The sequence below is a fragment of the Klebsiella sp. LY genome (assembly GCF_004010915.1).
GTDB lineage: Bacteria > Pseudomonadota > Gammaproteobacteria > Enterobacterales > Enterobacteriaceae > Klebsiella > Klebsiella quasipneumoniae.
In genome coordinates this window covers 4,670,561-4,782,385 of sequence record NZ_CP022444.1, presented here as the reverse complement: position 1 = coordinate 4,782,385, position 111,825 = coordinate 4,670,561, and the positions used below count along the sequence as shown (strand labels likewise).

Here is a 111,825-nt window from a genome sequence, read left to right as displayed (position 1 = left end):
GCTACCATCGAATCAAAAGCCAAGCTGGCCTATGACGATGTCTCTGACTGGCTGGAAGGCCGCGGCAGCTGGCAGCCGGGCAGCGAGGCGATCGCGCAGCAAATTACGCTGCTGAAGGACGTGTGTCAGCGCCGCAGCGAATGGCGTCAGACCCACGCGCTGGTGTTTAAAGACCGCCCGGATTACCGTTTCGTCCTCGGCGAAAAAGGCGAAGTGCTGGACATCGTCGCGGAGCCGCGTCGTATTGCCAACCGTATTGTCGAAGAGTCGATGATCGCCGCCAACATCTGTGCCGCCCGCGTGCTGCGCGACAAGCTTGGCTTCGGCGTTTATAACGTCCACACCGGCTTCGACCCGGCGAATACCGAACAGCTGGCGGCCCTGCTGAAGACCCACGACGTACACGTTGATCCGACGGAAGTGCTCACCCTGGAAGGTTTCTGCAAGCTGCGCCGCGAACTGGACGCTCAGCCGACCGGTTTCCTCGACAGCCGCATACGTCGTTTCCAGTCGTTTGCTGAAATCAGCACCGAGCCGGGCCCCCACTTTGGTCTTGGTCTTGAGGCCTACGCCACCTGGACCTCGCCGATCCGTAAGTATGGCGACATGATCAACCACCGTCTGCTGAAGGCCATCATCAAAGGCGAAACCATTGCGCGCCCACAGGATGAAGCCACCGTGCAGATGGCGGAGCGCCGTCGTCTCAACCGCATGGCCGAACGCGATGTCGCCGACTGGCTGTATGCCCGTTTCCTCAACGATAAAGCCGGTACCGACACCCGCTTTGCGGCGGAGATCATCGACATCAGCCGCGGTGGAATGCGCGTACGTCTGGTGGACAATGGCGCGGTCGCCTTTATTCCGGCCCCGTTCCTCCACGCCGTGCGCGACGAACTGGTCTGCAGCCAGGAAAACGGCACCGTGCAGATCAAGGGAGAAGTGGTCTACAAAGTGACCGATGTTATCGATGTCACTATCGCTGAAGTCCGCATGGAAACGCGTAGCATCATTGCTCGTCCGGCAGCCTGACGTCTCTTCACAGCGGTTCCTTCGGGAACCGCTCCTTCTTTCCTCCCTGTCCCGTCATTTCCGTCGCAACGATTAAGGTTGTGCGTTTTTTTCGCTTCTCTTTTTCACCCATTTTTAGCATCATTGATTTCATTCGTTTTTGTTACCAGGATAATGCCATGTCAGATGTGAATGCCCACCTGCTCGCCCAACGTATCGATACCGTGCTGGATATTCTGGTTGCCGGTGATTACCACTCTGCGATCCATAATCTGGAAATCCTCAAAGCGGAACTGCTGGCGCTGGCGGCAGACGACGCCGAGCAAAACAAACCACCCAAAGCGCCCTGGGAAATCTGATTATCGCCCACATGCCGCAACCGGCGATGCTGACCGGTTGCTCGCCGTATAGCCCCCTAACAGTGATGTTGCTATGAACGCCCGACAACAAAGTATTTTGCAAGTGGTCATCGATAAAGGCCGCATGAGCGTCGCCGATCTGGCGAAGATGACCGGTGTCTCAGAGGTCACCATCCGTCAGGATCTAAACCTGCTGGAGAAGCAGAGCTATCTGCGCCGCACCCATGGCTACGCCGTCCCATTGGACAGTGAAGATGTCGAAACCCGCATGATGACCCATTTCGCCATTAAGCGTGAACTGGCCAGCCGCGCCGCGGCGCTGGTGAATGCCGGCGAAACGGTATTTATCGAAAACGGCAGCAGCAACGCCCTGCTGGCGCGCACCCTGGCTGAACGCGGCGATATCACCATCATCACCGTCAGCAGCTATATCGCCCATCTGCTGAAAGAGACGCCGGGAGAGGTGATCCTGCTGGGCGGGATTTACCAGAAACGCAGTGAAAGTATGGTTGGCCCACTGACCCGCCAGTTCATTCAACAGGTGCATTTCAGTAAGGCCTTCATCGGGATCGATGGCTGGCAGGCGGAAACCGGCTTTACCGGCCGCGATATGATGCGTGCGGACGTGGTTAACGCCGTTCTGGAGAAGCACTGCGAAGCGATTATCCTCAGCGACAGCTCAAAATTCAGCGCGGTGCACCCCTATCCGCTTGGCCCAGCCGGCCGCTTTAATCGCGTTATCACCGACGATCGTCTGCCGAACGACTGCCGTGAGCAGTTGTTGCGCAGCGGCCTGACCGTCGATATTGTGCCGTACATCTGATATTCCACCCGCCCCGTGCCCTGCCACCGCGCCGAACGGGGCGAAATTACGCTCTGAGAGTATTCCGAGCCGGTAATTAAGATTTTTTACCTGACGATAAATTTAAAAAAAAGTAGAATTATTATTAGCGATATAACAGGAAGTGACTATCACCTGCGTGATTTTCGTGATACCTGCGCACCCTAACTTCATGGAATTGCCCTAAAGCTGCTTTATCAGGCTATGCTTAAAGGAGCGCCGTAATCCATGAATAGATTATTCAGGAGAAAAAAATGATGACTTCAACGAGCAAAAAAATGGCTGCTGTTGTTCTGGCTGTCACTGTAGCAATGTCTCTGAGCGCTTGCTCTAACATGTCTAAACGCGATCGTAACACTGCAATCGGTGCAGGCGCCGGCGCCATCGGCGGTGCGGTGTTAACTGACGGTAGCGCACTCGGTACCCTGGGTGGCGCAGCAGTCGGTGGTATTATTGGTCACCAGGTCGGCAAATAATATAATTACCTGACGAAATAAAAGAATAATTCATACGAATTGACTTACGCACGTTAAATCATTCAAGGCCGCGGCATTCACCGCGGCCTTGTTATTTCACCTGGCCATTAATTAGGGTTGAAAAAACGATTAGCCGCCGGCTAACTTCACTTTCATCCCTTTCGCCTCTAGCAGCGCCTTAAGTAAATCCCGTTTGTCGCCCTGGATCTCAATCACACCCTCTTTCACCGCGCCGCCGCAGCCGCATTTCTTCTTCAGCTCTGCCGCCAGGGCAGTGAGTGCCGCATCGTCGGCATCAATCCCGCTAATCAGACAGACGCCCTTGCCCTTGCGGCCGCTGGTCTGGCGCTGGATCCGCACTATGCCGTCGCCTTTCGGGCGCACCGGCGCCGGTTTCGCCTCGTCGATACGCCCGGTTTCGGTGGAGTAGACCAGGCGGCTGTTGGAATCGCTCATTATGCCCCCTTGCGCAGAGAATCGTTGATCGCCCGCAGCGTCGCGGCAGGATCGGTCGACTGGGTAACCGGGCGGCCAATGACCATATAGTCCACCCCTGCCGCCTGAGCCTGCTCAGGCGTCATAATCCGCCGCTGATCGCCAGCGTCGCTGCCCTGCGGACGGATACCCGGGGTGACCAGCTTAAACGCCTGTCCCAGCTCATGCTTAAAGCGTACCGCCTCCTGAGCTGAACACACCACCCCGTCGAGGCCGCAGCGTTGGGTCAGCGCCGCCAGCTTCGCCGCGTAATCAGCCGGAGATAAGGTAATGCCCAGATCCTGCAGATCGCTGGACTCCATGCTGGTAAGGACGGTGACGGCGATGAGCAGCGGCGCGTCTTGACCAAAAGGCAGCAGCGCTTCGCGTGCCGCGGTCATCATCCGCGCACCGCCGGAGGCATGGACATTCACCATCCATACGCCAAGCTCGGCCGCCGCCGCCACCGCGCGGGCGGTGGTGTTGGGAATATCGTGAAACTTAAGGTCCAGGAACACCTCAAACCCACGCTGATGCAGATCGCTGACAAACTGCGGTCCCAGCAGAGTGAACATCTCTTTGCCCACCTTCAGGCGGCAGTCGCGCGGGTCGATGCGGTCGACAAATGCCAGCGCTTTATCGCGATTATCATAGTCAAGTGCAACCACAACGGGAGAGGAAGTGACAGCGCGGGAAGATGGGATAGCTGTTGACGTCATGACCAGACCTTAGTGTTGATGGGCGCCAGAGGGCGCAAAAAAGGTAAACGGGCAGCATTCTACCTGTGAAGCTAACAAAATAACAGGCTGCTGTTTTGCCCTGCGCGGACGACGGTGATGCCGGGGCTGCAGACGGCGACGGGAAAGAAATGATAAGTATGTTGTAACTAAAGCGTCGGTTTTTTTTGACCTTACTGGCCGTCGAGGCCGCGAATAGGTTTGATGGTCGCCCAGGAGCGGCAGGACGGACAATGCCAGTAGAGAGTATGAGCGGTAAAGCCGCATTTCTGGCAACGGTAGCGCGGTTTGCTGCGCACCTGCTCACCAACCATGTTTCGCAGCACCCCAAGGCTTTCTTTCGCCCGCCCTTCTTCCGCTTCGTTGAGATGGTAGTCCATCAGCTTATGGAAGACGCGCATGGTCGGGTGGCGTTCCAGCTGCCGGGTGACGTAGTTTTGCGCCGCTTCGACGCCTTCCCGCTGCTCAAGGATCTGCGCCAGCATCAGTTCGGCGGTCGCTCCGGCGTTCTCCTCCACGCAGCGGCGCAGGAAAACTTCCCATTCATCGGCTTTGCCGAGCTGCTGATAGCAGGTCTGCAGCATCTCCAGCGTCTCACCCACCAGCTCTTTATCCTGATCGATAACCCGCTCGAGGCTTTCCACCGCTTTGGCGTAGTCGCCCTTCTCCATCCACACCCGACCCATCATGATCGACACCCGGGCGCTGTTGCGGTCCGCGGCGGCGCCTTTCTTCAACAGCGCCATCGCCTTATCCAGATCGTTGGCCGCCATCTGCTGCAGGGCCAGTTCGCACCAGAAGTTGGCGATTTCGCCACGATGCTTCTCTTTGCCCAGCTTCACCAGCCGCTCAGCCACCTCGATAGCCGACTGCCAGTCGCTGGTCGCCTGGTAGATCTGCAGCAGTTGCTGCAGCGCGCCGAGGCGAAAATCAGTCTCATCCACCAGCTGTTTGAACATGTCTTCCGCACGGTCATACAGCCCGGCGGCCATATAGTCGCGCCCCAGCTGCTGGACGGCCAACAGGCGCTGATCGTAGGTTAACGATGCGCTTTCCATCAGACTCTGGTGGATACGGATCGCGCGGTCGACCTCACCGCGCGAGCGGAACAGGTTGCCGAGCGTCAGGTGGGCCTCAACGGTACCGGTATCCTCTTTCAGCATATCAAGGAACAGATCGACGGCTTTATCCTGCTGGTTGCTAAGCAGGAAGTTCACCCCCGCCACGTAATCCCGTGACAGGCGGCTCGCGTCGTCCTGTTTGGACTGTTGTGCACTTCTGCGCCCCATGTACCAGCCGTAGGCGGCGGCAACAGGTAAAAGCAGAAACAACAACTCCAGCATAAGAGGTTATTCCTTCACCGCAGGCACGCCTGCGTCGACAGCCGCCGGGCTGACAGGGGCAATCTGGTGCTCAAGGCGCTTAATTTTCCGCTCCGCGCGCGCCAGCGAGACGCGCACCCGCAGCCAGAACAGGCCGCAGATCAGCCAGCCGATGGCAAAGCCTGCGGCAAACAGCACCGCCAGTAGCGTCGAAATGCGGAATTCACCCTGAGCGAGCAAATAGTTGAAAGTGACCTGTTGGTCATTCTGCGCCCCCAGCGTCACTGAAATGACGAAGATTGCTAACACCAGTAAGAAAATGAGTAAATATTTCACATGACTTCCCGTTCTGTGGGTTGCGCGAAAAAAGCCCGCTTTCAGCCCTATAAAGTATCATTTTCGCCGCAGCGGTGGAATGAAAAAGCACGGCAACTCTACAGGATATGCGGTCGGATGCCGCTAAAATCAACATTATTCCGCTTCAGGCATCCGTTTTTTAATATCCTGCGCCTCTTCCCCCGGCGGCGAGAGCGGCCCGCAAAGACGCTGCGTCAGCCAGCAGGCCACCGTGACCAGCACCCAGGAAATCAGCGTGGCGACAATAAGATCCAGCGGCCAGTGCATGCCGAGCGCCAGGCGACTGCCCATCACTGCCGTCGCCCACGCCAGCAGCACCGCGATCGTGCCCCAGCGCCGACGCGGCCACAACAGCCCGGCAGCGAGCAGCGCCCAGCTGGCGGCGAACATCGTATGGCCTGACGGGAATGCAAACCCGGTCTCTTTCTGCCAGTGTTTGCGTAAAAACGGCGGGATGTCCTGCGCCTGCGCCAGCTGCTCATGCACCAGTTTAGCGCGTTCTTTGCGCTTTAACGTGTAGAATTGCGTCACCGGCACCTGCCTTGTGTTTTCCAGCCAGATGACAAACGGTCTCGGCTCCTGGACCCGCGCCTTGACCCAGGATTTGGCCCCCTGTCCCACCAGGATGGCGGCGGCAAGAATGAGGAACAGGATCAGCGCCGCGCGCAGGCGAAAGCGTAGGCACCAGAGAAACCAGGCGCACAGCACAACATGGGTGATGATTCCCCACGGCTGGGTCACCGTTTCCGTCACCCACCAGAGGCTTTTCAGCCATGCCACCGGTAGTCCTGGCTGCCACAGCCAACCAGACAGCCAGACCGTGAGGGGCATGACCAGCAGCAGCGCCGCCGCAAGAGCGGTTCGTCGGGCAATCAACAGCATTTTCTCTCCTTCTCCTTGTAGATGAACATCATAGCGGAAAGTAGATCGTTTGTGCGCTTTCCGCGCGGCTAACCGTTCGCGATTAGGAGAACGTCCCGGCGTTGTGGCAAAATAGCGGTAAACAGAAAGCACATTCAGGTGCTGACAGAATCTGGAGAATCACATGCAGCTTAAACGTGTGGCAGAAGCCAAACTGCCAACCCCCTGGGGCGATTTCCTGATGGTGGGTTTTGAAGAACTGGCAACCGGACAGGATCATGTCGCGCTGGTGTACGGCGATATCTCAGGGCAGGCGCCGGTGCTCGCCCGCGTTCATTCAGAGTGTCTGACGGGCGATGCCCTGTTTAGCCTGCGCTGTGATTGCGGCTTTCAGCTGGAGGCGGCCCTGTCGCATATCGCCGAAGAAGGCCGGGGGATCCTGCTCTATCATCGTCAGGAAGGTCGCAACATTGGTTTATTGAATAAGATCCGCGCCTACGCGCTGCAGGATCAGGGGTATGACACTGTCGAAGCGAACCATCAGCTTGGCTTCGCCGCCGATGAACGCGACTTCACCCTGTGCGCCGATATGTTCAAACTGCTCAACGTAGAGCAGGTGCGACTGTTAACCAATAACCCGAAAAAAGTGGAAATCCTCAGCGAAGCCGGGATTAACATTGTGGAGCGCGTGCCGCTGATCGTCGGACGCAACCCGAAAAACGCCCATTATCTCGACACTAAAGCCGCCAAGATGGGCCACCTGCTCAACAGCAAGCCGGCGGAATAATACCGGCGACAGAGTAAAGAGAGGGCCAGCGATGCTGGCCCTTCGTTTTACAGCATATTGCGGATGACGTAGTGCAAGATGCCGTCGTTGCGGTAGTAGGTGAGCTCGGTCGCCGTGTCGATACGGCACCGGCAGGCGATCACCTCCTGCGAGCCGTCAGCGCGGGTGAGGGTCACCGGCACCGTGGCGCCAGGCTGTAGCGACTGCAGATTACTGACATCAATCCGCTCTTCACCGGTCAACTGTAGCGTTTTACGGGTGACGCCCTGCGGGAACTCCAGCGGCAGAATACCCATCCCGATCAGGTTGGAGCGGTGAATACGTTCGAAGGACTCGGCGATCACTACCCGGATCCCCAGCAGGCGCGGCCCCTTCGCCGCCCAGTCGCGGCTGGAACCCGAGCCATACTCCTTACCGGCAATCACCGCCAGCGGTATCCCCTCGGCTTTATATAGCATCGCCGCATCGTATATCGCCACCGGTTCGCGGTCCGGCAGATGGCGGGTCATCCCCCCTTCCACCCCCGGCACCATTTCGTTGCGGATGCGGATATTGGCGAAGGTGCCGCGCATCATCACCTCATGGTTACCGCGACGGGAGCCGTAGGAGTTAAAGTCGCGCCGGGCAACCCCATGCTCCTGCAGATAGCGGCCTGCCGGACTATCGGCTTTGATGCTTCCTGCCGGCGAAATGTGGTCAGTGGTCACTGAATCGCCCAGCATGGCGAGGATCCGCGCGCCGTGAATATCCTCCACCGGCAGCGGCTCGACGCCCATCTCGTCAAAGAACGGCGACAGGCGAATGTAGGTCGAATCTTCCTGCCAGTCGTAGGTATCTGACGCCTCCACCTTGATCGCCTTCCACTCCTCAGTGCCGGAAAACACTTCCGCGTACTCTTTGCGGAACATCTCCGTGGAGACCTGTTCCACCGCCCGGGCAATCTCCTCCCCGCTCGGCCAGATATCTTTCAGATAGACCGGCTCACCGTCGCTGCCCTGCCCCAGCGGCTCGCGGGTGAGATCGATGTTCATGTTCCCCGCCAGCGCGTAAGCGACCACCAGCGGCGGCGAGGCCAGCCAGTTGGTTTTCACCAGCGGGTGGATACGCCCTTCGAAGTTACGGTTGCCGGAGAGCACCGCCCCGACGGTGAGGTCGCCTTTTTTGATTGCTTCTTCAATCGGTTCCGGCAGCGGACCGGAGTTACCGATACAGGTGGTACAACCATACCCCACCAGATTGAAGCCGAGCTGGTCGAGGTAAGGCGTCAGGCCAGCATGGGCCAGATAATCTGACACCACTTTCGAGCCAGGGGCCAGGGAAGCTTTCACCCACGGCTGCGGCTGCAGGCCGCGTTCGACGGCTTTTTTCGCCAGCAGGCCGGCGGCCATCAGTACGCTGGGGTTGGAGGTATTGGTACAGGAAGTGATCGCCGCAATGGCCACCGCGCCATCCGGCAGCGAATAGTGATGCCCGTTCAGCGTATACGCCACCGGCTTGCGCTGACGCTGAAGGTGGTTAACCTCCAGTTCGCCGCTGGCGGCAAAGGCTTTCGGCACATCGCCGAGCGCCACGCGATCCTGCGGCCGCTTCGGCCCGGCGAGGCTCGCTTCAACGCTGCCCATATCCAGCGCCAGGGTACTGGTAAAGACCGGCTCATCGCCCGGCTGGCGCCACATGCCCTGCGCTTTGGCATAGGCTTCCACCAGCGCTACCTGTTCTTCGCTACGTCCGCTGAGACGCATATAGCTGAGCGTCACGTCATCGATCGGGAAGAAACCGCAGGTGGCGCCATACTCTGGCGCCATATTGGCGATGGTGGCGCGATCGGCCAGGGGCAAAGTATCCAGACCGTCACCGTAGAACTCGACAAATTTTCCGACCACGCCGTGCTGGCGCAGCATCTGGGTGACCGTCAGCACCAGGTCAGTAGCGGTAATACCTTCGCGCAATTTGCCGCTGAGCTTAAAGCCGACCACGTCCGGGATCAGCATCGACACCGGCTGGCCGAGCATGGCGGCTTCCGCTTCAATCCCGCCCACGCCCCAGCCCAGCACGCCGAGCCCGTTAATCATGGTGGTATGGGAGTCGGTGCCCACCAGGGTATCCGGCCACGCCATCCACTTTCCGTTCACCTCTTCGCTCCACACCGCCCGTCCGAGATATTCCAGGTTGACCTGGTGGCAAATCCCGGTGCCCGGCGGCACCACGCTGAATCGGCTGAAGGCCTGCTGCCCCCAACGCAAAAATGCGTAGCGTTCGTGGTTCCGCTCCATTTCCAGGCGGACGTTATCTTCGAAGGCCTCGTCGTCGCCGAAGCGGTCGACGGTCACCGAGTGGTCGATCACCAGGTCGACCGGCGAAAGCGGGTTCACCTTCGCGGTATCGCCGCCCAGGCGTTTCACCGCCTCGCGCATGGCGGCCAGATCCACTACCGCCGGCACGCCGGTAAAGTCCTGCATCAGGACGCGAGCCGGACGGTAGGCGATCTCCCGGTCGGCATGGGCCTTTTTCAGCCAACCGGCAAGGGCACGAATATCTTCTTCAGTTACCGAGTCACCGTCCTGCCAGCGCAACAGGTTCTCCATCAGCACCTTCAGCGACTTGGGCAGTCGACTGATATCGCCCAGCTGCTTCTCCGCCAGCGGCAGACTGTAGTAATGCCAGGTTTTCTCATTGACCTGCAGCGTGTCCTTACTGGCTTCTCGTAGGGTTGACGACATAGCTCCTCCTTTATCTCAGGGATGGCATACCCCGATTCTCCTCAGGGTCTCCATTAAAGATAACACATGCTGGGCATAACACTTTGATAACAACCCAAATTGCTAAATGCGATAGGACGGAGAGGGATAAAAAGGCAATTATCAGAGCGCAGAGGAAATAGCACCAAAATAGTGCAGAGGAGTCGTTTAAGCGATATTGTATTAGTACACGAGGACAAAAAAAGAGCTAATCATTGCCTGTTGGCTGATTAGCTCTTGTGATTGATTTCAGGTTGGATGAATCCCACGGCAAAATATATTCTCCCTGTATTGCCGGTCACTGATTTTATATTACAGTTTCCTTTCACTGTCATAAAAATGACATGTATCTACAACGATGACCTACAGCTTTAGCTGACAATCCAGATGTTGCAGATGGTGAGCGCGATGATACTCCAGAACATCGCCAGCCCTACCAACACTACGCCCCATACGCGACTACGCAGAACGGGATCGATTTCGGTTTTGTCATTTTCGTATGACATCGCCAGTTTCATGTAATCGAGATTACTTATCATATTGTCACCACCAATTGCTCAAATCATCAGGTACAGATAAATCTTAATTATGGATAAAAGATTAATCCAGCTAAATTAGGTCTGATGGAATATATTTAACCGGTTATTTGATCGCGGTGGGCATAATGACAAACGTGTTGCGAGAAATTATTAATTTTGTGATTGGTTCGAGGTTTAAGTTGTTAAATAAAGACCATGCTAGTTAATGGCACTCCCCACAGGGAATGCCATTATTTTTTACAGGGTTATTTTTCCGGTAGTTTTATATCTTTGAACATCGCTTCAATATCTTCATTCGACCGCAAGGCCACCGCGGTATCCACCACATCCCGGGTCAAATGGGGTGCAAAACGTTGAATAAAATCATACATGTAGCTTCGTAAGAAAGTGCTACGGCGGAAGCCTATTTTAGTGGTGCTGTGGCTGAAGATACCGTTCGCATCCAGCTTCACCAGGTCCGGATCGGAGACCGGATCCACCGCCATACTGGCAATCACCCCTACCCCGAGTCCCAGGCGAACATAGGTTTTGATGACATCGGCATCGGTGGCGGTAAAGACAATGCGCGGCGTCAGGCCCGCACGGTTAAACGCGGTATCCAGTTCCGAACGGCCGGTGAAGCCAAAGGTATAGGTTACCAGCGGATACTGCGCCAGCTCTTCTATTGACACCGAGCCCCTGGAGGCCAGAGGATGCTCCGGCGTCACCACGATCGACCGGTTCCAGTGATAGCATGGCAGCATCACCAAATCGTCATACAGATGCAGCGCTTCAGTAGCAATAGCGAAGTCGGCGTTGCCTTTCGACACGGCTTCAGCGATCTGGGTTGGCGAACCCTGATGCATATGCAGCGACACCCGCGGATAGCGTTCAATAAAGCCCTTGATCACCCCCGGCAAGGCATAGCGCGCCTGGGTATGGGTGGTCGCCACATACAGCGACCCCTTGTCCGGCCAGGTATGCTCCCCGGCGACAGATTTGATGGCATCGACTTTTGACAACACCTCGCGGGCAATACGGATGATCTCCTGCCCGGCAGGGGTCACCTGAGTCAAATGCTTGCCGCTGCGGGCAAAGATCTGGATGCCGAGCTCATCTTCCAGCATACGCACCTGCTTACTGATGCCTGGCTGGGAGGTATAAAGCCCTTCGGCGGTGGATGAAACATTCAGGTTATGGTTAACCACCTCAACGATGTAGCGAAGCTGTTGTAGTTTCATGCTGATATCCGTTTGCGCGTAAAATGAAGCCGCTTAATACACTTTACGTTCAGGCAACTTGTCGCCTGTGAAGGCCAGGCCTCCCGGCAGTTGGCCATAGTGGCGCCGCAACGCATCCTGAAAGCGATGATGTATAAGACGTTTTAATAATAAAAAAGGCATTAACTATAACCACTATATCATTTATACCAACAGTGTATAGCCGGTAACGAAAAATAATATAGGTGGTTATAAGGGGGCGGAAAGCGCGGAGAGAAAGGAAAACGACACGGCAGAGGCATCCATGGCCCCTGCCGGCCGCCAGAGCAGGAAAAGCGCCCTTTTCCTGCCTGATAATGGTCAGTTACTTTTTAGCTTCCGTCCATTTGCCGTCGATAAAGAAGGCTGACCAGCCGGTCGCTTTGCCCTCTTTTTCGGACGCCACATACTGCTGCTTCGTTTTACGGCTAAAGCGCACCAGCGTTTTATTGCCTTCCGGATCCTGCTGCGGCGCATCGGCGAGATAACGCAGTTTTTCCGGCAGACGGTCGCGGAAGCGGTACAGCTCTTCCACCAGCGGCGCACGCGTTTCCCGTGATTTCGGGAAGGTGTTTGCCGCCAGGAAGACGCCCGCGGCCCCGTCACGCAGCACGAAATAGGCGTCAGACTTCTCGCACGGCAGCTCCGGGAGCGGCACCGGATCTTCCTTCGGCGGCGCCACTTCGCCATTGCGCAGGATCTTACGCGTATTCTTACACTCGTCGTTGGTACAAGCCATGTACTTCCCAAAACGCCCCATCTTCAGGTGCATCTCGGAGCCGCACTTCTCGCACTCCACTACCGGACCGTCATAGCCCTTGATGCGGAACTCGCCCTCTTCAATCTCATAGCCATCGCAGGTCGGGTTGTTACCGCAGACGTGCAGTTTACGCTTGGGATCGATAAGGTAGCTGTCCATCGCCGTACCGCACTTCTGGCAGCGGCGTTTGGCGCGCAGCGCGTTAGTTTCGGCGTCATCGCCTTCCAGCACGTTGAGGACTTCGTTTTCCGGCACCAGGTTAATGGTGGTTTTGCAGCGCTCTTTCGGCGACAGGGCATAGCCCGAACAGCCGAGGAACACGCCGGTGCTGGCGGTACGGATGCCCATTTTACGGCCACAGGTCGGACAGTCGATACTGGTGAGCACCATCGGGTTCGGCTGCATGCCGCCCTCTTCCGGATCTTTCTCCGCCGTCTCCAGCTGGGCGGTAAAATCGCCAAAGAAGTGGTTCAGCACCTCTTTCCACTCGGCCTGGTGGTTAGCCACCTGATCGAGACGATCTTCCATCTGCGCGGTGAAGTCGTAGTTCATTAAATCGCGGAAGTTCTCTTCCAGTCGGTCGGTGACGATCTCGCCCATTTTCTCCGCGTAGAAACGACGGTTTTCCACTCGCACGTAACCACGATCCTGAATGGTGGAGATAATCGAGGCATAGGTGGACGGACGACCGATACCGCGTTTTTCCAGCTCTTTAACCAGCGAGGCTTCGCTGAAGCGAGCCGGCGGTTTGGTAAAGTGCTGGGCAGGCGTCAGCTCGACCAGGCTCAGCTGGTCGCCCTGTTTGACCAGCGGCAGAGTCCGGTCCTCATCGCCCTTGCGCAGGGCCGGCATCACTTTGGTCCAGCCGTCAAAGCGTAAGGTACGACCGCGCGCTTTCAGTTTGAAATCGCCCGCCGCCACGGTCAGCGTCGTGGAGTCGTACTGCGCCGGCGTCATCTGACAGGCGACAAACTGGCGCCAGATCAGCTGATACAGCTTCTGCGCATCCGCTTCCATATCTTTCAGCGTTTCCGCCAGCACGTTCACATCAGACGGACGAATCGCTTCGTGTGCTTCTTGTGAGTTTTCTTTGCTGGCGTACTGATTCGCGCTTTCCGGCAGATATTTTTTACCAAACTTGTCGCTGATGTAGCCGCGAACCATGTTCAGCGCATCCTGACTCAGATTGGTGGAGTCGGTACGCATATAGGTGATGTGCCCCGCCTCATAGAGGCGCTGAGCCATCATCATGGTCTTTTTCACGCCGAAGCCGAGACGGGTGCTGGCCGCCTGCTGCAGGGTGGAGGTGATGAACGGCGCGCCCGGCTTGCTGCTGGTCGGCTTGTCTTCCCGCTCCAGTACGCTGTAGCTGGCTTTTTCCAGTAGCGATACCGCCGCCATGGTCTCATCGCGGCTGACCGGACGGAACGGCTTATCGTCCTTATGGGTCACCTGCAGCGGCAGCGCGTCGCCGCCCGGCGTGGTGGTGCTGGCATCAACTTCCCAGTACTCTTCCGGGACGAATGCTTTGATTTCACGCTCACGCTCCACCACCAGGCGGACCGCGACGGACTGTACGCGCCCGGCAGAAAGACCACGGGCGATTTTTTTCCACAGCAGCGGCGAAACCATATAACCCACCACGCGGTCCATAAAGCGACGCGCCTGCTGGGCGTTAACCCGATCGATATTCAGTTCGCCCGGCTTTTCGAAAGCCTGACGAATGGCGTTTTTGGTGATCTCATTGAACACCACGCGGCTGTAACGCTGTTCATCGCCGCCGATAACTTCCCGCAGGTGCCAGGCAATGGCTTCCCCTTCGCGGTCAAGGTCGGTTGCGAGATAGATGTGGTCAGCTTTTTCCGCCAACTGTTTGAGTTCTGAAACTACCTTTTCTTTACCCGGAAGTACTTCATAGTGCGCATTCCAGTCATGCCATGGGTCCACGCCCATGCGGTTAACCAGAGCACCACGTTCGTCCTTTTTAGGCTTTTTAGCCCCTTTGGTGGCGGTAGAGTCGGTGCTCTTTTTGGAAGCTGATCCACTGGTCGGCAAATCGCGGATATGACCGACGCTGGATTTCACCACGTAGTCATTACCCAGATACTTATTGATCGTTTTGGCTTTTGCCGGGGACTCAACGATAACGAGAGCTTTACCCATATTCACCTTTACCTAATTTGATTCATCCAGGAATACATCGCACATTCATACACCCTCCACTGGCGACTGCCTCATATGTTGCGGCACCGTCGGTGAATATCAACCCAGAACACCTGTTTCATCTCCGTAAAACCAGGCGCTTGAGTTTACTGACCTTTTTTCGTCAGGTGACATAGCACGAAGAATTTTTGGCCGAATGTCAAGCAAATCTGTTGCCAGATCGCCGAAAGCGTCACACTGTACCTGATAAAATCCGTTACGCAACTTTATTAGCATGCAAAAGCGAATCACGCCAGTAAACGGCTGTTTCTCCACTGGTTACGATTACCCCTGTTTTGTCCATGGAAAATTTGCCCCGCGCCGCCGCGCGGCGTAAACTACGCGTGGAGAAAAAGAGGAGTCCGTTATGCAAGGTACAACCCAACCAATCGATCGCCAGACGCTGCTCGAAAAAGCCAACAAACTTATTCGCGAACATGAGGATACGTTAGCCGGTATCGAAGCTACCGACGTCGTTCAGCGCAACAATGTCCTGGTGTTTAGCGGTGAGTTTTATCTTGATGAGCAGGGTCTGCCGACGCCGAAGAGTACAGCGGTATTTAATATGTTTAAGTACCTCGCCCATGAGCTGTCGGACAAATATCACCTGGTCGATTAAGACCGGCGGAGATTAAGACCGCCCTAAATGAGAACGCGAGGCAGAGCCTCGCGTTTTATCATCTATATCAGCGGCTTCTGTCCGCGCTGCCACCAGCGCAGCAGCAGTCGATCGGCGCTCTCCGCCGCGCTACCGGTGAAGCGGTCGAGCATTTTCTTACGCTGTTGATAACGCACTCCGATCACCTCGTGGCTCTCCATGAGTCCCAGCAGCAGCTCATCACTGGTTTCAACCGCATCCACCAGCCCTTTTTCCAGCGCCTGTACCCCGTACCAGTGCTCGCCAGTGGCCACCTGCTCAATATCAAGGCCCGGGCGCATCCGCTGGACGAAATCCTTGAACAAATGGTGCGTCTCATTAAGGTCTTCGCGAAACTTGCGCCGTCCTTCTTCAGTGTTTTCACCCAGCATCGTGAGCGTTCGTTTGTACTGTCCGGCGGTATGCAGTTCGATATCAATATCTTTGTTCTTCAGGAAACGGTGCAGGTTTGGGATCTGCGCCACCACGCCAATAGAGCCGAGGATCGCAAACGGCGCCGAGACAATTTTGTTCGCCACGCAGGCCATCATATAGCCGCCGCTGGCCGCCACTTTGTCGACCGCCACCGTCAGCGGGATCTGTTTGTCGCGCAAGCGCTGTAGCTGCGAGGCTGCAAGCCCGTAGCCGTGCACCACCCCGCCGGGGCTTTCCAGACGAATCACCACCTGATCGCGCGCTTTCGCCGCCGCCAGCACCGCGGTGATCTCTTCCCGCAGGCTGGTGACTTCATGAGCATCCATACTGCCTTTGAAATCCAGCACCCAGGCGCGCGGCTTGCCTTCCGGCTCGGTATTACCCAGCTTCGCCCGCGCTTTCGCCGCCTTCGCCTCTTGTTTTTGCTTTTTCTTCTGCGACTTATGCCACTGCTTCTGCTGCGGGCCATCCAGCAGGGCCACCGCCAGCGATTCCTTCATCTCTTTATAATGCTCGCTAAGATTCGTTACCCGCAGCTCGCCGCGCTGTTTCTTGCGCTGGGCCAGGTTGACGATAATAGCGGCAGTCACCGCGATAGCGACGACAACGGTCGCGATCTTGGCTAAAAATAAGCCATATTGAGCAAGTAATTCCACGTTTTCACCTTGTGTAAAGCACTGACGTTGCTTCACAGTTTACATCAGCCCCTGGCGAGAAGTCTTTGTGCTTTGTGTCCTCTGCGCAGCGGATTCCGTTTTTTTAGGCGAGGCTGAAATCGTTGCAAGATATTAATTTTGTGAATACTTTCCGCTTCGCCGATTGCAATGGCGGGCGCTTTCAGGCATAACAGCGCAAAAGTGAGATACCAAAGATGAAGCGCGATCGAGAGCCGATCGCCAAAGGAGTCGCCGTGCATTATCAACCGCAACGCCACTTGCTGAAAGATCGCATCATTCTGGTCACCGGGGCCAGCGATGGAATTGGTCGTGAAGCGGCCCTGACCTACGCCCGCTACAGCGCCAGCGTTATCCTGCTGGGTCGCAACGACGACAAACTGCGCGCCGTCGCCGAGGAGATTGAGCGTGAGGGCGGTATTCCTCCCCGCTGGTTTACTCTCGACCTGCTCACCTGCACGCCGCAGGCTTGCCAGCAGCTGGCGCAGCAGATCAGCATCCACTATCCCCGCCTTGACGGCGTGCTGCACAATGCTGGCTTGCTCGGCGACATCTGCCCGATGGATGAACAGAAACCGGAGGTCTGGCAGCAGGTGATGCAGGTAAACGTCAATGGCACCTTTATGCTGACCCAGGCGCTTCTTCCTTTATTACTCCGTTCCGAATCTGGTTCGCTGGTCTTTACCTCATCCAGCGTCGGTCGTCAGGGTCGCGCCAACTGGGGCGCCTATGCCGTCTCCAAATTCGCCACCGAAGGGATGATGCAGGTGCTGGCCGACGAGTACCAAAGCCGCCACCTGCGGGTGAACTGTATCAATCCCGGCGGCACCCGCACCGGCATGCGCGCCAGCGCGTTCCCGACGGAAGATCCGCTGAAACTGAAAACCCCCGCTGACATTATGCCCGTCTATCTGTGGCTGATGGGCGACGACAGTCGTCGCAAGACGGGAATGACCTTCGACGCCCAACCGGGGCGTAAACCAGGAATTGCCCAATGAGTGATGAACGCTACCGCGAACGCCAGCAGCGGCTGAAAGATAAAGTGGATGCCCGGGTGGCGGCGGCCCAGGACGAGCGCGGCATTGTGATGGTCTTTACCGGCAACGGCAAAGGAAAAACTACCGCCGCCTTTGGCACCGCGACCCGCGCCGTCGGCCACGGCAAAAAAGTCGGCGTGATCCAGTTTATCAAGGGGACCTGGCCTAACGGCGAGCGTAATCTACTGGAGCCCCACGGCGTCGAATTTCAGGTGATGGCGACAGGCTTTACCTGGAACACTCAGGACCGCGACAGCGACACCGCCGCCTGTCTGGCGGTTTGGGAACATGCCCGCCGTATGCTTGCCGACGACCAGCTCGATCTGGTGCTGCTGGACGAGCTGACCTATATGGTGGCCTACGATTACCTGCCGCTGGAGGCGGTGCTGAGCGCTCTGCGTGAGCGTCCTGCCCACCAGTCGGTGATCATCACCGGCCGCGGCTGTCATCGCGATATTATTGAAATGGCGGATACCGTCAGCGAGCTGCGCCCGGTGAAACATGCCTTTGATGCCGGCATTAAAGCGCAGATGGGGATTGACTACTGAGGACCGGATACGGCAAAAGGAAGTCCGCGTTCCGGCGCAAAACCACCGGAACGCGCAACATTAACCGTTGGTCTTATTGCGGGTACTGGAACGGCGGTTGCTGTTATTACCCTGGCGCGGGTTAGCGCTGGTCTGGCTGTGACGTTTCACCGCTCGGCGGATCTGGTTGGCTTTCAACCGGCGACGATCTTTTTCAACGGCGACCTTAGAGCTGGTTTCCGGAGTGAGCTCCACCAGTTCGCGCAGGTAGTTGGTCTGCGCCAGGTCCAGCTCGGTATAGCCGCCGCGCGGCAGGCCTTTCGGCAGCAAGATATCGCCGTAGCGCACGCGGATCAGGCGGCTGACCTGCACGCCGACCGCTTCCCACAGACGACGCACTTCGCGGTTACGCCCTTCGGTCAGGGTGACGTTGTACCACTGGTTAATCCCTTCACCGCCGGTGAATTTAATGGTTTTAAACGCCGCCGGACCATCTTCTAACTGCACGCCGCGAGACAGCTGACGCAGCTTATCTTCATCTACCTGGCCGAAAACGCGAACGGCGTACTCACGCTCGACTTCACGGCTCGGGTGCATCAGGCGGTTTGCCAGTTCACCGTCGGTGGTGAACAGCAACAGGCCACAGGTGTTGACGTCCAGACGACCAACGGCAATCCAGCGCGCGCCGCGCAGTTTAGGCAGACGATCGAACACCGTCGGGCGTCCTTCCGGATCGTTACGGGTGCACAGTTCGCCTTCCGGCTTGTAGTACGCCAGCACGCGGCAGATCTGCTCGGCGGACTCTTTCACCGAGATCAGATGGCCATCGATACGAATTTTTAAACCGGGGACGATTTCCACACGGTCGCCGAGGGTGGCGATTTTGCCGTCGACGCTGACGCGGCCAGCTTCGATTTTCGCTTCAATTTCACGGCGGGAGCCGTGGCCGGCGCGGGCCAGCACTTTTTGCAGTTTCTCGCTCATTGAGCTTCCTTAAGGTGTCGCCTTCCCAGGCGTCTGGTATGCTTTATGAAACAATGAGGCCTGTATCAGCAACTCATTGTTACGTATATACTTTTTACGTAAAGTCTCGCCGGCATGCGCAAAACATTCGCCGCGAGCCCGTATTCGTGGCCGAACATACTACACTAACTTCGCCGGGAAAGCTTCTGTTCGCCACACCGCGCCTTTAGTATGGAACAGATTTTCCTTATTCTCCTGTCTACCCTCACCTGTGTTGGTCTTAGTCGGACAGAGAGCGCCTCCCTGCGCTACGCCTGCTCTTGCGCGACGGCAGAGCGCTGGGCGAGCAGCCAGTCACGAAAACAGCGGTTGGCAGGGGCCAGCAGCGCGGTCTCGTGGTAAACCAGATGATAGGCCAGCGGACAGGCGATGGGCTGCGCCAGAGGATTCACCAGCCGCCCCTGCGTCAGCGCAGGGGCTATGAATGAACGTCGCAGTAAAGCCATCCCCATACCGGCTAATGCCGCCTCCGTTACGCCGTTGCAATCAGTGAACACCGGGCCACGGCGCGCGCGGTGCGCTTCCAGCCCCACGGCCTCGCACCACAGCGCCCAGTCCTCACGATGTTCATCGTGCAGCAGCGGATACTCTAGCAGATCGCTGGCATCGGCGAGGGTCCGGTGCGGAGTAATCAGCTGCGGACTACAGACCGGCATCAGATCGTCATCCAGCAGACGATAAGCCTGCAGTTCCGGCCAGCCCCCGACGCCATGCCGCACGGCAAAATCGATCTCTTCGCTCAGCAAATCCACTCGCCGGTTGGTGGTGCCGATCAGGATCTCTATCTGTGGATAGCGCCGTTCAAAATCAGCCAGCCGCGGCAGCAGCCATTGAATAGCAAAGCCGCTGGTACAACTGACAGTCACTTTTTCCGGCCCCGGGGGCACCTGCAGACGCCGGGTGGCGGCAGCTATCTGATGAAACGCGGGCTGCACGGCCCGGAGGTAGATCTCCCCCACCTCCGTTAACTGTAACCGTCGGGGGTTACGGATAAATAGCGGGACATTCAGCGTCTCCTCCAGGCGGGCAATCTGCTGGCTGACAGCGCTGGGTGTGACGCAAAGTTCACTGGCGGCCAGCTTCAGGCTGAGCAGCCGCGCCGCCGCCTCAAAACAGCGCAACGCATTCAGCGGCGGGAGTTTCATGGCTATGGAACCTCAGTTAAGAAAAACTTAATCATGTAAGCATAACGCGTTTGTCGGCCATTGCACGAGAGCTCTACAGTTAGCTTCCTTACCGTTCACAAGGAGTCAATCATGCGTGTTATCGACTGTGGTCGCCTGCTGCTGCTTGCCGCCCTCTGGGGTGCCAGCTTTCTGTTTATGCGCATCACCACCCCGGCTTTCGGCGCGGTAAACAGCGCCTTTCTGCGCGTGCTGTTCGCCGCCGTCGCTTTAGGGTTGCTGGCCGGCGCGCGCGGAAAATGGGGCGGGTATGAGGGTAAATTCATCGCCACTCTGAAGCTGGGGGTCATCAATTCCGGCCTCCCTTTTCTGATGTACTGCCTTGCCGCGCAATGGCTACCGGCAGGGTACTCCGCCACGCTCAACGCCACGGCGCCGATGATGGGGGTGCTGATTGGCGCACTCTGCTTTGCGGAACCGCTGACCCTGCGCAAAGGCGCTGGCGCGGCGCTGGGCGCTATTGGCGTGGCGGTGATCGCGCGCCCGACTACCGGCCTCGGCGCCGCCCAGCTGCTGCCGGGCGTCGGCGCCTGTCTGACCGCCACCGCCTGCTATGGCCTGGCCGGCTTTCTGACCCGCCGCTGGATCCAACAGCGCGGCGGCCTCGAAGCGGAGCGCGTCGCGTTGGGCAGCCAAATCGGCGCCACGCTGTTTTTATGCCCCTTCTTTCTCTGGTCCTGCGGGCATGGGCTGGCTGTGGACTGGGGTCAGGGCCTGCCGTGGATGGCAATGCTTATGCTGGGTGTCGTCTGCACGGCGGCAGGGTATATCCTCTATTTCCGCCTGATCGCTGATATTGGACCGCTGCGTTCACTGTCCGTGACCTTTTTGATCCCGCCTTTTGCGGTGCTGTGGGGCTATCTTTTTCTTGGAGAGATTGTGGAGAGTGGGTTAATTCTCGGCGCGCTGCTGGTCTGCGTGGCGCTGTGGATGATGGTCGTGCCGTCGGGGAGAAAAGAGAGGGTACCAGGCGGCGCATGAGGCACCGCCCGGCAGGTAGTGTCAGAGAAACGGCCTCACGTCGCCCACGCCTTCGCGCAGCACCACCGGGGTATCTTCCGTCAGGTCGATAACCGTGGTCGGCTGCTGCCCCAGGAAACCGCCGTGGATAATGAGGTCCACGACTTTCTCCAGACGATCTTTGATCTCTTCCGGGTCGGATTCGGTAAAGTCGCTGCCGGGCAGCATCAGCGAGGTAGAGAGCATCGGTTCGCCTAAGGTCTCAAGCAACGCCTGAGCGATGGGGTTGGACGGGACGCGCATACCAATGGTTTTACGCTTCTCCTGCAGCAGCCGGCGCGGTACCTCTTTCGTTCCTTTGAGGATAAAGGTGTAGTTGCCCGGCGTATTGTTTTTCATCAGGCGAAACGCCACGTTGTCCACAAAGGCGTAGGTTGACAGTTCGGACAGGTCGCGGCACATCAGGGTGAAGTTGTGGCCGTCCGGCAGCTGACGGATGCGGCAGATCCGCTCCATCGCGCCCTTGTCTTCAATTTTGCAGCCCAGCGCGTAGCCGGAGTCGGTAGGATATACGATCACCCCGCCCTTACGCACAATCTCCACCGCCTGGTTAATCAACCGCGCCTGCGGGTTATCCGGATGGATATAAAAAAACTGGCTCATACTTCCCTCTCAATTTTTATTCGGTGGCCGCTTCCCAGCTGTGCCAGACGCCTTCCACGCCGGCAGGGAGCCAGAGCTTACGGCCAAGTTCGATCCACGCGCAGGGCTGATGGAAATCGGAACCCTGCGACGCCAGAAGACCAAACTGCACGGCCAGGGCGGCCAGCTGGGCGCGTTCATGGGGCGCCTGCTGGCACTGGGCCACTTCCATGGCATCACCGCCCTGCTCGCTGAAGTGGGCCAACAGCCGCTTAAGCCACTTGGCGGAAAGATCGTAACGCCCGGGATGGGCTATCACCGCCTTACCGCCAGAATGATGAATGACATCAATTGCTTGTTTTATTGTACACCACTGCGGCGGCACGTAACCGGTTTTCCCGCGGGCAAGGTATTTTTTGAAGACCTCCGCCATGTTCTTCGCGTGGCCGGCCTCCACCAGAAAACGGGCAAAATGGCCGCGGGTGACGGCGCCACCGTCCGCCAGCCGCAGCGCCCCTTCCCAGGCGCCGGGGATGCGCGCCTTCTCCAGACGCTCGGCAATCATCTGGCCGCGCTGCTGGCGCCGCGCTTTCTGCTCCTCCAGCAGGGCGGTCATCGCAGGGTGCGCAATATCAATATTGAGACCCACAATATGAATCTCGTGATTCTCCCAGAGGGTGGAAATCTCGACGCCGTTCACCAGGGTCAAGGGTAATCCGGCGCGGGCGATCTCCTCCCGGGCCGCGGGGATCGCCGCCACGCTGTCATGGTCGGTGATCGCCAGCGTGCCTACGCGCATTTCATGGGCGCGATGGACCAGTTCCTGCGGAGTCAGCCGCCCGTCAGAGGCGGTGGTATGGCTGTGCAGATCGTAAATCACTGCGTATTGGCTGTCGCTCAAAAGGACTCCTGCTGGACATCAACGTAAATAAGCGCATTATCATACCGACAGGCAGAGAAAATCTGCAAACAAGGGTTGACTTTATTCCATTGAACTAGTTAACTAGTACGCAAGTTCACATGAAGGGGTATCACGATGAAAATGCACTTTATCACTCTGCACAGCTGGTGGCGCACCTCCTGATAACGGGCGGCGTGATCGCGTTTTGCATTCAGCATACAGATACCCGGCCCGCCAATGAGCGGGCTTTTTATTGGACAAAAATAATACGAACAGGCGAGAACAATAATGCAAACATCCAAACCGGCACTCGAGCTTCTCACCAGCGACGCCATCTACCGGGAGAACCCGACGGCGTTATTCCACCAACTGTGCGGCGCCCGTCCGGCCACGCTGCTGCTGGAATCGGCTGACATCGACAGCAAAGATGACTTAAAAAGCCTGCTGCTGGTGGACAGCGCGCTGCGCATCACCGCTCTTGGTGACACTGTCACCATTCAGGCCCTCTCCGCCAACGGCGCCGCGCTGCTGGAGCTGCTGGACGGCGCGCTGCCCTCCGGGATCGCCAATCAGCGCCAGCCCAACGGCCGGATCCTGACCTTCCCGGCAGTCAGTTCCCTGCTCGATGAAGACGCCCGCCTCTGCTCGCTGTCAGTGTTTGACGCCTTCCGTCTCCTGCAGGAGCTGGTGACCGTCCCTGCCAACGAGCGTGAAGCGATGTTCTTCGGCGGCCTGTTCGCCTATGACCTGGTGGCCGGCTTTGAAGATCTGCCGCCCCTGCAGAGCGACACCGCCTGCCCGGACTACTGCTTCTATCTGGCGGAGACCCTGCTGGTCATCGACCATCAGACCAAGCATACCCGCATCCAGGCGAGCCTGTTCACGCCGCTGGAGAGTGAAAAACAGCGCCTGGAGCAGCGCCTGAGCCAGCTGCGCCAGCAGCTGAACGAGCCACCGCTGCCGCTGCCGGTCACTACCGTGGCCGAAATGCGCTGCGACGTTGACCAGAGCGATGAAGAGTACGGCGCGGTGGTGCGCAAAATGCAGCGCGCGATCCGCGCTGGGGAAATCTTCCAGGTGGTCCCTTCCCGCCGCTTCTCGCTGCCCTGCCCGTCGCCGCTGGCCGCGTATGATGTGCTGAAGAAGAGCAACCCCAGCCCGTATATGTTCTTTATGCAGGACAACGATTTCACCCTGTTCGGCGCCTCGCCGGAAAGCTCGCTGAAGTACGATGCCGTCAGCCGTCAGATTGAGATCTACCCCATCGCCGGCACCCGGCCGCGCGGCCGCCGCGCCGACGGCTCGCTGGATCGCGATCTCGACAGCCGTATCGAACTGGAAATGCGTACCGATCACAAAGAGCTTTCCGAGCACCTGATGCTGGTGGACCTGGCGCGCAACGATCTGGCCCGCATCTGTTCCCCGGGCAGCCGCTATGTCGCCGATTTAACCAAGGTTGACCGTTACTCCTTCGTGATGCATCTGGTCTCCCGGGTGGTGGGTGAACTGCGTCAGGATCTCGATGTGCTGCACGCTTACCGCGCCTGCATGAACATGGGCACTCTCAGCGGCGCGCCGAAGGTTCGCGCCATGCAGCTGATTGCCGCCGCCGAAGGTAAACGACGCGGCAGCTACGGCGGCGCGGTGGGCTATTTCACTGCCCACGGCGACCTCGACACCTGCATCGTCATCCGTTCCGCCTACGTGCAGGAGGGTATCGCTACCGTCCAGGCCGGAGCCGGCATTGTGCTCGACTCGGTTCCCCAGTCGGAAGCGGATGAGACCCGAAATAAAGCCCGCGCGGTGCTGCGCGCCATTGCCCAGGCCCATCACGCGAAGGAGATTTTCTGATGGCTGACATTCTGCTGCTCGATAATATCGATTCTTTCACCTATAACCTGGCAGACCAGCTGCGCGCCAACGGCCATAACGTGGTGATTTACCGTAACTCCGTTCCGGCGCAGGCGCTGATTGAGCGTCTGGGCACCATGGACAATCCGGTGCTGATGCTCTCCCCTGGCCCGGGTACGCCAAGCGAAGCCGGCTGCATGCCGGAATTGCTGACCCGCATGCGGGGCAAGCTGCCGATCATCGGCATCTGCCTCGGCCACCAGGCCATTGTCGAAGCCTACGGCGGCTATGTCGGCCAGGCGGGCGAGATCCTTCACGGCAAAGCCTCCAGCATTGAGCACGACGGCCAGGCGATGTTTGCCGGTCTGGCTAACCCGCTGCCGGTGGCGCGCTACCACTCGCTGGTCGGCAGCAATATTCCCGCCGGGCTGACGATTAACGCCAATTTCAATGGCATGGTGATGGCGGTGCGTCACGATGCGGATCGGGTGTGCGGCTTCCAGTTCCACCCGGAATCGATCCTCACCACCCAGGGCGCGCGACTGCTGGAGCAGACCCTGGCCTGGGCGCTGCAGAAGCTGGAGCATACCAACACCCTCCAGCCGATCCTTGAGAAGCTGTACCAGGCGGAAACCCTGAGCCAGCAGGAGAGCCACCAGCTGTTCTCCGCCGTCGTGCGCGGCGAAGTGAAGCCTGAACAGCTGGCCGCCGCGCTGGTCAGTATGAAAGTGCGCGGCGAGCAGCCGCAGGAAATTGCCGGCGCCGCCACCGCGCTGCTGGAAAACGCCGCGCCGTTCCCGCGCCCGGACTACCTGTTTGCCGACATCGTCGGCACCGGTGGCGACGGCAGCAACAGCATTAATATCTCCACCGCCAGCGCGTTTGTCGCCGCTGCCTGTGGATTGAAAGTGGCGAAGCACGGCAACCGCAGCGTTTCCAGTAAATCAGGCTCTTCTGACCTGCTGGCGGCCTTCGGCATTAATCTCGATATGAACGCCGATAAATCCCGCGCGGCGCTCGATGAGCTGGGCGTCTGCTTCCTGTTCGCGCCGAAGTACCACACCGGTTTCCGCCACGCGATGCCGGTCCGTCAGCAGCTGAAGACCCGTACTCTGTTTAACGTGCTGGGCCCGCTGATCAACCCGGCGCATCCGCCGCTGGCGCTGATTGGCGTCTACAGCCCGGAACTGGTGTTGCCGATTGCGGAAACCTTGCGCGTACTCGGTTATCAGCGCGCTGCCGTGGTGCACAGCGGCGGGATGGATGAAGTCTCGCTGCATGCGCCCACGGTGGTCGCCGAGCTGCATAACGGGGAAATTAAAAGCTATCAGCTGACCGCCGACGATTTCGGCCTGACGCCTTACCATCAGGCGCAGCTGGCGGGCGGCACGCCGGAAGAAAACCGTGACATTCTGACGCGCTTGCTACAAGGTAAAGGTGAAGCCGCTCACGAAGCCGCCGTCGCCGCCAACGTCGCCATGTTGATGCGTTTACACGGGCATGAAGATCTGAAAGCTAACGCTCAGCAGGTACTGGATGTGCTGCACAGCGGCGCGGCCTATGACAGAGTGACCGCCTTAGCGGCAAGAGGGTAAAGAATGCAGACCGTTTTAGCAAAAATCGTTGCCGACAAAGCGATTTGGGTGGAAGCCCGCAAACAACAACAACCGTTAGCCAGTTTTCAGAATGAGGTCGTCCCGACGCAGCGCAATTTCTATGACGCGCTGGCCGGCACCCGCACCGCGTTTATTCTCGAGTGCAAAAAGGCTTCGCCGTCGAAGGGGTTGATTCGCGAAGATTTCGATCCGGCGGCGATCGCCAGCATCTACAAACACTACGCCTCGGCGATCTCGGTGCTGTGTGATGAGAAATATTTCCAGGGCAGCTTCGATTTTCTGCCGATCGTCAGCAAGGTCGCGCCGCAGCCGATCCTGTGTAAGGACTTCACCATCGACCCTTACCAGATCTACCTGGCGCGCTACTATCAGGCCGACGCCTGCCTGCTGATGCTGTCGGTGCTCGACGATGAACAGTATCGTCAGCTCTCGGCGGTGGCTCACAGCCTGAATATGGGCGTGCTCACCGAAGTCAGCAATGATGAGGAGCTGGAGCGCGCCATCGCCCTGAAGGCGAAGGTGGTGGGCATCAACAACCGCGACCTGCGCGATATGTCGATTGACCTCAACCGCACCCGTCAGCTGGCGGCGCGTCTCGGCCCGGATGTCACGGTGATCAGCGAATCCGGCATCCATACCTATGCCGAAGTGCGTGAGCTGAGCCACTTCGCCAACGGCTTCCTGATCGGCTCCGCCCTGATGGAGCAGGCGGATCTGGAAGCGGCGGTCAAGCGCGTGCTGCTCGGCGAGAACAAAGTGTGCGGCCTGACGCGCCCGCAGGATGCGCAGGTGGCCTGGGAGTCTGGCGCCATCTACGGTGGGCTGATCTTCGTCCCGACCTCGCCGCGGGCGGTAAATGACGCCCAGGCCAAAGCGGTGATCGCCGCCGCGCCGCTGCAGTACGTCGGCGTCTTCCGCAATGCGCCGCTGGATGAGGTGGTCGCCCGCGCCCAGGCCCTGGAGCTGGCCGCCGTACAGCTGCACGGTGATGAAGACCAGGCCTATATCGACGCGCTGCGCGACGCCCTCGCGGATAGCGTCCGCATCTGGAAAGCGCTGAGCGTTGGCGAAACCTTGCCGTCCCGTACACTCCGCCATGTCGATAAGTATCTGCTCGACAACGGCCAGGGCGGCAGCGGCCAGCGTTTTGACTGGAGCCTGCTGCAGGGCCAGGACCTGCGCAACGTCATGCTGGCTGGCGGCCTCGGCGCCGATAACTGTGTGGAAGCGGCCAAAAGCGGCTGTGCCGGACTCGATTTCAATTCAGGCGTAGAGTCGCAACCCGGGATTAAAGACGCCAGCAAGCTGGCCTCCGTATTCCAGACGCTGCGCGCATATTAAGGAGCAATAATGAGCACTTTACTGAACCCCTACTTCGGCGAATTCGGCGGCATGTATGTGCCGCAGATCCTGATGCCCGCCCTGCGCCAGCTGGAAGAGGCCTTTGTCAGCGCGCAGAAGGACCCGGCCTTTCAGGCGGAATTCACCGACCTGCTGAAAAACTACGCCGGTCGTCCGACGGCGCTGACCAAATGCCGGAACCTGACCGAAGGGACCCGCACTACCCTGTACCTGAAACGCGAAGATCTGCTGCACGGCGGCGCGCACAAAACCAACCAGGTGCTGGGCCAGGCTCTGCTGGCCAAACGGATGGGCAAAACCGAAATTATCGCCGAGACCGGCGCCGGTCAGCACGGCGTCGCCTCAGCGCTGGCCAGCGCCCTGCTCGGTCTGAAATGCCGTATCTACATGGGCGCCAAGGACGTCGAGCGCCAGTCGCCGAACGTCTTCCGTATGCGCCTGATGGGCGCCGAGGTGATCCCGGTGCACAGCGGCTCCGCCACGCTTAAAGATGCCTGTAACGAGGCGCTGCGCGACTGGTCCGGTAGCTACGAGAAGGCGCACTATATGCTGGGCACCGCCGCCGGTCCGCACCCGTTCCCGACCATCGTGCGTGAATTCCAGCGCATGATCGGCGAAGAGACCAAAGCGCAGATCCTCGAAAAAGAGGGCCGTCTGCCGGACGCGGTGATCGCCTGCGTCGGCGGCGGGTCAAACGCCATCGGCATGTTCGCTGATTTTATCGAGGAAACCCGCGTCGGCCTGATCGGCGTGGAGCCTGCCGGGCACGGTATCGAAAGCGGAGAGCACGGCGCGCCGCTGAAGCATGGTCGTGTGGGGATCTACTTCGGGATGAAGTCGCCGATGATGCAAACCGCCGACGGCCAGATCGAGGAATCTTACTCCATTTCCGCCGGGCTGGACTTCCCGTCCGTTGGGCCGCAGCACGCGTTTCTGAACAGCACCGGGCGCGCCGACTATGTGTCGATCACCGATGACGAAGCGCTGGAGGCGTTTAAAGCGCTCTCCCGCCACGAAGGGATCATCCCGGCGCTGGAGTCCTCTCACGCTCTGGCCCATGCGCTGAAAATGATGCGCGAGAACCCGGAAAAAGAGCAGCTGCTGGTGGTTAACCTCTCCGGCCGCGGCGATAAAGACATTTTCACCGTACACGACATCCTGAAAGCGCGAGGGGAAATCTGATGGAACGCTATGAGACGCTGTTTGCCCAACTGAAAAACCGCCAGGAAGGCGCTTTCGTCCCCTTTGTCACCCTTGGCGATCCGGGACCGGAGCAGTCGCTGAAAATTATCGATGCGCTGATCGAAGGCGGCGCCGATGCCCTTGAGCTGGGGATCCCCTTCTCCGACCCGCTGGCGGACGGCCCGACCATCCAGGGCGCGGCCCTGCGCGCCTTCGCCGCGGGGGTAACCCCGGCGCAGTGCTTTGAGATGCTGGCGGCGATCCGCCAGAAGCATCCAACGATCCCAATCGGCCTGCTGATGTACGCGAACCTCGTCTTCAGCCCGGGTATCGATGAGTTCTATGCCCAGTGCGCCCGCGTCGGCGTCGACTCGGTGCTGGTAGCCGACGTGCCGGTGGAAGAGTCCGCCCCGTTCCGCCAGGCGGCGATGCGCCATAACATCGCGCCAATTTTCATTTGCCCGCCCAATGCGGATGACGATTTACTGCGCCAGATTGCCTCTTATGGTCGCGGCTACACCTATCTGCTGTCGCGCGCCGGGGTGACGGGTGCGGAAAATCGCGCTGCGCTGCCGCTGCACCATCTGGTGGAGAAGCTGGCGGAATATCACGCTGCGCCGCCGCTGCAGGGCTTTGGCATCTCCGCGCCGGAGCAGGTGAGCGCCGCCATTGACGCCGGGGCCGCCGGGGCGATCTCCGGTTCCGCCATCGTCAAAATCATCGAACGTCATCTTGATGAGCCGCAAACCATGCTCGACGAGCTGAAAGCCTTCGTCCAGAGCCTGAAGGCGGCGACCAAAACCGCCTGACCGTCAGCCGCCTGGCATCGCGCCAGGCGGCGATGATTTCTGCAAACTGTCGGCGTATTTGCGCGTTAAGCGAAACAGCGCCTGCACTTCATCTTCCGGCCACTGCGCCAGCACCTGATTCATTAACCGCCGCCGCGCGACGGCGATCCTGTCGATCATCTGTTGTCCCCTGGCGCTAAGCGTCACTTCGCTGATCCGTCGGTCATGACGGTTCGGTTGCTTACCGGCAAGCCCCTGGGCTTCCAGTTTCTTCACCTGACGACTGACGGTGGTGTAATCGCGCCCTAAATGATCCGCCAGCTCAACCACCCCCACCGGGCCATAGCGCCCTACCGCCACCAGCAGCGGAAACAGCATCTGTTCCAGCTTGACGCCAGCTGCCTGGAGGATCTGCTCGTCGCGCACCGGCTGGTTCATCACGCTGATGATATCCAGCAGCGCGCCGTGAAAGTCGGTAATGTCGTAGCCATTATGTGCATCTTGCATGTATTAATTTTCCGCGTATAGTGCTGCAAAACAATATGTGTATTTTACACATAATTCCCGACAGGAGATAATTTATGAAAGCAGGCGTGGTTTTTGATCTCGCAGAAGGCCCGGTTTGGGCCGATTTCATCGAGCCGCAGCCCGCGCCCGGCCAGACGCTTATTGACGTCCGCGCCGCCGCGATGAGCCATGTGGTCAAGGCCCGGGCATCAGGACGCCATTACAGCTTCGACGGCAATCTGCCTTTTGTACCCGGTATCGATGGTGTCGGCACTACATCCCAGGGCCAGCGCGTCTACTTCGCCTTCCCCACTGCCCCCTTCGGCAGTATGGCGCAGCGGGCGCCGGTCGCCCTGCAGAATTGCCTGCCGCTGCCGGATGAGCTCGATGATATCCCGGCGGCGGCGATGGCCAACCCCGGCATGTCCGCGTGGGCGTCTCTGGTGACTCGCGCCCAGCTTCAGGCCGGCGAAACGGTGCTGATTAACGGCGCCACCGGCAGCGCCGGTCGGCTGGCGGTGCAGATTGCCCGCTACCTGGGCGCAAAAAAAATCATTGCGACCGGACGCAATGCGCAGTCGCTGGCGGCGATCGGCGCCGATGAATGTATTCAGTTAACTGCGGATGATAAGACGTTAACTGCACAGTTTTCAGCGGTCAGCGCCGCGCAGATCGATGTGGTCATCGATTATCTGTGGGGACACAGCGCGGAATTATTATTGCCGGCCCTGGCCAAATATACCCCGGCCGGCAGGCCGGTGCGCTATGTGCAAGTGGGGTCCCTGGCTGGGGCCGATATCGCGTTAAATGGCGCGGTTCTGCGTTCCGCCCCGCTCCTGCTGATGGGCAGCGGGATCGGTAGCCTGACGATGCCGCAGCTGCTGGCGGCGACCGGCGAAATGCTGCAGGCGGCGGTGCCGGGGAAATTGACCATCGCCACCACCCCGCGGCCACTGCAGGAGATCGCGGCGGCCTGGCCGCAGGACGACAGCCAGAAGCGTACGGTTTTCACCCTCGGATAAAAAATCGCTTCCGCACAAAAGATGGGGTTGATATCTTAAATGAGAAATATTATCTTTCTCATCACTGAATAGTTGAGTAAATAACTCAGGTATTCAGTACGACATTGCTCACATTGCTTCCAGTATTTTTGCCCGCACTTGTGCGGGCTTTTTTTTACTCGCGACACACCTCTCGCACCCGCTGCCGCAGCCAGCGGTGGCCGGGGCCTGCTCCTGGCGCGGACGCCACACCTGCGACACCGTAATCACCCCGGTGCTGACCGGCAGCGGAAAACTTACTATCCCCTGCGGCGAAGGATGACGCACGCAGGAGGCCGGCACCAGCCCCAGCGCGGCGCTGAAGCCCGGCACGACGGCGGCGATGCGCCGGTACAGCCCCCGCCCCGCTCTGCCAGCTGATCATCCACCAGCCCATATACGATCCCATGCCGGGAAACGATAACATGTCCCCAGGCGACATAGCGCTCTGCATCTATCGCCGCCGCGGCGGTAAACGGGATTGAGCACCGCGCGCATATCGCTCAGCACACTGTGCGTTTTGCTGCGGATCCGCTGCGCATGCGGGGTGAACACCATTTTGCGTCCGGCCCGCACCAGCAGGGGATCGCCGGTCACGTGCCGCAAGCGAGTTAACGTTCGGATCATCGCCGAAGTGCTAAGGCCGAAACGGCGGGCGGCGCCCGGGACTGGAGTATCTGGATGGCCACGGCCGCACGGTGCCCTGGTAAGCCCGCCGGGACGCCAGCCTCAGGGCGCCCTTCGGCGCCCGCCCGGCGTCTGTTATCCAAGGTCACCGCGCTATATTCCGCGTTGCCCTGCCGCCTTTACCGAGGTCACCCGCCTTTTTTGTTCAAAATTTATGAAATTTGTAAACGGTGGTGAAGAAATCAGTTTAAACGTCAACTTTTCTGTGTAAATATTAAGGCGAATGATAACTATTCTTTTTATCATTTATAGAATCACGCCGGGTCAGCGCAAGCCAGACGACGAATAACGTCGCTTTTGCGCGGCGTGATATGTGCTAATAACAAAAAATAAGCCTGCATTTATCATGGAAAAAAACGCTTCTCTGCCGTTTGGCAGTTTCAACTCATTGGCATTGTTTACGGGTCTGTGTCTGGGGGCCGCGCCGGCAACCGGCATGGCAGCCGAAAAATCAGTCAAAAATAATGAAGAGACGCTGGTGGTGGAAGCCGCCCCGCCTTCGCTTTATTCTCCCGGTGCCTCCGCCGATCCCAAGTTCAATAAACCACTGGTGGATACCACTCGCACCATCACCGTGATCCCCGAACAGGTCATTAAAGATCAGGGCGTCACCAACCTGACTGACGCCCTCAAAAACGTCCCCGGCGTCGGGGCGTTTTACGCCGGGGAGAATGGCAGCTCAACCACCGGGGACGCCATCTTTATGCGCGGCGTGGACACCTCCAACAGTATTTATGTCGACGGCATTCGCGATATCGGCAGCGTGACGCGGGATACCTTCAATACCCAGCAGGTGGAAGTCATCAAGGGGCCCGCCGGCACGGACTATGGCCGCAGCGCCCCTTCCGGCTCGATCAATATGATCAGCAAGCAGCCGCGCCTTGACTCCGGGATCGACGGATCCGCCAGCATCGGCAGCGCCTGGTCGCGTCGGGGTACCCTTGACCTTAACCAGGCCTTCGGCGACAACGCCGCGTTTCGCCTCAACCTGATGGGCGAAAAAACCCACGACGCCGGCCGGGATAAGATTGAGAACGAGCGCTACGGCATTGCCCCGTCCCTGGCCTTCGGCCTCGATACGCCCACCCGTCTGTATCTGAACTATCTCCACGTCCGGCAGAATAACACCCCGGATGGCGGGATCCCCACCGTCGGCCTGCCGGGCTATTCGGCGCCTTCGCCGAAGTATGCCGCCCTCAATTCCGCCGGTAAGGTCGATACCAGCAATTTCTATGGCACCGACTCCGATTACGATAAATCCACCACCGACAGCGGCACCCTGCGCTTTGAACACGATCTGACGGACAATACCACCGTGCGCAATACCACCCGCTGGTCGCGTGTGAAGCAGGAGTATCTCCTGACCGCGGTGATGGGCGGCGCGAGCAATATCACCGCCCCCGACATCAATGACGTCAATACCTGGAGCTGGTCACGTCTGGTTAATACCAAAGATGTCAGCAACCGCATTCTGACCAACCAGACCAATATCACTTCGACCTTCAATACCGGTTCGATAGGCCATGACGTCAGCGCCGGCGTGGAGTTTACCCGGGAAAACCAGACTAACTATGGCGTCAACGCCCTGACCGCTCCGGCGGTGAATCTCTATCATCCGGTGAGCAGCCTGTCGATTGGCGGGCTGGACAGAAACGGGGCGAACGCCAACGGCCAGACCGATACCTTCGGTATCTATGCCTTTGATACGCTGGCGCTGACCGATCGGGTTGAGGTCAACGGTGGGCTGCGTCTCGACAGTTACCATACCAAATATGACAGCGCCACCGCCTGCGGCGGCAGCGGACGCGGGGCTGTCGCCTGCCCGCCAGGACAGTCGACCGGCAGCCCGGTCACCACTGTCGATACCGCTAAATCCGGTAACCTGGTTAACTGGAAGGCCGGGGCGCTGTATCGCTTAACCGAGCAGGGCAATATCTACGTCAACTATGCCATCTCGCAGCAACCGCCGGGGGGCAGCAGCTTCGCGCTGGCTGCCAGCGGTAGCGGCAACAGCGCCAACCGGACCGACTTTAAACCGCAGAAAGCGAAATCCAGCGAACTGGGCACCAAGTGGCAGATCCTCGACAAGCGCCTGCTGCTCAGCGCGGCGTTATTCCGCACCGATATTGAAAACGAAGTGGCCGCCAACGATGACGGAACCTGGTCGCAGTACGGCAAAAAGCGCGTGGAAGGCTATGAGCTCTCCGCAACCGGGAACCTGACCCCGGACTGGACAATCATCGCCGGCTACACCCAGCAGCATGCCACGGTGACAGAGGGTCAGAATGTGGCGCAGGATGGCTCTTCCGCGCTGGCCTACACCCCGAAACATGCCTTTACGCTGTGGACGCAGTATCAGGCCACCAGCGATCTGTCCGTCGGCGGCGGCGTGCGCTATGTAGGAAGCCTGCGCCGGGGCAGCGATGGCGCGGTGGGTACCCCGGATCACACCGAGGGCTATTGGGTCGCCGACGCCAAACTGGGCTATCGGGTCAACAGCAATCTCGATCTGCAACTCAATATGTACAACCTGTTTGATACCGATTATGTGGCTTCCATCAACAAGAGCGGCTATCGCTATCATCCGGGCGAACCCCGTACCTTTATGTTGACGGCGAACGTCCATTTCTGAGTCTGTACGTGGGGCCATCGCGCCCCACCTTTTTGAGAGAACACCGCAATGATGTATCACATTCCTGACGTGCTGACGGCGGACCAGGTGGCTGAATATGGCCGCCTGCTGGCGCAGGCCGAATGGGTTGACGGGCGGGTTACCGTCGGCAGCCAGGGGGCGACCGTCAAACAAAACCAGCAGATCGATACCCGCACGCCGCTGTATGCCCGTCTGCAGGCCGCCGTACTCGACGCGCTGCGCGGCCATCCGCAGTTTTTTTCCGCCGCGCTGCCGCGGACGATTTCCGCGCCGTTGTTTAATCGCTACGGGCCGGGGGAGACCTACGGTTTTCATGTCGATGGCGCGGTGCGCCAGAACGGGGATGCGGGCTGGATGCGGACCGACCTCTCGGCGACGCTGTTCCTCTGCGAGCCGGAAAGCTATGAAGGGGGCGAACTGGTGATTGAAGATACCTATGGCCAGCACCGGGTGAAGCTCCCGGCCGGACATCTGGTGCTCTATCCCGCCAGTAGCCTGCACTGCGTCACCCCGGTCACCGGCGGGGTTCGCCAGGCCTCTTTCCTGTGGATCCAGTCGATGGTCCGCGACGATAAGCAGCGCGCGATGCTCTACGACCTGGACCGCACGATCCAGTCTCTCAAAACCCGCTTAGGCGACGGGGAAGAGGTCCTCTCCCTGCTCAATATGTATCACAACCTGCTGCGCCAGTGGACTGAAGTGTGATCCGCAGGCGAAGGTTTATCGCAGGGAGGGGTGAGGAGGCAACAGACTGGCCGTCCGCTGGCCAGTTTGCAGCAGGCGTTAGAACCGATAGCCTGCGGAGAACATAAACACCCACGGATCCAGGCGGGTGCTGACTTTCTGGTCCACACCGCCGGCTTTGAATTTCACATCGGTGTCGATATCCATGTACCACACCGACATATTCAGCAGCCAGTCACGGTTAATCAGGTAATCGAGGCCGACCTGTCCTGCCGCGCCCCAGGAGTCCTTCAGGCTCAGATCGGAAAGCCCGGCCGCCTTGCCGGTATCGTTAAAGTCTTCATTAAAGAAGGTGGTGTAGTTAATCCCCGCCCCCACGTACGGACGCACCTTGCTTTGCGCATCGCCAAAGTACCACTGCGCCATCAGGGTGGGTGGCAACTGATGGACGGTAGCGATGGTGCCGGTTGGCCCGGTACCAACCTTATGGCGGAACGGCGTAGCCGCCAGCAGTTCCACACCGATGTTATCGGTCGCCATATAGGTAAAGGTTAAACCCAGCTGAGTATTGTTACTGACGTTGAAACTGCCCAGACTGCCCAGCACATTGTCAGAGCCTTCCGTCGGTCGGACGGTGGCGGTCCCGGCACGAATGAAAAATTCACCCGCTTCATGCGCCCAGACGCTGCCGGTAGTAAGAGTGCTTAGAATCAATGCCGCCGCTGCTAACTTCTTCATATCCACTTCCTCATTATGGTTTTTCAGCGCGGCCAAATATACCTATAACGAGTTACGTTTGATCTGTTTTAGATCACACTAAAACCTTAGATTTAACATTTATTGATCCAGATTAATTTTTGATACCGATCGCAATACGCTAAATCCTTCGCACATCAATTTTCACTTTTCGCAAAAAAAATTATTTCTGCTCCTCTTGCCGCCGCTGAGGCGGCTGGATAAGTTAACTGCCGACAATCTGTGTTGATGCGTTTTTTTCAGGTGTAATTATGAGTGAAATCAACCCGTGCATGACGTGCGGTGCCTGTTGTGCGTATTTTCGAGTCTCTTTCTACTGGGCGGAAGCCGACGACGCGGGCGGCCTGGTGCCCGCCGCGCTGACCGAGCCGCTGACCCCCTTCCTGCGCTGTATGAGCGGCACTAATCAACGTCAGAGCCGCTGTGCGGCGCTATCGGGCGAGATCGGCGACGCCGTCCACTGCACTATCTATGAAAACCGTCCTTCGCCATGTCGCGAATTCGCCATGTCCGGGGAAAACGGCGAGGAAAACGACGCCTGCAACCGGGCGCGAGCGCGCTATGGGCTGCCGCCATTGCGGCCTCTTTACAAAGATATACCTGCCCTGACCGGCGCAGAGAGTGCTACGACGGAAGGATTTGCGGTACAATCGCCGGCTAGTTAACACCTGCGACACTCAAGGAGAATGCATGTCTATCACGGCGAAGTCCGTCTACCGTGACACCGGGAATTTTTTTCGTAATCAGTTCATTACCATTTTGCTGATTGCGCTGTTGTGCGCGTTCATTACGGTAGTACTTGGCCATGCCTTTTCACCCAGCGACGAGCAGCTGTCGATACTCAGCGAAGGCGACAACCTCGCCGGTAGCGCAGGCCTGTTCGAACTGGTGCAGAATATGACGCCGGAGCAGCAGCAGGTTCTGCTGCGCGCCTCGGCGGCATCAACCTTCTCGGGTCTGGTGGGCAATGCGATCCTCGCCGGCGGCGTCCTGCTGCTCATCCAGCTGGTCTCTGCCGGTCATCGTGTCAGCGCCCTGCGCGCCATCGGCGCCTCGGCGCCGGTGCTGCCAAAGCTGCTGCTGCTGATCCTCTTCACCACTTTCCTGGTGCAGATGGGGATGATGTTAGTGCTGGTGCCCGGCGTCCTGTTGGCCATTGTGCTGGCCTTTGCGCCAATCATGCTGGTGCAAGACAAAATGGGCATCCTCGGCGCCATGCGCAGCAGCATGCGCCTGGCGTGGGCCAATCTGCGGCTGGTGGCGCCGGCCATTATCGGTTGGCTGGTGGCGAAAACTCTGCTGTTACTGTTTGCTTCCAGCTTTGCCGCCCTGACGCCAAACGTCGGCGCGGTGGTGATTAATACCCTCAGCAACCTGATTTCCGCCCTGTTGCTGATCTATTTATTCCGCGTGTATATGCTTATCCGTAGCTAATTTTAACCTGGACCGGGGAATTTCCCGGTCCGTCCTGACAGACGGGATCGATGTATGAAGCAGTTTCTGGATTTTTTACCGCTGGTGGTCTTCTTCGCCTTCTACAAGCTTTACGATATCTACGCCGCCACCACGGCGCTGATTGTGGCGACCGCCATCGTGCTGATCTACAGCTGGGTGCGCTACCGTAAAATCGAAAAAATGGCGCTGATCACCTTCGTGCTGGTGGCCGTCTTCGGTGGATTAACCCTCTTCTTCCACAATGATGAGTTTATTAAATGGAAGGTGACGGTGATCTATGCGCTGTTCGCCGGCGCGCTGCTCTTCAGCCAGTGGGTGATGAAAAAGCCGCTTATCCAGCGCATGCTGGGTAAAGAGCTGACCCTGCCGCAGCAGGTCTGGTCGCGCCTTAACCTGGCCTGGGCGGCGTTTTTTATCCTCTGCGGGCTGGCTAATATCTATATCGCCTTCTGGTTGCCGCAGAATATCTGGGTTAACTTTAAGGTCTTCGGTTTAACTGCCCTCACGCTGGTCTTTACCTTGCTGAGCGGAATCTACATCTACCGTCATATGCCGCAGGACGACCACCACTAATTCCCCGGCAGCCTGCGCCCGCCTCCGCGGGCGCTATCCCCTATTCTCTCTCCGCCGTTTTCATAGTAGCATCCCGCTGATCGTCTTTGACCACAACAGAGTAGAGCATGACAACAACAGATCTCGCCCCGAAGGGCGAAATGGTTTTACGCCCCCTGGCAATGCCGGCGGATACTAATGCCAACGGGGATATTTTTGGCGGCTGGCTGATGTCGCAGATGGATATCGGCGGCGCCATTATGGCCAAAGAGATCGCCCAGGGTCGCGTGGTGACCGTGCGCGTGGATGGGATGACCTTTTTACGCCCGGTGGCCGTCGGCGACGTGGTGTGCTGCTATGCCCGCTGCGTGAAGCGCGGCAATACCTCGGTCACCATTAACATCGAAGTGTGGGTGAAAAAAGTCTCGTCAGAACCAATTGGCCAGCGCTACAAGGCGACGGAAGCGCTGTTTATCTACGTTGCCGTCGATAATCAGGGTAAACCACGCCCTCTGCCGGCGGAATAAGATGGCGCCCGGCTAACCGGGCACCTGGCTTAGAGAAAGCCCAGCAGCGAGAAGAAGAAGTAGCCGATAACAATCACCATCACCGGCAGCACGTACAGCGGGAAATACTGCACCAGGATCGTATGTCGCGGCACCACAATGCGTTCGGCGAGCTGCTCGCGAGTTAACCCTTCCGCGCCTTTCGCCTGCTCGAGGATCAGCTGATCCTCAATCCCCTCGCGGAGAAATTTCGCCTGCCGCGCCATCCGCGCGCCGGAGGCCTGCAGCGCCATCCCGACGAACACCAGAATGAAGATAATCCAGAAGCCGATGTTCAGGCTATGGTGAAAATCCGGCAGCGGTGAGTTGTACCAGAAAAAGTTCAGGAACGGCGTGTTAAAGCGCATCATCTCAATCATGACGTGCGCAAAATCCATCATCACCGCGTCAATGCCGGGTTTCTTTTCACTGTGCTCATACATAAATTTGAGGACAGAAATCAGCGTCGACAGCACGGCGGGAATAAAGATGACCCATCCCAAAATACGTTTGATGACCGCAATGCGTCCAGCTTGTTGGTACGTCATGAGTTCCCCTTGTTAAAGACGCGTTAGTGGTTCGCCTGCCGCCCGTTGCGTGGCGCAGGCGCCCCTCGCTTACCCGAATGTGTCGGGTATAAGTCTATCTTCCACGGCGAATTTCGCCCAATAACGCGCGGTATGATATACCATGAATGCCGATTCGTTTATCTGATTACGCAACAGGAGAAGGACATATGTCAGCGAAGCGCCGCATTGAGGCTGCGATTTTTGATATGGACGGGTTGCTGATTGACTCTGAGCCGCTTTGGGATCAGGCGGAGGTCGAGGTCATGGAGAGCCTGGGGGTGGATACCCGCCGCCGCGATGAACTGCCCGACCTGCTGGGTCTGCGAATCGACCTGGTGGTGGATCTGTGGTACGCGCAGCAGCCGTGGCGCGGCGTAGACCGCGCAGAAGCTACCGCGCGCATTATCCGTCGCGCCATCGAACTGGTTGAAGCCTCACGTCCGCTGCTGCCGGGGGTGCGCGAGGCGGTGGCCCTGTGCAAAGCCCAGGGGTTGAAGGTAGGGCTGGCCTCAGCCTCGCCGCTGGTGATGCTGGAGAAAGTGCTCAATATGTTCGAGCTGCGCGACCAGTTTGATGCCCTCGCCTCGGCTGAGCATCTGCCCTGGAGCAAACCGCACCCGCAGGTGTATCTCAACTGCGCCGCCGCCCTCGGGGTCGACCCACAGCGCTGTGTCGCGCTGGAGGACTCGGTCAACGGCATGATCGCCAGCAAAGCTGCGCGCATGCGCGCTATCGTCGTGCCGGAAGCAGAGAACAGCCGCGACCCGCGCTTCGTGCTGGCGGACGTCAAGCTACCGTCACTGCAGGCCCTGACCGTCGAGGCGCTGCTCGGGTAAGACCGCTGGCGGGTGACGCGATCGCCGCCACCCGCCAGCAAAGAAAATCAAAACATCGTTTCATTTTAATTGTAATTTTATTTTCCTGCCTCTATGCTGGGTACAGGTGGCGTCATCGTACGCCTGAAGATCAGCACACAGAGGTGAATATGGTACTGAACGCCTTCGACCTGACGGGTAAGGTCGCCATCGTGACCGGTTGCGATACCGGCCTGGGACAGGGAATGACGCTGGGCCTGGCGCAGGCCGGATGCAATATCGTCGGCATCAACCGCAAAATTCCCCACGACACTGCCGCGCAGGTTCAGGCGCTGGGCCGCCGCTTTCATGCCATTCAGGCGGATCTCAGCCAACAGGATGATATGACCGTTTTGGTCGACCAGGCGGTGGCGGCGATGGGCCGGGTCGATATTCTGGTCAACAACGCCGGGATTATCCGCCGCCATGATGCCCTGACCTTCACGGAAAGTGACTGGGATGCGGTGATCGATCTGAATCTGAAAGCAGTTTTTTTCCTCTGCCAGGCGGTCGCCAGGCAGTTCATTCACCAGGGTGAAGGCGGGAAAATCGTTAACATCGCCTCGATGCTCTCGTTTCAGGGCGGGATCCGCGTCCCCTCCTATACCGCCTCGAAAAGCGGCGTGCTGGGGCTGACCCGCCTGCTGGCTAACGAATGGGCTGGTCAGGGTATCAACGTCAACGCCATTGCGCCCGGGTATATGGCCACCAATAACACCCAGGCGCTGCGCGAAGATGAGGAGCGCAACCAGGCAATCCTTGAGCGTATCCCCGCCGGTCGCTGGGGTGTGCCGGGTGACCTGCAGGGGCCGGTGGTGTTTCTCGCCTCGTCTGCCGCCGACTATATTCACGGCTATACCCTGGCCGTCGACGGCGGATGGCTGGCGCGCTGAGAATTTGTGACAAAGAGTTACACCGTCACCTCTTCCGTGCACTGTATAAAAACCCTATACTGTATGAATCGACAGTTTAGGGTGTGTTATCATGACGGCGGAAGGCCATCTCTTCTTTTCAATCGCCTGCGCAGTATTTGCCAAAAACGCAGAGTTAACGCCGGTGCTGGCGCAGGGCGACTGGTGGCATATTGTGCCCTCCGCGGTCTTGACCTGCCTGCTGCCGGACATCGATCACCCAAAGTCGTTTCTTGGCCAGCGGCTGAGCTGGATCTCAAAGCCCGTGGCGCGGGCCTTTGGCCACCGCGGCTTCACCCACAGCCTGCTGGCGGTGTTTGGCGCGCTGACGCTATTCTACCTCAAGGTGCCTGACAGCTGGATTGTCCCGGCGGACGCCCTCCAGGGCCTGGTGCTGGGCTATCTCAGCCACATCCTTGCCGATATGCTCACCCCAGCCGGGGTGCCGCTGCTGTGGCCCTGCCGCTGGCGCTTTCGGCTACCGATCCTTGCGCCGCGCAAAGGCAACCAGCTGGAGCGCGCATTATGCATGGCGCTGTTCATCTATGCCGTCTGGATGCCGCAGACGCTGGCGGACAACACCGCGATACGCTGGTCTTCCGGGGTGATTAATTCCCTGCAGATCACCTTCAATCGCTTCATAAGTCACCAGAGTGGGCGATAAACCGGCAGAAAACACCTTTTGGTTATAACCCATTCCATTTGAATATAAGTCCTTGATAACGCCTTCTGCTAACCTTGCGGTCATAAGAGCTGGTTATCCACCAGCCCGGGTTATAAAAATATCAGGAGAACGGGGATGAACTTTCCATTAATAGCGAACGTAGTCGTGTTCGCCGTATTGTTGTTTGCGCTGGGGCAAACGCGCCATAAACAGTGGAGCCTGGCCAGGAAGGTCCTGGTCGGCCTGGCGATTGGCGTGATCTTTGGTCTGGCGCTACAGCTGATCTATGGGTCTGACAGCCAGGTGCTGAAGGATTCCATCCAGTGGTTTAATATCGTCGGCAACGGTTATGTCCAACTGCTGCAAATGATCGTTATGCCGCTGGTCTTCGCGTCAATCCTTAGCGCGGTCGCCCGCCTGCACAATGCCTCGCAGCTGGGGAAAATCAGCTTCCTGAGCATCGGGACTCTGTTGTTCACCACCCTGATCGCCGCTCTGGTTGGCGTGCTGGTGACTAACATGTTCGGCCTCACCGCCGAGGGACTGGTCCAGGGCAGCGCGGAGACCGCTCGTCTGAACGCCATTCAGAGCAACTATGTGGGTAAAGTGGCCGATCTCAGCGTCCCGCAGCTGATCCTCTCCTTTGTGCCGAAGAACCCGTTTGCTGACCTGACCGGGGCTAACCCGACCTCGATCATCAGCATCGTCATTTTCTCGGCGTTCCTCGGCGTCGCAGCCCTGAAGCTGCTGAAAGAGGATGTGGAAAAAGGCCAGCGCGTCCTGACCGCCATTGATACCCTGCAGGGCTGGGTGATGAAGCTGGTTCGTCTGGTGATGCAGCTGACCCCTTACGGCGTTCTGGCGCTGATGACCAAAGTGGTTGCCGGGTCGAATCTGCAGGATATCATCAAGCTTGGCGGCTTCGTGGTGGCCTCGTACATCGCGCTGGGCATCATGTTTATCGTCCACGGCCTGCTGCTGGCGATTAACGGCGTCAGCCCGCTGAAGTATTTCCGTAAAGTCTGGCCGGTGATCACCTTCGCCTTCACCAGCCGCTCCAGCGCCGCCTCCATTCCGCTGAACGTGGAAGCGCAGACCCGTCGTCTCGGCGTACCGGAGTCGATTGCCAGCTTCTCCGCCTCCTTTGGCGCCACCATTGGTCAGAACGGCTGCGCCGGTATCTACCCGGCCATGCTGGCGGTGATGGTCGCACCGACCGTAGGCATCAACCCGCTGGATCCGATGTGGATTGCCACCCTCGTGGGCATCGTCACCGTCAGCTCGGCGGGCGTCGCCGGAGTGGGCGGCGGGGCCACCTTCGCCGCGCTGATCGTCCTGCCGGCGATGGGCCTGCCGGTGACCCTCGTGGCGCTGCTGATCTCCGTCGAGCCGCTGATCGATATGGGACGTACCGCGCTGAACGTTAACGGCTCCATGACCGCCGGGACGCTGACCAGCCAGTGGCTGCGCCAGACCGACAAGTCGATTTTCGATAGCGAAGAAGAAGCCGAACTGGCGCATCGCTAAACGGTAAGCACAAAAAAACCGCTGATAATCAGCGGTTTTTTTATTTCTGCAGCAGACTCAGGCTTCAATCTCTCCTTCCTGACGCACCTGGTTAGCCCAGCGCTGCGCCGACTCCGGCACGCTGAACGCCGGTGAACGGCGAAAATGCTCTCCCATCAGCAGAAAGGCGACATACTTCCCGCGCAAAATCCAGACATCGCGAAAATGGTCCATTTTCACGGCATGTTCCGGGGGCGCAGGCTCCACGCGCGGCACGTAGCTAATGACAGGGCGATTTTGTTGGCGCAATGGTTTCATAACAAATGGATTCACTAAGCAAAGCGGGAAACAGAAACCTCTATCATAGCCGATCGTGGCCCCGTTCGTCGCCCCCCTGCCGCCGATGCGCATTTTAGGATAACTCCCTGCCCCCTTGCCGGGCGCAGGCAGCGTAATGTTCTATAGTTAGAAGGGTTTTGGTTTATCAACGACCACTTTTAGCAATGAAAGCAGGAGACGAGCAATGTCTGATAAGCACCCAAACCCTCACCACCAGCAGGCACCGGTCCACGGCAGCGAGGAAGCGCAGCCGGGTCTCGACTCGCTGGCGCCGGATGACAGGGAGTGGCGCCCCACGCCGAAACCCACCGCCCCTGGCGCTGAACCGACCGCCCCTGGCAGCCTGAAAACGCCTGATACCCACAGCAAAAAACTCGATGCCCTGGAGCCACAGCGCAAAGGCGGAGAAGACTATCCGCTGACCACTAACCAGGGCGTGCGCATTGCCGACGATCAGAACTCGCTGCGCGCCGGTACCCGCGGCCCAACGCTGCTGGAAGATTTCATTCTGCGGGAGAAGATCACCCACTTCGACCACGAGCGAATTCCGGAGCGTATCGTTCATGCCCGCGGCTCAGCAGCCCACGGCTACTTCCAGCCCTACAAAAGCCTGACAGCCTTGACCAAAGCCGATTTTCTCTCGGCAGCCGATAAAATCACCCCGGTCTTTGTGCGCTTCTCCACCGTGCAGGGCGGCGCGGGGTCGGCGGACACCGTTCGCGATATTCGCGGCTTCGCCACCAAGTTTTACACCGATGAGGGGATTTTTGACCTCGTCGGCAACAACACCCCGGTCTTCTTTATCCAGGACGCGCTGAAGTTTCCCGACTTTGTCCACGCCGTGAAGCCTGAACCCCACTGGGCCATTCCCCAGGGACAAAGCGCTCACGATACGTTCTGGGACTATGTTTCCCTGCAGCCGGAAACGCTGCACAACGTGATGTGGGCGATGTCCGATCGCGGCATCCCGCGCAGCTATCGCACCATGGAAGGCTTTGGCATCCACACCTTCCGCCTGATCAATGCCGAGGGCAAAGCCACCTTTGTTCGCTTCCACTGGAAACCGGTCGCCGGCAAGGCGTCGCTGGTATGGGATGAAGCGCAGAAGCTGACCGGCCGTGACCCCGATTTTCATCGCCGCGATCTGTGGGAGGCCATTGAAGCCGGGGACTACCCGGAATTTGAGCTCGGCCTGCAGCTGATCCCCGAAGAGAATGAATTTGATTTTGACTTCGACCTGTTAGATCCCACCAAACTGATCCCCGAGGCGCTGGTGCCGGTGCAACGGGTCGGCAAAATGGTCCTCAACCGCAACCCGGACAACTTCTTTGCCGAAAACGAACAGGCGGCCTTCCATCCCGGGCATATCGTCCCGGGCATCGATTTCAGCAACGATCCGCTGCTGCAGGGGCGCCTCTTCTCCTACACCGATACCCAGATAAGCCGCCTCGGCGGACCGAATTTCCATGAAATCCCGATCAACCGGCCGACCTGCCCGTACCACAACTTCCAGCGCGACGGTATGCACCGGATGGAGATTGACACCAACCCGGCCAACTACGAACCCAACTCGATCAACGACAACTGGCCGCGCGAGACGCCGCCAGCCGCCAAACGCGGCGGTTTTGAGTCCCTCGCCGAGCGCGTCGACGGCGAGAAGATCCGTCAGCGCAGCCCGTCATTCGGCGAATATTACGCCCAGCCGCGTCTGTTCTGGCTGAGCCAGACGCCGATTGAGCAGCAGCATATTATCGATGGCTTCAGCTTTGAGCTTAGCAAAGTGGTCCGCACCTGGATCCGCGAGCGGGTGGTCGATCACCTGGCCCAAATTGATACCCGGCTGGCGGAAGCGGTCGGGGCGAATTTAGGTATCGAACTGAGCGATGAGCAGCGCAGCCTCACTCTGCCCTCCCCGGTCAACGGCGTGGAGAAAGATCCCACCCTCAGCCTCTACGCGGATGCCGAAGGGGATGTGAAAGGTCGTGTGGTGGCGGTGCTGCTCAATGAGCGTACCTCGGCGCAGGATCTGGTCCATCTCCTGCAGGCGCTACAGGCCCGGGGCGTGCACAGTAAACTGCTCTATTCGCGGATGGGGGAAGTCGTCGCCGACGATGGCTCTCCCCTGCCGATCGCCGGCACCTTCGCCGGCTCCCCGTCGCTGACGGTGGATGCCGTGGTGGTGCCCGGCGGCGATCTCAGCGCCCTGAGCCAGAGCGGCGACGCGCGCTACTACCTGCTGGAGGCCTATAAGCATCTGAAGCCGATCCTGCTGGCAGGCGATGCGCGGCAGTTAACGTCGGTTCTGCAGGTCCCGGCCCAGGGCGAAGAGGGCGTCATCGTCACCGATGCTCTTGACACGCCGGCGGCAGATAAACTGCTCGCCCTGATGACGGCCCACCGGGTATGGTCGAGAAGCCCGAAAATCGCCGCTATTCCGGCGTAGCAAAAAGCCCGGCACGGTGTGCCGGGCTTGACTCACTTTCCTTTCCCCGTCGGGTTTACACGTCGCGGTAGGTTCCCAGGCGATAACCCCGGTCGGCCACCGCCGCTTTCAGCGAGGCGGACGTCAGCACATCAAGCTCGCCCAGCCGCGGATAGCAGTAGGCGCTGCCCATGATGGTCTGGTCGACAAAGGCCGGATGACACATCACCTCCAGAGAGCGCTCCTCGCGGGCGATTGAGGCGTCCAGCGTCTGCAGGAACAGCGCCTCAGAGACGGCTTCCCCGTAAAACTCGCTGCTGAAGCCTGCGCTGCTGCGCGCCGCCTGCTGATCGAGACCGCTCTGCGCCGCCACCTGGCGATCAATGCGCAACGCGATGCCCTTGTCGCGGGCAAAAGCCGCGACGATGGGGTAGATCGGAGCGATCATATGCACATGGTGATGACTGTCGAGATGCGTCGGCTCATGACCGAAGAGTTCGATAAAACGACGGTACTGACACGCCAGCTCATGGGCAATCTCCTCCAGCGGCAGGTTATCTTCTTCCGCCTGCTGCCAGATCCATTTGCCCAGCCGGCCGTCGCGGGTTAACCCCGGCATGGCCGACAGCGGTTCGCCCAGCGTCAGCACAAAGTGCATCCCGACCGCCAGCTCCGGCGTACTGCGGCTCAGCTGGGCGGCGTGGTCAATAGCCGCGCCGTTGACCAGCGCCGTAGTTGATGTCACCACGCCGTTGCGGCAGGCCTCGATAATGCCGTAGTTCTGCCCTTTACTGAGGCCGAAGTCGTCGGCATTGACGATCAATACGCGTTCCATTAGCCGCTCCCGTTACGCTTTCAGTTTTTCGATCGTCGCCGCAAAGTTCGGCAGCCATTTTTCATGGGCCAGAATCATCTCCCGCGCCAGCTGCTCGGCGTCACGATCGGAATGGATCAGCGGGCTTAAGTTCAGCGCCAGCAGCACGTCGTTCAGCTCGCCGCTGATCGCCGCCTGGCTGGCCGCCACTTCAAACCCTTTGATGGTATAGATAAGCCCCAGCACCTTCTCGTCGAAATGGGTGATGCGCGGCGTCGGCTTCGCGCCATCGCGACCTAAGGTGCAGCTCATCTCGACCGCCCAGTCCGCCGGGATATTATCGATATGGCCATGATGTGGGATATTCACATAGTGCTCAGTCTGCTTATCGTTATAGATAGCGTTGATCACTTCGCAAGCGGCATCGGAGTAATAGGCGCCCCCGCGCTGCTCCAGCTCCTTCGGCTTGACCTTGAGATCCGGATTTTTATACAGCTCAAACAGCTGCTTCTCCACTTTCTGCACCACCTGGGCGCGCGCGCCGCCCTTATAGTACTCGCCCATCTCAATCGCCAGCATCTCTTTTGGCTTAAAGTAATAGAGCAGATAGGAGCATGGGATCAGGCGCAGGGAGCGGATCAGCCCTTCGCTGAACGGCAGGTCGAAGATATTTTTTACCGAGTTCGCGGTCAGGCGGCCGGAGGCGACGCCGTCCAGCAGTTCATCGAAGCGCGAGACGCCGTTAACCAGCACGTCGCGGACGAACACCAGGTGGTTCAGACCGAACAGGTCGATGTGCAGCTCATCGCTCGGGCTGAGCTGCAGCACGTCGGTGATGAACATCTTCATGCCGATGGGAATGTTGCACACCCCGATAAAGCGTTTGAAACTGGTGTGACGATAGACCGCCTCGGTGACCATGCCCGCCGGGTTGGTGAAGTTGATGATCCACGCGTCCGGGCAGATCTCCTGCACATCTTTCACGATGTCGAAAATCACCGGGATGGTGCGCAGCCCCTTAAACAGCCCGCCCGCCCCGTTGGTCTCCTGGCCAAGATAACCGTGGCTCAGCGGGATGCGCTCATCTTTTTCCCGCGCCTTCAGCTGGCCCACGCGCAGCTGGGTAGTGACGAAATCAGCGCCCTGCAGCGCCTCGCGGCGGTCCAGCGTTTTATAAACCTTCATCGGCACGCCGGCTTTTTCCACCATCCGCTCGCACAGCGCATGGATAATATCGAGCTTCTCCTGGCCCTCTTCCACATCCACCAGCCACAGCTCTGTCACCGGCAGTTCATGATAACGTTTCAGGAAACCTTCCAGTAATTCCGGGGTATAGCTGCTACCGCCGCCAATAGTGACGACTTTTAATTTCTGGCTCATCTTTTTCTCCCTTAGGCGCTGCGCCTGGACGCAGGCCGCTCTCCGCATAAATGCGGACAGTTAACTTAAATTAGTTATGGTGTAAGCCTGGCGGCTAATACCGCCTGGGCTTAATTAATACTGGTCAAATGTTTTCGATAACTACTCGGTGTAAACGAGGTCAGCTTTTTAAAGGTTTTAATAAACAGGCTCGGGCTGCTGTACCCTGATTCATAGGCAATATCCGTCACCGAATAGTTGGTAATTTCCAGCTGCTTTTTGGCAAAATTGATACGGATATCGTTAATTATCTGCATCGGCGTTTTACCATAATAGCGCTGGGTCGCCCGGGTTAAATATTCCTGCGTTTTTCCCGATAACCGAACCATATTCTCGAGGGCGCTCTCGCCAAACTCCAGTTTATCGTGCATAGCCTCAACGGTATTTTTTAACCATTGCGGGACGACGTCTGCAACCGGCTCTTCGCGATAGTGACGTAAACGGTTAATGACATAAAAGGAGACCAGCTCGATAAATTCGTCAAATTCCGTTTCGCGAAAATTGAGTGAGGCGATGACCGACTCAATGTAGCCGAGAAAAGCGCTCTGCACGGCGTAGACCTGCGACGCCACCAGGCCAAACGGCAGCAGCGGCAGATAATGTTTCTCAAAGAAGCGCCTGCTGATGCCGACGTTAAGGATGCGCGTCGCACCAAATTCATAGAAGCTCTGGTGGTGCGAACCCATCGGGATAAAGACAAAATCCCCGCGCTCCAGCAGCACCCGTTTACCATTGATCTCCTGGTAATAGCGCCCGGTTAATACGACGGTAAATTCGTAGTAATCATGCTGGTGGAGCCCGCTCACGCTTTCCGTTTTGTTATAGATGACCACATGAAAGTTCTTCCCGTTGAACAACTGCTGTTCTCTGGCGGTACTGATCTCGGTGGTCATCATCCTGGGCTGCCTCATCGTCGCGATGGCCTATTGTACCTTCTCGTGCAGCTCAATCAATTCCGCTACCAGCTCGCGGGCCAGCATGGAGGTCATCAGGTGATCCTGAGCATGCACCAGCACCAGGCTGACCTTCATTTTCCCCTCGCCCTCGTCGCTTTCGATAAGCTGGGTCTGCACCCGATGCGCCTCGCTCAGCGCCTGACGCGACTGCTCCATCATCGTTTTCGCCGCGGCAAAATCCCCCTGCTTGGCCTGCTTCAGCGCGGCATAGGCCAGACTACGCGCTTGGCCGGAGTTGATAATCAGCCCCATCACCACCTCTTCGAGGTCGTTTTCCGGGGTCTCTACCGCGTCGATGTTGTCCAGATCAAACATAATATTTCCCTCGTTTCTCAGGCGGTACGGGACGTTGCCCGTACCGCGCGGTATCAGAATTTCAGTGCGTTGGCGATGTCTTCTTCGCTCTCTTCCTGCTCGATAACGGTCTGCGCTTTATTCGACAGCACCACAAACGGCAGGTAGACCAGGGTGGAGACGCCAAGGTTGAACAGGGCGACCAGCAGAGCGGCGACACTGCCGTTACTGTTAAAGAACGCCCCCAGGCCAGTTGGCATGGTCCACGGCGCCAGGTTGGTCACCGGTGGGATAATCCCCAGGCTGTAGGCCGCGAGAGTAATGGCCGCCAGAATCGGCTGGACCAGCACGAACGGGATGAACATGACCGGGTTCATGATGATCGGCAGGCCAAAAAGAATCGGTTCGTTAATCTGGAAGATGCCTGACGGCAGCGCCAGCTTCGCGACCTGACGATGGTCAGCGCGGCGGGAAGCGATAAAGATGGCGATAATCAGACCCAGCGTCGCCCCGGAACCCCCCAGCAGGATGTAGGAGTCGAGCATCGGCTTGGCCCAGAAGTGGAACTGTTTACCCGCTTCGATCGCCGCATCAACCGATCCGTACTGGTTGTACAGGGCGATGTTTTCCAGCGCCCACGGCGTCATGATGCCGTTATCCAGCGCGGTCAGCGCCAGCGAACCGTGCACCCCGAAGAACCACAGCAGGGAGTTAAAGATGACGTATGCCCAGCCGACCACGCTGCCCATCGCCGCCAGCGGCGTGGAGATGGAGTCCATGATGATCTGGTGGAAGTTGCTGCCGTAGCTCGACAGGGCCCACGAGATAATGCCGAAGATGGAGAGGATCAAGAAGCCAGGGATCAGCGCAGAGAAAGAGCGCGATACCGATCCCGGCACGCTGTCCGGCAGTCTGATCACCCAGTTGCGACGGATCACGAAGGTGAACAGTTCCGCGACGACCAGACCGATAATCATACCGGAGATGATGTTCTGCCCGCCCAGCCAGTTGGCGCCGACGGCATAGGCTTCGCCCACGCTGTACGGGGTCACGGTCATGAAGGCCGCTACCGCCAGCAGGCCAGCGGCCATCGGGTCGACTTTGCGCTCTTCCGCCAGCGCGGAGCCGATAAAGAACGGCGCCATCAGCGACATAATGCCGAGGGTGCCGTTATAGACGTTGCCGCCGATAGCCTTAAAACCGTTTAAGGTTTCAATGGTAGAGGCATCCAGGCGAATGCCCATGGAGTAAAAGAAAGAGCCTTCGCCGAAGCTCAGAAAAACGTTGTTAATTAATACAAACATGGCCCCGGCGAGGGTCAACGGCATGAGTTTAATAAATCCATTTTTAATCGCATTAATATGCGGCTGCTTTCCTATTTTCACTGCAAAAGGAAGGAGTACCTTTTCAAGCGAGTCGATCACTTTACTCATAGTCAATACCCTTAAAAGCCGCAATAAACTATTACGGCGATGATGTATGAAATTACTCTTTGACGGGAAAATAAACTCTTTATTTTTTGACGTCCGGCAACAGAATGCCGCCAGGCGTCAAAATACATCGAGTTTTAAAATTTAAAATTATTGTGCTGCAGCTTTCTTAATGGCCGCGACGGCGGCTTTCAATACCCCTAAACCATCCACCTTGCCATACAGAAGAGAATCGATGACTTCTACCGGTTTATTCGGCAGCAGGCGCTGAATTTCCGGTAACATATACGCAATTTGTGGCCCTAATAATACAACGTCGGCTTCCGGTCCCTTTTCACCCGCGAGAGTTTCAGGATAGGCTTCAATAATGACCGGGACTTCGTATTTTTCCGCCTGCGCCCGCATTTTGGAGACCAGCAGTGACGTGGACATGCCTGCCGAGCAGAACAGATAAATGTGTTTCTTTTCCATGAACGCTTCCTCAATGTGTGAGACCAGGGCCTTCAGTAACCGCTGAGAGCCGGTAAGACTGGTAACATCCGGTTAATTCTGTTTATGGGATGAGTATACGGCAAGCTGAGCCGTCGTGATAATTCCCTGTTGAACAGAATTGTCTCTCATTGACCTCCGGTTTTGACTACCCTCACATTTTCACCCAAATAATTCGCGCAATTAAATAAGCATCAGGACTCACAAAAAAGCCCGACCAGTGGTCGGGCTTACGTACAACTCAGTCAACAGTAGGGCGCTTACTTAGCGTTGCGCGGATCCGTATCATACTCGGCGCAGGTCTGGTAGCCGGAGTTCATCACGTGCCCCGTTTCGTCGAGGGCCACAAAGTAGGTCTCCACTTTACCATCTCTTTGACCGAGGATATAGGTCTGGCAGGTGCCGCGGGCATGGACCATCGTCACTTCCGTTGAAGGTTTGCCAGCGATCTGCATCACCTGCTGACGCGACATCCCTTTCTTCACATCTTTCACCACCGGCTGGGTAAACTGGTCTTTGGTACGATCGTAAGCGGTACAGCCCGCGAGTAAGGTTAACGCGACGGTGACGCCCAGTATTCCTGCTAAGCTTTTGTTCATTTTGGTTCCTCTCTTCCACTGTGTAACGATAAGCCTGGAATAAATAGTGTTATTTTTCAAGCCGAACAGCGAAATCATGTCTGAGTGTGTTATTACGTAAACAGGATTGACGCTCCGCCGCCGACCGGCGCTTTCTCCTGCGCGGTGGCATCTATAATGAAATCCTATGTCATTGATTGCCTTCTTTTCCGGCAGTCAAAACCCCGGTCCTTGTCGTTTCAGCGGCAAAGAGGTAGCTTTAAGCCAACAGGTTGCCAAACAGATTCACTTTCGGAGGGCGCGATGACGCTACAACAAGAGATTATTCAGGCGCTGGGCGCGAAGCCGCAGATTGATGCCGCAGACGAGATCCGTCGCAGCGTCGATTTCCTGAAATCCTATCTGCAGACTTACCCTTTTATTAAATCGCTGGTGCTGGGTATCAGCGGCGGCCAGGACTCGACCCTGACGGGGAAACTGTGCCAGATGGCGATCAATGAACTGCGCGCCGAAACGGGCGACAGCAGCCTGCAGTTTATCGCCGTCCGTTTACCCTACGGCGTGCAGGCGGATGAGCAGGACTGCCAGGATGCCATCGCCTTTATTCAGCCTGACCGGGTGTTGACGGTGAATATCAAAGCCTCGGTACTGGCAAGCGAACAGGCGCTGCGCGAAGCGGGGATCGAACTGAGCGACTTCGTTCGCGGCAACGAAAAAGCCCGTGAGCGCATGAAAGCCCAGTACAGCATCGCCGGGATGACCCAAGGGGTGGTAGTCGGCACCGACCATGCAGCGGAGGCGATTACCGGCTTCTTCACCAAATATGGCGACGGCGGCACCGACATCAACCCGATCTTCCGCCTGAACAAACGTCAGGGCAAACAGCTGCTTGCCCATCTCGGCTGCCCGGAACATCTGTATAAGAAGTTACCGACAGCCGATCTGGAAGACGATCGCCCCTCCCTACCGGATGAAGTGGCGCTGGGGGTGACCTATGAGAATATCGACGACTATCTGGAAGGCAAAACGCTGGACCCCAGCATCGCCAAAACGATCGAAGGCTGGTATCTGAAAACCGAACACAAGCGTCGGCCACCGATCACCGTCTTTGACGATTTCTGGAAAAAATAGTCCCTCCCCCGCCCCGGCCCGCGCCGGGGTTGTTTTTTGCGCTTTTCGCCGCAAAAACCGCCTGCTATACTGGATGGATAGACAGTATCAGGAGTTATTGTGGCCAGAAAGCAATCTGCCCCGCGTCTGGAGTTTGAGGCGGCGGCGATCTATGAATATCCCGAACACCTTCGCCCGTGGCTGGAGACACTGCCGAAGCTGCCGGGCGTCTATCAGTTTCACGGCGATAGCGACACGATGCCGCTCTATATCGGCAAGAGCGTCAACCTCCGCAGCCGGGTGCTCTCCCACCTGCGCACCCCTGAAGAGGCGGCGATGCTGCGTCAGTCCCGGCGTATCACCTGGCAGCGCACCGCTGGCGAGCTGGGAGCGCTGCTGCTGGAGGCGCGGTTGATTAAAGAGCAGCAGCCGCTGTTTAACAAGCGGCTACGGCGTAACAAGCAACTCTGCGCCTGGCTGCTTGCGGACGACCGGCCGCAGATTGTCTATGCCCGCGAGGTTGATTTCTCGCACCAGCAGCATCTCTATGGTCTGTTCGCCAACCGGCGGGCGGCGCTGCAGATGCTGCAGAGCCTTGCTGACGAACAGCGCCTCTGTTACGGCCTGCTCGGTCTGGAGCCGCTCAGCCGCGGCCGCGCCTGCTTTCGATCCGCGCTGGGCCGCTGCGCCGGCGCCTGCTGTGGAAAGGAGAGCGTGGAGGCGCACCGTCAGCGTCTGCTGGCGCAGATGAGCAAGCTGCAGCTGGTGTGCTGGCCGTGGGCAGGACCGGTGGCGCTGGAGGAGCGCGGCCCGGATATGACGCAGTATCATGTCATTCATAACTGGCTGTGGCTGGGAGCCGTCGACTCGCTCAATGAGGCCGCTGCGCTGACCCGCCTGCCCGCCGGATTCGACCAGGATGGTTACAAAATCCTCTGTAAGCCTCTGCTCAGCGGCAACTACCCGTTGCATCCGCTTGGCTGAAAGACCAGAAACAAAAAACCGCCGGCCCTGCCCAACGCCTGATGGCATTATTGGGCAAGACCGGCGGTCTTGATTCAGTGCGCTACGTTATTCAGCGGGTGCAGGCATTTTACCTGCCGGCGCGTTGCGTTCTGTCAGATGCTTCTCAAAATTGGCATTGAACTGTTTTTTCTGCTCCGGGGTCAGAATGTTGTAGATCTTGTTCTGCGTTTCCAGGCGGGACAGCGCCATCGCTTTATGCTGCGCTTCCATCTTATCGATCTGCGCTTCCGCTTTCGCCTTGTCGAAGGTATCGCTGGCGATCAGCTCGTGCATCGCGCGGCGTTCGTCAAGGGACGGACGCTTCATGTTTTCGCGCTGGCTCTTCATGATCTCGCGGATCTGCTGCTTCTGCGCATCGGTCAGGTTCAGGCCTTTAAACATCATGTCATGCTGACCCGGGCCGCCTTTATGATGCATCATCATCGGCTTGCTGTCGCTCGGCGCGGTGGTGGAATCGGCGGCGTGTGCCAGGTTAGCCGCGCCCAGAGCCAGAGTAGAGGCAACAAACAGTGCAGTGAGTTTCTTCATCATTCAATCCTTACTTTACGTTATTCTTACGGCGCGTTGCCGTGTTGACGAGATTAACTTTACGACGTTAATCGTCAATTAGTCAGAGCAAGAGTAAAACAATGAAAGTGTAAAAAACAGTTTCTCACCAATTATGGAGAAAATAAGGAATTTGACGGAAGAATTGCAATAAAAAATAAATAACCTACTGTTTTGCAGAGCAATTATGGAGAGTATAAAGAAGAGGAGATTAAAAACAAAGCATTTTACCAGGAATAATCTGCAAATTTACACTGGCGCACGAAAAAATAAGAAGATGAATAACGACGTGCGAAATAAAGCAGGCCGCCCGGCGGACGGCTTGCCCTCAGGATAATTTTTCCAGCATCAGGCCAGCGCGCAGCCCCCTGGCCACCGCCGGATTGGGAAACAGAACATACTCCGGCTCTGCCCCCACCACATACCGCGTCTCCCCCTCCTCCGCCAGCAGCGTGCCTGGGGCGAAGGGGGTGAAGTTCAGCGTCTGTTCCGCCATATGCAAGCGGAAATCATCGCTATGGCGGGTGATCTGCTGCACCACCCGGTAGCGCAGCGGCGCCGGGGCGTCGGCAATGGCCAGATCCCCCACCAGCAACCGGGAGATAGCCCCCTCGGCGGCGGCAAACTGCGTTAGATCGTTTTCCCCCAACGGCAGCGCTTTGCCCAGTTCAAGAGTGCAGGCCAGCGCCGCGAACCGTTCGCAGCTGAAATGGGTGAAGGTCCCGCCCGGCTGGCGATGAAACACCAGCGCCTCCAGCCCGGCGCCGCCCAACCAGTGAAGAAAATCCTCCTCCCAGGGCGTATCGCGGGCCGGGAGCACGCCGAAGCGCGGATGCAGCGACCCGCGGATCGCGGTATGCAGATCGAGGTGCCAGCGCGGACCATCATGGTCGCGATAGAAGCGGGCCACCGCCTGCTCCAGCCGCTGCGCCCGCTGCGTCTCCTCGCTGGCCGGGAACTGCCGCCAGCGCTCGCCAAACATCCGGTTCATATCGCTGTGCAGATAGCGTTTATTCGCCCGCAGCGCCGGCGGGTTACCGACGATCACCAGCAGCCGCCAGCGCAGGGGGAGTGCCTCCCGGACCAGCCGCTGCACCAGCCGGTCGACAATCTCCACCGGCGCCGTTTCGTTGCCATGGATGGCGCAGGAAAGCACCAGCCCGCGCTCGCAGCGCGCATGCGGCGTCAGCTCGAGGATCCCCTCGCCGAGCCAGTGCCAGCGGAAATGGGCCGTCTCGCCGTGAAAGTGATGGGGCAATCGCCCCGCCAGGGTTAATGCCAGAAAGTGTTCCACCGCGCCCCCTTATTGCTGAAATGGATAAACCGAACCGAGCTGCAGGATCTGGGTCAACCGATCCAGCGCATCGCGCCCTTCCCGCAGCAGCTGTGGGTCGGCGAGGTCGGCCTGGGTGAGGCGGTCGCGATAGTAGCGATCCACCCAGTCATTGAGGGTGGCAAACAGCGTATCGTTCATCAGGACGTGCGGATTGACCGCCTGATACTCCTCGGCCGTCAACACCACCCGCAGGCGCAGGCACGCCGGACCGCCGCCGTTGGCCATACTCTCGCGCAGATCAAACACCTGCAGCGCGGCGATGGGGTTATCTGCGGCCAGCAGCTCATTAAGATAGTTCCACACGCCCGGATGCGCCTGGGCTTCCTGGGGCAGGATCAGCGCCATGCTGCCGTCCGCCCGGCTCAACAGCTGACTGTTGAACAGATAGGTAGCAACCGCCTCTTCCACCGTGACCCGGCTGGCGGGAACCACCAACGGGGTAAAGCCCGGCACCTGCTGCGCAAGCTGCTGCAAAACCGCGTCCTGGTCGGCAAAGGCCTGCTCATGGCAGAACAGGACCTGACGGTTGCTCACCGCGATGACGTCGTTATGAAAAACCCCCTTGTCGATCGCCTCCGGATGCTGGCGGGCGAAGATCAGCTGGCGGGGATTGACCTGATTGAGGCGCGCCACCGCCTGGCTTGCCTCAAGGGTTTGCCGCGCCGGATAGCGACGTGGCGCCTCCTCGCTTCCCCGACGGCGGCCATAGACAAATAGCTGGACGCCGGGGGCGCCATATTCGCCGCCGAGACGGTTATGGTTCGCCGCCCCTTCGTCGCCAAACCAGGCAGAGGCAGGCAGCGCCGGGTGGATGGCAAATCGCGTGCGGTCCGGGAATATCGCCTGCAGCAGCGCCCCGGTGGTGGGGGCTTCACTGGCGCGGTGGAATTTATCCTGCAGATTCGCCACCGTCAGGTGCACCAGGCCATCCAGCGAATCGGCGGAGGGACAGACGGTCGCGGCGTTCGCCACCCACATCGCCGAGGCCGAACTCACCGCCGACAACAGATCCGGATCCTGCTGGGCCGCACGGGCCACCACCTGCTCATCGCTGCCGCTAAAGCCCAGCTGACGCAGGAGCGGCACGTTGGGTCGTTCCTGAGGGGGGATCACCGCCTGCGGATAGCCGGCGTCGGCAAGGGCTTTCATTTTTTTCAGCCCCTGCTTCGCCGCCAGCTGCGGGTTCGACACCCGATAGCGGTGCCGGGTGGAGGCCTCATTGCCAAAGGAGAGCCCTGCGTAGTGATGGGTCAGTCCGGGCAGACCATCAAAGTTGACTTCGCGGGCGGTCATAACGCCTCCCCGGCCCGGAAGTCGAGCCCCGGATTGAGACTGGCGGGCAGCGTCAGGGTCGGCGATTCGAGACTGGCCATCGGCCAGGCGCAATAATCTGCGGCATACCAGGCCCCGGGGCGATGATTGCCTGAGGCTCCGGTGCCGCCGAACGGCGCGGTACTCGCCGCCCCGGTCAGGGGTTTGTTCCAGTTGACTATCCCGGCCCGTGCCTCAAGCAGCAGCCGATCGAACTTCTCTCGTTCCGGGGAGATTAACCCGCAGGAGAGGCCGAAGCGGGTGGCGTTGGCCAGGGCTATCGCCTCTTCGAAAGTATCGTAGCGCCAGACGCCAAGCAGCGGGCCGAACACCTCTTCATCCTCGACCTGGGCCATGTCGCTCATGTTGACAATCCCCGGCGTCAGCAGCGACGTCCCGGCCTGCAATAACCGCGGCTCCAGCAGGGTGACCGCGCCAGCAGCGACCCGCTGCAGCCAGGCCTGATGCACTTTCTGCGCGGCCTGTTCAGAGATAAGCCCGCCGAGAAACGGCTGCGGCTCGGCGTCCCACGCCGCGGGGATCAGCCGTTGGCTGACCGTCACCAGCCTGGAGAGGAAGGCATCCCCCGCCTCTCCGCGCCGGACCAGCAGACGTCGGGCGCAGGTGCAGCGCTGGCCGGCGGTAATAAAGGCGGACTGGATGGTCAGATGCACCGCGGCATCGACGTCCCGTGGGTCGTCAACGATCAGCGGATTATTGCCGCCCATCTCCAGCGCAAGGATCTTTTGCGGCTGCCCGGCCAGCTGGCGATGCAGATGAAAACCGGTGGTCGAGCTGCCGGTAAACAGCAGCCCATCGATGTCCGCCTGGCCGCTGAGCGCCTCGCCGGTTTCCCGACCGCCCTGCAGCAGGTTGAGCACGCCGGCGGGCAGGCCAGCTTGCTCCCACAGCTTCACCACCGCTTCGCCGCTGTGCGGGGTTAATTCGCTGGGTTTAAAGACCACAGTATTGCCCGCCAGCAACGCCGGCACGATATGCCCGTTCGGCAGATGGCCGGGAAAGTTATAGGGACCAAAGACCGCCAGCACGCCATGCGGCCGGTGACGCAGCGTCGCGGCGCCATCGGGCAGATCGCTGTGCTGTTCACCAGTGCGGGTGTGATACGCCTTCACCGAGATCGCCACCTTGTTGATCATCGCCGTCACTTCCCCGGCCGCCTCCCAGCGCGGCTTTCCGGTCTCGGCGCCGATAATCGCCGTCAGCTCCGCCTTGCTGGCCTCCAGCAGGCTGGCAAACTTTTCGACGATGGCCTGGCGGTCGGCAAACGGCAGCCGCGCCCAGGCCGGGAACGCCTGGCGGGCAGCCGCGACCGCCTCGGCAACCTGCCCGGCATCCGCCGCCTCGCCCTGCCAGACAATCTTCAGGTTGACCGGATCCTGTTTGCTGAAGCGCGGCCCATCGCCGGGCCGCCATTCGCCGTTAATCCACAGACTCATGCGGTTTTCTCCTCAGGGATCAAGCGCACCATGCGCACCTGGTCGCCAGCATGACACTTCAGCATATCCAGCTCGCGGGCGCTGAGGGTCAGGGTGTCGCCATCCGGGTCGGCACGCACCAGCAGGGCGCGGAACTGGTGATACTGTTCGTTCGCCACGAGGCACAACGGCCAGTCGCCGGGTGGCGTTTCGCCGGCCTCGGTGGTCACCAGACGGCTTTTGCGGATCGCCCGCACCCGGTCGATATCGCACTCCAGGGTCGGGCCACCGTCGAAAATATCGATGTAGTTCAGGTAGCGGAATCCCTCTTTCTCCAGCACCGTCCGGGCCGGGGCGGTCTGCGGATGGACCTTGCCGATCACCGCCTGCGCCTCGGGGGTGAGGAAATCGATATACAGCGGATGCTTGGGCATCAGGGCGGCAATGAAAGCCTTTTGTCCGGTGCCGCACAGGTAGTCGGCGCGGGAAAACTCCATGGCGAAAAAGCGTTTGCCCAGGCTCTCCCAGAACGGGGAATAGCCGTGCTCGTCAATCACCCCGCGCATCTCGGCGACCACCTTCTCATTGAAGCGCTCGCGAAAAGCGGCCATAAATAAGAAGCGCGATTTCGACAGCAGATAGCCATTGCCCTCTTTGCGCCACTGCGGGTCGAGGAACAGGGTGCACAGCTCACTGCTGCCGGTGTGGTCGTTGCTGAGAAACAGCGTCGGCAGCGCCTGGTAGACGTTAAGCTCCTTCGAGGCATGGACCTGAGTGCCGACCCGGTAGTTGTACCAGGGATCGTTGAGGCCCACCGCCACCTCTATCGCGCAGATGCCCACCACCGTGCCGCTCTCGCTCTCCTCCAGCACAAAGACATAACCTTGCTCGCTTTTCGGCAGCTCGCCGCGCCAGGTTTGCTGCGAGCGGGCGATCCGCGCCGCGAGGGTCGCTTCATCCACCGGCAGCGAGGTCAGCCCGCCGCCGGTCTCCGCTGCCAGCTTCAGCAGCCCGGGCAGATCGCCCGACTCCACTGGTCGAATAACCATCATGATGAGACTCCCGCCAGGAAACGCGCGCAGGCCCGCTCGACGCGATCCAGACCGCTGTTCACCTCTTCTTCACTGACGTTCAGCGCCGGAGCGAAACGCACCACGTTGGCGCCGGCGATCAAGATCATCACCCCCTCTTCCGCCGCCAGGTTGCTGAGGGCTTTCGCCTTCCCGGCCCAGGCGTCGTTCAGCACGCAGCCGAGCAACAGCCCCAGGCCGCGGATCTCCTTGAACAGGCCATAGCGGGCGTTGATCGCCTGCAGACGTTCGCAAAACCACTGATGGCGCTGTCTGACGCCGGAGAGCACTTCCGGGGTGTTGACGATCGACAGCAGCTCGCCGGCCACCGCCCCCGCCAGCGGGTTGCCGCCGTAGGTGGTGCCGTGGGTGCCGACGGTCATCACGCTGGCGCAGGCCTCTGTGGCCAGCAGCGCGCCGATGGGGAAGCCGCCGCCCAGCGCTTTGGCGGTAGTCAGCACATCGGGCGTCACGCCGTAGTGCATATAGGCGTACAGCTCGCCGGTGCGTCCGACCCCAGTCTGCACTTCATCGAAAATCAGCAGGGCGTTGTGCTGGTCGCAAAGCTGACGCAGGCCGCGTAAAAACTCGACGCTGGCCGGCACCACGCCCCCTTCACCCTGCACCGGCTCGACGATCACCGCGCAGGTTTGGTCATTGATTAAGGCCTTTGCCGACTCGAGATCGTTAAACACCGCATGCTGGATCTGCGGCGGCAGCGGAGCAAAATCCCGGGAGTAGGCCGGCTGACCGCCCGCCGAAACGGTGAACAGCGTCCGCCCGTGGAAAGCGTTCTGGAAGGCGACGATGCCGCTTTTCTCGCTGCCAAAGCGATCGTGGGCATATTTACGCGCCAGCTTGAGCGCCGCCTCATTAGCCTCGGCCCCGGAGTTACAGAAGAAGACCCGATCGGCGAAAGTGGCATCAATAAGCATTTTGGCCAGCCGCAGGATCGGCTCATTCGTATACCCGTTGCCGGTATGCCAGAACTTGCCCGCCTGCTCGGTGAGGGCCTGCACCAGACGCGGATGCGCATGCCCCAGCGCGTTCACGGCGATACCGCCGGCAAAATCGATATACTCTTTGCCCTCCTGATCCCACAGCCGCGACCCGGCGCCCCGCACCGGAATAAACGCCGCTGGCGCGTAGACCGGCATCATCCATTCATCAAAGTGGTTACGCGTAATTGACTGAGACATATCGACCTCTTCCGGTAAATTAAAAGTAGCAATAATGTTAATAAATATGAGTTATTACGCTGTAAATGTAGATTGCACGGTTCGTGCCAGCCAGCGATAAAAATGCATAAACCGGATGAGATAACGCAATATCAACGAGTTACAACCTAACGCTATTCATATAAAATGCATATTTAGTGAATAACTATCCGATAAAGGGGGATGAACAGTGATTAAAGAAGATAAGTTATGCAACGGTAAGATATAATTCTGTAATTGTGATCTTCTGCGAAATTTATCGTAGATATTTGCCCTTTTTTGGCGCGGCGTGCCCGCAAAAGGGGCACCCACGGCACGATCATGCGCAGCGATTGGCAGAATGACGCATCGGATGGCAGCCAGCCTGGCGAATTTCTGCTACCATCCCTGCACTATTCACCTTGCACAGTGGCAGCGACTATGAAATTCGTCTCTTTTAATATCAACGGCCTGCGCGCCCGCCCACACCAACTGGCCGCCATCGTCGAAAAACACCAGCCGGACGTGATTGGCCTGCAGGAAACCAAAGTTCACGACGACATGTTCCCTCTCGAAGAGGTCGCCAGACTCGGCTATAACGTCTTTTATCACGGCCAGAAAGGCCATTATGGCGTCGCGCTGCTGACCAAAGAGACGCCGATTGCCGTCCGCCGCGGTTTCCCTAACGATGGCGAAGAGGCTCAGCGCCGCATCATCATGGCGGAGATCCCGTCGCCCTTCGGTAACGTCACGGTGATTAACGGTTATTTCCCGCAGGGTGAAAGCCGCGATCATGAGACCAAATTCCCGGCCAAAGCGGCGTTCTATCAGAATCTGCAGAACTACCTGGAGAGCGAGCTCAACAAAGAGAATCCGGTACTGATCATGGGCGATATGAACATCAGCCCTACCGATCTCGACATCGGTATCGGTGAAGAGAACCGCAAACGCTGGCTGCGCACCGGCAAATGTTCCTTCCTGCCGGAAGAACGGGAATGGATGGATCGCCTGCTGGGCTGGGGCCTGGTAGATACCTGGCGTCAGGCTAACCCTGACAATCATGAGCACTTCTCGTGGTTTGATTACCGCTCCAAAGGCTTTGACGATAACCGTGGGCTGCGCATCGACCTGCTGCTGGCCAGTCAGCCTCTGGCCCAGCGCTGCGTGGAGACCGGGATCGATTATGAGATCCGCGGGATGGAAAAACCATCCGACCACGCGCCAGTGTGGGCCACCTTCCGGCCGTAAGTCACGTCCTTCTCTCGCCTCCCGCCGCGCGGGGGGCAGAATTTCCTGAGCAAAATCAACAAAGCGACGGTAAACCATTGTGACCGTCGTCGGAACAGGATACTGTCGCGCGCACTTTTTGACGTCCACCGCGTCCAGGCTGTACAGGAGACCCCTTCATGAAAAAGAAGCCATCATCCGGCCATTGGTAAAGGGCTGGTACTTCTCGCGCTGGCGGCCACGCTGGCCGTTATCAGCCACCGCGTTGGTCTTCACGATCTGCTGACTCACCTGCATCTGCTGCAGGAGACCCTCCGCCATCATGGCGCCTGGGGCTATCTGGTCTATGTTGCGCTATTTATCATTGCCACCCTGTGCCTGATCCCCGGCAGCCTGCTGGTGATCGCCGGCGGGGTGCTTTTCGGCCCGCTGACCGGCTCTCTGCTCTCGTTTGCCGCCGCCACCGTCGCCTCTTCGTTGTCGTTTTTGATCGCCCGCTGGCTGGGGCGCGATCTGCTGCAGCGCTATGTAGGCCATACCGCCGTCTTCCAGGCCATTGAGCGCGGTATCGCCCGCAGCGGCAGCGATTTCCTGATCCTCACCCGCCTGGTGCCACTCTTTCCCTACAACATTCAGAATTACGCCTACGGCCTGACGGCGATCCCCTTCTGGCCTTTTACTCTGATCTCCGCCGTGACCACCCTGCCGGGCCTGGTCATCTATTCGGTGATGGCCAGCGAACTGGCCCGCGAAGGAGCGACCCTCGCTTTCGCGCTCAAGTTGAGCCTCGCCGGCGGGCTGCTGTTTGCCCTGGTGCAGATGGGCAAACGGTTTGCCCGCGCCCGCCGTGTGGCAACGCCCGGCGAGGAGGTGCGCCATGACCCGACCTGATCGCCGTCACCTGCGCCGCGCCAGGCTGGCCCTTGCCGTGGTGGCTGTCGCCGGGCTGACCGCCTGGCTGTGGTTCCCCGACGGGCGAGCCTTTCTGCAACACAGCCTGACGGCGTTAGCGTCGCTGGATCCCCAGTATGTCAAAAACTTTATCGCCGCCTGGGGGACGCAGGCGGCGCTGGTCTCTTTTGCGCTAATGATCCTCCAGGCGATCGTCGCCCCGCTGCCGGCCTTCCTGATCACCCTGGCGAACGCCGCGCTGTTCGGCGCCTTCTGGGGAGGCATGCTGTCGTGGTTCAGCGCCATGGTCGGGGCCGGGCTCTGCTTTTGCATCGCCAGAGCGCTGGGGCGCGAGATGGTGGAGAAGCTCACCGGCCGCACGGTGCTGCGCAGCGTCGACGGCTATTTCGCCCGCTATGGCGCGCAGACGATCCTGATCTGCCGCCTGCTGCCGTTTGTCCCTTTTGATCCGGTCAGCTATGCCGCCGGACTGACCTCGCTGCGCTTCTGGCCCTTTATGCTGGCCACCGGCGTGGGCCAGCTGCCGGCGACCATCGTCTATTCCTGGGCCGGAAGCCTGCTGACCGGAGGCGCCTTCTGGCTGGCCACCGGCCTTTCGCTGCTTTTGGCCCTGGCGGTGGTCATCTCCATCGCCAAAAATATTTACCGTGAACGTCATAAGAGATCGTCGCCATGAGCTTACCCCCGCTGGATACTGTCCCCCTGATCCTTCGTCCGCAGGCCTGGCTGCACCGCCGGCATTACGGCCAGGTGCTGAGCCCCATTCGCTGGTGGGGACGGATCCCGTGGCTGTTTTACCTGGTTTCGCTGTTCGTGGGCTATATTGAACGCCGCCGCTCGCCGTTGGATCCGGTGCTGCGCTCGCTGGTCAGCGCCCGCATCGCCCAGCTGTGCCACTGCGAATTCTGCATCGATATCACCAGCATGACCCTCGCGGCGCGGAGCGGGAGCCTGGACAAGCTGCTGGCGGTCGCCGACTGGCGCAGCAGTAAGCTGTTCAGCGAAAAAGAGCGTCTGGCGCTGGCCTATGCCGAAGCCGCCACCCAGACGCCGCCGGAGGTGGATGATGCCCTGCGTAGCGCGATGGCCGCGCATTTTGACGCCCGGGCGCTCACCGAGTTGACCGCCCTGATTGGCCTGCAAAATTTATCGGCGCGGTTCAATGCCGCGATGGCGATCCCTGCCCAGGGGCTGTGCAAGATACCTGGTTCTTCCCCGCACCATAAGGAGTAACGATGCGCCGTTTGCGTGATTTCAGCCTCTGTCTGTGCCTGCTGCTGCTCTGGCCGCTGGTGGTTCAAGCCGACGACAGCTGGCGGCAGACCCAGACGGAAGCCCGCGGCCAGACCGTCTGGTTTAACGCCTGGGGTGGAGACCCGGCCGTCAACCGCTATCTGGCGTGGGTCAGCGAGGAGGTCAAACGCCACTACGCGATCGACCTGCGTATTGTCCCTATCGCCGATGCCGCCGACGCGGTGAAACGCATCCAGACTGAGGCGCAGGCCGGCCGTCGCCGCGGCGGGTCGGTGGATCTCCTGTGGATCAACGGCGAGAACTTTCACACCCTAAAACAGGCCAACCTGCTGCTCACCGGCTGGGCAGAATCGCTGCCCAACTGGCGCTATGTCGATCTGCAAAAACCGGTTCAGGAAGATTTTTCTGTCGCCACCGAGGGCGCGGAGTCGCCGTGGGGCAGCGCCCAGTTGACGTTTATCGCCCGCCGCGGGCAAACGCCGCAGCCACCCACCAGTCCGCAGGCGCTGCTGGCCTTCGCCAGAGCCCATCCCGGCAGCGTGACCTACCCGCGGCCGCCGGACTTTACGGGTACCGCCCTGCTGGAGCAGCTGCTGATCGCCCTCACCGACCAGCCTGCCGCCCTGCGCCAGCCGCCGCAGACGGCGACCTTCTCGGCGGTCACCGCCCCGCTGTGGCGCTATCTCGATGCGCTGCACCCGACGCTGTGGCGGGCGGGTAAGGATTTCCCGGCGTCGCCGGCGCGGATGGACGCCATGTTCAACCAGGGCACCCTCCGCCTGTCGCTGACGTTTAACCCGCTCCATGCCCGCCAGAAGGCCGTCAGCGGGGAGTTACCGGCGGACAGCTACAGCTTCGGCTTTACCGGAGGGACCCTCGGCAACGTCCATTTCGTTACCATCCCGGCCAACGCACGCGCCGTCGCCGCGGCCAAAGTGGTCGCCAATTTCCTGCTTTCCCCTGAGGCGCAATTGCGCAAGGCGGATGCCGCCGTCTGGGGCGATCCAAGCGTACTGGACCCGCAGCGTCTGCCTGACAAACAGCGTCAGGCGCTGGCGGCCACCCTGCCGCAGGATCTGCCGCCGGTGCTTGCCGAGCCACATGCGGCGTGGGTTGACGCGCTGGAGCAGGAATGGCTGCGCCGCTACGGTACCCACTGATCCTGCTGGCCTGGGGGACGATGGCGGCCATCTATCTGCCCTTATTCCCCGCCGCTGCAGGGCTGATGTGGCCGGCGCTCTCCCCGGTCCACTGGCGGGCGCTGTTCGCCGACCCGCAGCTGGGCCAGGCGCTGGCCGCCACCCTTGTTTCCACGCTGCTGTCCGTCGGCGGTGCGCTACTGATCGCCCTGACCATCGTCGCCGCTTTCTGGCCTTCGGCCCGCTGGCGGCGGCTGGCTTCCCGCCTGCCTTTGCTGCTGGCGGTGCCCCATCTTGCCCTGGCGACGGCGGCGCTGCTGCTGTTCGCCGAAGGCGGCTGGATCTGGCAGCGACTGCCGTTTTTGACGCCGCCGGTCGACCGGTACGGCATCGGGCTTGGCCTGACGATGGCCCTTAAAGAGAGCGCCTTTGTGCTATGGGTGATCTACGGCCTGCTGGGGGAGGCGCGCCTCGCCGACCAGGCGACAGCGCTAAAGAGCCTCGGTTACGGCCGCTGGCAGTGCCTGCGCTGGCTGGTGCTGCCTGCGCTGCTGCCCGCCCTCGGCATGGTGCTGCTGGCCGCCGCGGCCTGGAGCCTGTCGACGGTAGACGTCGCCCTGGTGCTGGGGCCCGGCAATCCGCCCACCCTCGCCGTGCTGGCGTGGCAGTGGTTAAGCCAGGGCGATGACATGCAGCAGGCGAAAGGGGCACTGGCCAACCTGCTGCTGCTGGCGATCCTCGGCGGGCTGGCGCTGGTCGCCTGGGGCGGATGGCGGCTACAGCGTCGGCGTCTGCCCGATCTGCGCGGCATTCGGCATCCCCATCCCCACGCCCTGCCCGGCCGCCTGCTGGCGAGTGCCCTGCCGCTGAGCGGCCTGCTGTGCGCGCTATTGCTGGCGGGGCTGGCGCGCTCGGCGCCGCCGCAGATGGATGCCCTGGGCAACAGCCTTGGCCTCGCGCTGATGGCTTGCGCCCTCGGCGCGGCCGTCTGCCTGCTGTGGCTGGCCTGCGGCCCGAAGCGGGGAGATGGCTGGGTCTGGCTGCCGCTGGTGCTGCCGGCCCTGCCGCTGGCCGATGGCCAGTACCGGCTGGCGCTGTACGCCTGGCTAGACGGCGAATGGTGGACCGTCCTGTGGGGCCATCTGCTGTGGGTGGTGCCGTGGATGCTATTTATTTTGCGCCCGGCCTGGCGCCAGCGCGATCCGCGGATGACGGTGATCGCCCGCACGCTCGGCTGGGGACCCACGCGTATTTTCTGGCTGTTGACTCTGCCCTCGCTGACCCGCCCGCTGCTGACCGCCCTGGCGGTGGGCTTCTCGGTGAGCATCGCGCAGTATCTGCCAACGCTATGGCTGGGGGCAGGCCGTATCCCGACGCTCACCAGCCAGGCGGTGGCGCTCAGCAGCGGCGGCGAGGCGCAGACGCTTGCCGCCCAGGCGCTGTGGCAATTACTGCTGCCGGCGGTATGCTTTATCCTGACGGCCCTGCTGGCCTGGCTGGCAGGCCGCTATCGACGAGGACTTCGCTAGTGCTAACCGTAAACCATCTGACCCTAAGCGTGAACCGTCAGCCGCTGCTGCGGGAGGTCGACTTTTCGGTGGCCCCGGGTGAAGTGCTGACGCTGATGGGCCCTTCCGGCAGCGGAAAATCGACGCTGTTTGCGTGGATGATTGGCGCCCTGGCCGGCGACTTCCGCGCCGAGGGCGAGCTGTGGCTCAACGGGCGGCGGTGCGATACGCTGCCCACGGAGCGCCGGCGCATCGGCGTCCTGTTTCAGGACCCGTTGCTGTTCGACCATTTCAGCGTCGGGCAAAATTTACAGCTGGCGCTACCGGAAAGCGTGCGCGGCGAGGCGCGAAAAGCCGCGGTGGAGCAGGCGCTCAGTCGCGCCGGGCTGCATGGCTTCGCCGCGCGCGACCCGGCCACGCTCTCCGGCGGACAGCGGGCGCGGGTGAGTCTGCTGCGCGCCCTGCTGGCGCGCCCCGAGGCGCTGCTGCTGGATGAACCCTTCAGCCGCCTGGATGCCGCCCTGCGCGCCGCGTTCCGCCGCTGGGTATTTGAGGAACTGGCCCGCCAGGCCATTCCGGCGATCCTGGTGACCCACGATCGCGAGGACTGTCCGCCGACGGGGCGCTGCCTGACGATGGAGCGCTGGCAATGAAGAGCAATAGCGTGCAAACCTGCGTTACCGCAAAGAAATCAACGCCTGGCAAGCGGAGAATACGCCCTCCACTTTTTACCGTCGGGCATTTCGATGAAACGTGTTTCTCAATTGACCGCACTCGCCCTGTTCATGGGGCTTGCTGCTTCCACCACCTTCGCCGCTGAAACCATGCCAGCGCTCACTCTTTCCCACCTGCAACAGCAGCACGGCGTGGCCATCGACACCCGCCTGAGCGCTTATTACAACGGCTGGCCGCAGCGCGCCAACGGCCCGGAAGGGCATGAGCCGCAGGCGCTGAATCTTTCCGCCCGCTGGCTCGGCGCCATGAGCGACGAGCAGCTCCGCGGCTGGGCTAAGCAGCACCAGCTCCAGGCCGATACCCCCCTTGCGCTGTACGGCAGTCCTGAGGATAACGCCAGCGTCGCGGCGCGACTGAAACAAGCGGGCTTCACCCGGCTCAACACCCTGAGCGACGCCCTGAGCCAGGGAGACCGTCTGCAAAAGCTGCCGCACTTTGAACAGCTGGTTTATCCGCAATGGCTGCACGACCTGCAGCAAGGGAAAAGCGTGGCCGCCGCCCCGGCTGGCGACTGGAAAGTAGTTGAGGCCGCCTGGGGGGCGCCGAAGCTCTATCTGCTGAGCCATATCCCGGGCGCGGGCTATATCGATACCAATGAGGTGGAGAGCGAACCGCTGTGGAATAAAGTGTCCGATGCGCAGCTGAAGGCGATGCTGGCGAAGCACGGCATCCGCCATGACACCACGGTGATCCTCTACGGTCGCGACGTTTACGCCGCGGCGCGTGTGGCGCAGATCATGCTGTACGCCGGCGTCAAAGACGTGCGCCTGCTGGACGGCGGCTGGCAGACCTGGTCCGACGCCGGTCTGCCGGTGGAGCGCGGCATGCCGCCGACGCCGCAGCCGGCGCCAGATTTTGGCGCGCCGATCCCCGGCCAGCCGCAGCTGATGCTGGATACCGAGCAGGCCCGCGGCCTGCTCCACCGTCAGGACGCCTCGCTGGTCAGCGTCCGCTCGTGGCCGGAGTTTATCGGCACCACCAGCGGCTACAGCTATATCAAACCGAAGGGCGATATCGCCGGCGCCCGCTGGGGCCATGCCGGAAGCGACTCCACGCACATGGAAGACTTCCATAACCCGGACGGCACCATGCGCAGCGCCGACGATATCGCTGCCCTGTGGCGCCAGTGGAACATCCTGCCGAACCAGCAGGTGGCGTTCTATTGCGGGACCGGCTGGCGGGCCTCGGAAACCTTCATGTATGCCCGGGCCATGGGCTGGCCGCACGTCGCTGTCTATGACGGCGGCTGGTACGAATGGAGCAGCAACCCGCACAATCCGGTCGCCCGCGGCGAGCGCGGCCCGGAAAGCAGTCAGTAACCCCCCCCACCAGCGCGTCGCCACCAGCCGGCGACGCGCGCTTTCCCGCTCACGCCACCCGCTTTAAGGTCTGGTAGCCGCTGGCGATACGCGTCGCCGTCGTCAGCCAGCATAGCGCGCCAAACAGCCACGCCAGCCAGGCAAAATGTGCCGGAAACAGGCAGCTGAGGACAAACAGCAGGATGGTTTCCGTCCCCTCCGTCAGCCCCCCGAGGTAGTGCAGCGATTTATGGGCATAGCCGGGATTGGCGATCTGGTGCTTTGCCGCCAGCGCGGCAAAGGCGAGAAAGCTGCTGCCGGTGCCGATAAAGGCAAACAGCAGCCAGCCGCCCGCCAGGGCGTTATTCTGCGGATCCGCCAGGATAAAACCGAACGGCACCAGGGCATAGAAGAGAAAATCCAGTGAGATATCGAGAAAACCGCCGGCGTCGCTCAGCCCGCGCCGCCGCGCCAGGGCGCCGTCCAGGCCGTCCAGCAGGCGGTTGAGAAGAATGGCCGCCAGCGCCGCGCCATACCACCCTAATGCCAGAAATGGCAGAGCCAGCACGCCGATGGCAAAACCGAGCAGCGTCAGCCTGTCTGGTGAAATACCCGGGCGGTCAAGCGCGCCGGCGACAGCGTTAAGGAGGGGTTTGAGGCGAGGATGCAGGTGGCTATCAAGCACGAGGATCTCCAGCAGAGTTGGCGGTTGTCAGTGAAGGTCTATGGCGGTGATAATAGGCCAGTTTGGCCTTATTAACGTTGATGCTTATGCTAAAAATGATTGAAGTTGTCGCCGCCATTATTGAACAGGATGGCAAAATTCTGCTGGCGCAGCGCCCGCCCCACGCCGACCAGCCGGGAATGTGGGAGTTCGCCGGCGGCAAAGTGGAGCCAGGTGAAAGCCAACCGCAGGCGCTGACCCGGGAACTGCAGGAGGAAATGGGCATCATCGCCCACCCGGCATGCTATATCGCCAGCCATCAGCGGGAAGTCTCCGGTCGTCAGATCCATCTGCACGCCTGGTGGGTGCCGGATTTTCAGGGCGTGCCGCTGGCCCACTATCACAGCCAGCTGCGCTGGTGCCTTCCTGCCGACGCCTTAACCCTCGATCTCGCCCCGGCCGATATCCCCCTCCTGCACGCCTTTATCGCCCGGCGCCCGTCCCTTTCCCTCCGCTGATCCGCTCGCCGCCTCGTCATCGTTTTTAGTTATGACGGGCGGGCAATTATAAATTTTGCTGACGGCTTAATTTTTCCTTGCTTGCCTAAGGATTAGCGGTGTTATAGTCGGAAAATCGGTTTTTTCAAGGACCGAATCATAATAAATACATGCAACCACAACCATAAGGGGAACTTATATCTATGGATCAGACGTGCACTCTGGAAGGCTTTCTCACCCGCGTTCAACAGCGCGATCCCCATCAAACCGAATTTGCTCAAGCCGTCCGGGAGGTCATGACCACCCTGTGGCCTTTCCTTGAGGAAAATCCGCGCTATCGTCAGCTTGCTTTGCTGGAACGTCTGGTGGAACCGGAGCGCGTGATCCAGTTCCGCGTGGTGTGGGTGGACGACCGCAATCAGGTCCAGGTCAACCGCGCGTGGCGCGTGCAGTTCAACTCGGCCATCGGCCCGTATAAGGGCGGAATGCGCTTCCACCCGTCGGTAAACCTGTCGATTCTCAAATTCCTTGGCTTCGAGCAGACCTTCAAAAACGCCCTGACCACGCTGCCGATGGGCGGCGGGAAAGGCGGCAGCGATTTCGATCCTAAAGGCAAGAGCGATGGCGAAGTGATGCGCTTCTGCCAGGCGCTGATGACCGAGCTTTATCGCCATCTGGGCCCGGATACCGACGTACCGGCGGGCGATATCGGCGTCGGCGGCCGCGAGGTCGGCTTTATGGCCGGAATGATGCGTAAGCTCTCCAACAACAGCGCCTGCGTCTTCACCGGTAAAGGCCTCTCCTTCGGCGGCAGCTTGATCCGTCCGGAAGCCACCGGTTACGGCCTGATCTACTTCACCGAAGCGATGCTCAAACGTCACGGCCTCGGCTTCGAAGGCGCTCGCGTGGCGGTTTCCGGCTCCGGCAACGTCGCGCAATACGCCATTGAGAAAGCGATGGAGCTTGGCGCGCGGGTGGTCACCGCCTCCGACTCCAACGGCACCGTCGTTGACGAAGCGGGCTTCACCAAAGAAAAACTGGCCCGCCTGATCGACATCAAAGAGCGTGCCCACGGCCGGGTGGCCGACTACGCCCGCGAATTTGGCCTCACCTATCTCGAAGGCCAGCAGCCGTGGTCAGTGCCGGTGGATATCGCTCTGCCTTGCGCCACCCAGAACGAACTGGATGCCGACGCCGCTCGCCAGCTGATTGCCAACGGTGTGAAGGCCGTGGCGGAAGGCGCCAACATGCCAACCACCATCGCCGCGACCGATCTGTTCCTTGAAGCTGGCGTGCTGTTTGCCCCGGGCAAAGCGGCCAACGCCGGCGGCGTGGCGACGTCCGGTCTGGAGATGGCGCAGAACGCCGCGCGCATGGGCTGGAAAGCGGAAAAAGTGGATGCCCGTCTGCATCACATCATGCTGGATATCCACCACGCCTGCGTGCAGTACGGCGGTGAAGCGAAGCAGACCAACTACGTGCGCGGCGCCAATATCGCTGGTTTCGTCAAGGTGGCGGACGCCATGCTGGCCCAGGGCGTGATTTAACCTCCCCTCACGCCATCCCGGCGGCTGCCCGCCGGGATGTCTCTCACGATGACATCGTGATCACCACTTTCCCCAGATGCTGACCACTGTCCAGACAGGCATGCGCCTCGGCAATTTCCGCCATCGGGTAGCTGGCGTAGATCATCGGCTTGCATTTCCCAGCCTCAAGCAGCGGCCAGACGTGGCGCCGCAGCGCCTCGGCAATCTCCTGTTTCTCCGCCGCCGTCCGGCCGCGCATGGTGGAGCCGGTGACGGTGGCCCGCTTGAGCATCAGGGTCTGAATGTCGACCTCATGGGCCATTCGCCCGCCCATAAAGCCGATGATGACCAGCCGCCCGTCCTTTTTCAGCAGCCCCAGGTTGCGGTTAAAGTAAGGGCCGCCCACGATATCCAGAATGACATCCACCCCTTCATCGTTGGTCAGCTGATGAATTTTCTCAGCGAAATCTTCGGTTTTGTAGTTGATCGCCGTGGCGTAGGGCCGCAGCGCGGCAATTTTTTCGTCCTGACCGACGGTGGCATAGACGGTCATCCCCAGCGCGTGACACAACAGGATCGCGGTGGTGCCAATCCCGCTGGCGCCGCCGTGGATCAGAATGCTCTCGCCGGGCTGCAGCTTACCGAGCTGGAAAACGTTCGCCCACACCGTGAAGAAGGTTTCCGGAATGGCGGCCGCTTCGCTAAAGCTGAGGCCCGCCGGGATCGGCAGCGTCTGGCCTGCCGGGACGGCGCAGTATTCGGCATACCCGCCGCCGTTGGTCAGCGCGCAGACGCGATCCCCGGGGGCAAAGGCCGCGACCTGCGCACCAACCTTCACGACCACGCCCGCCACCTCGAGGCCGGGCACGGGGGTAACCCCCTCAGGCATGGGATACAGACCCTGGCGCTGCAAAATATCCGGCCGGTTGACGCCCGCCGCTTTCACCTCGATGAGCACCTCATGCTCCCCGATAGTGGGGATCTCACCTTCGCGGATCTGTAAAACCTCCGGGCCACCCGGTTGGCTGATAGCGATATATTTCACGGGTCCTCCTTATCGCCTGTGAGAGAATTAAGCAAGGCATCGGGAAGGGCAATGGGCGCCCCCGTTCTGCGGGGCGATCGTCCCCCCCTTCCCGGCTGTTTAGTGTAGACCATTGACCAGTCTGGCGGAGAAACGGCGGCCGTGGGGAATGGCCTCCTCACGGCCGCCGGGCAGGTTATTGCGGCGGCGGCGCGGCATCCTCTGCCGCTTTTTTGCCTTTCGCTTTGCCTTTACTGAACGATTTTTTCGCCCCGCCCGGCGCCACCAGACCGCGGAACTGGCGCACCGGCGTGCTGCGCGCCTGCTCGATTAGCTGATACAGCGTGCCCACCAGCGGCTGCATAAAGTCCTGATAGCGGCACTGTTTCTCGCTGATTTGCGTCAATACCGACTCCCAGTGGGCGGTCATGTCCGGTCGACCGGCCATCTCCGGCAGGGAATGAATCAGCGCCCTTCCGGCCTCCGAGGAGTGGATATAGCGCCCTTTTTTAGTCAGGAAACCGCGCTTAAACAGCAGCTCGATAATCCCGGCGCGGGTTGCTTCGGTGCCGAGGCCGTCAGTAGCGCGGAGGATCTTCTTCAGATCTTTATCCTGCACGAAGCGGGCAATCCCGGTCATCGCCGACAGCAGCGTGGCGTCGGTAAAGTGGCGCGGCGGCTGCGTCTGGCGCTCCACCACTTCGCCCCTCTCGCACAGCAGTTCATCGCCTTTGGCCACCACCGGCAGCGGCGTGCCGTCGTTCTCTTCATCGCGCTCTTTGCTGCCAAGCAGCGTCCGCCAGCCCGCCTCGGCCAGAAAACGCGCTTTGGCGACAAACTTACCGTTGGCGATCTCGAGGTCAATCTGGCATTTACGGAACACCGCGTCCGGGCAGAACTGCATCAGATACTGGCGGGCGATCAGGGTGTAGACCTTCGCTTCGTTATCGGTGAGTTTGACCTGGCTGCTGCGGGCGGTCGGGATAATCGCATGGTGCGCGTCGACCTTTTTATCATCCCAGCAGCGGTTGCGGATCTCCGGATCCACCACCGGCTGCGGCAGCAGATCCGCCGCATGGACGGCAATCGCATTCAGCACCGCATGGCGGCCGGCGAAATGTTCTTCCGGCAGATAGCGGCTGTCCGAGCGCGGATAGGTGATGAGCTTGTGGGTTTCATACAGCTTCTGGCAGATATCCAGCACGTTTTGCGCGCTGAAGCCGAAACGTTTGGCCGCCTCAATCTGCAGCGCCGACAGCGAAAACGGCAGCGGCGCGGGTTCGGAATCGCGCTTATCGTTATAGCCGGTCACCAGCGCCGGCTGGCCTTCAATACGCTTAACCACGTGCTCGGCCAGCGGACGATGCAGCAGGCGCCCTTCTTCATCCTGGTAAGGTTCGCAGGCTTCGCTCGGCACCCAGGTCGCGACAAAGCGCTCCTCCTGCGGCGTGACGATATGCGCTTTGACATCGAAGAAGTCTTTGGCGACGAAGTTTTCAATCTCTTCATCGCGGCGCACCACCAGGCCGAGCACCGGGGTCTGCACCCGCCCCACGGAGAGCACCCCCTGATAGCCGGCGTTGCGCCCCAGCAGGGTATAGGCCCGGGTCATATTGATGCCGTACAACCAGTCGGCGCGCGCCCGCGCCAGCGCCGACACGCAAAGCGGCACAAACTCGCTGTTAGCGCGCAGGCGGTTGATCGCCCGCTCAACCGCCTGCGGGTTGAGATCGTTTATCAGACAGCGCTGCACCTGCTGACGCTTCTCCGGCGCCAGCTGCAGGTAGTCGAGTACCTCATCCACCAGCAGCTGCCCCTCACGGTCGGGGTCGCCGGCGTGGATAACCTCCTCGGCCTCGCCGAGCAGGCGCTTGATGACATTCAGCTGTTTGGTGACCGAAGGTTTTGGCTGCAGCTGCCATTTCTCCGGCACAATCGGCAGATCGGTGAGATTCCAGCGGGCATAGCGGCTGTCATAGACGTCCGGCTGCGCCTGCTCCAGCAGGTGACCGATACACCAGGTGACCACCTGCCCGTTGCCGCACTCAATAAAGCCATCGCCTTTGCGATGCGGTTTAGGCAACACATCGGCGATAGCCCGACCGAGACTCGGTTTTTCTGCAATAAACAACCGCATCGAATCAACGGATCTCGATCATGGGTCGTCCGCCGCGGGCGGTCACCAGCTCGCCGATGGCGGCCAGCTTAATACCGAACTCCGCTGCGGCAGCCTGCACTTCCGCCTCCGCCTCCGGGGTCACCGCCAGCAGTAGACCGCCGGAGGTCTGCGGGTCGCAGAGCAGATCGCGCCACTCCGTCGGCATCTCGCCCATCAGATGGCCGTAGCTGGCAAAGTTGCGCCCGGTGCCGCCCGGCACCGCGCCGGCGGCGATATACTCCTCCACCCCCGGCAGTTTCGGGATATCGGCATAGCGCAGTTGCGCCTGCACGCCGGCTCCGCGGCACACTTCGCTGAGGTGGCCGAGCAGGCCAAAGCCGGTGACGTCGGTCATCGCCTTCACCCCGTCGATAGCGGCAAACGCGGCGCCGGCGAGGTTCATCTGGCACATGGTCTCCGTCGCCAGCCCGTGATGCTCCGGCTTGAGCAGCGATTTTTTCTCTGCGGTGGTCAGCACGCCGATCCCCAGCGGTTTGGTGAGATACAGTTTGCAGCCCGCCTGCGCGGTGCTGTTTTTCTTGATGCGCTCGGTGGGCACCACGCCGGTGACCGCCAGACCGAAGATCGGCTCCGGGGCGTCAATGGAGTGGCCGCCCGCCAGCGCGATCCCCGCCTGCTGACAGGCAAAGCGCCCGCCCTCCACCACTTCGCGGGCGATTTCCGGCGCCAGGGTGTTGATCGGCCAGCCGAGAATGGCAATCGCCATAATCGGTTTCCCGCCCATGGCGAAAATATCGCTGATGGCGTTGGTGGCGGCAATGCGGCCAAAGTCGAACGGATTATCGACAATCGGCATAAAAAAGTCGGTGGTGCTGACGATTGACGTGCCATTACCGAGATCGTAAACGGCGGCATCATCGCTGGTTTCGTTGCCGACAAGCAGGTTCGGGTCGACGAACTTCGCCTGCTCGCTATGCAGGATGGTTTCCAGCACTTTCGGGGAAATTTTACAACCACAACCGGCTCCGTGGCTGTATTGCGTTAAACGAATGGCTTGCTCGCTCATGGACATCTCCTGTCATTGCAATCCCGCTATGTTAGCGCCCAAACGCCAGGGTGGTAAGTACGACAGTCTGAAATCGCGTATGGTTGCTCATTAAGCAGACAAAAAGCCGTTTTTGCGAGACGCGGCAATTTTTTCCCGACCATTTTCACTTTTACTTAAAGATGACAGAAATGTAACAACACAGGACTGTCTTCTCTGGAATGATTATGACGTAAGGAAATTCTAATGAAAAAGCGTGTTCTTGCCCTTTGCCTGGCCAGTTTTTTCTCCGTTAACGCCTTCGCACTGGTTCCCCCCGGTAACGATGTCACCACCAAGCCCGATCTCTACTATCTGACCAATGCCCAGGCCATCGACAGCCTGGCGCTGTTGCCGCCGCCGCCGGCGGTGGGCAGTATTGCGTTCTTAAACGATCAGGCGATGTATGAGCAGGGGCGCCTGCTGCGCAACACCGAGCGCGGGAAGCTGGCGGCAGAGGATGCCAACCTCAGCGCGGGCGGCGTGGCTAACGCCTTCTCCAGCGCCTTTGGTTCGCCGATCACCGAAAAAGACGCGCCGCAGCTCCATAAGCTGCTGACCAATATGATTGAAGACGCCGGCGATCTGGCGACCCGCGGCGCGAAAGAGAAGTATATGCGCATTCGGCCGTTTGCCTTCTACGGCGTCTCCACCTGCAACACCACCGAGCAGGACAAGCTGGCGAAAAACGGCTCTTACCCGTCCGGGCATACCTCCATCGGCTGGGCCACCGCCCTGGTGCTGGCGGAGATCAACCCGCAGCGGCAGAACGAAATTTTGAAGCGCGGCTATGAGCTTGGCGAGAGCCGGGTGATCTGCGGCTATCACTGGCAGAGCGATGTCGATGCGGCGCGCATCGTCGGCTCCGCGGTGGTCGCCACGCTGCACACCAACCCGGCCTTCCAGCAGCAATTGCAGAAAGCCAAAGACGAATTCGCCAAAACGCAGAAGTAACGTCATCACCGTTGAACTCCCGGATACGGCGCCTGGCGCGCCTTGTCCGGGCGACAAAAACCGCGATTGATTCGAAGGGTAGGGTTTGAAGGCCGGGTCAGGCGCCAGCCGCCGCCCGGCATAGATGCGGCTCCGAGCTTGCTGCCGTCGCCCGGCGGCGCTGCGCTTGCGCGGCCAGCCGGACGGTTCCCTCTCCCTCCGGGAGAGGGCCAGGGTGAGGGGAAGCACTGCAGTGTGGTTGTTTATGTTATCTGTGGCTTCAGCGTAGTTTGCGCTCCCGGTTAATCGTCTGCGTTATGTCACTCATGGCGCCGGGAGCGCACAGGGGGCGGCCAGTCGCCGCCGCCCCCTGTACCCCCGGGCTCCGGCCAGCACCGGCAGTTTCAGCAAGAAAAGTGAATAAGTTAACGACAGGTCGTACGAACGTAGGCCGGGTAAGGCGACAGCCGCCACCCGGCACAAAATCGGCTCCGTACCCGCTGTCCTTGCCCGGCGGCGCTGCGCTTGCGCGGGCCTACAGACAGTCAGAGCCGGATGCGTTGGCCGGGTAAGGCGCAAGCCGCAGCCCGGCATAACACCCGCTGACTCAGAATCGCGTCACAAACGGCGCGGTATCCGGCAGGGCAATGGTGGTTGAGGCTTTCAGCTGCGGCGTGCCCAGATAGAGGAAACCGACGATTTTATCCTGCTCGCGGCACTCGAAGCCGGCGCGCACCACCGGGCTCTCGGTCAATGCTCCGCTGCGCCAGATGCCGTTGAATCCTTGAGCCAGGGCCGCCATCTGCATCGCCATCACCGCGCAGCCAGCGGACATCTCCTGCTCCCAGCGCGGCACCTTCGGGTGGTCTTCACAACGCGCCACGACGGTAATGATTAGCGGCGCGCGGAACGGCGCATTTCGGGCTTTCTCTATGCCCTTCTCATCCTGACCGGCCTCCCTGGCCCCCTTTTCCAGCAACTGACTGAAGCGTTCGCGGCCGTCATCGGCGATAATGAAAAAGCGCCACGGCTGCAGGGTGCCATGATCCGGGGCGCGCAGCCCGGCGCGCAGAATGTTTTCCAGCTGTTCGCCGGCCGGGGCCGGTTCCGCCAGGCGGGAAGCGCTGCGGCGATTAAGCAGTAGGTCGAGAGCATCCATCTGTATAACTCCTGTGATGTCATTTTTCATAAAATTAACATGCACAAGGATTTTGTTACAGCGCGGTCGGTGATTCCTGCTGACAACCGACGGCTCACTCTTTAGGATAGCCAGACGCGGCGGCCCCTGCGGCCTGCCCATTTTTAGATAACGTTAGGGAGAAGACATGCGAACCCTTTGGCGACTGATTGCCAGCTTTTTTAAATGGACGTGGCGGATACTCAACTTTATTCGCAAACTGGCCCTCAATGCGATCTTCCTGGTACTGGTGCTGGTGTGTATCGGCATCTGGAGCCAATTCAGCAGCACCACCAGCGAACATGCCGCGCGCGGCGCGCTGCTCCTGGATATTACCGGCGTGGTGGTGGATAAACCTTCCGCCAGCAGCAAACTCGGCGTGATAGGCCGCCAGCTGTTTGGTGCCAGCTCGGACCGTTTGCAGGAGAATTCTCTGTTCGATATCGTGCAGACCATCCGTCAGGCGAAGGATGATCGTAATATCACCGGTATTGTGCTGGATCTGAAAAACTTCGTCGGCGGCGATCAGCCGTCCATGCAGTACATCGGTAAAGCGCTGCGCGAATTCCGCGACAGCGGCAAACCGGTCTATGCCGTCGGCAGCAGCTACAGCCAGGGCCAGTACTACCTGGCGAGCTTTGCCAACAAAATCTGGCTCTCGCCGCAGGGCGAGGTAGACCTCCACGGCTTCGCCACCAACGGGCTGTATTACAAGTCGCTGCTGGATAAGCTGAAAGTCTCCACCCATGTCTTCCGCGTCGGCACCTATAAATCCGCCGTCGAGCCTTTCATTCGCGATGACATGTCCCCTGCCGCCCGCGAAGCGGACAGCCGCTGGATTGGCGAACTGTGGCAGAACTACCTCAACACCATTGCCGCCAACCGGCAGATCACCGCCCAGCAGCTCTTCCCGGGCGCCCAGGGCATTATCGATGGCCTGCGTAAAGTGGGCGGCGATACGGCGAAATATGCGCTGGACAATAAGCTGGTGGATGAGCTGGCGACCTCCACGGAAGTGGAAAAAGCGCTGACCAAACAGTTTGGCTGGAGCAAAGCGGATAACAATTATCGGGCGATTAGCTATTACGACTACAACGTGAAGACGCCGTCTGACCAGGGTTCCGCTATCGCGGTGATCTTCGCCAACGGCGCCATCATGGACGGCGAGGAGACCCCGGGCAACGTCGGCGGCGACACCACCGCAGCGCAAATTCGCGATGCGCGCCTCGACCCGAAAATTAAGGCCATCGTTCTTCGCGTGAACAGCCCTGGCGGCAGCGTGACCGCCTCGGAAATCATTCGTGAAGAGCTGGCGGCAGCCAAAGCCGCGGGTAAACCGGTGGTCGTTTCAATGGGCGGCATGGCGGCGTCCGGCGGCTACTGGATCTCCACCCCCGCGGATTACATCGTGGCGAACCCAAGCACCCTCACCGGCTCCATTGGCATCTTTGGGGTGATCAACACCGTGGAAAATACCCTCGGGTCGATTGGCGTCCACACCGACGGCGTCGCCACGTCGCCGCTGGCGGATATCTCCAGCACCAAAGCGCTGCCGCCGGAAGTGCAGCAGCTGATGCAGTTGAGCATTGAGAACGGCTATCAGCGCTTTATCACCCTGGTGGCTAACGCCCGTAAGAGCACGCCGGAGAAAATCGACCAGATAGCCCAGGGCCACGTCTGGACCGGGGAAGATGCCAAAGCCAACGGTCTTGTCGACAGCCTCGGCGATTTTGACGACGCGGTGGCCAAGGCCGCCGAGCTGGCGAAGCTGAAAACCTGGCACCTTAACTACTATCAGGAAGAGCCAACCTTCTTCTCGATGGTGCTGGACAGCCTGACCGGCTCGGTACGCGCCTCGCTGCCGGCCGCCATTCAGGCCTGGCTGCCTGCGCCGGTGGCCGCGGCGGCCGAGACGGTGAAAGCGGAAAGCGACAAGCTGGCGGCGTTCAACGACCCGCAGAACCGCTATGCCTTCTGCCTGACCTGCGCCAACATTCGTTAATACGCAGCGGCTGCCCCGTATCACGGGGCAGCCTTTTTTCCGCACCTGCCAGCGTCGCCACAAAGCGAGCGGCCAACACTGTATTTTTTCCTCCGTCTCTTTATACTGCGCCTGTCTACGACCAACCTAAGCGATGCTATGCAAAAAAAATCGATTTACGTTGCCTACACCGGTGGGACCATCGGTATGCAGCGCTCCGAACACGGCTATGTACCCGTTTCCGGCCATCTGCAGCGTCAGCTGGCGCTGATGCCGGAGTTCCATCGTCCGGAGATGCCGGACTTCACGATCCATGAATACCATCCGCTGATGGATTCATCCGATATGACCCCCGAGGACTGGCAGCACATCGCCGACGATATCCGCAGCCATTACGCGGAGTATGATGGCTTTGTGATCCTCCACGGTACCGACACCATGGCGTTTACCGCCTCAGCGCTGTCGTTCATGCTGGAAAATCTCGGCAAACCGGTGATTGTGACAGGGTCACAAATCCCGCTGGCCGAGCTGCGTTCCGACGGCCAGATCAACCTGCTCAATGCCCTGTACGTCGCCGCCAACTATCCGATTAACGAAGTGGCGCTGTTCTTCAACAATCGACTGTTCCGCGGCAACCGCACCACTAAAGCCCATGCCGACGGCTTTGACGCCTTCGCCTCGCCCAACCTCGCGCCGCTGCTGGAGGCCGGGATCCATATTCGCCGTCTCGGTACCCCGCCGGCGCCGCAGGGCCGTGGGGAGCTGATTGTCCACCCCATCACCCCGCAGCCGATTGGCGTGGTGACGATTTACCCCGGCATCTCCGCCGACGTGGTGCGTAATTTCCTGCGCCAGCCGGTGAAAGCGCTGATCCTCCGCTCCTACGGCGTCGGCAATGCCCCGCAGAATGGCGAGTTTATTCAGGTGCTGGCGGAAGCCAGCCAGCGCGGCATTGTGGTGGTCAATCTGACGCAGTGTATGTCCGGCAAAGTGAACATGGGCGGCTATGCCACCGGCAACGCCCTCGCCCAGGCGGGAGTCATCAGTGGTTTCGATATGACGGTGGAAGCGACGCTGACCAAGCTACACTATCTGCTGAGCCAGCAGCTGGACGTTGACGCCATTCGCGCGGCGATGCAGCAGAATCTGCGTGGCGAACTGACCCCTGACGAAGCTTAAGGAGGACGTATGGCACATCGAGCGCTGTTACTGGTTGATTTGCAGAACGACTTCTGCGCCGGCGGCGCGCTGGCGGTTCCCGAAGGCGACAGCACCGTCGACGTAGCCAACGCGCTTATCGACTGGAGCCTGGCGCGCGGCGAGCCCATCGTCGCCAGTCAGGACTGGCATCCGGCGGATCACGGCAGCTTCGCCAGCCAGCACCAAGTGGAGCCCTACACTGTGGGCGACCTGGACGGCCTGGCGCAAACTTTCTGGCCGGATCACTGCGTTCAGCACAGCGAAGGCGCGGCGCTGCATCCCCTGCTCAAGCAGCAGGCGATCGCCGTCGTGTTCCACAAAGGGCAAAACCGGGTCATCGACAGCTACAGCGCTTTTTTTGACAACGGTCACCGGCAGAAAACCGAACTGGACGGCTGGCTGCGTGGTCAGGGGATCGTGGAGCTGACCGTTCTCGGCCTCGCCACCGATTACTGCGTCAAGTTCACCGTGCTGGATGCTCTGGCGCTCGGCTACGCGGTCAACGTCATTACCGACGGCTGCCGCGGGGTGAACCTTCAGCCGCAGGACAGCAGCCAGGCGTTTATGGAGATGGCCGCCGCAGGCGCCACGCTCTATACCCTTGATGACTGGCGGGAAACCCACGCCTGATCCTTCACCCGGCGCTTCCGCGCCGGGTCTTCTTCTGCCGCTTCGTTATCGTCCATAAATTGAACTCTCTCGCAGTTTCAACAAGTTATTGCTGGTAGTCTGGCAAGGCTGTTTTTTCGCCACGCCATTTCCGTGGCGCGGTTATTTTTTTATGTCAAAGAGGAACCACTATGAAACGTTTGCCCTTGCTGGCAGCCTTGCCCCTGCTTTGCGCTTCCGCGCTCTCTGCCCAACCGCTGATGTCCGTCGGCTATTTCAACGGCGGCGGCGACGTCACTGCCGGGCCGGGCGGGGATATCGACAAGCTGGACGTCCGGCAGATCACCCATCTCAACTACTCGTTTGGCCTTATCTATAACGATGAAAAAGACGAGACCAATGCGGCCCTGAAGGATCCTGACCATCTGCACGAGATCTGGCTGTCGCCAAAGGTGCAGGCGGATCTGCAAAAGCTCCCTGCCCTGCGTAAACAGAACCCGGACCTCAAGGTCCTGCTGTCGGTCGGCGGCTGGGGGGCGCGCGGTTTCTCCGGCGCGGCGGCAAGCAAAGAAACCCGTAAGGTGTTTATTCAGTCTGCGCAGGAAATTGTTGAAAAATATGGTCTGGATGGGATTGACCTCGACTGGGAGTTTCCGGTCAACGGCGCGTGGGGGCTGGTTGCCAGTCAACCGACCGATCGCGATAACTTCACCGCGCTGTTAAAAGAGCTGCGCGCAGCGTTTGGTACGAAGAAACTGGTTACTATTGCCGTGGGCGCCAACGCCGAGAGCCCGAAAAGCTGGGTGGATGTCAAAGCGGTGGCCCCGGCGCTGAACTACATCAACCTGATGACCTACGACATGGCCTACGGCACGCAGTACTTCAACTCGAACCTGTATGACTCCAGCCACTGGCCGACGGTCGCCGCGGCGGATAAATACAGCGCCGATTTTGTGGTCAACAATTACCTGGCCGCCGGGCTTAAACCCAGCCAGATGAACCTCGGGATTGGTTTTTATGGCCGGGTACCAAAACGGGCGGTCGAGCCGGGGATTGACTGGAGTAAAGCGGATGCGCAAAAGAACCCGGTCACCCAGCCCTATTTTGGTCCACAGCAGATCGCGCTGTTTGCCTCGCTGGGCTATGACCTGAGCAAAGACACCTACGTGAAATACAATGATATCGTGGGCAAATTGCTCAACGATCCGCAGAAACGCTTTACCGAGCACTGGGACGATGAGGCGAAAGTCCCGTGGCTGTCGGTGCAGTCCGCAGAGGGCAAGCCGCTGTTCGCCCTCTCCTATGAGAACCCGCGCTCGGTAGCCATTAAGGCGGACTACATCAAGGCGAAGGGCCTCGCCGGGGCGATGTTCTGGGAGTATGGCGCCGATGACCAGAACCAGTTGGCCCGCCAGCTGGCGGAATCCCTGGGGATCAAACACTAATCGCGGCTGTTCCTCCGCCGCATCGTCTCCGCCGGGCGGCGTGACGCAGGCAGCATCGCCTGCAATGCAGGTATATCGCGCCGCCCGGGATAGGTTATGATGCCTGTTATCCGCTGCGCCAGGGGCTGGCGCAGCTTAACCGTTTGACAGGAGGCAGGGGGCCATGGCCTATATCCCCAAAAATTACGCACGTCTGGAAGTGGGTTATCGCGAAAAGGCGCTCAAGCTCTTTCCCTGGGTATGCGGACGCTGCTCGCGGGAGTTTGTCTACTCCAATCTGCGCGAGCTGACGGTGCACCATATCGATCACGACCACTCCAATAACCCGGAAGATGGCAGTAACTGGGAGATGTTGTGCCTCTACTGTCACGATCACGAACACTCCAAGTACACCGAAGCCGATCAGTATGGCTCCACGGTGGTGGCCGGCGAAGATGCGCAAAAGAGCGTCGGCGAGGCCACCTACAATCCGTTTGCCGACCTGAAAGCGATGATGAACAAAAAGTAAGCAAAGCGGCTGACCGTCGAGAGCGGTCGTAGACGCTAACCCTTCCGGCGCCGGATCACCTGACGCCGGAACGACTCCCCGCCGGCCAGCGGTTTATTGCAGCTTCACGGTTGCGATCGGCTTCGGCACGATACCGAAATCTTCCTTCAGCTGCTGTTTGCTCTTCATCACCATCTGCCCGCGAGTATCGATGGTCATATGCTGGGCGTCGGTGTTATACCGGGCCTGCCACAGCATCACCAGCTGCAGGCTATTTTCCTTCTGCTCCGGCGTCAGCGCCACGCCATCCGGCCATTTTCCCAGCTCCACCGCCGTCGCCAGACGCTGATACACTTCCGGGGTCATGCTGTCGATAATTTGCTCAATATCCATCTTCCGCTCATCTCCACCTGGAATAATTTGCTGAATCGTTTCTTCAACCCTTGATCTGCTCGCCGTTCTGCTCATCGGTGAAGCTGAGCGACGCCGAATTCACACAATAGCGCTCGCCGGTCGGCTGCGGGCCATCCGGAAACACGTGACCGAGGTGGGCATCACAATTTCCGCAGCGGATCTCTATGCGCTGCATGCCGTGGGAGCTGTCGTCCAGATAGCGAATGGCCTCTTCGCTTACCGGCTCGTAGAAGCTCGGCCAGCCGCAGCCAGAGTCGTACTTGGTCTGGGAGTTGAACAGCGGCGCATCGCACACCAGGCAGTGATACACGCCATTTTTCTTGTTGTGCAGCAGCCGTCCGGTGAAAGGCGGTTCGGTACCATGATGTTGGGTCACGTAAAACTGCATTTCGCTCAAGCCGTTTTTCAGCTCTTCCGGGGAGGGTTTATTTGCCATGGGCTTACATCTCGCTTTGCAATGGACAACTTTCGCCCCAATTCTAACAAAACATTAACAATGAAGCGTACACTTTTGTTCTAAACTTATCCGGTGCCCACAGGCAGCCAGATAATTGTGACTTAAATCACGTTTTTATCTTAAATGCCCTTTAAAATTCCGCGCGCAGCCCCCATATGGAATTGGGCTCAAAGGGAGAGTGAGGCAAATCAATCGCGCAAAGGTCTGCTCAGGATTGATTTGTCGCAATGATTGACACGATTCCGCTTGACGCTGCGTAAGGTTTTTGTAATTTTACAGGCAACCTTTTATTCACTAACAAATAGCTGGTGGAATATATGACTATCAAAGTAGGTATCAACGGTTTTGGCCGTATCGGTCGCATTGTTTTCCGTGCTGCTCAGAAACGTTCTGACATCGAGATCGTTGCAATCAACGACCTGTTAGACGCAGAGTACATGGCTTACATGCTGAAGTATGACTCCACTCACGGTCGTTTCGACGGCACCGTTGAAGTGAAAGACGGTCATCTGGTCGTTAACGGTAAAAAAATCCGTGTTACCGCTGAACGTGACCCGGCTAACCTGAAGTGGGACGAAGTTGGTGTTGACGTTGTTGCTGAAGCAACCGGTATCTTCCTGACCGACGAAACCGCTCGTAAACACATCACCGCTGGCGCGAAAAAAGTCGTTCTGACTGGCCCGTCCAAAGACAACACCCCGATGTTCGTTCGCGGCGCTAACTTCGACACTTACGCTGGCCAGGACATCGTTTCCAACGCATCCTGCACCACCAACTGCCTGGCGCCGCTGGCTAAAGTCATCAACGACAACTTCGGTATCGTTGAAGGCCTGATGACCACCGTCCACGCTACCACCGCTACCCAGAAAACCGTTGATGGCCCGTCTCACAAAGACTGGCGCGGCGGCCGCGGCGCAGCTCAGAACATCATCCCGTCCTCTACCGGCGCTGCTAAAGCAGTAGGTAAAGTACTGCCAGAACTGAACGGCAAACTGACCGGTATGGCGTTCCGCGTTCCGACTCCGAACGTATCCGTTGTTGACCTGACCGTTCGTCTGGAAAAAGCAGCGTCCTACGAAGAAATCAAGAAAGCTATCAAAGCCGCTTCTGAAGGCGCAATGAAAGGCGTTCTGGGTTACACCGAAGACGACGTTGTTTCTACCGACTTCAACGGCGAAGTTTGCACTTCCGTATTCGATGCTAAAGCGGGTATCGCACTGAACGACAACTTCGTTAAACTGGTTTCCTGGTACGACAACGAAACTGGCTACTCCAACAAAGTTCTGGACCTGATTGCCCACATCTCCAAATAAGTTGAGATGAAAAAGTAATCTGTAAGAGCGACTTCGGTCGCTCTTTTTTTTGTCTGCAGAGATAGGATTGCACAATGATAAATAAAATTTTTGCTCTCCCGGTGAATGAAACCATTTCGCCCGTTATCTCCCGTCGCCAGCTGGACGACCTGGAGCTGATTGTCATCGACCATCCGCAGGTGAAAGCCTCTGTGGCGCTGCAGGGGGCGCATCTGCTCTCCTGGAAACCCGCCGGTGAAGAAGAAGTCCTGTGGCTGAGCAACAACACCCCGTTTAAACAGGGCGTCGCCCTGCGCGGCGGCGTGCCGATTTGCTGGCCCTGGTTTGGCCCATCGGCGCAGCAGGGCCTGCCGTCGCACGGCTTTGCCCGCAACCTGCCGTGGACCCTGGAAGGCCATGATGAAGACGACGGCGGCGTGATGTTGACCTTTGCGCTGCAGAACAGCGCCGAAACCATGAAGCTGTGGCCGCATGAGTTCACCCTCTATGCCCGCTTCAAGCTGGGCAAGACCTGCGAAATCGAACTGGAAGCCCACGGCGAATTTGAGACCACCTCTGCCCTGCACAGCTACTTCAACGTCGGCGATATCGCGGCGGTGAAAGTGAGCGGTCTTGGCGAGCGCTATATCGATAAAGTGAAAAATGCCGAAGAAGGCGTTCTGAGCAACGGCGTGCAGACCTTCCCGGATCGTACCGACCGCGTCTATCTCGACGCCGAAGGCTGCAGCGTGATCCACGACGACGCGCTCAGCCGCACTATCGACGTGGTGCATCATCATCAGCACAACGTGGTGGCCTGGAACCCGGGCCCGGCGCTGTCCGTCAGCATGGGCGACATGCCGGACGATGGCTACAAAACCTTCGTGTGCGTCGAAACCTGCTGCGTGACCCAGCCGCAGAAAGCCAGTGAAGAGACCCCGTCTCGCCTGGCGCAAACCATCAGCGTGAAAAAACGCTAAGCGCAAAAAGCCCCGTTTATCACGGGGCTTTTTCTCTTCTCCACCAGGATGCGCTGTGGGTTAAACCATATCCAACCGGGTTTTCCGCGGCGGCGGTGGATAGAGGCGGTCCAGCTGCGCAAGCTCTTGCGGGCTGAGAACGAGATCAAGCGCGGCGGCATTCTGCACCACATGTTCAATACTGGCCGCTTTCGGGATCGCCAGCATTCCCGGATGACGAATCACCCAGGCCAGCAGCAGCTGCGCCACCGTCACGCCCCGCTCGTTAGCCATTTTGATGATATCGGTATGCTGAAAAAGTCCATCACGTAAGCGCCCCGCCTGGGCCAGCGGACAATAGGCCATCACCGGCAGGGTGTGCTGCTGGCACCAGGGCAGGAGATCGTATTCAATGCCCCGCGACGCGAGATGATAGAGCACCTGATTGGTGGCGCAGCGTTCGCCACCCGCCGTGCGCCACAGCGCCTGCATATCGTCGGTGTCCAGATTGGAGACGCCCCAGCGGCGGATTTTACCCTCGGCCACCAGCCTTGCCATCGCCTCGACCGTCTCCTCTAGCGGGATATCGCCCCGCCAGTGCAGGAGATACATATCCAGATAGTCGGTCTGCAGCCGGCGTAGACTGTTTTCACAGGCGCGGCGCATCGCCGCGCCGCCGGCGTGCCAGGGATAGACTTTGGAGACCAGCACCACCCGGTCGCGCAGGCCGCGGACCGCCTGGCCCACCACCTCCTCCGCCCCGCCGTCGGCATACATCTCAGCGGTATCGATTACCGTCAGGCCATGGTCGATGCCCGCGCGCAGTGCAGCCACCTCCTGCTGACGCTGCGCCGCGTTCTCGCCCATATACCAGGTCCCCAGCCCGATGGCCGGAACTGCCGCCTGCTCGCCAAAGCATACTGTTTTTTTCACCATCGTCTCCTCCTTAGCGCCCTGCACCACCATAAAGCAAAACAGGGCACGAAGCCCTGTTTTGATGCATAAAGCGCACTGTAATAATGCACAATCAGAAGGTGTAAGTGATCCCGGTTGAGATCAGACCGCTCCAGGATTTGTCCACCATCGGGCTATCGGTAATTTCATCCGACAGACGGGTGTAGCGCGCAATACCGTATACGCTCCAGTCGCCGAGGAAGCGATAGTTGGCCGACAGCTCCAGATACGGGTTCCAGCTGCTGTCCGGATCGTAGCTGCGCATGCCGCTGCGACGGGACTCATGCTGCGAGACACCATAATAGTATTCGTTCTGATTGTCGCTGTTCCACTCCACGCCGATGCCCGGCGTCAGCGTCAGGTTCCCGTTGGTGTAGCGGTACAGCCAGGCGAGATCCCAGTTGATGCCGTTGCTGTTATCCAGCGTATCGCCGGCAATCGTCGTGCGCAGGAAACCATAGGGCGTGTTGTGGACATAAGAAAGACCGGCCATCACGGTTGATTTACGTTTATCCAGGCGACGCATTTGTTCGCTATCGCTGTCGCCCGGCTTGAAGTACATCGGCGACCAGTAAGCCGTTATCGACAGCTTATCATTGGTGTCATTCCACAGGTAGTAACCCCCACCCAGACCGTGGAACCAGAAGTTATCGCTCTCATAACTAATGACCGGCACCGGATACACATCCGCATCATACTGCTTGTACGGATGCTCAACGATGCCGACGCCAGCGCCAAGCGTGAACTTCCCATCGGCATGCGCCGCGCTGGCGGAGGTCGCAATCAGCACGCCGAGTGCCAGAAGTTTGATTTTAGTCACAATCCATATTCCCGTTGTCAAATAATCAGCCCGTGCAGTTTACCGTCGTAGGTCTCATGCCTCAAATTCTTTACCCGATATGACACAAATCGTTCACTTTCCCACCCTTCTCTTACCATCTGGTGACAGCCCGATGACAGCTTCACGTCCCGGCGAAGCAAAAAGCGTCTTTTTCAGGATGAGTTATTGATATGTCATTGAAATTGATTTTCTGCGTCATGCAAGATTTCTAAATGCATCTACGCTTAAATTTAGAAGGTGTAATTGCAGGGCACATTCACGCTACCCCACCCGCAACCTGGCATAAGGGTTGCTGGATACCAGGAGAGCGATGTTCAGCTTATGTCTTCCGGGGGCCCCCACTATTCATATGAACGGCTCTCAACCTGTGCTAAAAAACGAAAGGACGGCATGCCATGAATATATTCGATCACTATCGCCAGCGCTATGAAGCTGCCAAGGACGAAGAGTTCACACTGCAGGAGTTTCTTACCATCTGCCGGCAAGATCGCAGTGCCTATGCCAATGCGGCAGAACGTCTGTTGATGGCCATTGGTGAACCCGTCATGGTTGATACGGCTCTCGAGCCGCGGCTATCCCGTCTCTTTTCAAACCGGGTTATCGCACGCTATCCGGCGTTTGAAGAGTTTTACGGTATGGAAGACGCCATTGAGCAGATCGTTTCCTACCTCAAGCATGCCGCCCAGGGGCTGGAAGAGAAGAAACAGATCCTCTATCTGCTGGGACCGGTGGGCGGGGGTAAATCATCGCTGGCTGAACGGCTGAAAGCCCTGATGCAGCGCGTGCCTATCTATGTGCTGAGCGCCAACGGCGAGCGCAGCCCGGTTAACGATCACCCGCTGTGCCTGTTCAATCCCCAGGAGGATGCGCAGATCCTTCAGAAAGAGTATGGCGTCCCTACCCGCTATCTCGGCACTATTATGTCGCCATGGGCGGCCAAACGCCTGCATGAGTTTGGCGGCGATATCACGAAATTCCGCGTGGTCAAAGTCTGGCCATCGATTCTCGAACAGGTCGCCATCGCCAAAACCGAACCGGGCGATGAAAACAACCAGGATATTTCGGCGCTGGTGGGTAAAGTGGATATCCGCAAGCTGGAACACTATGCGCAGAACGACCCGGACGCCTACGGCTACTCCGGTGCGCTGTGCCGCGCCAACCAGGGGATCATGGAGTTCGTCGAGATGTTTAAAGCGCCGATCAAGGTGCTGCATCCGCTGCTGACCGCGACCCAGGAGGGTAACTACAACGGGACCGAAGGGATCTCCGCCCTGCCGTTTAACGGGATCATCCTTGCCCACTCTAACGAATCGGAATGGGTGACCTTCCGTAATAACAAAAACAATGAGGCCTTCCTCGACCGCGTCTATATCGTCAAAGTGCCTTATTGCCTGCGGATCTCCGAAGAGATCCGTATCTATGAAAAACTGCTCAACAGCAGCGAGTTGACTCATGCGCCATGCGCCCCGGGCACTCTGGAAACGCTGGCGCGCTTCTCGATTCTGTCGCGCCTGAAAGAGCCGGAAAACTCGAGTATCTACTCGAAAATGCGGGTCTATGACGGCGAGAGCCTGAAAGATACCGACCCGAAAGCGAAATCCTATCAGGAGTATCGCGACTATGCCGGGGTGGATGAAGGGATGAACGGGCTCTCCACCCGCTTCGCCTTTAAGATCCTCTCAAGGGTGTTTAACTTCGACCATGTTGAAGTGGCGGCCAACCCGGTGCATCTGTTCTATGTCCTGGAGCAGCAGATTGAGCGCGAACAGTTCCCGCAGGAGCAGGCCGAGCGCTATCTGGAGTTCCTCAAAGGCTATCTGATCCCGAAATACGCCGAGTTTATCGGCAAAGAGATCCAGACCGCCTATCTGGAATCCTACTCCGAGTATGGGCAGAACATTTTCGATCGCTATGTCACCTACGCTGACTTCTGGATCCAGGATCAGGAATATCGCGATCCGGACACCGGGCAGCTGTTTGACCGTGAATCGTTGAATGCCGAGCTGGAGAAAATTGAGAAGCCGGCCGGGATCAGCAACCCGAAAGACTTCCGTAATGAAATCGTCAACTTTGTGCTGCGCGCCAGAGCCAACAACAGCGGACGTAATCCGAACTGGACCAGCTATGAGAAACTGCGCACGGTTATTGAGAAGAAAATGTTCTCCAATACCGAAGAGCTGTTGCCGGTCATTTCGTTTAACGCCAAAACCTCAACCGATGAGCAGAAAAAACACGACGACTTTGTCGACCGCATGATGGAGAAAGGCTACACCCGCAAACAGGTTCGCCTGCTGTGCGAGTGGTACCTGCGGGTTCGTAAATCGTCCTGATGCGTCCAGCCCGGCGGTGCGCCGCCGGGTCAACTGCAGCTGAATGATGATAAGTAAAGTTGGCTAATGCAGTACAGGAGGGCATATGACCTGGTTCATAGACCGACGCCTGAACGGGAAAAACAAAAGCGCCGTCAATCGTCAGCGCTTTTTGCGCCGTTATAAGGCGCAGATTAAACAATCAATCTCCGAGGCCATCAACAAGCGCTCGGTGACCGATATTGAGAGCGGAGAATCCGTCTCGATCCCGACGGACGATATCAACGAGCCGATGTTTCATCAGGGTCGCGGCGGACTACGCAACCGCGTCCACCCGGGCAATGACCATTTCGTGCAAAACGATCGGATCGAACGCCCGCAAGGGGGCGGCGGCGGCGGTGGCGGCGGTCAGGGGCAAGCCAGCGCCGATGGCGAAGGGAAGGATGAGTTTGTCTTCCAGATTTCAAAAGATGAGTACCTGGATCTGCTGTTTGAAGATCTCGCCCTGCCGAACCTGAAGAAAAATCAGCACCGGCAGCTAAACGAGTTTAAAACCCATCGCGCGGGTTTTACCTCTAACGGGGTGCCGGCCAACATCAGCGTGGTGCGTTCGCTGCAGAACTCGCTGGCCCGTCGGACTGCGATGACCGCCGGCAAGCGCCGTGAACTGCGCGCTCTGGAGGAGGACCTGGAGACCATCAGCCGCAGCGAGCCGGTGCAGCTGCTGGAGGAGGAGCGCCTGCGCAAAGAGATTGCCGAGCTGCGGGCTAAAATTGAACGGGTGCCGTTTATCGACACCTTTGACTTACGCTACAAAAATTACGAAAAACGGCCGGAGCCCTCCAGCCAGGCGGTAATGTTCTGCCTGATGGACGTCTCAGGCTCGATGGACCAGGCCACCAAAGACATGGCCAAGCGCTTTTATATCCTGCTGTATTTGTTCCTCAGCCGGACCTATAAAAACGTCGATGTGGTCTATATCCGCCACCATACCCAGGCGAAAGAGGTGGATGAACACGAATTCTTCTATTCTCAGGAAACCGGCGGCACCATCGTTTCCAGCGCCCTCAAGCTGATGGATGAGGTGGTGCAGGCGCGTTATGACCCGGCGCAGTGGAACATCTACGCCGCCCAGGCGTCGGATGGCGACAACTGGGCCGATGACTCCCCACTGTGCCACGAACTGCTGGCGAAGAAAATTCTGCCGGTGGTGCGTTATTACAGCTATATCGAAATTACCCGCCGGGCGCACCAGACCCTGTGGCGCGAGTATGAACACCTGCAGGCGACCTTTGATAATTTCGCCATGCAGCATATTCGCGACCAGGAGGATATCTACCCGGTATTCCGCGAACTGTTTCACAAGCAGTCCTCTAAAAGTGAAGCGTAGTTAAATAAAATCAGCCAGTTAGCGTCACCTGCTGGCTGATTTATTTTTTAAATGCTTTTATTTCTCTATTAATCAATACGCCCATTTTTTGTGCAGAATAGATGCAGCTGCCTCATCGCAAAATGCTTCTTTCCCCCATGTTGTACATTCCAGGTACAAATCCCTAACCCTGTGTATTATAACTGCCTAATCTGCTTCAAACATTCACGCGATCGTCAGCGTTGCACTGTTTCCACTCTCAGGAGCCTGCTATGACCCCTTTTTATCAATTGACCGCCACCCGCCTGCGCGGCCAACCTCTCTCCATGGCTGACTATGCTGGCAAGGTGGTTCTGGTGGTGAATACGGCCAGCCATTGTGGCTTCACGTCACAGTATGCTGGCCTGGAAGCGCTCTACAAAAAGTACGCGGCTCAGGGGCTGGTGGTGCTTGGTTTTCCGTGCAACCAGTTTGGCAAGCAGGAACCCGGCGGTGCGGATGAAATCGAGCAGACCTGTCACGTTAACTACGGCGTGAGCTTCCCGATGTTTGCGAAAGTGGACGTCAACGGCCCCGCTGCACACCCGCTGTTTCGTTATTTGAAACAAGCGTTGCCCGGCGTGCTCGGCGGACGGATCAAGTGGAATTTCACCAAGTTCCTCATCGGTCGCGACGGCACACCCCTCACGCGTTTTGCGCCGTTCACGACACCGGAGAAAATGGAGGCTTCCATTGTTGCCGCCCTCAAGCGCTGAGTGTGCAGTCATTCCACGTTCACCCAACGGTGGCTGTCTGCCCATACAAGATAGATGTTGGTTCCTGGCCTGTAGCCGACCGCGCCAGCTGTCGCCGGAACGCCCTATTTCACGTCAGGGGCTGTAAACGCGCAAAACCGTAAGATGCTATATGCGAAGCGCCTGTTTCTGGTTGACGAACTTATCAGTTGCGGGAGAATAATGCTGACAAACGCATGCCAGCTTATTCCCGTCAGGATCGCGCAGGTAGGCCACATAAAAGTCGGGGCCATAGGCGGGGCGTGTGCCCGGTGCGCCTTCATTTTGCCCTCCTGCAAGAAGGCCTGCGGCATGGAACTGTCTGACAATCTCTGCGTTATCAGCCTGGAATGCAAACATTGTCCCGTTTCCCGCGGTTGCGGAATGTCCGTCAAAAGGAGGGCAAATACAAAAGCTGAACGCCTTATCCGGATTATTTTTATCTCCCCACATTGCCCAGCTGTCTGTCCAGGCAGGCAGACGTGAGTAGCCAAGAACATTAAAAATAGCGTCATAAAAATCTACTGAGCGCTGAAAATCATTGGTACCTATCGTGATATAAGCCAGCATCTTATGACATCCTCTTTGCCGTTTCCCAGAACAGGCAGGATACCTCTTAACGTAACAATAAACGATTTCCTCTGATGCGCCTGACGCCGTTTGCCGTCTGAGCATCGGCGGTTTCGACATAGCCCGACCTGTTAAACGCTGGCGCAGTTGAGCGGTCCAGGGTTAATTAACCGGTGACGTCAGTCGATCTCACGCGGCCAGCAACCGTCTGTTGCTGGCCGATCTTCCACCTGCCCGGTCATCAGTCTACAGCGGCGACACGGCCTCAACTTCATGCTGAAACACGTAGGGGTCGGAGAGGAGTTCGAATACTTCATCGTCCGGATAGGTGACCGCGACGTGATAGTCTTCGCCTGCGAAGGCTTTGACCGCCGCGAGATCCTGCCAGTAGGTGGCGAGAAAGAAATGCGCCCATTCGCCCTGGTTTTCCCGGCGCACCAGGGCGCCTCTGTTGCCGGCGATGCTCTGAGCGTGTTCCACGCCGGTCCGCTCGAGGTGGCGGGCAAACCCCTCAGCATGCTGCAATGGCACACAGCCGTGCCAGGTCCTGACAATCATTTGCATTCTCCTGTGGTGATAAACATCTCACCCTAACATCGACAGGCATTTCTGGGGGAGCGCAACAATGCGGCGCTGGCCACAACACAAAATTATTTTGCCGGACGGGGATATCCTCTCACTCTGCACTATTTTTGACTGCGGAGCAGCATTGGGCCGAATATTGCGCGGCGAGTATCGCTGTTAGCTGGCGCGGAAAAAATCGTGGCTCGTCAGCCTCGGGCAGTCGTATCGCTACACGCCCAAGCCGCGCCCCTTCAGGGCATCGCCAGCCGATCTTGATGGGCCGCAAAGAGGGTGATGAGATGGTCGGCGATAACCCGCACGCGTCTGGACCCGGCCAGGTCGGAATGCATCACCAGCCAGAGAGTCTGATCCGCGCCGATCTCCGGCTGCAGGCACTGCAGGCCGCTGGCCCGTGCCATAAAGTGCGGCAGAACGCCCAGTCCGAGGCCCGCGGATACCGCGGAAACCTGGGCCACGAGCGTATTGGCTTCGACTTTACACGGCCGGCCGCGCAGGGTGCGCGCGATCCATTGGGCGGCCGGCAGGTGCTGGTGAGTTTCCGGCCACCCCACAAAGTCCGCCTCGCTCAGCGACAGGCCGTCCGCACCGGCCAGATAGCCGGCGGCGCCATAGACGCCAAACCCCACCGTCCCCAGTCGCTTTAACGTCAAATGCCCGGCCTCAGGCTTGACCATGCGGATCGCCAGATCGGCATCCCGACGGTGCAGGTTCACCGGCTGCACGCCGCTCAGCACCTCCACCCGCAGCTCGGGATAATGGTCCAGGAGCCCTTTCAGGGAGGGCAGAATAAAATGCGTGGCCAGGTTATCCGAGGTGGCCAGGCGGACAACCCCGGCGACATGCCCCTGCAGTTGCGCCGCTTCGCCAAACGCCAGGCCTGCGTATTCCAGCGCCTCGGCCCGCGCGAGCAGGGCTTCGCCATCATCGGTCAGGCGATAGCCGCTCTGATGGCGGCTGAAGAGCGGAACGTTCAACGCCTGCTCCAGCCGATCCAGCCGGCGGGAGACCGTGGCTATCCCCATGTTCATCTTGTCGGCGGCGCCGCTCAGCGTTCCCGCCCGGGCGATGGCGAGGAATATGCGCGCATCATCCCAGTTAAATTCTGCGGTCATCTGTTTTCCATTTATGGAAAACGACTCTCCGTTTTCCGCTATTTTTTATCAGTTTCGCAGGGATGATACTGCACGCCACTCGCGGAGACAACCAGGCCATCCGGTCGCCTGCTCTCTCCTCACCTGAACGTCCGTGTACCGCGCGGAACGCTCCTTTCCTAAGGATACGCCTGATATGAAAGAGATTGCTTTACCCCTCCACCCGGCGCCGGCGCGCGTCTGGATAGCCGTCGTTGCACTCGGGATCTGCGCCTTTTCAATCGTCACCAGCGAACTGGCGCCGGTGGGCATGCTCAGCGCCCTGGCGGCGGATTTTCACCAGACTGAATCTGGCATGGGTCTCGCCGTCACCGCCTATGGCTGGGTGGGCGCCCTGGCGGCTCTGCTTTCCGGCGCAATGCCGGCGCGTATTTCCCGCAAGGCGCTGCTGGTCGGGCTGATGCTGATCCTCGCGCTTTCCTGCCTCGCCGCAACCCGATCTTATTCGATGTTCGCCCTGATGAGCGCCCGCATGATTGGTGCCCTGGCGCATGGCGCCTTCTGGGCCTTAATTGGCATCGTCGCCGCGCAGATGGTGCCGCCGCACCGGCTGGGGCTGGCCACGGCGATCATTTTTGGCGGCGTGTCGGCGGCAAGCGTAGTGGGGGTGCCGCTGGCGAGCTTTATCGCCACCCTGGCGGGCTGGCGATACGCGTTTATGGCGATGGCCTTGCTGTCACTGGCCGCCGCTGCGGTGCTGTGCTCGACGCTGCCCGCGCTGGCCGCCCCAGCCCCCGTCAGGCTGCGCGTTTATCGTGATATTTTCCGCAATCCGCTGCTCGGTGGCCTGTATGGCGCCACGGCATGCATCATTACCGCTCACTTTGCCGCCTTCACCTACATTGAACCGCTGCTGATAAATCTGCAGGGAGTCCCGACGACCGCCCTCTCCGGCCTGCTGCTGCTGTCAGGGGTTTCCGGGCTGCTGGGTAACGTTATCGCGGGGAAGCTCATCGATCGTCATCTGAAGGGGCTGATTTTCGCTGCGCTGCTGCTGAGCGGGGGCGCGCTGGCGATCCTTGGCTCCGCCCGTTTTGCGCCACTGCCATTCTGTTTTAGCGGGCTACTGTTAGCCCTGTGGGGCGCCGGCATCGCGATTGTGTTCGTCGGCTTACAGACCTGGCTACTGCGCAGCGCGGGCGCGGTCGCCCAGCCAGCGTCAGCCATTTACGTGGCCATTTTTAATGCCGCCATCGGCACCGGGGCGCTTGTCGGCGGCCAGCTGATCGCCTCAGCTGGCCTGTCGGGAATGGTGTGGCTGGCGGCGGGGACCATGGTGGGCAGTACGCTGCTGATCGCTCTGCTGAAAGCGCCCTCGGGCCGCTAAACGCTGCCCTGTAAAACCGCGTTTTCACGGTCCAGCGTGAAGACCTGCCACACGACGCGGGTCGCGCTCAAGGTAAAAATGGCCGTCGCCAGCGTATTTTCCTCATCCGGATCGTCGGGAGACAGCCGGTAAATCGGTAACAACGGATCCTGCTGGTCGGAGAGCATCGCTTTCGCTGTCACGCCATCCAGCGGCGGGTCCGTCGCCAGCCACGCGTCCAGGCGCCGCTGGCGCGAGCCGGAGCTGCCGGTCACGATCTGTTCAATGGCCGCAAGCTGGGGATGGATCAGATGGTTGGCATGCCCGCTGGTGGCGGACAACGCGAGCACCGAGCTGCCGGAGCCGGTGGCTTCCACGCTAAACAGACGGCTATCGCCCATCTGGCCCAGGGTGTGGTGAAACGCGCCCGCGCGCGGCGTGGCGCTCAGCAGAGTGACGGCTTCCTCTAAGGTGGTGGCGTTCAGCGAGGCACGGGCCAGAATCTGGCGCGGCATCCCGTCCGGACGATGCACGGCGCGAATATTGTTGACCGTATTGACTATCCCCTTCTCATTTACTGCGAAGGTATGTCCGCACAGGGAGCCGGGATAGGCGAAGCTGGTAAAGGCGAGGCCCACGTCCGGGGTTATGCTGACGATGGCGCAGTCTTCACGCAGCTGCGGGAAGCCGTCTTCATTGTGCGCAATGATCAACTCGCCCTCTGCGCTTCTCCCCGCCAGGGTGGTGCAGCCATCCGACGTCGAACGCACCAGATCGCCGCGACAGTTCCAGGCGAACACCTCATCCACCGGCGCCTGCAGCCCCTCCGCCATGCCCTCCAGCTCCTGCCAGATCAGCGGGAACTGAGCCTGCACGGCTGCGCGCATGCGCTGGGTCTGTTCCGTCGTTTTCAGGGCGGCCACCGTTTGCCACAGCGCCGTTTGCCTGATTTTTGTCTGCCAGGCCTCACGACCAAACGCGCCAAGCTGCTGACCGACCGCAAAAGCGGAACCTCGGATTGCGATTGTTTTCATATTGTCATTATTCACTTATATTCAGGATACGTGTTGCAAAAACTCTTGCAGACGCGGATTGCTGCTGGCCGTGAGCAGCACCTCAGGTGAACCATCTTCGGCAATAGTGCCGCCATCAATAAAAATCAACCGGGAAGCCACCTCTCTGGCAAAACCAATCTCATGGGTCACAATCACCATCGTCATGCCCTCTTCGGCCAGCGAGCGCATGACCTTTAACACCTCATGCCGCAGTTCAGGATCAAGGGCGGATGTTGGCTCATCAAATAACATCATTTTGGGTTTCACCGCCAGGGCGCGAGCTATCGCCACGCGCTGCTGCTGACCGCCCGAGAGCTCGGCAGGATAGTGGTTAGCGCGTTCACGCAGCCCCACGCGATCCAGCAACGCCAGCGCCTGCTCCCGCGCTGTGGCCTTGCTCTGCTTGCGCACGCGAAGCGGACCGAACATGACATTCTCCAGGGCGGTCAGATGCGGGAACAAATGAAACTGTTGAAACACCATACCGGCTTCGCGGCGAATATCACACTCATTCGCGTGCGGATCCGTAATATGCATGCCCGCCACCAGCAGCGTGCCCGAGGAGATCTCTTCCAGCTTGTTAATACAACGCAGCAGGGTCGATTTTCCCGAGCCGGAAGGACCGATGATCACCACCACCTCGCCCGCTTCAATCTTTAAATTGATATCGTGCAGCACCTGAGTGGCGCCGAAGTTTTTCGCCACCGCGCTAAATTCAACCATGCTCATAAAATATGGATCCTTTTCTCAACTTGTTTTAGCAGGAAGCTCAGGCACAATGTCAAAAACAGATAAATCATCGCCACCGCCGTCCACACCTCCAGCGCCCGAAAGTTGCCGGCAATAATCTCTTGTCCCTGACGGGTTAATTCTGCCACGCCAATCACAATAAACAGCGACGTATCTTTAATACTGATAATCCATTGATTGCCTAATGCCGGGATCATCCGCCGAAAAGCCAGCGGCATAATGACATGCCACAGGGTGCTGCGCGGCGATAATCCCATCGCCAGGCTGGCTTCTTTAAATCCTTTATTGATCGACAGAATCGCGCCCCGGGTGATCTCCGCTATATAAGCCCCGGAGTTAATCACAATGGTGATAATGGCGGCAGGAACCGGGTCAATACGCACCGGCAACACCATCGGCAGGGCGAAGTAAATAAACATCACCTGCACCATAATTGGCGTCCCGCGGATTAATTCCACAAACACCAGCGATACCGTTTTGGATATTGTCCCACCTAATGCGCGGCAGGTCCCGGCCAGCAAACCAATGATTAATCCACCTAACAAACCTGATAACGAAATAATTAGCGTCAGCTGCAAGCCTTGCATCAGCAGCGGCAATGCATCCCAAATATAGCGACTGTCAAAATTCATGCTTCTACCCGTAAAGAAAATATGAGGTCGGATCGCTCCGACCTGGCAGGGTTATTTCGGCTGTTTAGCAAACCACTTTACGTAAATCTTGTCGTAGGTACCATCGGCGCGCAGGGCCTGCAGGGCCTGGTTGACTTTTGGCGTCAGGCTGCTGTTTTTCTGCATCGCAAAGCCATACTGCTGTGGCAGAATGCTGTCCGTCTCACCAGTGGATTTGACCTTGCCATTACCCGCCGTCTTCACGTAGTAAAGGACATTCGGCGAATCATGAACGACGGCATCGAGATTACCGGCCTGCAGGTCAAGGTAAGCGTTATCGATATTCGGGAACTCGATGTAATTCGCTTTATATTTGCTTTTCATAAAGCTGGCTGCCGCCGTCCCCTGCTTAAGGCCGACTTTTTTCCCGGTCAAATCACTGAATTTAACAATGGAATTGTCGGTACTTTTCACGGCTATTAACAGGTCAGCATTATAATATCCTTCACTGAAGTCCACGACCTGCTTGCGCGCATCGGTAATCGTTATTCCCGCCATCGCCACGTCCAGATTACGCGACTGCAGACCGGGGATCAGGCCGCCGAAATCCATCGGCCTTAATTCGTAGCTGATATGCATTTTCTTCGCAATCGCGTCCCACAGATCGATATCAAAGCCGACATATTTATCGCCTTGTTTAAATTCAAATGGAACAAAGGCAGTATCGACACCCACCGTTATTTTATCTTCTGCTGCTGTAACAAAACTGGCTGAACAAATAACTAATGCCAGCGTCAGCTTTAATTTCTTAAATAATCCACTCATAATTACCCTCAGCGTCAGTGAAATAGCCTACAACGAACGTCACCCTGCGAAATATCTCGCCGGAAGAACCAATAACAAGAGCTGATATACCGGGCGCAATTTTATGCGCCCGAATAAAAACGATAACTTATGCAGAAGACAGAGAGTCAGAGGTAGCCGGTGCTGGCGTCTGGGCGCTGTTCATCACCATGGAGAGAAAACTGTAATAACCGTTTATTCCAATCAGATCCACCACGCCCTTCTCGCCCCATAACTCAATGGCTTGTTGCCAGGTCTCATCGCTGACCTTTTGCTGTTGATGCAGCTGCTGACAGAAGTCATAGACCGTCTGCTCATCGGGCCGGAGATCCACGGGCCGGCGCCTTTCCTTAATCGCCTGCACCGCCGCGGCAGCAATCCCTTTCTCGCGTGCTATCGGCGCATGGATCGCCCACTCAACCGGCTGCGACCAGTGCCGCGCGGTCAGCAAAATCGCCAGTTCAGAAAGACGCTGGCCCAGCGCGCTGCGATAGCGCAGGTACTCCCCCATACGCTGGGCATGGGCCATCAGCTCGGGGCTCCGCAGCAGCGGTTCAAAGGGCGGCAGCAAGGCGCCGCGCGGTCCGTTGATAATCTCTTCCGCTAACTGACGCTGCTGAACGTCCCATTCCTGTTCCGCCAGGGGCGGTAAACGATTGCTCATAATTTCCCCGTCTCTTCACGGATCACGCAGTTCAGGGTATCGACCACAAAATCGAGCTGCGCCGGGGTGATGATAAACGGCGGTGCAATCAGAATGTGGTCGCCAGACTGGCCATCGATGGTGCCGCCCATGGGATAGACCATCAGTCCACGCGCCATGCAGTTTGCTTTGATCGCAGCGTGCAGCTTCAGGGAAGGATCGAACGGCGTTTTGTCGTCTTTATCACGCACCAGCTCGACCCCCGCAAACAGGCCGCGTCCGCGCGTATCACCGACATGCGGTAACTCCCCCAGCACCTCGCGCAGCGCCTTGTGCAGATAGGCGCCCTGCTGTTTGACGGCGTCCAGCAAATTATCCCGCGCGATCACTTGCTGCACCGCCAGGGCTGCCGACGCGGCGGTGGCATGACAAATGTAAGTGTGACCATGCTGGAACAACCCGCTGCCCGCCTTTAGCGCGGAGACGATAGTCTCACTCGCCAGCACCGCCCCAATCGGCTGATAGCCTCCGCCGAGTCCTTTGGCGATGGTCACTAAATCGGGCACCACGTCATCCTGTTCAAACGCATGCAGCGTCCCGGTCCGCCCCATACCGCACATCACCTCATCCGCGATGTACAGGATGCCGTATTTGTCGCACAGGCGGCGGACCCCTTGCAGATAGCCCGGCGTCGGCGGCGTGGCTCCCGTCGTCGCCCCCACCACGGTTTCGGCACAGAAACCGATGATCGTTTCCGGGCCGGCCTCAAGGATGGCTTGCTCCAGCTCATTAAGCAGGCGCTCGGTATATTGCTGTTGGGTCTCGTCAGCCCGGCGATCGCGGTACTCATTGCAGGCGGAGACGCGGATAACATCCATTAATAAGGGAGCAAACTGACGACGGCGCCATTCGTTCCCCCCCACCGCCAGCGCGCCCAGCGTATTGCCGTGATAGCTCTGTTTACGGGCGATAAAGCGGGTGCGCGATGGCTGGCCGATCTCCACAAAGTACTGCCGCGCCATCTTCAGCGCCGTCTCTACCGCCTCAGAACCGCCCGAGACAAAGTAGGCGTAGTTAAGCTCGCCGGGCGCCGTGCGGGTGAGATGTTCTGCAAGCTGCTCGACGGCATCGCTGGTGAAAAAGCTGGTATGCGCATAGGCCAGCCGATCGATCTGGCGGTGCATCGCCGCCAGCACATCAGGATGCGCGTGTCCGAGGCAGGAAACCGCCGCCCCGCCGCAGGCATCAAGATACGGTTTTCCCTGGGCATCAAAGATATAGGCCCCTTGCGCACGTGAAGCCACCATCGGCGTGCTACGCAGGCTGCGGTGAATGACATGACTCATACTGGGTTCTGCTCCTGAATCCGCTACATGAATTGAGCGTATCTTGCAGGATCCATTTGGATCACGTCAACGAATTAAAGATATAAATGCATCCATTATTCTTATAATTGATACATTTGAATCATTTATCAGGACTTACCGGGGATCACGTAGGCGCCAGACTCAATAAGATAGCGTTCGGCATTTTCAATTTTACTCACCGCCTCCCGACCGTGGCGCACCACCAGCATCGCCAGCAGGCACTCCGCCAGGCCCATGCCGGAGACCACGGAAGGGAAAAATGACGGACTGTCGATGGAGAACAGCAGCGTGCAGTCTGCCGCCTGCGCTAAGGGGGAAACCGGCGAGTCGGTAATGGCGAGGATCTTCGCCCCGGCCTGCCGGGCTGCCTGTAAAACATCCAGTGATTCGCGTGAATAGGGAGCAAAGCTGGTGAGTAAGACGCAGTCCCGGGCGGTTAGTTCGCGGGTAAAAACTTCGATATTGCTGGCCAGGCCATCGATCAATGACACCTGGCGGTTAAACAGTCGATAGACATAGAACAGCGACCACGCGATCGGAAAGCTGGCGCGGAATCCGCAGATATAGACATTCTCCGCGCTATCGAGCAAGGTCACCGCCTGCTCCATCTCCTGGGCATTTTCATTTTGCGTAAAGGTCAGATTCGCCTGATGCGCCTGAAAAACCTCTTTATACAGCTGCGTTTGCGTCCCGCGGGCCATCATTTTTTCCGCTTTTGATACGTATGTATCATTGCGCAGCCCCAGATCGTCAATGAAATCACTTTTCAGCTCGCTCCAGCCGCGGTAGCCCAGCCGCTGCGCCAGACGCAGCAGCGTCGCCGGTTTTACCCCGGCTTCCGCCGCGAAGGCACGCATTGATAACACCACCAGCTGACTGGCATTTTGCAGTGAGAACTCGGCGGCGCGTTGCAGCTCGGGCGACAACCCGCCGAATTCATTAATGATTTTTTCCCTGAGATTCATGGCAGCCACTGACTGGTTTTAAGTGAAAGCTATCTAATCATATTTGAGATCAAGACTCTATAGGCTGGTCTAACACCCGGGGGCCATCCTTTGCGCTCCTGAGCATGGCGAACCGCCCTACCCGTCACTTCTCCAGCCAGTCGATAAAAAACGCCATAAACGCCGACACCTGCGGCGGTTGCAGCTTTCGCTGGGGAAAGACAAACTGCAGCCCAACCTCCTTGCGGTCTAAGGGGCTAAATCCGGTGAAGCGATCGGCAAACAGCACCTGAAGCCGCCCCTCCTCGACATCCCTCTTCACATCCCACCATGATTTACCGGCGATCCCCGACCCGCTGAGCGCCCACTGCCGCAGCAGCGCCCCATCGTCGCAGACCATCGCCGGCGTCACCCGGATGATCTGCTCTTTTCCCGCCTCCTCAAAGCGCCACTCGTTCATCACCACACCGTGCCGCTCCAGCGCCAGGCAGCGGTGATGATGCAGCGCCTCGGGCGAAGCCGGCGTTCCACCGGCGGCAAGGTAAGCCGTCGAGGCCACCAGCACCCGGTGGTTAGGACGGATGTGGCGGATGGCCAGGCTGCTGTCCGGCAGATTACCGACGCGAATGCTCATATCCAGCCGGTTGGCGACCAGATCCTCCACGCGCTCGCCTAAGTAGACGGAAAAGGTCACTTCCGGGTGACGGCGGGTAAAGTCGACGATGGCCGGGCTAAGGTATTGTCGGCCAAAGTCGGAGGGGGCGGAAAGGCGAATATCGCCGCTCAGGACGCCCTCTTTTTGCGTCAGCAACGACTCGGCGTGGCGCGCCTCCTCCAGTACGCGCCGCGCGGCATGATAAAAATCTTCCCCCGCGTTGGTCAGGGTGATAGCGCGCGTGGAGCGATGGAACAGGCGGGTCTGGTAACGCTCTTCCATCGCCTTCAGGCGGGCCGTCATGGTGGCCGGCGAAAGCGACAACCGTCTACCGGCGGCGGAGAGTCCCCCCGCTTCGGCGACTGCCACCAGCAGCGCCATATCTTCCAGCTTGCCCATTTTTCGTATATCCCGAAAAGTGAATCTATTTTTCGTCTAATTATCAAAATCAGCTCCCGACTGTAAAGTGATTTCCATTCCACTCGCAAGGGACACCACTATGAACACGCTCTCACTTTTTGATCGTCATCGCATCGGTACGCTGCCGCTGAAAAACCGTATCGTCATGGCTCCCATGACCCGGGCGCGCGCGCTGCAGCCGGGAAATATCCCCTCCGCGCTGATGGCGGAGTATTACCGCCAGCGCGCCAGCGCGGGATTGATCGTTACGGAAGCGACGCAAATATCTCCCGAGGGACAGGGATATTCCTGGACGCCCGGCCTGCATTCCGCAGACCAGATTGCCGGCTGGCAGTTGACGACCCGAGCCGTACATCAGGCCGGCGGCGTTATTTTTTCTCAGCTCTGGCACGTGGGACGCATGTCGCACGCCCGTTTTCATGCGGATGGTCAACCCGTGGCCCCCTCGGCGCTGGCGCCGGACGCCCAGGTCTGGGTGGTGGATGAGCAGGGCCGGGGCCAGATGGTGGACTGTTCACCCCCGCGGGCGCTCTCCCGGTCGGATATCCAGCGTATTGTCGCCGATTACCGTCAGGCGGCGCGCAATGCGATCGCGGCGGGGTTTGACGGCGTGGAAGTACACGGCGGCAATGGCTATCTGATCGACCAGTTCCTGCGGCGGACCGCCAACCAGCGTACCGATGAGTACGGCGGCAGCCTGAACAACCGGATCCGTTTTGCCCAGGAGGTGCTGACCGCCATCGGCGACGCAATCGGCCGCGAGCGGACGGGCATCCGCCTTTCCCCCTTCATTACCCAGCGCGGGATGAATGACCCGCAGGTGATCGATGCCATCCTTGCCCTGGCGGCCTGGTGCGAACAGCAGGGCATCGCCTTTATCCATCTGGCGGAAGCGGACTGGGACGATGCCCCAGCCGTTCCCCGACACTTCCGCGACGCGCTGCGCGCGACCTTCAGCGGCACGCTGATCGTGGCCGGGAATTACGATCAGCAGAAGGCGGAGCGCATTCTTGACGCCGGTCTCGCCGACCTCGTGGCTTTCGGCCGGACGTTTATTGCTAATCCCGACCTGCCGCAGCGGCTTCTGCATCGCTGGCCGCTGGCTACCGTCAGCGATCCCGGCACGCTGTTTGGCGGCACGGAGGCGGGCTATACCGACTATCCCTTCTATACGGAGCATAAAGAGTGAAAATGACCCGCAAAATGTTACCTGCCGGCCGTGGTGTCGCGGTTGCCCGCACGCTGGCCAGACGCGGCCTCACGCGCCATCGCTGCGCCACCGCGCTGCTGCTTGTCGCAATGTCCGGCTCCGCGTATGCAGCCCAACAGGATCTGCTGAAGCCGGCGCAACTCATCGCTGACGGCAGCCTTCCCGCGGCCACACGCGCCGCCAATGAATATGTCGCCAGGCAGTATGCCACGTTCTGGAATACCGGTGATGCCGCGCTGGCCCGGGCGGCGCTGGCGGAGAATTTTATCGATAAAACGCCCCCGGAAGGTCGCCGACAGGGGCCGGAAGGGGCGATCCTCGCCTCCAGAGCGTTTCGCCAGGCGGTGCCGGATTTACGCTGTGATGTCGAACAAATGATCGTGGCCGGTGACCGGGTGGTCTCACACTTACATTTTCATGGCCACTTTACCGGGACCTTCGGCACCCGGCAGGGTAAGGGACAAAATATCGATTTTATCGCCACCGATATCTATCAGATCCGCGGCGGTAAAATTACCGCCAACTGGCATATTGAAGATAACCTGACGCTGATGAAACAGCTGGGCGCGCAATAAGCTGCCTCCGGACGGTGCGTCAGCGATCGCCAACACGGCGAGCCGCCCCGGTCTCCGCTGGGACGACTCGCCTGGCGTCAGCCGGCGCTTAGATTTGCGCCAGCCCGCCGTCGACATAGATCTCTGCGGCGTTAATAAAGCTCGACTCATCCGACGCTAAAAACACCACCGTCCGGCCAATCTCCTCCGGCTCGCCCAGCCGCCCGAGCGGTACGCCGGCGGCCAGAGCATCGAACAAGCCCTGGCGATCCGCCTCCGCCACCAGCCCTCCCAGACCCGGGGTACGTACCGGCCCCGGGCTGACCACATTAATGCGGATCCCGCGGTCGCTAACCTCCAGCGCCCAGGAGCGCGCCAGGCTGCGTACTGCGGCCTTACTGGCGCTATAGATGCTGAAGTTAGCCGTCCCTTTTACCGCCGCCGTAGAGCCGGTCAAAATCACCGAGGCGCCGTCGGTGAGCAACGGCAGCGCTTTCTGCACGGTGAACACCACCCCGCGCACGTTAGTGGCAAAAATCCGGTCAACGTGCGCTTCGGTAACGGCGCTGAGCGGCAGCATTTCTCCGCCGCCGGCATTGGCGAACAGTACATCCAGCCGGCCGGACTCGTCGGCAATGGTCGCAAATACCGCGTCAAGGTCGCTTAACACGCCGGCATCAGCGCGGATCCCGCGGGCGGCGGGTCCGATGAATCTTACCGCCGCATCCAGCTCCTCCTGACGGCGGCCGGTGATGTACACCTTCGCGCCCTGCTCCGCCAGCGCTTTCGCCGACGCCAGGCCAATCCCGGCGCTGCCGCCGGTGACTAACGCCACTTTATCCGCAAGTTTTTTGCTCATGGTGCATTTCCTTGGTTAGAGTATAAACAGGCCAGGCTCGCGAAAGCGCCCGCCGGGTATGGAAAGCACTGTAATCGTCCCGGCGAGGCGGAAAAATGGCCTAATCTGAAAAACACTCTTCCCCTCGGTGGATAATCACCTCCAGTAACCAGGATAAAGCGAATAATGGACCGGTTTTCAGCTCTTAAAGCCTTCACCCGCGTTGTCGAAGCCGGCAGCTTTACCCGCGCCGCGGACTCGCTGAATATGCCCAACGCCACCCTCAGCAAAACCATTCAGCAACTGGAGGCGCATCTTGGGGTTTCTCTCCTGCAGCGCACTACGCGGCGTATCACCGTGACGCCGGAAGGACGGGAATACTATGAAAAGGCCCGGCGCCTGCTGGAAGACCTGGAAGAGATCGACGCCGCCTTCAATACCGCCCGCAATAAGCCAAAGGGCCATCTGCGGATCGCCATCGGCGGGTCGACCGCGCGCGATGTGCTGATCCCGCTGCTGGCGGACTTTATGACCACCTGGCCGGATATCCGTATCGATTTGCAAGTGGCCGATAAGCCCTCGGACCTGATCGGCGGCAATATTGACTGCGCCATCCGCGGCGGACCGATGGAAGACTCGACGCTGATTGCCCGTAAAATCGGCGAGGCGGCGCTGGTTACCTGCGCCACCCCGGGCTATCTTCAGCGCTATGGTACGCCCGCCTCACCGAATGAACTGAACCATGGCCACCGGCTCATCAGCTACCTGTCGCCGGCCAGCGGCAGAGCGTTTCCGTTTCGTTTTGCCCGTCACGGCGTCAGCACCGAGCTGAAGACGGAGCACCATCTCGGCATCAATGAGAGCAACGCGCATATTGCCGCCGGCGAGGCGGGCTTAGGCATTGTGCAGACCTTTACCTATTCGCTGAAACCGGCGCTGGCGAGCGGCAAGCTGGTGGAGATCCTCAGCGCCTGGCGCCCGGCCCCCTATCCTTTTCACGTTGTCTATGCCCGGCACCGGCACGTCCCGCCCCGGCTCCGCGTCTTTATTGACTGGCTGGCGGCGGTTTTTCCGTCTGCGGTGCAGGGATAGCGCGCGTTATCTGACGCGGAGCAGGTCGCCGTATCGCGTGGTGTAGCGCGGCGATAGCATCTCTCGCTTCATCTGCCACTGCTGCTGGACCCCCTGGCCGGCAAAATAGAGCGCCCCCCTGCCGTTTTTCGCATTCAGCTGGTCGAGCACCTGCATCAGCCTGGCGCTGTTCTGCCGCGGGGCAAGCTCGTCGAACAGGTTCAGCTGGGCGACGCCCTGGCTGTAGAAATCGCCGAGCATCACCCCGGCCTTCTGATAGCGATGCCCCGCTTTCCAGATGGCATCCAGGCAGTTTGTCGCCGCGGCGATAATATCCCGGGAATCCTGCGTCGGCGTCAGCAGCTTCAGTGAGGCGCTGTTGCCGTAATAGGGTTCATTCAGCGCGAAGGGGCTGGTTTTGACAAAGGCGGAGACGAACCGGCAGTACTGATGCTCACCGCGCAGCTTTTCTGCTGCCCGCGCGGCATAGCTGCAGATCGCCTGGCGCATATCCTCATAGGCCGTAATGCGATCCCCGAACGAGCGGCTGCAGATAATTTCCTGCTTAGCGGGAGCAAACTCCTCCAGCGCCAGGCAAGGCTCGCCGCGCAGCTCCCGTACCGTTCGCTCAAGCACCACCGTGAAGTGCTTGCGGATAAAGCGGATATCGCTCTCCGCCAGCTGGAGTACCGTGCCGATCCCCATTGCCTCGAGCTTTTTACCGATCCGCCGCCCGATGCCCCAGACCTCACTCACCGGCAACAGCGCCATCAGCTTCCGCTGCCGCTGCGGGCAGGATAAATCCACCACCCCGCCCGTCTGCCGCTGCCACTGCTTCGCCGCGTGGTTGGCCAGCTTCGCCAGGGTTTTGGTCGGGGCGATCCCGACGCCCAGCGTCAGATGGGTGCGCTGCTGCACCGTGGCGCGGATTTCCCGGCCAAAGTCGGTCAGATCTTTGCAGTGGCGCACGCCGCTGACATCGCAAAAGGCTTCATCGATACTGTAAATTTCGCAGCGCGGGGCGAGCTCTTCCAGGGTGGTCATTACCCGGTTGGACATGTCGGCGTACAGCTCATAGTTGCTGCTGAACGCCACGACGCCGTGGCGAAGAAACGCCGCCTTCTGCTTAAAGTAGGGTTCGCCCATTTTCACAAACGGCTTCGCCTCCGCCGAGCGGGCGATCACACAGCCATCGTTGTTCGACAGCACCACCACCGGCCGCCCCTTCAGGTCTGGCCGGAAGGCGGTCTGGCAGCTCGCATAAAAGGCGTTCACATCACAGTGCGCGAACATGATCAACCCGCCGCCTTGATGATGTAGGTCACCACGCCGAAAATATCGAGCGTCTCCTCGCGGCCGACCACGATGGGCGAATAGGCCGGGTTCATCGGGTTAAGCTGCACCCGGGGCAGAAGTTGCAGCTTTTTTACCGTAAATTCGCCGCCGACGGCGGCAATGACGATATCGCCATGCTCCGCTTTACGCGCGCTGTCCACCACCAGCAGATCGCCTTCGTCAATGCCGGCATTGATCATGCTGTCGCCTGCGGCTTTGACAAAATAGGTCGCGCTGGGATGCTGCACCAGCAGCTCGTTGAGGTCGATTCGCTTCTCGACATAGTCCTGGGCCGGGCTGGGAAAGCCGCACTGCACCAGGTCGGCAAAAAAGGGAAAGGAGACAATCTGACGTAGCTCAACCGGCGTGTAAAAGTTCATTTTTTAACCCACCACATAAAACTGAATATATATACAGTAGTTTTGCCTGTTTTGCCGGTCAATATCGGCTCCAGCTATCAATCGCCAGCACTGAAATAACTCCTTGATGTCAATGGGGGTCCTCTTCAGCGCCCGCGAACCGTTTGCTGCTTTTGCGCGCAGCCCGCCCGCCGCGCGAGGTGGTAGATGCGCCGCGCCGCGGCATTCGCTTGACACTGTACATTAATACAGTAAAACTAACGCCCGCGATCAGCATACAGAGGACAGAAGATGTTTGTGGAACTGATTTATGACAAGCGCAATTTTGCCGGGCTGCCGGGCGCCAGAGAGACCATTCTTAACGAGCTGACCAAACGCATGCAGCGCATTTTCCCGGAGGCGGAAGTGCGCGTGAAGCCGATGATGACGCTGCCGGCGATCAACACCGACGCCAGCAAGCATGAAAAAGAGCTGATCAGCCGCACGGTGCAGGAGATGTTTGAAGAGGCGGACATGTGGCTCACTGAAGAGTAATGCCGCCCGTTAGTCGCGGCGCCCCCCTCTTTAAGAGCTTTCCCGGATGTAGCAGAGCCACGGGCAACAGTACAATAGCGGCGGTTGCAGACTGGCAATGCAACCTTCGCTCACCTGCTGGCTCTTGCATACGGCCAGCAGGTGAGCCTCCCGGACATGCCTGCCGGCCTTTCCTCATCGCCCTCACAGCGTCTCCGGTAGCGCCGCTATAATTCTATCCACCAGTTCGCGATGCTCATGCACCTTCCCGCATTTAACAATAATCTGTCTGGCGTTGTCATAGCCCGGCGCCCACAGCCGATTATTAAGCAGAACGTCCTTGTAGACCGCGATCAGCGGTTTGTTCCACGCCGCCGCCATGTGCACCACCGAGGTGTCCGGGGAGATAATCAGCTCCGCCTGGGCAATCAGCGCCATCGCATGGTGTAACGTGTTAAATGGGTTAATCACCACCTCCGGCGGCAGCGGGATGCGGATCTCACGCCGGTGATCGAGCAGAATAACCGCGATCCCCGGATGGCGAGCCAGCAGCTTGTCAAGCAGTTCGGCCAACTGCGTCTGCGAGAGACTGCGGTCGCCATGGCCGGCAAAAATATTAATCACTACCGCTTTTCTGCTCAGCGACGCCAGATACTGCGCCACCTCCTGCATAATCGGCCCGGGCACCGCCAGGTCGTAAGCGTCCAGCCCGCGGGTGTCCAGTTTGAGATAATCGGCGATCAACTCGAACGTTTTCGTCACGTGCCAGCGCTGGCAGTCAAAATCAAAAGAGTGGGAATAATGCTTAATCGACGGCCATTTATTAAACCCGAGCACCGATTTCGCTTTTATTTGTCGGAAAAGCCGCAGGCGATGCACGGGAATATCGAACAGCGAAGGGTCAATAATAATATCGTACTTATTATTAGCTAGTTCATTAATAACATCGCGGGGAACGTTATGATTAAATTTTCGCAAAAAATCGGCGGACGTAACCGGTTCAGCTTCATAAATATAGCGGATCCGCGGGTTATAACGCATCACCTGGCTATTAGAGGTCGTCAGCAGGAAATCAACGATATAGCCTGACTGATGCAGGCATTTCACCAGCGCGGAATCCACCACCACATCGCCGACCGCCCCCTCATTGCGCATCAGTAAGACGGTTTTCGCGGACGACAAATCCACCGGCTGACGGCGTCGGCGATCCCAGAGCGCTTTCGCCACGCCCACCCGCAGGGCATTACGTACTTTCTTAGTAAAGTAATTTCGCCGTCTGTTGAGCTCCCTTATTTTATTAAACTTCTTGCGTGGGGAGCCCTGCATGGTTGCATCGTGCATCATCCTAACCTCATTACGGCAATCATTAATATTCTGTGTCGTCCGATAGAGACTGAGCGAAATAAAAAAAGTTCGATTGAAAATGAAAATCATTCTTTTTTTTATTTACAAAACTCATCCAGCCCTGCGGGATTGCACCACAGCACTGTGAAGCAATAATGAGTGAATAGTGAATTTGCCGGCCCACCGTTGGCAGGCCGGCGCAACAGCGCTAAGCTGGCTGCTTTATGAAGTCAGGAGGACGCTATGCTTGAAGCAGTAGAAGGTAATATCCATCAGCGGCTGTGCGCGCTGCTCGACGAACATCAGGCGCGCTATCGGGTGATGGCGCACGAGGCGGTCGGCCAGTGCGAAGCCGTCTCGGCGATCCGCGGCACCGCGCTTGGCCAGGGCGCGAAAGCGTTAGTCTGTAAAGTCAAAGGAAACGGCGTCAACCAGCATGTGCTGGCGATCCTCGCCGCCGATCGGCAGGCCGACCTCGCCAGCCTGGCCCGGCATATCGGCGGCAGCAAAGCCTCGCTGGCCAGCCCGGCGGAAGTGGAAGCGCTCACCGCCTGCGCGTTCGGCGCCATTCCCCCCTTCAGTTTCCATCCGGCGCTGCGGCTGGTGGCCGACCCGCTGCTGTTTGAGCGCTTCCCACAAATCGCCTTTAACGCCGGGCGCCTGGACCGATCGATCATTCTCGATACCGAAGACTATTTACATATCGCCCGACCGGAGATCGCGACCTTTCGCCGTCTTAGCTAACCGGGCATCGGCCCTGATTTCCGCCGCATGGCGTAAAAATCCTGTTTATTCACGCCACGATGCGTAGAGTCAGCAGGATATTTTTTGGCATTCTTTT

The 111,825-nt window shown here is 59.2% G+C and carries 113 protein-coding genes, 2 pseudogenes and 1 other annotated feature (1 of these 116 running past the window's edge); of the genes and pseudogenes, 57 read left to right on the top strand and 58 right to left on the bottom strand.

The window, feature by feature from the left end; all coding sequences use genetic code 11:
- The 4 genes from CE636_RS26505 to osmB all read left to right on the top strand — a co-directional run.
- On the top strand, positions 1-1,029 hold the 3' portion of the coding sequence (locus CE636_RS26505; RefSeq protein ID WP_004203886.1) for an exoribonuclease II. It extends 906 nt beyond the left edge of the window; 1,029 of the gene's 1,935 nt are visible here — the last part of the coding sequence; its start codon lies beyond the left edge, outside the window; the stop codon is at positions 1,027-1,029.
- A 158-nt stretch (positions 1,030-1,187) separates the two neighbouring features.
- The gene (locus CE636_RS26500) at positions 1,188-1,367 is read left to right on the top strand and encodes a hypothetical protein (RefSeq protein ID WP_004203883.1); all 180 of its coding nucleotides are present in this window, start codon (positions 1,188-1,190) and stop codon (positions 1,365-1,367) included.
- Between the two features lie 73 nt (positions 1,368-1,440).
- On the top strand, positions 1,441-2,190 hold the full coding sequence (locus CE636_RS26495; protein WP_004203882.1) for a DNA-binding transcriptional regulator YciT: 750 nt from the start codon (positions 1,441-1,443) through the stop codon (positions 2,188-2,190).
- A gap of 275 nt (positions 2,191-2,465) precedes the next feature.
- Positions 2,466-2,684, top strand: coding sequence for an osmotically-inducible lipoprotein OsmB (osmB, locus tag CE636_RS26490; protein WP_002901783.1), 219 nt, complete (start codon positions 2,466-2,468; stop codon positions 2,682-2,684).
- A gap of 129 nt (positions 2,685-2,813) precedes the next feature.
- Here osmB and yciH read toward each other — a convergent pair whose 3' ends face one another.
- From yciH to pgpB, 5 genes are all read right to left on the bottom strand, one after another.
- Positions 2,814-3,140: a stress response translation initiation inhibitor YciH gene (gene yciH, locus CE636_RS26485; RefSeq protein WP_004203881.1), complete on the bottom strand. Its 327-nt coding sequence runs from the start codon at positions 3,138-3,140 to the stop codon at positions 2,814-2,816.
- On the bottom strand, positions 3,140-3,877 hold the full coding sequence (gene pyrF, locus CE636_RS26480) for an orotidine-5'-phosphate decarboxylase (protein WP_017898680.1): 738 nt from the start codon (positions 3,875-3,877) through the stop codon (positions 3,140-3,142). Before pyrF ends, yciH begins: the two co-directional genes overlap by 1 nt.
- A 191-nt stretch (positions 3,878-4,068) precedes the next feature.
- Complete coding sequence (gene lapB / locus CE636_RS26475; RefSeq protein WP_004203879.1) at positions 4,069-5,238, bottom strand: lipopolysaccharide assembly protein LapB; 1,170 nt, start codon at positions 5,236-5,238, stop codon at positions 4,069-4,071.
- Between the two features lie 6 nt (positions 5,239-5,244).
- A complete protein-coding gene (locus CE636_RS26470) occupies positions 5,245-5,553 on the bottom strand; it encodes a LapA family protein (RefSeq protein WP_002901780.1) in 309 nt (102 codons plus the stop codon).
- Between the two features lie 135 nt (positions 5,554-5,688).
- Positions 5,689-6,456 carry a phosphatidylglycerophosphatase B gene (gene pgpB, locus CE636_RS26465; protein ID WP_017898679.1) on the bottom strand — a complete coding sequence of 256 codons (768 nt, stop codon included), beginning with the start codon at positions 6,454-6,456 and terminating at the stop codon, positions 5,689-5,691.
- Between the two features lie 163 nt (positions 6,457-6,619).
- Here pgpB and ribA point away from each other — a divergent pair, with 163 nt between their 5' ends.
- Positions 6,620-7,222, top strand: coding sequence for a GTP cyclohydrolase II (ribA, locus tag CE636_RS26460; protein WP_004203877.1), 603 nt, complete (start codon positions 6,620-6,622; stop codon positions 7,220-7,222).
- A gap of 47 nt (positions 7,223-7,269) precedes the next feature.
- Here ribA and acnA read toward each other — a convergent pair whose 3' ends face one another.
- From acnA to topA, 4 genes are all read right to left on the bottom strand, one after another.
- Positions 7,270-9,942 carry an aconitate hydratase AcnA gene (gene acnA / locus CE636_RS26455; RefSeq protein WP_017898678.1) on the bottom strand — a complete coding sequence of 891 codons (2,673 nt, stop codon included), beginning with the start codon at positions 9,940-9,942 and terminating at the stop codon, positions 7,270-7,272.
- 389 nt (positions 9,943-10,331) lie between these two features.
- Positions 10,332-10,499: a YmiA family putative membrane protein gene (locus tag CE636_RS26450; RefSeq protein ID WP_017898677.1), complete on the bottom strand. Its 168-nt coding sequence runs from the start codon at positions 10,497-10,499 to the stop codon at positions 10,332-10,334.
- Positions 10,500-10,744: 245 nt separating this feature from the next.
- Positions 10,745-11,719 carry an HTH-type transcriptional regulator CysB gene (gene cysB, locus CE636_RS26445; protein WP_004203875.1) on the bottom strand — a complete coding sequence of 325 codons (975 nt, stop codon included), beginning with the start codon at positions 11,717-11,719 and terminating at the stop codon, positions 10,745-10,747.
- Positions 11,720-12,062: 343 nt separating this feature from the next.
- On the bottom strand, positions 12,063-14,660 hold the full coding sequence (topA, locus tag CE636_RS26440) for a type I DNA topoisomerase (protein WP_004203874.1): 2,598 nt from the start codon (positions 14,658-14,660) through the stop codon (positions 12,063-12,065).
- A gap of 406 nt (positions 14,661-15,066) precedes the next feature.
- Between topA and CE636_RS26435 the strand changes: the two genes are divergently transcribed.
- Positions 15,067-15,318 (top strand): YciN family protein, encoded by a 252-nt coding sequence (locus CE636_RS26435; RefSeq protein ID WP_002901761.1) that lies wholly within the window; start codon positions 15,067-15,069, stop codon positions 15,316-15,318.
- Positions 15,319-15,380: 62 nt separating this feature from the next.
- Here the strand turns inward: CE636_RS26435 and sohB are convergent, their stop codons facing one another.
- The gene (gene sohB, locus CE636_RS26430; RefSeq protein WP_017898676.1) at positions 15,381-16,427 is read right to left on the bottom strand and encodes a protease SohB; all 1,047 of its coding nucleotides are present in this window, start codon (positions 16,425-16,427) and stop codon (positions 15,381-15,383) included.
- Positions 16,428-16,681: 254 nt separating this feature from the next.
- Here sohB and CE636_RS26420 point away from each other — a divergent pair, with 254 nt between their 5' ends.
- Both CE636_RS26420 and cobO read left to right on the top strand, forming a co-directional pair.
- On the top strand, positions 16,682-17,443 hold the full coding sequence (locus CE636_RS26420) for a YciK family oxidoreductase (RefSeq protein WP_004203872.1): 762 nt from the start codon (positions 16,682-16,684) through the stop codon (positions 17,441-17,443).
- On the top strand, positions 17,440-18,030 hold the full coding sequence (cobO, locus tag CE636_RS26415) for a cob(I)yrinic acid a,c-diamide adenosyltransferase (protein ID WP_004203871.1): 591 nt from the start codon (positions 17,440-17,442) through the stop codon (positions 18,028-18,030). The genes CE636_RS26420 and cobO overlap by 4 nt, the downstream gene beginning before the upstream one ends.
- Positions 18,031-18,090: 60 nt before the next feature.
- Here cobO and rluB read toward each other — a convergent pair whose 3' ends face one another.
- The gene (rluB, locus tag CE636_RS26410; protein ID WP_004203870.1) at positions 18,091-18,993 is read right to left on the bottom strand and encodes a 23S rRNA pseudouridine(2605) synthase RluB; all 903 of its coding nucleotides are present in this window, start codon (positions 18,991-18,993) and stop codon (positions 18,091-18,093) included.
- Positions 18,994-19,280: 287 nt separating this feature from the next.
- Positions 19,281-20,177 carry a transcriptional regulator GcvA gene (gcvA, locus tag CE636_RS26405; protein WP_017898674.1) on the bottom strand — a complete coding sequence of 299 codons (897 nt, stop codon included), beginning with the start codon at positions 20,175-20,177 and terminating at the stop codon, positions 19,281-19,283.
- A gap of 111 nt (positions 20,178-20,288) precedes the next feature.
- Between gcvA and CE636_RS26400 the strand changes: the two genes are divergently transcribed.
- Positions 20,289-21,197 carry a DMT family transporter gene (locus CE636_RS26400; protein ID WP_004203867.1) on the top strand — a complete coding sequence of 303 codons (909 nt, stop codon included), beginning with the start codon at positions 20,289-20,291 and terminating at the stop codon, positions 21,195-21,197.
- Positions 21,198-21,218: 21 nt separating this feature from the next.
- On the opposite strand, the gene CE636_RS26395 is transcribed toward CE636_RS26400, so the two are convergent.
- Together CE636_RS26395 and rnm are read right to left on the bottom strand one after the other, a co-directional pair.
- Entirely contained in the window at positions 21,219-21,839 is a 621-nt protein-coding gene (locus CE636_RS26395) for an L-threonylcarbamoyladenylate synthase (RefSeq protein WP_002901738.1), read from the bottom strand.
- A 16-nt stretch (positions 21,840-21,855) separates the two neighbouring features.
- Entirely contained in the window at positions 21,856-22,719 is an 864-nt protein-coding gene (gene rnm, locus CE636_RS26390) for an RNase RNM (protein ID WP_004203866.1), read from the bottom strand.
- A 159-nt stretch (positions 22,720-22,878) separates the two neighbouring features.
- Positions 22,879-22,974: a sequence feature (Trp leader region), on the top strand.
- A 33-nt stretch (positions 22,975-23,007) separates the two neighbouring features.
- Between rnm and CE636_RS26385 the strand changes: the two genes are divergently transcribed.
- The 5 genes from CE636_RS26385 to trpA are packed head-to-tail and all read left to right on the top strand — an operon-like array spanning position 23,008 to position 29,539.
- On the top strand, positions 23,008-24,570 hold the full coding sequence (locus CE636_RS26385) for an anthranilate synthase component 1 (protein WP_017898673.1): 1,563 nt from the start codon (positions 23,008-23,010) through the stop codon (positions 24,568-24,570).
- The gene (gene trpD / locus CE636_RS26380; RefSeq protein WP_004148109.1) at positions 24,570-26,165 is read left to right on the top strand and encodes a bifunctional anthranilate synthase glutamate amidotransferase component TrpG/anthranilate phosphoribosyltransferase TrpD; all 1,596 of its coding nucleotides are present in this window, start codon (positions 24,570-24,572) and stop codon (positions 26,163-26,165) included. The genes CE636_RS26385 and trpD overlap by 1 nt, the downstream gene beginning before the upstream one ends.
- 3 nt (positions 26,166-26,168) lie before the next feature.
- Positions 26,169-27,527: a bifunctional indole-3-glycerol-phosphate synthase TrpC/phosphoribosylanthranilate isomerase TrpF gene (gene trpCF, locus CE636_RS26375; RefSeq protein ID WP_004203862.1), complete on the top strand. Its 1,359-nt coding sequence runs from the start codon at positions 26,169-26,171 to the stop codon at positions 27,525-27,527.
- A gap of 9 nt (positions 27,528-27,536) precedes the next feature.
- Entirely contained in the window at positions 27,537-28,730 is a 1,194-nt protein-coding gene (trpB, locus tag CE636_RS26370; protein WP_004203860.1) for a tryptophan synthase subunit beta, read from the top strand.
- Positions 28,730-29,539, top strand: a complete 810-nt coding sequence (gene trpA, locus CE636_RS26365; protein WP_004203859.1) for a tryptophan synthase subunit alpha — start codon at positions 28,730-28,732, stop codon at positions 29,537-29,539. The genes trpB and trpA overlap by 1 nt, the downstream gene beginning before the upstream one ends.
- Positions 29,540-29,542: 3 nt before the next feature.
- On the opposite strand, the gene CE636_RS26360 is transcribed toward trpA, so the two are convergent.
- Positions 29,543-30,025, bottom strand: a complete 483-nt coding sequence (locus CE636_RS26360) for a MarR family winged helix-turn-helix transcriptional regulator (protein WP_017898672.1) — start codon at positions 30,023-30,025, stop codon at positions 29,543-29,545.
- Positions 30,026-30,099: 74 nt separating this feature from the next.
- On the opposite strand from CE636_RS26360, the gene CE636_RS26355 reads away from it, so the two are divergent.
- Positions 30,100-31,047 carry a quinone oxidoreductase family protein gene (locus CE636_RS26355; protein ID WP_017898671.1) on the top strand — a complete coding sequence of 316 codons (948 nt, stop codon included), beginning with the start codon at positions 30,100-30,102 and terminating at the stop codon, positions 31,045-31,047.
- 154 nt (positions 31,048-31,201) lie between these two features.
- Here the strand turns inward: CE636_RS26355 and CE636_RS29225 are convergent.
- Positions 31,202-31,734, bottom strand: a pseudogene (locus CE636_RS29225) (LysR family transcriptional regulator); the annotation flags it as partial.
- 364 nt (positions 31,735-32,098) lie between these two features.
- Here CE636_RS29225 and CE636_RS26340 point away from each other — a divergent pair.
- Both CE636_RS26340 and ybiX read left to right on the top strand, forming a co-directional pair.
- A complete protein-coding gene (locus tag CE636_RS26340; protein WP_017898670.1) occupies positions 32,099-34,384 on the top strand; it encodes a catecholate siderophore receptor Fiu in 2,286 nt (761 codons plus the stop codon).
- A 48-nt stretch (positions 34,385-34,432) separates the two neighbouring features.
- The gene (ybiX, locus tag CE636_RS26335) at positions 34,433-35,110 is read left to right on the top strand and encodes a PKHD-type hydroxylase YbiX (RefSeq protein WP_004203850.1); all 678 of its coding nucleotides are present in this window, start codon (positions 34,433-34,435) and stop codon (positions 35,108-35,110) included.
- A 78-nt stretch (positions 35,111-35,188) separates the two neighbouring features.
- Here the strand turns inward: ybiX and ompW are convergent, their stop codons facing one another.
- A complete protein-coding gene (ompW, locus tag CE636_RS26330; RefSeq protein WP_004203849.1) occupies positions 35,189-35,827 on the bottom strand; it encodes an outer membrane protein OmpW in 639 nt (212 codons plus the stop codon).
- Positions 35,828-36,096: 269 nt separating this feature from the next.
- Between ompW and CE636_RS26325 the strand changes: the two genes are divergently transcribed.
- The 4 genes from CE636_RS26325 to yciA all read left to right on the top strand — a co-directional run bounded on the left by CE636_RS26325 (position 36,097) and on the right by yciA (position 38,379).
- Positions 36,097-36,510 (top strand): YkgJ family cysteine cluster protein, encoded by a 414-nt coding sequence (locus CE636_RS26325; RefSeq protein WP_004203847.1) that lies wholly within the window; start codon positions 36,097-36,099, stop codon positions 36,508-36,510.
- Positions 36,511-36,535: 25 nt separating this feature from the next.
- Positions 36,536-37,279 carry a YciC family protein gene (locus CE636_RS26320; protein WP_004203845.1) on the top strand — a complete coding sequence of 248 codons (744 nt, stop codon included), beginning with the start codon at positions 36,536-36,538 and terminating at the stop codon, positions 37,277-37,279.
- 54 nt (positions 37,280-37,333) lie between these two features.
- Positions 37,334-37,873 (top strand): septation protein A, encoded by a 540-nt coding sequence (locus CE636_RS26315; protein ID WP_004203842.1) that lies wholly within the window; start codon positions 37,334-37,336, stop codon positions 37,871-37,873.
- A 107-nt stretch (positions 37,874-37,980) separates the two neighbouring features.
- Complete coding sequence (gene yciA, locus CE636_RS26310) at positions 37,981-38,379, top strand: acyl-CoA thioester hydrolase YciA (protein ID WP_017898669.1); 399 nt, start codon at positions 37,981-37,983, stop codon at positions 38,377-38,379.
- Between the two features lie 29 nt (positions 38,380-38,408).
- Here yciA and CE636_RS26305 read toward each other — a convergent pair whose 3' ends face one another.
- Positions 38,409-38,945 carry a YniB family protein gene (locus tag CE636_RS26305; protein ID WP_004203839.1) on the bottom strand — a complete coding sequence of 179 codons (537 nt, stop codon included), beginning with the start codon at positions 38,943-38,945 and terminating at the stop codon, positions 38,409-38,411.
- A gap of 188 nt (positions 38,946-39,133) precedes the next feature.
- Here CE636_RS26305 and hxpB point away from each other — a divergent pair, with 188 nt between their 5' ends.
- From hxpB to CE636_RS26285, 4 genes are all read left to right on the top strand, one after another.
- Positions 39,134-39,802: a hexitol phosphatase HxpB gene (gene hxpB / locus CE636_RS26300; RefSeq protein WP_017898668.1), complete on the top strand. Its 669-nt coding sequence runs from the start codon at positions 39,134-39,136 to the stop codon at positions 39,800-39,802.
- 149 nt (positions 39,803-39,951) lie between these two features.
- The gene (gene kduD, locus CE636_RS26295; RefSeq protein ID WP_017898667.1) at positions 39,952-40,713 is read left to right on the top strand and encodes a 2-dehydro-3-deoxy-D-gluconate 5-dehydrogenase KduD; all 762 of its coding nucleotides are present in this window, start codon (positions 39,952-39,954) and stop codon (positions 40,711-40,713) included.
- Positions 40,714-40,804: 91 nt separating this feature from the next.
- Positions 40,805-41,395, top strand: a complete 591-nt coding sequence (locus CE636_RS26290) for a metal-dependent hydrolase (RefSeq protein ID WP_004203834.1) — start codon at positions 40,805-40,807, stop codon at positions 41,393-41,395.
- Positions 41,396-41,530: 135 nt separating this feature from the next.
- Positions 41,531-42,922: an L-cystine transporter gene (locus CE636_RS26285; protein ID WP_017898666.1), complete on the top strand. Its 1,392-nt coding sequence runs from the start codon at positions 41,531-41,533 to the stop codon at positions 42,920-42,922.
- 57 nt (positions 42,923-42,979) lie between these two features.
- Here CE636_RS26285 and cedA read toward each other — a convergent pair whose 3' ends face one another.
- On the bottom strand, positions 42,980-43,234 hold the full coding sequence (gene cedA, locus CE636_RS26280; protein WP_008807754.1) for a cell division activator CedA: 255 nt from the start codon (positions 43,232-43,234) through the stop codon (positions 42,980-42,982).
- 190 nt (positions 43,235-43,424) lie between these two features.
- Here cedA and katE point away from each other — a divergent pair, with 190 nt between their 5' ends.
- Positions 43,425-45,683, top strand: coding sequence for a catalase HPII (gene katE / locus CE636_RS26275; RefSeq protein WP_017898665.1), 2,259 nt, complete (start codon positions 43,425-43,427; stop codon positions 45,681-45,683).
- Positions 45,684-45,738: 55 nt separating this feature from the next.
- Here the strand turns inward: katE and chbG are convergent, their stop codons facing one another.
- From chbG to osmE, 8 genes are all read right to left on the bottom strand, one after another.
- Positions 45,739-46,497 carry a chitin disaccharide deacetylase gene (gene chbG, locus CE636_RS26270; protein ID WP_017898664.1) on the bottom strand — a complete coding sequence of 253 codons (759 nt, stop codon included), beginning with the start codon at positions 46,495-46,497 and terminating at the stop codon, positions 45,739-45,741.
- Positions 46,498-46,509: 12 nt separating this feature from the next.
- Positions 46,510-47,856 carry a 6-phospho-beta-glucosidase gene (locus CE636_RS26265; protein ID WP_004203826.1) on the bottom strand — a complete coding sequence of 449 codons (1,347 nt, stop codon included), beginning with the start codon at positions 47,854-47,856 and terminating at the stop codon, positions 46,510-46,512.
- A 110-nt stretch (positions 47,857-47,966) separates the two neighbouring features.
- On the bottom strand, positions 47,967-48,791 hold the full coding sequence (chbR, locus tag CE636_RS26260) for a transcriptional regulator ChbR (protein WP_004203825.1): 825 nt from the start codon (positions 48,789-48,791) through the stop codon (positions 47,967-47,969).
- Positions 48,792-48,818: 27 nt separating this feature from the next.
- On the bottom strand, positions 48,819-49,166 hold the full coding sequence (gene chbA, locus CE636_RS26255; protein ID WP_004203824.1) for a PTS N,N'-diacetylchitobiose transporter subunit IIA: 348 nt from the start codon (positions 49,164-49,166) through the stop codon (positions 48,819-48,821).
- Between the two features lie 53 nt (positions 49,167-49,219).
- The gene (chbC, locus tag CE636_RS26250; protein WP_004203823.1) at positions 49,220-50,578 is read right to left on the bottom strand and encodes a PTS N,N'-diacetylchitobiose transporter subunit IIC; all 1,359 of its coding nucleotides are present in this window, start codon (positions 50,576-50,578) and stop codon (positions 49,220-49,222) included.
- 11 nt (positions 50,579-50,589) lie between these two features.
- Entirely contained in the window at positions 50,590-50,706 is a 117-nt protein-coding gene (locus CE636_RS29070; protein ID WP_032425961.1) for a hypothetical protein, read from the bottom strand.
- A gap of 19 nt (positions 50,707-50,725) precedes the next feature.
- Positions 50,726-51,046, bottom strand: coding sequence for a PTS N,N'-diacetylchitobiose transporter subunit IIB (chbB, locus tag CE636_RS26245; protein ID WP_002901547.1), 321 nt, complete (start codon positions 51,044-51,046; stop codon positions 50,726-50,728).
- Positions 51,047-51,324: 278 nt separating this feature from the next.
- The gene (osmE, locus tag CE636_RS26240; RefSeq protein WP_004203822.1) at positions 51,325-51,663 is read right to left on the bottom strand and encodes an osmotically-inducible lipoprotein OsmE; all 339 of its coding nucleotides are present in this window, start codon (positions 51,661-51,663) and stop codon (positions 51,325-51,327) included.
- Between the two features lie 282 nt (positions 51,664-51,945).
- Between osmE and nadE the strand changes: the two genes are divergently transcribed.
- Together nadE and cho are read left to right on the top strand one after the other, a co-directional pair.
- Positions 51,946-52,773: an ammonia-dependent NAD(+) synthetase gene (nadE, locus tag CE636_RS26235; protein WP_004203821.1), complete on the top strand. Its 828-nt coding sequence runs from the start codon at positions 51,946-51,948 to the stop codon at positions 52,771-52,773.
- A 99-nt stretch (positions 52,774-52,872) separates the two neighbouring features.
- Positions 52,873-53,736, top strand: a complete 864-nt coding sequence (gene cho, locus CE636_RS26230; RefSeq protein ID WP_017898663.1) for an excinuclease Cho — start codon at positions 52,873-52,875, stop codon at positions 53,734-53,736.
- 87 nt (positions 53,737-53,823) lie between these two features.
- On the opposite strand, the gene spy is transcribed toward cho, so the two are convergent.
- The 6 genes from spy to CE636_RS26200 form a co-directional block, all read right to left on the bottom strand.
- Entirely contained in the window at positions 53,824-54,309 is a 486-nt protein-coding gene (gene spy / locus CE636_RS26225; RefSeq protein WP_072500732.1) for an ATP-independent periplasmic protein-refolding chaperone Spy, read from the bottom strand.
- A 343-nt stretch (positions 54,310-54,652) separates the two neighbouring features.
- The gene (gene astE / locus CE636_RS26220) at positions 54,653-55,618 is read right to left on the bottom strand and encodes a succinylglutamate desuccinylase (RefSeq protein WP_004203816.1); all 966 of its coding nucleotides are present in this window, start codon (positions 55,616-55,618) and stop codon (positions 54,653-54,655) included.
- Between the two features lie 9 nt (positions 55,619-55,627).
- Positions 55,628-56,953, bottom strand: coding sequence for an N-succinylarginine dihydrolase (gene astB / locus CE636_RS26215; RefSeq protein ID WP_017898662.1), 1,326 nt, complete (start codon positions 56,951-56,953; stop codon positions 55,628-55,630).
- Positions 56,950-58,428: a succinylglutamate-semialdehyde dehydrogenase gene (gene astD / locus CE636_RS26210; protein ID WP_017898661.1), complete on the bottom strand. Its 1,479-nt coding sequence runs from the start codon at positions 58,426-58,428 to the stop codon at positions 56,950-56,952. Before astD ends, astB begins: the two co-directional genes overlap by 4 nt.
- Positions 58,425-59,459 (bottom strand): arginine N-succinyltransferase, encoded by a 1,035-nt coding sequence (astA, locus tag CE636_RS26205; protein ID WP_004203813.1) that lies wholly within the window; start codon positions 59,457-59,459, stop codon positions 58,425-58,427. The genes astD and astA overlap by 4 nt, the downstream gene beginning before the upstream one ends.
- Positions 59,456-60,676, bottom strand: coding sequence for an aspartate aminotransferase family protein (locus tag CE636_RS26200; protein WP_017898587.1), 1,221 nt, complete (start codon positions 60,674-60,676; stop codon positions 59,456-59,458). The genes astA and CE636_RS26200 overlap by 4 nt, the downstream gene beginning before the upstream one ends.
- Before the next feature lie 438 nt (positions 60,677-61,114).
- Between CE636_RS26200 and xthA the strand changes: the two genes are divergently transcribed.
- Positions 61,115-61,921 carry an exodeoxyribonuclease III gene (gene xthA, locus CE636_RS26195; RefSeq protein WP_004203811.1) on the top strand — a complete coding sequence of 269 codons (807 nt, stop codon included), beginning with the start codon at positions 61,115-61,117 and terminating at the stop codon, positions 61,919-61,921.
- Between the two features lie 156 nt (positions 61,922-62,077).
- On the opposite strand, the gene CE636_RS29470 is transcribed toward xthA, so the two are convergent.
- Positions 62,078-62,221, bottom strand: coding sequence for a hypothetical protein (locus CE636_RS29470; RefSeq protein WP_017898588.1), 144 nt, complete (start codon positions 62,219-62,221; stop codon positions 62,078-62,080).
- Here CE636_RS29470 and CE636_RS26190 point away from each other — a divergent pair.
- From CE636_RS26190 to CE636_RS26160, 7 genes are all read left to right on the top strand, one after another.
- Entirely contained in the window at positions 62,153-62,791 is a 639-nt protein-coding gene (locus tag CE636_RS26190; protein ID WP_224052166.1) for a TVP38/TMEM64 family protein, read from the top strand. The genes CE636_RS29470 and CE636_RS26190 overlap by 69 nt on opposite strands.
- On the top strand, positions 62,778-63,488 hold the full coding sequence (locus tag CE636_RS26185; protein WP_017898589.1) for a TVP38/TMEM64 family protein: 711 nt from the start codon (positions 62,778-62,780) through the stop codon (positions 63,486-63,488). The genes CE636_RS26190 and CE636_RS26185 overlap by 14 nt, the downstream gene beginning before the upstream one ends.
- Positions 63,485-64,045, top strand: coding sequence for a carboxymuconolactone decarboxylase family protein (locus CE636_RS26180; RefSeq protein ID WP_017898590.1), 561 nt, complete (start codon positions 63,485-63,487; stop codon positions 64,043-64,045). The genes CE636_RS26185 and CE636_RS26180 overlap by 4 nt, the downstream gene beginning before the upstream one ends.
- 2 nt (positions 64,046-64,047) lie before the next feature.
- The gene (locus tag CE636_RS26175; RefSeq protein ID WP_017898591.1) at positions 64,048-65,226 is read left to right on the top strand and encodes an ABC transporter substrate-binding protein; all 1,179 of its coding nucleotides are present in this window, start codon (positions 64,048-64,050) and stop codon (positions 65,224-65,226) included.
- Entirely contained in the window at positions 65,199-66,734 is a 1,536-nt protein-coding gene (locus tag CE636_RS26170) for an ABC transporter permease subunit (protein WP_017898592.1), read from the top strand. The genes CE636_RS26175 and CE636_RS26170 overlap by 28 nt, the downstream gene beginning before the upstream one ends.
- Complete coding sequence (locus tag CE636_RS26165) at positions 66,734-67,366, top strand: ATP-binding cassette domain-containing protein (RefSeq protein ID WP_017898593.1); 633 nt, start codon at positions 66,734-66,736, stop codon at positions 67,364-67,366. Before CE636_RS26170 ends, CE636_RS26165 begins: the two co-directional genes overlap by 1 nt.
- Before the next feature lie 93 nt (positions 67,367-67,459).
- Positions 67,460-68,767 (top strand): sulfurtransferase, encoded by a 1,308-nt coding sequence (locus CE636_RS26160; protein WP_004203802.1) that lies wholly within the window; start codon positions 67,460-67,462, stop codon positions 68,765-68,767.
- Between the two features lie 49 nt (positions 68,768-68,816).
- On the opposite strand, the gene CE636_RS26155 is transcribed toward CE636_RS26160, so the two are convergent.
- Positions 68,817-69,431, bottom strand: coding sequence for a CDP-alcohol phosphatidyltransferase family protein (locus tag CE636_RS26155; RefSeq protein WP_004203800.1), 615 nt, complete (start codon positions 69,429-69,431; stop codon positions 68,817-68,819).
- An 86-nt stretch (positions 69,432-69,517) separates the two neighbouring features.
- Here CE636_RS26155 and CE636_RS26150 point away from each other — a divergent pair, with 86 nt between their 5' ends.
- Both CE636_RS26150 and gdhA read left to right on the top strand, forming a co-directional pair.
- Positions 69,518-69,928: a pyrimidine (deoxy)nucleoside triphosphate diphosphatase gene (locus tag CE636_RS26150; protein ID WP_025999077.1), complete on the top strand. Its 411-nt coding sequence runs from the start codon at positions 69,518-69,520 to the stop codon at positions 69,926-69,928.
- A 182-nt stretch (positions 69,929-70,110) separates the two neighbouring features.
- Entirely contained in the window at positions 70,111-71,454 is a 1,344-nt protein-coding gene (gdhA, locus tag CE636_RS26145) for an NADP-specific glutamate dehydrogenase (protein WP_004203797.1), read from the top strand.
- Between the two features lie 43 nt (positions 71,455-71,497).
- On the opposite strand, the gene CE636_RS26140 is transcribed toward gdhA, so the two are convergent.
- The 3 genes from CE636_RS26140 to selD form a co-directional block, all read right to left on the bottom strand.
- Complete coding sequence (locus CE636_RS26140) at positions 71,498-72,478, bottom strand: NAD(P)H-quinone oxidoreductase (protein ID WP_004203796.1); 981 nt, start codon at positions 72,476-72,478, stop codon at positions 71,498-71,500.
- A 175-nt stretch (positions 72,479-72,653) separates the two neighbouring features.
- Positions 72,654-74,594 (bottom strand): DNA topoisomerase III, encoded by a 1,941-nt coding sequence (locus CE636_RS29220; RefSeq protein WP_004203795.1) that lies wholly within the window; start codon positions 74,592-74,594, stop codon positions 72,654-72,656.
- 4 nt (positions 74,595-74,598) lie between these two features.
- Positions 74,599-75,642, bottom strand: coding sequence for a selenide, water dikinase SelD (gene selD / locus CE636_RS26130; RefSeq protein WP_004203794.1), 1,044 nt, complete (start codon positions 75,640-75,642; stop codon positions 74,599-74,601).
- Between the two features lie 225 nt (positions 75,643-75,867).
- Between selD and phoC the strand changes: the two genes are divergently transcribed.
- Positions 75,868-76,614 carry an acid phosphatase PhoC gene (phoC, locus tag CE636_RS26125; RefSeq protein ID WP_004203793.1) on the top strand — a complete coding sequence of 249 codons (747 nt, stop codon included), beginning with the start codon at positions 75,868-75,870 and terminating at the stop codon, positions 76,612-76,614.
- 586 nt (positions 76,615-77,200) lie between these two features.
- Here the strand turns inward: phoC and CE636_RS26115 are convergent.
- Complete coding sequence (locus tag CE636_RS26115) at positions 77,201-77,752, bottom strand: NAD(P)H nitroreductase (protein ID WP_004176531.1); 552 nt, start codon at positions 77,750-77,752, stop codon at positions 77,201-77,203.
- Between the two features lie 166 nt (positions 77,753-77,918).
- Between CE636_RS26115 and sppA the strand changes: the two genes are divergently transcribed.
- The 5 genes from sppA to yajD all read left to right on the top strand — a co-directional run bounded on the left by sppA (position 77,919) and on the right by yajD (position 83,513).
- Entirely contained in the window at positions 77,919-79,772 is a 1,854-nt protein-coding gene (gene sppA / locus CE636_RS26110; protein ID WP_004203792.1) for a signal peptide peptidase SppA, read from the top strand.
- A 138-nt stretch (positions 79,773-79,910) separates the two neighbouring features.
- Entirely contained in the window at positions 79,911-80,930 is a 1,020-nt protein-coding gene (gene ansA, locus CE636_RS26105) for an asparaginase (RefSeq protein WP_004203791.1), read from the top strand.
- 9 nt (positions 80,931-80,939) lie between these two features.
- A complete protein-coding gene (gene pncA / locus CE636_RS26100; protein WP_017898595.1) occupies positions 80,940-81,581 on the top strand; it encodes a bifunctional nicotinamidase/pyrazinamidase in 642 nt (213 codons plus the stop codon).
- Positions 81,582-81,751: 170 nt separating this feature from the next.
- Positions 81,752-83,005 carry a glycoside hydrolase family 18 protein gene (locus CE636_RS26095; RefSeq protein WP_017898596.1) on the top strand — a complete coding sequence of 418 codons (1,254 nt, stop codon included), beginning with the start codon at positions 81,752-81,754 and terminating at the stop codon, positions 83,003-83,005.
- Positions 83,006-83,168: 163 nt separating this feature from the next.
- Positions 83,169-83,513, top strand: a complete 345-nt coding sequence (gene yajD / locus CE636_RS26090) for an HNH nuclease YajD (protein ID WP_002901254.1) — start codon at positions 83,169-83,171, stop codon at positions 83,511-83,513.
- A 93-nt stretch (positions 83,514-83,606) separates the two neighbouring features.
- Here yajD and CE636_RS26085 read toward each other — a convergent pair whose 3' ends face one another.
- Together CE636_RS26085 and msrB are read right to left on the bottom strand one after the other, a co-directional pair.
- Entirely contained in the window at positions 83,607-83,885 is a 279-nt protein-coding gene (locus CE636_RS26085) for a YeaC family protein (protein ID WP_004203787.1), read from the bottom strand.
- Between the two features lie 43 nt (positions 83,886-83,928).
- Complete coding sequence (gene msrB, locus CE636_RS26080; RefSeq protein ID WP_004203786.1) at positions 83,929-84,342, bottom strand: peptide-methionine (R)-S-oxide reductase MsrB; 414 nt, start codon at positions 84,340-84,342, stop codon at positions 83,929-83,931.
- A gap of 338 nt (positions 84,343-84,680) precedes the next feature.
- Here msrB and gapA point away from each other — a divergent pair, with 338 nt between their 5' ends.
- Positions 84,681-85,676: a glyceraldehyde-3-phosphate dehydrogenase gene (gene gapA, locus CE636_RS26075; protein WP_004203784.1), complete on the top strand. Its 996-nt coding sequence runs from the start codon at positions 84,681-84,683 to the stop codon at positions 85,674-85,676.
- Between the two features lie 74 nt (positions 85,677-85,750).
- Complete coding sequence (locus CE636_RS26070; protein WP_004203783.1) at positions 85,751-86,635, top strand: D-hexose-6-phosphate mutarotase; 885 nt, start codon at positions 85,751-85,753, stop codon at positions 86,633-86,635.
- 60 nt (positions 86,636-86,695) lie between these two features.
- On the opposite strand, the gene CE636_RS26065 is transcribed toward CE636_RS26070, so the two are convergent.
- Both CE636_RS26065 and CE636_RS26060 read right to left on the bottom strand, forming a co-directional pair.
- The gene (locus CE636_RS26065; RefSeq protein WP_025999078.1) at positions 86,696-87,550 is read right to left on the bottom strand and encodes an aldo/keto reductase; all 855 of its coding nucleotides are present in this window, start codon (positions 87,548-87,550) and stop codon (positions 86,696-86,698) included.
- A 91-nt stretch (positions 87,551-87,641) separates the two neighbouring features.
- Entirely contained in the window at positions 87,642-88,388 is a 747-nt protein-coding gene (locus tag CE636_RS26060; RefSeq protein ID WP_004203780.1) for a MipA/OmpV family protein, read from the bottom strand.
- Between the two features lie 416 nt (positions 88,389-88,804).
- On the opposite strand from CE636_RS26060, the gene yeaG reads away from it, so the two are divergent.
- The 3 genes from yeaG (at position 88,805) to CE636_RS26045 (ending at position 92,842) form a co-directional block, all read left to right on the top strand.
- Positions 88,805-90,739 (top strand): protein kinase YeaG, encoded by a 1,935-nt coding sequence (gene yeaG, locus CE636_RS26055; RefSeq protein WP_004203779.1) that lies wholly within the window; start codon positions 88,805-88,807, stop codon positions 90,737-90,739.
- Positions 90,740-90,824: 85 nt separating this feature from the next.
- Positions 90,825-92,108 (top strand): YeaH/YhbH family protein, encoded by a 1,284-nt coding sequence (locus tag CE636_RS26050; protein WP_012968476.1) that lies wholly within the window; start codon positions 90,825-90,827, stop codon positions 92,106-92,108.
- A gap of 251 nt (positions 92,109-92,359) precedes the next feature.
- Entirely contained in the window at positions 92,360-92,842 is a 483-nt protein-coding gene (locus CE636_RS26045) for a glutathione peroxidase (protein WP_004203776.1), read from the top strand.
- Positions 92,843-92,989: 147 nt separating this feature from the next.
- Here CE636_RS26045 and CE636_RS26040 read toward each other — a convergent pair whose 3' ends face one another.
- Together CE636_RS26040 and CE636_RS26035 are read right to left on the bottom strand one after the other, a co-directional pair.
- Positions 92,990-93,430, bottom strand: a complete 441-nt coding sequence (locus tag CE636_RS26040; protein WP_004203774.1) for a VOC family protein — start codon at positions 93,428-93,430, stop codon at positions 92,990-92,992.
- A gap of 246 nt (positions 93,431-93,676) precedes the next feature.
- On the bottom strand, positions 93,677-93,988 hold the full coding sequence (locus CE636_RS26035; RefSeq protein WP_004203773.1) for a hypothetical protein: 312 nt from the start codon (positions 93,986-93,988) through the stop codon (positions 93,677-93,679).
- 67 nt (positions 93,989-94,055) lie between these two features.
- Between CE636_RS26035 and CE636_RS29060 the strand changes: the two genes are divergently transcribed.
- A complete protein-coding gene (locus CE636_RS29060; protein WP_032425956.1) occupies positions 94,056-94,175 on the top strand; it encodes a hypothetical protein in 120 nt (39 codons plus the stop codon).
- Positions 94,176-94,245: 70 nt separating this feature from the next.
- Here CE636_RS29060 and CE636_RS26030 read toward each other — a convergent pair whose 3' ends face one another.
- On the bottom strand, positions 94,246-95,127 hold the full coding sequence (locus CE636_RS26030) for a LysR family transcriptional regulator (RefSeq protein ID WP_017898598.1): 882 nt from the start codon (positions 95,125-95,127) through the stop codon (positions 94,246-94,248).
- A gap of 175 nt (positions 95,128-95,302) precedes the next feature.
- Here CE636_RS26030 and CE636_RS26025 point away from each other — a divergent pair, with 175 nt between their 5' ends.
- Positions 95,303-96,493 (top strand): MFS transporter, encoded by a 1,191-nt coding sequence (locus CE636_RS26025; RefSeq protein ID WP_017898599.1) that lies wholly within the window; start codon positions 95,303-95,305, stop codon positions 96,491-96,493.
- On the opposite strand, the gene CE636_RS26020 is transcribed toward CE636_RS26025, so the two are convergent.
- The 8 genes from CE636_RS26020 to CE636_RS25985 all read right to left on the bottom strand — a co-directional run bounded on the left by CE636_RS26020 (position 96,490) and on the right by CE636_RS25985 (position 103,739).
- The gene (locus CE636_RS26020) at positions 96,490-97,506 is read right to left on the bottom strand and encodes an acyl-CoA--6-aminopenicillanic acid acyl-transferase (RefSeq protein WP_025999079.1); all 1,017 of its coding nucleotides are present in this window, start codon (positions 97,504-97,506) and stop codon (positions 96,490-96,492) included. The two genes, CE636_RS26025 and CE636_RS26020, sit on opposite strands and share 4 nt — an antisense overlap.
- A 21-nt stretch (positions 97,507-97,527) precedes the next feature.
- Positions 97,528-98,250: a glutamine ABC transporter ATP-binding protein GlnQ gene (gene glnQ, locus CE636_RS26015; RefSeq protein ID WP_025999080.1), complete on the bottom strand. Its 723-nt coding sequence runs from the start codon at positions 98,248-98,250 to the stop codon at positions 97,528-97,530.
- A gap of 2 nt (positions 98,251-98,252) precedes the next feature.
- On the bottom strand, positions 98,253-98,909 hold the full coding sequence (gene glnP / locus CE636_RS26010) for a glutamine ABC transporter permease GlnP (RefSeq protein ID WP_004203767.1): 657 nt from the start codon (positions 98,907-98,909) through the stop codon (positions 98,253-98,255).
- 51 nt (positions 98,910-98,960) lie between these two features.
- A complete protein-coding gene (gene glnH / locus CE636_RS26005) occupies positions 98,961-99,713 on the bottom strand; it encodes a glutamine ABC transporter substrate-binding protein GlnH (protein ID WP_017898602.1) in 753 nt (250 codons plus the stop codon).
- 127 nt (positions 99,714-99,840) lie between these two features.
- Positions 99,841-100,395, bottom strand: a complete 555-nt coding sequence (locus tag CE636_RS26000; RefSeq protein ID WP_017898603.1) for a carboxymuconolactone decarboxylase family protein — start codon at positions 100,393-100,395, stop codon at positions 99,841-99,843.
- Positions 100,392-101,720 carry an aspartate aminotransferase family protein gene (locus tag CE636_RS25995; RefSeq protein ID WP_017898604.1) on the bottom strand — a complete coding sequence of 443 codons (1,329 nt, stop codon included), beginning with the start codon at positions 101,718-101,720 and terminating at the stop codon, positions 100,392-100,394. Before CE636_RS25995 ends, CE636_RS26000 begins: the two co-directional genes overlap by 4 nt.
- Before the next feature lie 128 nt (positions 101,721-101,848).
- On the bottom strand, positions 101,849-102,706 hold the full coding sequence (locus CE636_RS25990) for a MurR/RpiR family transcriptional regulator (protein WP_004203760.1): 858 nt from the start codon (positions 102,704-102,706) through the stop codon (positions 101,849-101,851).
- Between the two features lie 124 nt (positions 102,707-102,830).
- Positions 102,831-103,739 carry a LysR family transcriptional regulator gene (locus tag CE636_RS25985; protein ID WP_017898605.1) on the bottom strand — a complete coding sequence of 303 codons (909 nt, stop codon included), beginning with the start codon at positions 103,737-103,739 and terminating at the stop codon, positions 102,831-102,833.
- 100 nt (positions 103,740-103,839) lie between these two features.
- Here CE636_RS25985 and CE636_RS25980 point away from each other — a divergent pair, with 100 nt between their 5' ends.
- A complete protein-coding gene (locus tag CE636_RS25980) occupies positions 103,840-104,949 on the top strand; it encodes an alkene reductase (RefSeq protein ID WP_017898606.1) in 1,110 nt (369 codons plus the stop codon).
- Between the two features lie 2 nt (positions 104,950-104,951).
- A complete protein-coding gene (locus tag CE636_RS25975) occupies positions 104,952-105,545 on the top strand; it encodes an ester cyclase (protein WP_032446977.1) in 594 nt (197 codons plus the stop codon).
- Between the two features lie 88 nt (positions 105,546-105,633).
- On the opposite strand, the gene CE636_RS25970 is transcribed toward CE636_RS25975, so the two are convergent.
- Positions 105,634-106,383: an SDR family oxidoreductase gene (locus CE636_RS25970; RefSeq protein WP_017898608.1), complete on the bottom strand. Its 750-nt coding sequence runs from the start codon at positions 106,381-106,383 to the stop codon at positions 105,634-105,636.
- Positions 106,384-106,548: 165 nt separating this feature from the next.
- Between CE636_RS25970 and CE636_RS25965 the strand changes: the two genes are divergently transcribed.
- Positions 106,549-107,454, top strand: coding sequence for a LysR family transcriptional regulator (locus CE636_RS25965; RefSeq protein WP_017898609.1), 906 nt, complete (start codon positions 106,549-106,551; stop codon positions 107,452-107,454).
- A gap of 6 nt (positions 107,455-107,460) precedes the next feature.
- Here the strand turns inward: CE636_RS25965 and CE636_RS25960 are convergent, their stop codons facing one another.
- Together CE636_RS25960 and CE636_RS25955 are read right to left on the bottom strand one after the other, a co-directional pair.
- Complete coding sequence (locus CE636_RS25960; protein WP_004203752.1) at positions 107,461-108,726, bottom strand: Y-family DNA polymerase; 1,266 nt, start codon at positions 108,724-108,726, stop codon at positions 107,461-107,463.
- Between the two features lie 2 nt (positions 108,727-108,728).
- Positions 108,729-109,148, bottom strand: a complete 420-nt coding sequence (locus CE636_RS25955) for a translesion error-prone DNA polymerase V autoproteolytic subunit (protein ID WP_004203751.1) — start codon at positions 109,146-109,148, stop codon at positions 108,729-108,731.
- Between the two features lie 270 nt (positions 109,149-109,418).
- Between CE636_RS25955 and CE636_RS25950 the strand changes: the two genes are divergently transcribed.
- Entirely contained in the window at positions 109,419-109,661 is a 243-nt protein-coding gene (locus CE636_RS25950) for a DinI family protein (RefSeq protein ID WP_004203750.1), read from the top strand.
- Positions 109,662-109,844: 183 nt separating this feature from the next.
- Here the strand turns inward: CE636_RS25950 and CE636_RS25945 are convergent, their stop codons facing one another.
- A complete protein-coding gene (locus tag CE636_RS25945; protein WP_074404065.1) occupies positions 109,845-110,981 on the bottom strand; it encodes a glycosyltransferase family 9 protein in 1,137 nt (378 codons plus the stop codon).
- On the opposite strand from CE636_RS25945, the pseudogene CE636_RS29465 reads away from it, so the two are divergent.
- Both CE636_RS29465 and CE636_RS25940 read left to right on the top strand, forming a co-directional pair.
- Positions 110,976-111,132: pseudogene (locus CE636_RS29465) on the top strand (hypothetical protein). The gene CE636_RS25945 and the pseudogene CE636_RS29465 sit on opposite strands and share 6 nt — an antisense overlap.
- 95 nt (positions 111,133-111,227) lie before the next feature.
- Positions 111,228-111,728 (top strand): YbaK/prolyl-tRNA synthetase associated domain-containing protein, encoded by a 501-nt coding sequence (locus CE636_RS25940; protein WP_004203748.1) that lies wholly within the window; start codon positions 111,228-111,230, stop codon positions 111,726-111,728.
- Positions 111,729-111,825: the final 97 nt, after the last annotated feature.

What these genes read in the sequence shown, in the direction of transcription:
- CE636_RS26500 (WP_004203883.1), top strand. Translation starts at nt 1,188, where the DNA reads ATGTCAGATGTGAATGCCCACCTGCTCGCCCAACGTATCGATACCGTG.
- CE636_RS26495 (WP_004203882.1), top strand. Translation starts at nt 1,441, where the DNA reads ATGAACGCCCGACAACAAAGTATTTTGCAAGTGGTCATCGATAAAGGC.
- osmB (WP_002901783.1), top strand. Translation starts at nt 2,466, where the DNA reads ATGACTTCAACGAGCAAAAAAATGGCTGCTGTTGTTCTGGCTGTCACT.
- yciH (WP_004203881.1), bottom strand. Translation starts at nt 3,140, where the DNA reads ATGAGCGATTCCAACAGCCGCCTGGTCTACTCCACCGAAACCGGGCGT.
- pyrF (WP_017898680.1), bottom strand. Translation starts at nt 3,877, where the DNA reads ATGACGTCAACAGCTATCCCATCTTCCCGCGCTGTCACTTCCTCTCCC.
- lapB (WP_004203879.1), bottom strand. Translation starts at nt 5,238, where the DNA reads ATGCTGGAGTTGTTGTTTCTGCTTTTACCTGTTGCCGCCGCCTACGGC.
- pgpB (WP_017898679.1), bottom strand. Translation starts at nt 6,456, where the DNA reads ATGCTGTTGATTGCCCGACGAACCGCTCTTGCGGCGGCGCTGCTGCTG.
- ribA (WP_004203877.1), top strand. Translation starts at nt 6,620, where the DNA reads ATGCAGCTTAAACGTGTGGCAGAAGCCAAACTGCCAACCCCCTGGGGC.
- acnA (WP_017898678.1), bottom strand. Translation starts at nt 9,942, where the DNA reads ATGTCGTCAACCCTACGAGAAGCCAGTAAGGACACGCTGCAGGTCAAT.
- CE636_RS26450 (WP_017898677.1), bottom strand. Translation starts at nt 10,499, where the DNA reads ATGATAAGTAATCTCGATTACATGAAACTGGCGATGTCATACGAAAAT.
- cysB (WP_004203875.1), bottom strand. Translation starts at nt 11,719, where the DNA reads ATGAAACTACAACAGCTTCGCTACATCGTTGAGGTGGTTAACCATAAC.
- topA (WP_004203874.1), bottom strand. Translation starts at nt 14,660, where the DNA reads ATGGGTAAAGCTCTCGTTATCGTTGAGTCCCCGGCAAAAGCCAAAACG.
- CE636_RS26435 (WP_002901761.1), top strand. Translation starts at nt 15,067, where the DNA reads ATGCAAGGTACAACCCAACCAATCGATCGCCAGACGCTGCTCGAAAAA.
- cobO (WP_004203871.1), top strand. Translation starts at nt 17,440, where the DNA reads ATGAGTGATGAACGCTACCGCGAACGCCAGCAGCGGCTGAAAGATAAA.
- rluB (WP_004203870.1), bottom strand. Translation starts at nt 18,993, where the DNA reads ATGAGCGAGAAACTGCAAAAAGTGCTGGCCCGCGCCGGCCACGGCTCC.
- gcvA (WP_017898674.1), bottom strand. Translation starts at nt 20,177, where the DNA reads ATGAAACTCCCGCCGCTGAATGCGTTGCGCTGTTTTGAGGCGGCGGCG.
- CE636_RS26400 (WP_004203867.1), top strand. Translation starts at nt 20,289, where the DNA reads ATGCGTGTTATCGACTGTGGTCGCCTGCTGCTGCTTGCCGCCCTCTGG.
- CE636_RS26395 (WP_002901738.1), bottom strand. Translation starts at nt 21,839, where the DNA reads ATGAGCCAGTTTTTTTATATCCATCCGGATAACCCGCAGGCGCGGTTG.
- CE636_RS26385 (WP_017898673.1), top strand. Translation starts at nt 23,008, where the DNA reads ATGCAAACATCCAAACCGGCACTCGAGCTTCTCACCAGCGACGCCATC.
- trpD (WP_004148109.1), top strand. Translation starts at nt 24,570, where the DNA reads ATGGCTGACATTCTGCTGCTCGATAATATCGATTCTTTCACCTATAAC.
- trpCF (WP_004203862.1), top strand. Translation starts at nt 26,169, where the DNA reads ATGCAGACCGTTTTAGCAAAAATCGTTGCCGACAAAGCGATTTGGGTG.
- trpB (WP_004203860.1), top strand. Translation starts at nt 27,537, where the DNA reads ATGAGCACTTTACTGAACCCCTACTTCGGCGAATTCGGCGGCATGTAT.
- trpA (WP_004203859.1), top strand. Translation starts at nt 28,730, where the DNA reads ATGGAACGCTATGAGACGCTGTTTGCCCAACTGAAAAACCGCCAGGAA.
- CE636_RS26360 (WP_017898672.1), bottom strand. Translation starts at nt 30,025, where the DNA reads ATGCAAGATGCACATAATGGCTACGACATTACCGACTTTCACGGCGCG.
- CE636_RS26355 (WP_017898671.1), top strand. Translation starts at nt 30,100, where the DNA reads ATGAAAGCAGGCGTGGTTTTTGATCTCGCAGAAGGCCCGGTTTGGGCC.
- CE636_RS26340 (WP_017898670.1), top strand. Translation starts at nt 32,099, where the DNA reads ATGGAAAAAAACGCTTCTCTGCCGTTTGGCAGTTTCAACTCATTGGCA.
- ybiX (WP_004203850.1), top strand. Translation starts at nt 34,433, where the DNA reads ATGATGTATCACATTCCTGACGTGCTGACGGCGGACCAGGTGGCTGAA.
- ompW (WP_004203849.1), bottom strand. Translation starts at nt 35,827, where the DNA reads ATGAAGAAGTTAGCAGCGGCGGCATTGATTCTAAGCACTCTTACTACC.
- CE636_RS26325 (WP_004203847.1), top strand. Translation starts at nt 36,097, where the DNA reads ATGAGTGAAATCAACCCGTGCATGACGTGCGGTGCCTGTTGTGCGTAT.
- CE636_RS26320 (WP_004203845.1), top strand. Translation starts at nt 36,536, where the DNA reads ATGTCTATCACGGCGAAGTCCGTCTACCGTGACACCGGGAATTTTTTT.
- CE636_RS26315 (WP_004203842.1), top strand. Translation starts at nt 37,334, where the DNA reads ATGAAGCAGTTTCTGGATTTTTTACCGCTGGTGGTCTTCTTCGCCTTC.
- yciA (WP_017898669.1), top strand. Translation starts at nt 37,981, where the DNA reads ATGACAACAACAGATCTCGCCCCGAAGGGCGAAATGGTTTTACGCCCC.
- CE636_RS26305 (WP_004203839.1), bottom strand. Translation starts at nt 38,945, where the DNA reads ATGACGTACCAACAAGCTGGACGCATTGCGGTCATCAAACGTATTTTG.
- hxpB (WP_017898668.1), top strand. Translation starts at nt 39,134, where the DNA reads ATGTCAGCGAAGCGCCGCATTGAGGCTGCGATTTTTGATATGGACGGG.
- kduD (WP_017898667.1), top strand. Translation starts at nt 39,952, where the DNA reads ATGGTACTGAACGCCTTCGACCTGACGGGTAAGGTCGCCATCGTGACC.
- CE636_RS26290 (WP_004203834.1), top strand. Translation starts at nt 40,805, where the DNA reads ATGACGGCGGAAGGCCATCTCTTCTTTTCAATCGCCTGCGCAGTATTT.
- CE636_RS26285 (WP_017898666.1), top strand. Translation starts at nt 41,531, where the DNA reads ATGAACTTTCCATTAATAGCGAACGTAGTCGTGTTCGCCGTATTGTTG.
- katE (WP_017898665.1), top strand. Translation starts at nt 43,425, where the DNA reads ATGTCTGATAAGCACCCAAACCCTCACCACCAGCAGGCACCGGTCCAC.
- chbG (WP_017898664.1), bottom strand. Translation starts at nt 46,497, where the DNA reads ATGGAACGCGTATTGATCGTCAATGCCGACGACTTCGGCCTCAGTAAA.
- CE636_RS26265 (WP_004203826.1), bottom strand. Translation starts at nt 47,856, where the DNA reads ATGAGCCAGAAATTAAAAGTCGTCACTATTGGCGGCGGTAGCAGCTAT.
- chbR (WP_004203825.1), bottom strand. Translation starts at nt 48,791, where the DNA reads ATGATGACCACCGAGATCAGTACCGCCAGAGAACAGCAGTTGTTCAAC.
- chbA (WP_004203824.1), bottom strand. Translation starts at nt 49,166, where the DNA reads ATGTTTGATCTGGACAACATCGACGCGGTAGAGACCCCGGAAAACGAC.
- chbC (WP_004203823.1), bottom strand. Translation starts at nt 50,578, where the DNA reads ATGAGTAAAGTGATCGACTCGCTTGAAAAGGTACTCCTTCCTTTTGCA.
- CE636_RS29070 (WP_032425961.1), bottom strand. Translation starts at nt 50,706, where the DNA reads ATGTATTTTGACGCCTGGCGGCATTCTGTTGCCGGACGTCAAAAAATA.
- chbB (WP_002901547.1), bottom strand. Translation starts at nt 51,046, where the DNA reads ATGGAAAAGAAACACATTTATCTGTTCTGCTCGGCAGGCATGTCCACG.
- osmE (WP_004203822.1), bottom strand. Translation starts at nt 51,663, where the DNA reads ATGAACAAAAGCTTAGCAGGAATACTGGGCGTCACCGTCGCGTTAACC.
- nadE (WP_004203821.1), top strand. Translation starts at nt 51,946, where the DNA reads ATGACGCTACAACAAGAGATTATTCAGGCGCTGGGCGCGAAGCCGCAG.
- spy (WP_072500732.1), bottom strand. Translation starts at nt 54,309, where the DNA reads ATGATGAAGAAACTCACTGCACTGTTTGTTGCCTCTACTCTGGCTCTG.
- astB (WP_017898662.1), bottom strand. Translation starts at nt 56,953, where the DNA reads ATGACCGCCCGCGAAGTCAACTTTGATGGTCTGCCCGGACTGACCCAT.
- astD (WP_017898661.1), bottom strand. Translation starts at nt 58,428, where the DNA reads ATGAGTCTGTGGATTAACGGCGAATGGCGGCCCGGCGATGGGCCGCGC.
- astA (WP_004203813.1), bottom strand. Translation starts at nt 59,459, where the DNA reads ATGATGGTTATTCGACCAGTGGAGTCGGGCGATCTGCCCGGGCTGCTG.
- CE636_RS26200 (WP_017898587.1), bottom strand. Translation starts at nt 60,676, where the DNA reads ATGTCTCAGTCAATTACGCGTAACCACTTTGATGAATGGATGATGCCG.
- xthA (WP_004203811.1), top strand. Translation starts at nt 61,115, where the DNA reads ATGAAATTCGTCTCTTTTAATATCAACGGCCTGCGCGCCCGCCCACAC.
- CE636_RS29470 (WP_017898588.1), bottom strand. Translation starts at nt 62,221, where the DNA reads ATGGCGGAGGGTCTCCTGCAGCAGATGCAGGTGAGTCAGCAGATCGTG.
- CE636_RS26185 (WP_017898589.1), top strand. Translation starts at nt 62,778, where the DNA reads ATGACCCGACCTGATCGCCGTCACCTGCGCCGCGCCAGGCTGGCCCTT.
- CE636_RS26180 (WP_017898590.1), top strand. Translation starts at nt 63,485, where the DNA reads ATGAGCTTACCCCCGCTGGATACTGTCCCCCTGATCCTTCGTCCGCAG.
- CE636_RS26175 (WP_017898591.1), top strand. Translation starts at nt 64,048, where the DNA reads ATGCGCCGTTTGCGTGATTTCAGCCTCTGTCTGTGCCTGCTGCTGCTC.
- CE636_RS26170 (WP_017898592.1), top strand. Translation starts at nt 65,199, where the DNA reads ATGGCTGCGCCGCTACGGTACCCACTGATCCTGCTGGCCTGGGGGACG.
- CE636_RS26160 (WP_004203802.1), top strand. Translation starts at nt 67,460, where the DNA reads ATGAAACGTGTTTCTCAATTGACCGCACTCGCCCTGTTCATGGGGCTT.
- CE636_RS26150 (WP_025999077.1), top strand. Translation starts at nt 69,518, where the DNA reads ATGCTAAAAATGATTGAAGTTGTCGCCGCCATTATTGAACAGGATGGC.
- gdhA (WP_004203797.1), top strand. Translation starts at nt 70,111, where the DNA reads ATGGATCAGACGTGCACTCTGGAAGGCTTTCTCACCCGCGTTCAACAG.
- CE636_RS29220 (WP_004203795.1), bottom strand. Translation starts at nt 74,594, where the DNA reads ATGCGGTTGTTTATTGCAGAAAAACCGAGTCTCGGTCGGGCTATCGCC.
- selD (WP_004203794.1), bottom strand. Translation starts at nt 75,642, where the DNA reads ATGAGCGAGCAAGCCATTCGTTTAACGCAATACAGCCACGGAGCCGGT.
- phoC (WP_004203793.1), top strand. Translation starts at nt 75,868, where the DNA reads ATGAAAAAGCGTGTTCTTGCCCTTTGCCTGGCCAGTTTTTTCTCCGTT.
- CE636_RS26115 (WP_004176531.1), bottom strand. Translation starts at nt 77,752, where the DNA reads ATGGATGCTCTCGACCTACTGCTTAATCGCCGCAGCGCTTCCCGCCTG.
- sppA (WP_004203792.1), top strand. Translation starts at nt 77,919, where the DNA reads ATGCGAACCCTTTGGCGACTGATTGCCAGCTTTTTTAAATGGACGTGG.
- ansA (WP_004203791.1), top strand. Translation starts at nt 79,911, where the DNA reads ATGCAAAAAAAATCGATTTACGTTGCCTACACCGGTGGGACCATCGGT.
- pncA (WP_017898595.1), top strand. Translation starts at nt 80,940, where the DNA reads ATGGCACATCGAGCGCTGTTACTGGTTGATTTGCAGAACGACTTCTGC.
- CE636_RS26095 (WP_017898596.1), top strand. Translation starts at nt 81,752, where the DNA reads ATGAAACGTTTGCCCTTGCTGGCAGCCTTGCCCCTGCTTTGCGCTTCC.
- yajD (WP_002901254.1), top strand. Translation starts at nt 83,169, where the DNA reads ATGGCCTATATCCCCAAAAATTACGCACGTCTGGAAGTGGGTTATCGC.
- CE636_RS26085 (WP_004203787.1), bottom strand. Translation starts at nt 83,885, where the DNA reads ATGGATATTGAGCAAATTATCGACAGCATGACCCCGGAAGTGTATCAG.
- msrB (WP_004203786.1), bottom strand. Translation starts at nt 84,342, where the DNA reads ATGGCAAATAAACCCTCCCCGGAAGAGCTGAAAAACGGCTTGAGCGAA.
- gapA (WP_004203784.1), top strand. Translation starts at nt 84,681, where the DNA reads ATGACTATCAAAGTAGGTATCAACGGTTTTGGCCGTATCGGTCGCATT.
- CE636_RS26070 (WP_004203783.1), top strand. Translation starts at nt 85,751, where the DNA reads ATGATAAATAAAATTTTTGCTCTCCCGGTGAATGAAACCATTTCGCCC.
- CE636_RS26065 (WP_025999078.1), bottom strand. Translation starts at nt 87,550, where the DNA reads ATGGTGAAAAAAACAGTATGCTTTGGCGAGCAGGCGGCAGTTCCGGCC.
- yeaG (WP_004203779.1), top strand. Translation starts at nt 88,805, where the DNA reads ATGAATATATTCGATCACTATCGCCAGCGCTATGAAGCTGCCAAGGAC.
- CE636_RS26050 (WP_012968476.1), top strand. Translation starts at nt 90,825, where the DNA reads ATGACCTGGTTCATAGACCGACGCCTGAACGGGAAAAACAAAAGCGCC.
- CE636_RS26045 (WP_004203776.1), top strand. Translation starts at nt 92,360, where the DNA reads ATGACCCCTTTTTATCAATTGACCGCCACCCGCCTGCGCGGCCAACCT.
- CE636_RS26040 (WP_004203774.1), bottom strand. Translation starts at nt 93,430, where the DNA reads ATGCTGGCTTATATCACGATAGGTACCAATGATTTTCAGCGCTCAGTA.
- CE636_RS26035 (WP_004203773.1), bottom strand. Translation starts at nt 93,988, where the DNA reads ATGATTGTCAGGACCTGGCACGGCTGTGTGCCATTGCAGCATGCTGAG.
- CE636_RS29060 (WP_032425956.1), top strand. Translation starts at nt 94,056, where the DNA reads ATGCGGCGCTGGCCACAACACAAAATTATTTTGCCGGACGGGGATATC.
- CE636_RS26030 (WP_017898598.1), bottom strand. Translation starts at nt 95,127, where the DNA reads ATGACCGCAGAATTTAACTGGGATGATGCGCGCATATTCCTCGCCATC.
- CE636_RS26025 (WP_017898599.1), top strand. Translation starts at nt 95,303, where the DNA reads ATGAAAGAGATTGCTTTACCCCTCCACCCGGCGCCGGCGCGCGTCTGG.
- CE636_RS26020 (WP_025999079.1), bottom strand. Translation starts at nt 97,506, where the DNA reads ATGAAAACAATCGCAATCCGAGGTTCCGCTTTTGCGGTCGGTCAGCAG.
- glnQ (WP_025999080.1), bottom strand. Translation starts at nt 98,250, where the DNA reads ATGGTTGAATTTAGCGCGGTGGCGAAAAACTTCGGCGCCACTCAGGTG.
- glnP (WP_004203767.1), bottom strand. Translation starts at nt 98,909, where the DNA reads ATGAATTTTGACAGTCGCTATATTTGGGATGCATTGCCGCTGCTGATG.
- glnH (WP_017898602.1), bottom strand. Translation starts at nt 99,713, where the DNA reads ATGAGTGGATTATTTAAGAAATTAAAGCTGACGCTGGCATTAGTTATT.
- CE636_RS26000 (WP_017898603.1), bottom strand. Translation starts at nt 100,395, where the DNA reads ATGAGCAATCGTTTACCGCCCCTGGCGGAACAGGAATGGGACGTTCAG.
- CE636_RS25995 (WP_017898604.1), bottom strand. Translation starts at nt 101,720, where the DNA reads ATGAGTCATGTCATTCACCGCAGCCTGCGTAGCACGCCGATGGTGGCT.
- CE636_RS25990 (WP_004203760.1), bottom strand. Translation starts at nt 102,706, where the DNA reads ATGAATCTCAGGGAAAAAATCATTAATGAATTCGGCGGGTTGTCGCCC.
- CE636_RS25985 (WP_017898605.1), bottom strand. Translation starts at nt 103,739, where the DNA reads ATGGGCAAGCTGGAAGATATGGCGCTGCTGGTGGCAGTCGCCGAAGCG.
- CE636_RS25980 (WP_017898606.1), top strand. Translation starts at nt 103,840, where the DNA reads ATGAACACGCTCTCACTTTTTGATCGTCATCGCATCGGTACGCTGCCG.
- CE636_RS25975 (WP_032446977.1), top strand. Translation starts at nt 104,952, where the DNA reads ATGACCCGCAAAATGTTACCTGCCGGCCGTGGTGTCGCGGTTGCCCGC.
- CE636_RS25970 (WP_017898608.1), bottom strand. Translation starts at nt 106,383, where the DNA reads ATGAGCAAAAAACTTGCGGATAAAGTGGCGTTAGTCACCGGCGGCAGC.
- CE636_RS25965 (WP_017898609.1), top strand. Translation starts at nt 106,549, where the DNA reads ATGGACCGGTTTTCAGCTCTTAAAGCCTTCACCCGCGTTGTCGAAGCC.
- CE636_RS25960 (WP_004203752.1), bottom strand. Translation starts at nt 108,726, where the DNA reads ATGTTCGCGCACTGTGATGTGAACGCCTTTTATGCGAGCTGCCAGACC.
- CE636_RS25955 (WP_004203751.1), bottom strand. Translation starts at nt 109,148, where the DNA reads ATGAACTTTTACACGCCGGTTGAGCTACGTCAGATTGTCTCCTTTCCC.
- CE636_RS25950 (WP_004203750.1), top strand. Translation starts at nt 109,419, where the DNA reads ATGTTTGTGGAACTGATTTATGACAAGCGCAATTTTGCCGGGCTGCCG.
- CE636_RS25945 (WP_074404065.1), bottom strand. Translation starts at nt 110,981, where the DNA reads ATGCACGATGCAACCATGCAGGGCTCCCCACGCAAGAAGTTTAATAAA.
- CE636_RS25940 (WP_004203748.1), top strand. Translation starts at nt 111,228, where the DNA reads ATGCTTGAAGCAGTAGAAGGTAATATCCATCAGCGGCTGTGCGCGCTG.